The 114,465-nt window shown below is 34.4% G+C and carries 113 protein-coding genes and 2 tRNA genes (1 of these 115 cut by a window edge); 61 read left to right on the top strand and 54 right to left on the bottom strand.

The annotated features are described in order from the left end of the window. Nucleotides 1-936: the 5' portion of an Ig-like domain-containing domain gene (locus C4F50_RS20225; RefSeq protein WP_194140460.1), read on the bottom strand. The gene continues 753 nt to the left of window position 1, outside the view; only the first 936 of its 1,689 coding nucleotides appear in the window; its start codon is at nucleotides 934-936; its stop codon lies off the left edge, out of view. A 190-nt stretch (nucleotides 937-1,126) separates the two neighbouring features. On the opposite strand from C4F50_RS20225, the gene C4F50_RS20220 reads away from it, so the two are divergent. The 5 genes from C4F50_RS20220 (at nucleotide 1,127) to C4F50_RS20200 (ending at nucleotide 5,951) form a co-directional block, all read left to right on the top strand. Next, complete coding sequence (locus C4F50_RS20220) at nucleotides 1,127-2,113, top strand: hypothetical protein (RefSeq protein WP_228012094.1); 987 nt, start codon at nucleotides 1,127-1,129, stop codon at nucleotides 2,111-2,113. Beyond that, nucleotides 2,073-4,436, top strand: a complete 2,364-nt coding sequence (locus tag C4F50_RS20215; RefSeq protein ID WP_194140458.1) for a hypothetical protein — start codon at nucleotides 2,073-2,075, stop codon at nucleotides 4,434-4,436. The genes C4F50_RS20220 and C4F50_RS20215 overlap by 41 nt, the downstream gene beginning before the upstream one ends. Before the next feature lie 6 nt (nucleotides 4,437-4,442). Further along, entirely contained in the window at nucleotides 4,443-4,847 is a 405-nt protein-coding gene (mce, locus tag C4F50_RS20210; protein ID WP_194140457.1) for a methylmalonyl-CoA epimerase, read from the top strand. A gap of 147 nt (nucleotides 4,848-4,994) precedes the next feature. After that, nucleotides 4,995-5,068, top strand: a tRNA-Ile gene (locus tag C4F50_RS20205). Between the two features lie 157 nt (nucleotides 5,069-5,225). Continuing rightward, a complete protein-coding gene (locus tag C4F50_RS20200) occupies nucleotides 5,226-5,951 on the top strand; it encodes a hypothetical protein (protein WP_194140456.1) in 726 nt (241 codons plus the stop codon). A gap of 23 nt (nucleotides 5,952-5,974) precedes the next feature. Here the strand turns inward: C4F50_RS20200 and C4F50_RS20195 are convergent, their stop codons facing one another. Then, complete coding sequence (locus C4F50_RS20195) at nucleotides 5,975-6,289, bottom strand: aminoacyl-tRNA hydrolase (protein WP_194140455.1); 315 nt, start codon at nucleotides 6,287-6,289, stop codon at nucleotides 5,975-5,977. Between the two features lie 183 nt (nucleotides 6,290-6,472). Here C4F50_RS20195 and C4F50_RS20190 point away from each other — a divergent pair, with 183 nt between their 5' ends. Both C4F50_RS20190 and C4F50_RS20185 read left to right on the top strand, forming a co-directional pair. Continuing rightward, nucleotides 6,473-6,889: a very short patch repair endonuclease gene (locus C4F50_RS20190; protein WP_194140454.1), complete on the top strand. Its 417-nt coding sequence runs from the start codon at nucleotides 6,473-6,475 to the stop codon at nucleotides 6,887-6,889. Then, nucleotides 6,889-8,112 (top strand): restriction endonuclease, encoded by a 1,224-nt coding sequence (locus C4F50_RS20185; protein ID WP_194140453.1) that lies wholly within the window; start codon nucleotides 6,889-6,891, stop codon nucleotides 8,110-8,112. Before C4F50_RS20190 ends, C4F50_RS20185 begins: the two co-directional genes overlap by 1 nt. Here the strand turns inward: C4F50_RS20185 and dcm are convergent. Further along, on the bottom strand, nucleotides 8,096-9,091 hold the full coding sequence (dcm, locus tag C4F50_RS20180; RefSeq protein ID WP_194140452.1) for a DNA (cytosine-5-)-methyltransferase: 996 nt from the start codon (nucleotides 9,089-9,091) through the stop codon (nucleotides 8,096-8,098). The genes C4F50_RS20185 and dcm overlap by 17 nt on opposite strands. A 375-nt stretch (nucleotides 9,092-9,466) precedes the next feature. Here dcm and C4F50_RS20175 point away from each other — a divergent pair, with 375 nt between their 5' ends. Further along, nucleotides 9,467-9,685, top strand: a complete 219-nt coding sequence (locus tag C4F50_RS20175; RefSeq protein WP_194140451.1) for a hypothetical protein — start codon at nucleotides 9,467-9,469, stop codon at nucleotides 9,683-9,685. Between the two features lie 34 nt (nucleotides 9,686-9,719). On the opposite strand, the gene C4F50_RS20170 is transcribed toward C4F50_RS20175, so the two are convergent. Further along, nucleotides 9,720-10,310 (bottom strand): riboflavin synthase, encoded by a 591-nt coding sequence (locus tag C4F50_RS20170; protein WP_194140450.1) that lies wholly within the window; start codon nucleotides 10,308-10,310, stop codon nucleotides 9,720-9,722. Between the two features lie 57 nt (nucleotides 10,311-10,367). Between C4F50_RS20170 and pdxA the strand changes: the two genes are divergently transcribed. The 12 genes from pdxA to C4F50_RS20110 all read left to right on the top strand — a co-directional run bounded on the left by pdxA (nucleotide 10,368) and on the right by C4F50_RS20110 (nucleotide 19,000). Beyond that, a complete protein-coding gene (pdxA, locus tag C4F50_RS20165; RefSeq protein WP_194140449.1) occupies nucleotides 10,368-11,417 on the top strand; it encodes a 4-hydroxythreonine-4-phosphate dehydrogenase PdxA in 1,050 nt (349 codons plus the stop codon). 105 nt (nucleotides 11,418-11,522) lie between these two features. Beyond that, nucleotides 11,523-12,065, top strand: coding sequence for a YceD family protein (locus C4F50_RS20160; RefSeq protein WP_194140448.1), 543 nt, complete (start codon nucleotides 11,523-11,525; stop codon nucleotides 12,063-12,065). A 9-nt stretch (nucleotides 12,066-12,074) separates the two neighbouring features. After that, the gene (rpmF, locus tag C4F50_RS20155; protein ID WP_008465217.1) at nucleotides 12,075-12,269 is read left to right on the top strand and encodes a 50S ribosomal protein L32; all 195 of its coding nucleotides are present in this window, start codon (nucleotides 12,075-12,077) and stop codon (nucleotides 12,267-12,269) included. Between the two features lie 172 nt (nucleotides 12,270-12,441). Continuing rightward, nucleotides 12,442-13,440: a beta-ketoacyl-ACP synthase III gene (locus tag C4F50_RS20150; RefSeq protein WP_194140447.1), complete on the top strand. Its 999-nt coding sequence runs from the start codon at nucleotides 12,442-12,444 to the stop codon at nucleotides 13,438-13,440. Nucleotides 13,441-13,463: 23 nt separating this feature from the next. After that, nucleotides 13,464-13,952 carry an acetyl-CoA carboxylase biotin carboxyl carrier protein gene (accB, locus tag C4F50_RS20145; RefSeq protein ID WP_194140446.1) on the top strand — a complete coding sequence of 163 codons (489 nt, stop codon included), beginning with the start codon at nucleotides 13,464-13,466 and terminating at the stop codon, nucleotides 13,950-13,952. A 108-nt stretch (nucleotides 13,953-14,060) separates the two neighbouring features. Beyond that, a complete protein-coding gene (accC, locus tag C4F50_RS20140) occupies nucleotides 14,061-15,410 on the top strand; it encodes an acetyl-CoA carboxylase biotin carboxylase subunit (RefSeq protein WP_194140445.1) in 1,350 nt (449 codons plus the stop codon). Nucleotides 15,411-15,903: 493 nt separating this feature from the next. After that, nucleotides 15,904-16,200 (top strand): hypothetical protein, encoded by a 297-nt coding sequence (locus C4F50_RS20135; RefSeq protein ID WP_194140444.1) that lies wholly within the window; start codon nucleotides 15,904-15,906, stop codon nucleotides 16,198-16,200. 82 nt (nucleotides 16,201-16,282) lie between these two features. Then, nucleotides 16,283-16,579 carry a hypothetical protein gene (locus C4F50_RS20130; protein WP_194140443.1) on the top strand — a complete coding sequence of 99 codons (297 nt, stop codon included), beginning with the start codon at nucleotides 16,283-16,285 and terminating at the stop codon, nucleotides 16,577-16,579. Between the two features lie 28 nt (nucleotides 16,580-16,607). Beyond that, on the top strand, nucleotides 16,608-16,898 hold the full coding sequence (locus C4F50_RS20125; RefSeq protein WP_194140442.1) for a hypothetical protein: 291 nt from the start codon (nucleotides 16,608-16,610) through the stop codon (nucleotides 16,896-16,898). A gap of 17 nt (nucleotides 16,899-16,915) precedes the next feature. Beyond that, the gene (locus C4F50_RS20120; protein ID WP_194140441.1) at nucleotides 16,916-17,209 is read left to right on the top strand and encodes a PepSY-like domain-containing protein; all 294 of its coding nucleotides are present in this window, start codon (nucleotides 16,916-16,918) and stop codon (nucleotides 17,207-17,209) included. 13 nt (nucleotides 17,210-17,222) lie between these two features. Continuing rightward, nucleotides 17,223-17,519, top strand: a complete 297-nt coding sequence (locus C4F50_RS20115) for a PepSY-like domain-containing protein (RefSeq protein ID WP_194140440.1) — start codon at nucleotides 17,223-17,225, stop codon at nucleotides 17,517-17,519. Between the two features lie 128 nt (nucleotides 17,520-17,647). Then, nucleotides 17,648-19,000 (top strand): sigma-54-dependent transcriptional regulator, encoded by a 1,353-nt coding sequence (locus tag C4F50_RS20110; RefSeq protein WP_194140439.1) that lies wholly within the window; start codon nucleotides 17,648-17,650, stop codon nucleotides 18,998-19,000. 9 nt (nucleotides 19,001-19,009) lie between these two features. Here C4F50_RS20110 and C4F50_RS20105 read toward each other — a convergent pair whose 3' ends face one another. Next, nucleotides 19,010-21,457, bottom strand: coding sequence for a sensor histidine kinase (locus tag C4F50_RS20105; RefSeq protein WP_194140438.1), 2,448 nt, complete (start codon nucleotides 21,455-21,457; stop codon nucleotides 19,010-19,012). A gap of 175 nt (nucleotides 21,458-21,632) precedes the next feature. Then, complete coding sequence (locus C4F50_RS20100; RefSeq protein ID WP_194140437.1) at nucleotides 21,633-23,534, bottom strand: S9 family peptidase; 1,902 nt, start codon at nucleotides 23,532-23,534, stop codon at nucleotides 21,633-21,635. A gap of 200 nt (nucleotides 23,535-23,734) precedes the next feature. Between C4F50_RS20100 and C4F50_RS20095 the strand changes: the two genes are divergently transcribed. From C4F50_RS20095 to C4F50_RS20085, 3 genes are read left to right on the top strand one after another with little or no spacing between them, the layout of a single operon-like run. Then, entirely contained in the window at nucleotides 23,735-24,847 is a 1,113-nt protein-coding gene (locus C4F50_RS20095) for an NAD(P)/FAD-dependent oxidoreductase (protein WP_194140436.1), read from the top strand. 4 nt (nucleotides 24,848-24,851) lie between these two features. Next, nucleotides 24,852-25,634 carry a monofunctional biosynthetic peptidoglycan transglycosylase gene (gene mtgA / locus C4F50_RS20090; RefSeq protein WP_194140435.1) on the top strand — a complete coding sequence of 261 codons (783 nt, stop codon included), beginning with the start codon at nucleotides 24,852-24,854 and terminating at the stop codon, nucleotides 25,632-25,634. Next, a complete protein-coding gene (locus tag C4F50_RS20085) occupies nucleotides 25,618-26,580 on the top strand; it encodes a lipid A deacylase LpxR family protein (protein WP_194140434.1) in 963 nt (320 codons plus the stop codon). The genes mtgA and C4F50_RS20085 overlap by 17 nt, the downstream gene beginning before the upstream one ends. A gap of 317 nt (nucleotides 26,581-26,897) precedes the next feature. On the opposite strand, the gene C4F50_RS20080 is transcribed toward C4F50_RS20085, so the two are convergent. From C4F50_RS20080 to C4F50_RS20065, 4 genes are all read right to left on the bottom strand, one after another. Continuing rightward, nucleotides 26,898-27,293 (bottom strand): helix-turn-helix domain-containing protein, encoded by a 396-nt coding sequence (locus C4F50_RS20080; RefSeq protein WP_194140433.1) that lies wholly within the window; start codon nucleotides 27,291-27,293, stop codon nucleotides 26,898-26,900. Nucleotides 27,294-27,419: 126 nt separating this feature from the next. Further along, nucleotides 27,420-27,989, bottom strand: a complete 570-nt coding sequence (locus tag C4F50_RS20075; RefSeq protein ID WP_194140432.1) for a hypothetical protein — start codon at nucleotides 27,987-27,989, stop codon at nucleotides 27,420-27,422. A gap of 67 nt (nucleotides 27,990-28,056) precedes the next feature. Continuing rightward, nucleotides 28,057-28,617 (bottom strand): SMI1/KNR4 family protein, encoded by a 561-nt coding sequence (locus C4F50_RS20070; protein WP_194140431.1) that lies wholly within the window; start codon nucleotides 28,615-28,617, stop codon nucleotides 28,057-28,059. Between the two features lie 81 nt (nucleotides 28,618-28,698). Then, complete coding sequence (locus C4F50_RS20065) at nucleotides 28,699-29,724, bottom strand: oxidoreductase (protein WP_194140430.1); 1,026 nt, start codon at nucleotides 29,722-29,724, stop codon at nucleotides 28,699-28,701. Between the two features lie 182 nt (nucleotides 29,725-29,906). Between C4F50_RS20065 and C4F50_RS20060 the strand changes: the two genes are divergently transcribed. Further along, nucleotides 29,907-30,083 carry a hypothetical protein gene (locus C4F50_RS20060; protein ID WP_194140429.1) on the top strand — a complete coding sequence of 59 codons (177 nt, stop codon included), beginning with the start codon at nucleotides 29,907-29,909 and terminating at the stop codon, nucleotides 30,081-30,083. Nucleotides 30,084-30,261: 178 nt separating this feature from the next. Here C4F50_RS20060 and C4F50_RS20055 read toward each other — a convergent pair. Continuing rightward, nucleotides 30,262-30,335, bottom strand: a tRNA-Ala gene (locus tag C4F50_RS20055). Nucleotides 30,336-30,438: 103 nt separating this feature from the next. Here C4F50_RS20055 and C4F50_RS20050 point away from each other — a divergent pair. The 4 genes from C4F50_RS20050 (at nucleotide 30,439) to C4F50_RS20035 (ending at nucleotide 32,760) form a co-directional block, all read left to right on the top strand. Next, nucleotides 30,439-31,203: an enoyl-CoA hydratase/isomerase family protein gene (locus tag C4F50_RS20050; protein WP_194140428.1), complete on the top strand. Its 765-nt coding sequence runs from the start codon at nucleotides 30,439-30,441 to the stop codon at nucleotides 31,201-31,203. A gap of 66 nt (nucleotides 31,204-31,269) precedes the next feature. Then, on the top strand, nucleotides 31,270-31,446 hold the full coding sequence (locus C4F50_RS20045; RefSeq protein WP_194140427.1) for a hypothetical protein: 177 nt from the start codon (nucleotides 31,270-31,272) through the stop codon (nucleotides 31,444-31,446). Between the two features lie 32 nt (nucleotides 31,447-31,478). Further along, nucleotides 31,479-31,931, top strand: a complete 453-nt coding sequence (locus tag C4F50_RS20040; protein ID WP_194140426.1) for a 6-pyruvoyl trahydropterin synthase family protein — start codon at nucleotides 31,479-31,481, stop codon at nucleotides 31,929-31,931. Nucleotides 31,932-32,016: 85 nt separating this feature from the next. After that, the gene (locus C4F50_RS20035; RefSeq protein ID WP_194140425.1) at nucleotides 32,017-32,760 is read left to right on the top strand and encodes a UDP-2,3-diacylglucosamine diphosphatase; all 744 of its coding nucleotides are present in this window, start codon (nucleotides 32,017-32,019) and stop codon (nucleotides 32,758-32,760) included. Here the strand turns inward: C4F50_RS20035 and C4F50_RS20030 are convergent, their stop codons facing one another. The 8 genes from C4F50_RS20030 to C4F50_RS19995 form a co-directional block, all read right to left on the bottom strand. Then, nucleotides 32,761-33,972: a cytochrome c3 family protein gene (locus tag C4F50_RS20030; RefSeq protein ID WP_194140424.1), complete on the bottom strand. Its 1,212-nt coding sequence runs from the start codon at nucleotides 33,970-33,972 to the stop codon at nucleotides 32,761-32,763. An 83-nt stretch (nucleotides 33,973-34,055) separates the two neighbouring features. Further along, complete coding sequence (locus tag C4F50_RS20025) at nucleotides 34,056-34,412, bottom strand: hypothetical protein (protein ID WP_194140423.1); 357 nt, start codon at nucleotides 34,410-34,412, stop codon at nucleotides 34,056-34,058. A gap of 237 nt (nucleotides 34,413-34,649) precedes the next feature. Next, nucleotides 34,650-35,564, bottom strand: coding sequence for an alpha/beta fold hydrolase (locus tag C4F50_RS20020; RefSeq protein WP_194140422.1), 915 nt, complete (start codon nucleotides 35,562-35,564; stop codon nucleotides 34,650-34,652). Between the two features lie 97 nt (nucleotides 35,565-35,661). Further along, nucleotides 35,662-36,942: an MFS transporter gene (locus tag C4F50_RS20015; RefSeq protein ID WP_194140421.1), complete on the bottom strand. Its 1,281-nt coding sequence runs from the start codon at nucleotides 36,940-36,942 to the stop codon at nucleotides 35,662-35,664. After that, complete coding sequence (gene recJ / locus C4F50_RS20010; RefSeq protein WP_194140420.1) at nucleotides 36,932-38,644, bottom strand: single-stranded-DNA-specific exonuclease RecJ; 1,713 nt, start codon at nucleotides 38,642-38,644, stop codon at nucleotides 36,932-36,934. Before recJ ends, C4F50_RS20015 begins: the two co-directional genes overlap by 11 nt. A gap of 219 nt (nucleotides 38,645-38,863) precedes the next feature. Further along, nucleotides 38,864-39,208: a HopJ type III effector protein gene (locus C4F50_RS20005; RefSeq protein WP_194140419.1), complete on the bottom strand. Its 345-nt coding sequence runs from the start codon at nucleotides 39,206-39,208 to the stop codon at nucleotides 38,864-38,866. Between the two features lie 113 nt (nucleotides 39,209-39,321). After that, entirely contained in the window at nucleotides 39,322-40,038 is a 717-nt protein-coding gene (rsmI, locus tag C4F50_RS20000) for a 16S rRNA (cytidine(1402)-2'-O)-methyltransferase (RefSeq protein ID WP_194140418.1), read from the bottom strand. Between the two features lie 104 nt (nucleotides 40,039-40,142). Next, on the bottom strand, nucleotides 40,143-41,189 hold the full coding sequence (locus tag C4F50_RS19995) for a DUF8457 domain-containing protein (protein WP_194140417.1): 1,047 nt from the start codon (nucleotides 41,187-41,189) through the stop codon (nucleotides 40,143-40,145). Nucleotides 41,190-41,422: 233 nt separating this feature from the next. On the opposite strand from C4F50_RS19995, the gene C4F50_RS19990 reads away from it, so the two are divergent. Beyond that, nucleotides 41,423-42,013 (top strand): thymidine kinase, encoded by a 591-nt coding sequence (locus C4F50_RS19990; protein ID WP_194140416.1) that lies wholly within the window; start codon nucleotides 41,423-41,425, stop codon nucleotides 42,011-42,013. Nucleotides 42,014-42,041: 28 nt separating this feature from the next. Next, a complete protein-coding gene (locus tag C4F50_RS19985) occupies nucleotides 42,042-42,485 on the top strand; it encodes a DUF8479 domain-containing protein (RefSeq protein WP_194140415.1) in 444 nt (147 codons plus the stop codon). Between the two features lie 1,058 nt (nucleotides 42,486-43,543). Here C4F50_RS19985 and rpoN read toward each other — a convergent pair. From rpoN to C4F50_RS19965, 4 genes are all read right to left on the bottom strand, one after another. Next, a complete protein-coding gene (gene rpoN / locus C4F50_RS19980) occupies nucleotides 43,544-45,004 on the bottom strand; it encodes an RNA polymerase factor sigma-54 (RefSeq protein WP_194140414.1) in 1,461 nt (486 codons plus the stop codon). Between the two features lie 141 nt (nucleotides 45,005-45,145). Continuing rightward, nucleotides 45,146-46,594: an asparagine--tRNA ligase gene (gene asnS, locus C4F50_RS19975; protein ID WP_194140413.1), complete on the bottom strand. Its 1,449-nt coding sequence runs from the start codon at nucleotides 46,592-46,594 to the stop codon at nucleotides 45,146-45,148. Nucleotides 46,595-46,918: 324 nt separating this feature from the next. Beyond that, entirely contained in the window at nucleotides 46,919-47,218 is a 300-nt protein-coding gene (locus C4F50_RS19970; protein ID WP_194140412.1) for a hypothetical protein, read from the bottom strand. A 40-nt stretch (nucleotides 47,219-47,258) separates the two neighbouring features. Next, entirely contained in the window at nucleotides 47,259-49,625 is a 2,367-nt protein-coding gene (locus tag C4F50_RS19965) for an efflux RND transporter permease subunit (RefSeq protein WP_194140411.1), read from the bottom strand. Between the two features lie 255 nt (nucleotides 49,626-49,880). On the opposite strand from C4F50_RS19965, the gene C4F50_RS19960 reads away from it, so the two are divergent. From C4F50_RS19960 to C4F50_RS19945, 4 genes are all read left to right on the top strand, one after another. Continuing rightward, nucleotides 49,881-50,327 carry a hypothetical protein gene (locus tag C4F50_RS19960; RefSeq protein WP_194140410.1) on the top strand — a complete coding sequence of 149 codons (447 nt, stop codon included), beginning with the start codon at nucleotides 49,881-49,883 and terminating at the stop codon, nucleotides 50,325-50,327. 3 nt (nucleotides 50,328-50,330) lie between these two features. Next, the gene (locus C4F50_RS19955) at nucleotides 50,331-51,089 is read left to right on the top strand and encodes a sensor histidine kinase (RefSeq protein WP_194140409.1); all 759 of its coding nucleotides are present in this window, start codon (nucleotides 50,331-50,333) and stop codon (nucleotides 51,087-51,089) included. Further along, nucleotides 51,055-51,774: a LytR/AlgR family response regulator transcription factor gene (locus C4F50_RS19950; protein ID WP_194140408.1), complete on the top strand. Its 720-nt coding sequence runs from the start codon at nucleotides 51,055-51,057 to the stop codon at nucleotides 51,772-51,774. The genes C4F50_RS19955 and C4F50_RS19950 overlap by 35 nt, the downstream gene beginning before the upstream one ends. A 158-nt stretch (nucleotides 51,775-51,932) precedes the next feature. After that, nucleotides 51,933-54,203 (top strand): cation:proton antiporter, encoded by a 2,271-nt coding sequence (locus tag C4F50_RS19945; protein WP_194140407.1) that lies wholly within the window; start codon nucleotides 51,933-51,935, stop codon nucleotides 54,201-54,203. A 371-nt stretch (nucleotides 54,204-54,574) separates the two neighbouring features. Here C4F50_RS19945 and C4F50_RS19940 read toward each other — a convergent pair whose 3' ends face one another. The 3 genes from C4F50_RS19940 to pyrH all read right to left on the bottom strand — a co-directional run bounded on the left by C4F50_RS19940 (nucleotide 54,575) and on the right by pyrH (nucleotide 58,613). Beyond that, entirely contained in the window at nucleotides 54,575-57,070 is a 2,496-nt protein-coding gene (locus tag C4F50_RS19940) for a DUF5686 family protein (RefSeq protein ID WP_194140406.1), read from the bottom strand. Nucleotides 57,071-57,188: 118 nt separating this feature from the next. Continuing rightward, nucleotides 57,189-57,752, bottom strand: coding sequence for a ribosome recycling factor (gene frr, locus C4F50_RS19935; protein ID WP_194140405.1), 564 nt, complete (start codon nucleotides 57,750-57,752; stop codon nucleotides 57,189-57,191). Nucleotides 57,753-57,905: 153 nt separating this feature from the next. Next, a complete protein-coding gene (pyrH, locus tag C4F50_RS19930) occupies nucleotides 57,906-58,613 on the bottom strand; it encodes a UMP kinase (protein ID WP_194140404.1) in 708 nt (235 codons plus the stop codon). Nucleotides 58,614-58,799: 186 nt separating this feature from the next. On the opposite strand from pyrH, the gene C4F50_RS19925 reads away from it, so the two are divergent. Together C4F50_RS19925 and C4F50_RS19920 are read left to right on the top strand one after the other, a co-directional pair. After that, nucleotides 58,800-60,023 carry a DUF4272 domain-containing protein gene (locus C4F50_RS19925; RefSeq protein WP_194140403.1) on the top strand — a complete coding sequence of 408 codons (1,224 nt, stop codon included), beginning with the start codon at nucleotides 58,800-58,802 and terminating at the stop codon, nucleotides 60,021-60,023. 122 nt (nucleotides 60,024-60,145) lie between these two features. Next, nucleotides 60,146-60,763: a thioredoxin family protein gene (locus tag C4F50_RS19920; protein ID WP_194140402.1), complete on the top strand. Its 618-nt coding sequence runs from the start codon at nucleotides 60,146-60,148 to the stop codon at nucleotides 60,761-60,763. A gap of 387 nt (nucleotides 60,764-61,150) precedes the next feature. Here C4F50_RS19920 and C4F50_RS19915 read toward each other — a convergent pair whose 3' ends face one another. From C4F50_RS19915 to C4F50_RS19885, 7 genes are all read right to left on the bottom strand, one after another. Further along, a complete protein-coding gene (locus tag C4F50_RS19915) occupies nucleotides 61,151-61,708 on the bottom strand; it encodes a hypothetical protein (RefSeq protein WP_228012093.1) in 558 nt (185 codons plus the stop codon). Between the two features lie 7 nt (nucleotides 61,709-61,715). Then, nucleotides 61,716-62,411 carry a tRNA pseudouridine(55) synthase TruB gene (truB, locus tag C4F50_RS19910; protein ID WP_194140401.1) on the bottom strand — a complete coding sequence of 232 codons (696 nt, stop codon included), beginning with the start codon at nucleotides 62,409-62,411 and terminating at the stop codon, nucleotides 61,716-61,718. Then, nucleotides 62,411-63,208 carry an undecaprenyl-diphosphate phosphatase gene (locus C4F50_RS19905; RefSeq protein ID WP_194140400.1) on the bottom strand — a complete coding sequence of 266 codons (798 nt, stop codon included), beginning with the start codon at nucleotides 63,206-63,208 and terminating at the stop codon, nucleotides 62,411-62,413. Before C4F50_RS19905 ends, truB begins: the two co-directional genes overlap by 1 nt. 112 nt (nucleotides 63,209-63,320) lie before the next feature. Further along, nucleotides 63,321-63,575 (bottom strand): DUF3098 domain-containing protein, encoded by a 255-nt coding sequence (locus C4F50_RS19900; RefSeq protein ID WP_194140399.1) that lies wholly within the window; start codon nucleotides 63,573-63,575, stop codon nucleotides 63,321-63,323. Between the two features lie 196 nt (nucleotides 63,576-63,771). Next, entirely contained in the window at nucleotides 63,772-64,647 is an 876-nt protein-coding gene (locus C4F50_RS19895) for a cell division protein FtsX (RefSeq protein WP_194140398.1), read from the bottom strand. A gap of 307 nt (nucleotides 64,648-64,954) precedes the next feature. Beyond that, complete coding sequence (locus tag C4F50_RS19890) at nucleotides 64,955-67,513, bottom strand: TonB-dependent receptor (RefSeq protein ID WP_194140397.1); 2,559 nt, start codon at nucleotides 67,511-67,513, stop codon at nucleotides 64,955-64,957. A gap of 236 nt (nucleotides 67,514-67,749) precedes the next feature. Then, entirely contained in the window at nucleotides 67,750-68,097 is a 348-nt protein-coding gene (locus C4F50_RS19885) for a winged helix-turn-helix domain-containing protein (RefSeq protein WP_194140396.1), read from the bottom strand. 388 nt (nucleotides 68,098-68,485) lie between these two features. Here C4F50_RS19885 and leuS point away from each other — a divergent pair, with 388 nt between their 5' ends. The 4 genes from leuS to C4F50_RS19865 all read left to right on the top strand — a co-directional run bounded on the left by leuS (nucleotide 68,486) and on the right by C4F50_RS19865 (nucleotide 73,815). Continuing rightward, nucleotides 68,486-71,401 carry a leucine--tRNA ligase gene (gene leuS, locus C4F50_RS19880; RefSeq protein WP_194140395.1) on the top strand — a complete coding sequence of 972 codons (2,916 nt, stop codon included), beginning with the start codon at nucleotides 68,486-68,488 and terminating at the stop codon, nucleotides 71,399-71,401. A gap of 522 nt (nucleotides 71,402-71,923) precedes the next feature. Beyond that, nucleotides 71,924-72,772, top strand: coding sequence for an alpha/beta fold hydrolase (locus C4F50_RS19875; protein WP_194140394.1), 849 nt, complete (start codon nucleotides 71,924-71,926; stop codon nucleotides 72,770-72,772). Between the two features lies 1 nt (nucleotide 72,773). Beyond that, nucleotides 72,774-73,241 carry an RNA polymerase sigma factor gene (locus C4F50_RS19870; RefSeq protein WP_194140393.1) on the top strand — a complete coding sequence of 156 codons (468 nt, stop codon included), beginning with the start codon at nucleotides 72,774-72,776 and terminating at the stop codon, nucleotides 73,239-73,241. After that, nucleotides 73,234-73,815 carry a hypothetical protein gene (locus C4F50_RS19865; RefSeq protein ID WP_194140392.1) on the top strand — a complete coding sequence of 194 codons (582 nt, stop codon included), beginning with the start codon at nucleotides 73,234-73,236 and terminating at the stop codon, nucleotides 73,813-73,815. The genes C4F50_RS19870 and C4F50_RS19865 overlap by 8 nt, the downstream gene beginning before the upstream one ends. Nucleotides 73,816-73,894: 79 nt before the next feature. On the opposite strand, the gene C4F50_RS19860 is transcribed toward C4F50_RS19865, so the two are convergent. Continuing rightward, complete coding sequence (locus C4F50_RS19860) at nucleotides 73,895-74,293, bottom strand: hypothetical protein (RefSeq protein ID WP_194140391.1); 399 nt, start codon at nucleotides 74,291-74,293, stop codon at nucleotides 73,895-73,897. Between the two features lie 175 nt (nucleotides 74,294-74,468). Here C4F50_RS19860 and C4F50_RS19855 point away from each other — a divergent pair, with 175 nt between their 5' ends. The 3 genes from C4F50_RS19855 to C4F50_RS19845 all read left to right on the top strand — a co-directional run bounded on the left by C4F50_RS19855 (nucleotide 74,469) and on the right by C4F50_RS19845 (nucleotide 77,881). Further along, nucleotides 74,469-76,457, top strand: a complete 1,989-nt coding sequence (locus tag C4F50_RS19855; RefSeq protein ID WP_194140390.1) for a tetratricopeptide repeat-containing sensor histidine kinase — start codon at nucleotides 74,469-74,471, stop codon at nucleotides 76,455-76,457. Nucleotides 76,458-76,459: 2 nt separating this feature from the next. Then, nucleotides 76,460-77,089: a response regulator gene (locus C4F50_RS19850; RefSeq protein WP_228012092.1), complete on the top strand. Its 630-nt coding sequence runs from the start codon at nucleotides 76,460-76,462 to the stop codon at nucleotides 77,087-77,089. A 105-nt stretch (nucleotides 77,090-77,194) separates the two neighbouring features. Then, nucleotides 77,195-77,881 (top strand): zinc metallopeptidase, encoded by a 687-nt coding sequence (locus C4F50_RS19845; RefSeq protein WP_194140389.1) that lies wholly within the window; start codon nucleotides 77,195-77,197, stop codon nucleotides 77,879-77,881. A gap of 444 nt (nucleotides 77,882-78,325) precedes the next feature. Here the strand turns inward: C4F50_RS19845 and C4F50_RS19840 are convergent, their stop codons facing one another. The 3 genes from C4F50_RS19840 to C4F50_RS19830 all read right to left on the bottom strand — a co-directional run bounded on the left by C4F50_RS19840 (nucleotide 78,326) and on the right by C4F50_RS19830 (nucleotide 80,632). Continuing rightward, nucleotides 78,326-78,796, bottom strand: a complete 471-nt coding sequence (locus tag C4F50_RS19840; protein WP_026728380.1) for an Lrp/AsnC family transcriptional regulator — start codon at nucleotides 78,794-78,796, stop codon at nucleotides 78,326-78,328. A gap of 403 nt (nucleotides 78,797-79,199) precedes the next feature. Continuing rightward, nucleotides 79,200-79,949, bottom strand: a complete 750-nt coding sequence (locus C4F50_RS19835) for a uroporphyrinogen-III synthase (protein WP_194140388.1) — start codon at nucleotides 79,947-79,949, stop codon at nucleotides 79,200-79,202. A gap of 14 nt (nucleotides 79,950-79,963) precedes the next feature. Then, on the bottom strand, nucleotides 79,964-80,632 hold the full coding sequence (locus C4F50_RS19830; RefSeq protein WP_194140387.1) for a DUF4271 domain-containing protein: 669 nt from the start codon (nucleotides 80,630-80,632) through the stop codon (nucleotides 79,964-79,966). A 106-nt stretch (nucleotides 80,633-80,738) separates the two neighbouring features. Between C4F50_RS19830 and C4F50_RS19825 the strand changes: the two genes are divergently transcribed. The 3 genes from C4F50_RS19825 to C4F50_RS19815 are packed head-to-tail and all read left to right on the top strand — an operon-like array spanning nucleotide 80,739 to nucleotide 83,280. Next, nucleotides 80,739-81,464 (top strand): polyprenol monophosphomannose synthase, encoded by a 726-nt coding sequence (locus C4F50_RS19825; RefSeq protein WP_194140386.1) that lies wholly within the window; start codon nucleotides 80,739-80,741, stop codon nucleotides 81,462-81,464. Nucleotides 81,465-81,474: 10 nt separating this feature from the next. Further along, entirely contained in the window at nucleotides 81,475-82,815 is a 1,341-nt protein-coding gene (locus C4F50_RS19820) for a dihydroorotase (RefSeq protein ID WP_194140385.1), read from the top strand. A 9-nt stretch (nucleotides 82,816-82,824) separates the two neighbouring features. Continuing rightward, on the top strand, nucleotides 82,825-83,280 hold the full coding sequence (locus C4F50_RS19815; protein ID WP_194140384.1) for a DUF4296 domain-containing protein: 456 nt from the start codon (nucleotides 82,825-82,827) through the stop codon (nucleotides 83,278-83,280). Here the strand turns inward: C4F50_RS19815 and C4F50_RS19810 are convergent. After that, complete coding sequence (locus C4F50_RS19810) at nucleotides 83,277-84,278, bottom strand: NAD-dependent epimerase/dehydratase family protein (RefSeq protein WP_194140383.1); 1,002 nt, start codon at nucleotides 84,276-84,278, stop codon at nucleotides 83,277-83,279. The two genes, C4F50_RS19815 and C4F50_RS19810, sit on opposite strands and share 4 nt — an antisense overlap. Nucleotides 84,279-84,480: 202 nt before the next feature. On the opposite strand from C4F50_RS19810, the gene tyrS reads away from it, so the two are divergent. From tyrS to C4F50_RS19790, 4 genes are all read left to right on the top strand, one after another. Further along, nucleotides 84,481-85,776, top strand: coding sequence for a tyrosine--tRNA ligase (gene tyrS / locus C4F50_RS19805; RefSeq protein ID WP_194140382.1), 1,296 nt, complete (start codon nucleotides 84,481-84,483; stop codon nucleotides 85,774-85,776). A gap of 33 nt (nucleotides 85,777-85,809) precedes the next feature. Further along, entirely contained in the window at nucleotides 85,810-86,016 is a 207-nt protein-coding gene (locus C4F50_RS19800; RefSeq protein WP_194140381.1) for a hypothetical protein, read from the top strand. Next, complete coding sequence (locus C4F50_RS19795) at nucleotides 86,016-86,270, top strand: type II toxin-antitoxin system RelE family toxin (RefSeq protein ID WP_194140380.1); 255 nt, start codon at nucleotides 86,016-86,018, stop codon at nucleotides 86,268-86,270. Before C4F50_RS19800 ends, C4F50_RS19795 begins: the two co-directional genes overlap by 1 nt. A 152-nt stretch (nucleotides 86,271-86,422) precedes the next feature. Beyond that, nucleotides 86,423-86,767, top strand: a complete 345-nt coding sequence (locus C4F50_RS19790; protein ID WP_194140379.1) for a hypothetical protein — start codon at nucleotides 86,423-86,425, stop codon at nucleotides 86,765-86,767. Between the two features lie 81 nt (nucleotides 86,768-86,848). Here C4F50_RS19790 and C4F50_RS19785 read toward each other — a convergent pair whose 3' ends face one another. From C4F50_RS19785 to C4F50_RS19770, 4 genes are all read right to left on the bottom strand, one after another. After that, a complete protein-coding gene (locus C4F50_RS19785) occupies nucleotides 86,849-87,829 on the bottom strand; it encodes a LuxE/PaaK family acyltransferase (protein ID WP_194140772.1) in 981 nt (326 codons plus the stop codon). Between the two features lie 401 nt (nucleotides 87,830-88,230). Next, the gene (locus C4F50_RS19780) at nucleotides 88,231-88,569 is read right to left on the bottom strand and encodes a T9SS type A sorting domain-containing protein (protein ID WP_194140378.1); all 339 of its coding nucleotides are present in this window, start codon (nucleotides 88,567-88,569) and stop codon (nucleotides 88,231-88,233) included. Between the two features lie 194 nt (nucleotides 88,570-88,763). Further along, nucleotides 88,764-89,957: a hypothetical protein gene (locus C4F50_RS19775; RefSeq protein WP_194140377.1), complete on the bottom strand. Its 1,194-nt coding sequence runs from the start codon at nucleotides 89,955-89,957 to the stop codon at nucleotides 88,764-88,766. Between the two features lie 135 nt (nucleotides 89,958-90,092). Continuing rightward, a complete protein-coding gene (locus C4F50_RS19770) occupies nucleotides 90,093-92,843 on the bottom strand; it encodes a TonB-dependent receptor (protein ID WP_194140376.1) in 2,751 nt (916 codons plus the stop codon). Between the two features lie 234 nt (nucleotides 92,844-93,077). Between C4F50_RS19770 and C4F50_RS19765 the strand changes: the two genes are divergently transcribed. From C4F50_RS19765 to C4F50_RS19755, 3 genes are all read left to right on the top strand, one after another. Beyond that, a complete protein-coding gene (locus C4F50_RS19765) occupies nucleotides 93,078-93,761 on the top strand; it encodes a response regulator transcription factor (RefSeq protein ID WP_008465097.1) in 684 nt (227 codons plus the stop codon). 243 nt (nucleotides 93,762-94,004) lie between these two features. Further along, nucleotides 94,005-95,093, top strand: coding sequence for a sensor histidine kinase (locus C4F50_RS19760; RefSeq protein WP_194140375.1), 1,089 nt, complete (start codon nucleotides 94,005-94,007; stop codon nucleotides 95,091-95,093). 161 nt (nucleotides 95,094-95,254) lie between these two features. Further along, the gene (locus C4F50_RS19755) at nucleotides 95,255-96,550 is read left to right on the top strand and encodes a porin (RefSeq protein WP_194140374.1); all 1,296 of its coding nucleotides are present in this window, start codon (nucleotides 95,255-95,257) and stop codon (nucleotides 96,548-96,550) included. A gap of 290 nt (nucleotides 96,551-96,840) precedes the next feature. Here the strand turns inward: C4F50_RS19755 and C4F50_RS19750 are convergent, their stop codons facing one another. The 4 genes from C4F50_RS19750 to C4F50_RS19735 form a co-directional block, all read right to left on the bottom strand. Continuing rightward, nucleotides 96,841-97,920: a glycosyltransferase gene (locus tag C4F50_RS19750; RefSeq protein WP_194140373.1), complete on the bottom strand. Its 1,080-nt coding sequence runs from the start codon at nucleotides 97,918-97,920 to the stop codon at nucleotides 96,841-96,843. Nucleotides 97,921-98,280: 360 nt separating this feature from the next. Continuing rightward, the gene (locus C4F50_RS19745; RefSeq protein ID WP_194140372.1) at nucleotides 98,281-98,769 is read right to left on the bottom strand and encodes a hypothetical protein; all 489 of its coding nucleotides are present in this window, start codon (nucleotides 98,767-98,769) and stop codon (nucleotides 98,281-98,283) included. Nucleotides 98,770-98,832: 63 nt separating this feature from the next. Beyond that, nucleotides 98,833-102,264 (bottom strand): DUF8818 domain-containing protein, encoded by a 3,432-nt coding sequence (locus C4F50_RS19740; protein ID WP_194140371.1) that lies wholly within the window; start codon nucleotides 102,262-102,264, stop codon nucleotides 98,833-98,835. 317 nt (nucleotides 102,265-102,581) lie between these two features. Further along, complete coding sequence (locus tag C4F50_RS19735; RefSeq protein WP_194140370.1) at nucleotides 102,582-102,818, bottom strand: DUF5808 domain-containing protein; 237 nt, start codon at nucleotides 102,816-102,818, stop codon at nucleotides 102,582-102,584. Between the two features lie 189 nt (nucleotides 102,819-103,007). On the opposite strand from C4F50_RS19735, the gene C4F50_RS19730 reads away from it, so the two are divergent. Then, nucleotides 103,008-103,337: a helix-turn-helix transcriptional regulator gene (locus tag C4F50_RS19730; RefSeq protein WP_194140369.1), complete on the top strand. Its 330-nt coding sequence runs from the start codon at nucleotides 103,008-103,010 to the stop codon at nucleotides 103,335-103,337. Between the two features lie 4 nt (nucleotides 103,338-103,341). On the opposite strand, the gene C4F50_RS19725 is transcribed toward C4F50_RS19730, so the two are convergent. From C4F50_RS19725 to C4F50_RS19710, 4 genes are all read right to left on the bottom strand, one after another. Beyond that, on the bottom strand, nucleotides 103,342-103,680 hold the full coding sequence (locus tag C4F50_RS19725; protein WP_194140368.1) for an SdpI family protein: 339 nt from the start codon (nucleotides 103,678-103,680) through the stop codon (nucleotides 103,342-103,344). A 10-nt stretch (nucleotides 103,681-103,690) separates the two neighbouring features. Continuing rightward, on the bottom strand, nucleotides 103,691-104,497 hold the full coding sequence (locus C4F50_RS19720; protein WP_194140367.1) for a hypothetical protein: 807 nt from the start codon (nucleotides 104,495-104,497) through the stop codon (nucleotides 103,691-103,693). Nucleotides 104,498-104,858: 361 nt separating this feature from the next. Beyond that, nucleotides 104,859-106,118, bottom strand: a complete 1,260-nt coding sequence (locus tag C4F50_RS19715; RefSeq protein ID WP_194140366.1) for an aspartate kinase — start codon at nucleotides 106,116-106,118, stop codon at nucleotides 104,859-104,861. A gap of 127 nt (nucleotides 106,119-106,245) precedes the next feature. Continuing rightward, nucleotides 106,246-106,734, bottom strand: coding sequence for a GNAT family N-acetyltransferase (locus C4F50_RS19710; protein ID WP_194140365.1), 489 nt, complete (start codon nucleotides 106,732-106,734; stop codon nucleotides 106,246-106,248). Between the two features lie 263 nt (nucleotides 106,735-106,997). Here C4F50_RS19710 and fbp point away from each other — a divergent pair, with 263 nt between their 5' ends. Beyond that, on the top strand, nucleotides 106,998-108,002 hold the full coding sequence (gene fbp, locus C4F50_RS19705; protein ID WP_194140364.1) for a class 1 fructose-bisphosphatase: 1,005 nt from the start codon (nucleotides 106,998-107,000) through the stop codon (nucleotides 108,000-108,002). Between the two features lie 140 nt (nucleotides 108,003-108,142). Then, nucleotides 108,143-108,511: a hypothetical protein gene (locus C4F50_RS19700; protein WP_194140363.1), complete on the top strand. Its 369-nt coding sequence runs from the start codon at nucleotides 108,143-108,145 to the stop codon at nucleotides 108,509-108,511. 117 nt (nucleotides 108,512-108,628) lie between these two features. Here the strand turns inward: C4F50_RS19700 and C4F50_RS19695 are convergent, their stop codons facing one another. Beyond that, nucleotides 108,629-109,060 carry a tellurite resistance TerB family protein gene (locus C4F50_RS19695; protein ID WP_194140362.1) on the bottom strand — a complete coding sequence of 144 codons (432 nt, stop codon included), beginning with the start codon at nucleotides 109,058-109,060 and terminating at the stop codon, nucleotides 108,629-108,631. Between the two features lie 169 nt (nucleotides 109,061-109,229). Between C4F50_RS19695 and C4F50_RS19690 the strand changes: the two genes are divergently transcribed. From C4F50_RS19690 to C4F50_RS19670, 5 genes are all read left to right on the top strand, one after another. Then, on the top strand, nucleotides 109,230-109,823 hold the full coding sequence (locus C4F50_RS19690) for a HupE/UreJ family protein (protein ID WP_194140361.1): 594 nt from the start codon (nucleotides 109,230-109,232) through the stop codon (nucleotides 109,821-109,823). A 6-nt stretch (nucleotides 109,824-109,829) separates the two neighbouring features. Next, entirely contained in the window at nucleotides 109,830-110,261 is a 432-nt protein-coding gene (locus C4F50_RS19685; RefSeq protein ID WP_194140360.1) for a deoxycytidylate deaminase, read from the top strand. Then, nucleotides 110,261-111,838: a S41 family peptidase gene (locus tag C4F50_RS19680; RefSeq protein ID WP_194140359.1), complete on the top strand. Its 1,578-nt coding sequence runs from the start codon at nucleotides 110,261-110,263 to the stop codon at nucleotides 111,836-111,838. The genes C4F50_RS19685 and C4F50_RS19680 overlap by 1 nt, the downstream gene beginning before the upstream one ends. Nucleotides 111,839-111,956: 118 nt before the next feature. Further along, a complete protein-coding gene (locus C4F50_RS19675) occupies nucleotides 111,957-112,322 on the top strand; it encodes a nuclear transport factor 2 family protein (protein WP_194140358.1) in 366 nt (121 codons plus the stop codon). A gap of 80 nt (nucleotides 112,323-112,402) precedes the next feature. Then, on the top strand, nucleotides 112,403-112,720 hold the full coding sequence (locus C4F50_RS19670; protein ID WP_194140357.1) for a hypothetical protein: 318 nt from the start codon (nucleotides 112,403-112,405) through the stop codon (nucleotides 112,718-112,720). A gap of 108 nt (nucleotides 112,721-112,828) precedes the next feature. Here the strand turns inward: C4F50_RS19670 and C4F50_RS19665 are convergent, their stop codons facing one another. From C4F50_RS19665 to C4F50_RS19655, 3 genes are all read right to left on the bottom strand, one after another. Then, nucleotides 112,829-113,434, bottom strand: a complete 606-nt coding sequence (locus tag C4F50_RS19665; protein ID WP_194140356.1) for an FAD-dependent oxidoreductase — start codon at nucleotides 113,432-113,434, stop codon at nucleotides 112,829-112,831. A gap of 3 nt (nucleotides 113,435-113,437) precedes the next feature. Continuing rightward, nucleotides 113,438-113,638 (bottom strand): hypothetical protein, encoded by a 201-nt coding sequence (locus tag C4F50_RS19660; RefSeq protein ID WP_194140355.1) that lies wholly within the window; start codon nucleotides 113,636-113,638, stop codon nucleotides 113,438-113,440. A 107-nt stretch (nucleotides 113,639-113,745) separates the two neighbouring features. After that, nucleotides 113,746-114,324: a MarC family protein gene (locus tag C4F50_RS19655; protein WP_194140354.1), complete on the bottom strand. Its 579-nt coding sequence runs from the start codon at nucleotides 114,322-114,324 to the stop codon at nucleotides 113,746-113,748. Nucleotides 114,325-114,465 lie beyond the last annotated feature (141 nt).

Raw genomic sequence — 114,465 nt, 5'->3', positions numbered from 1 at the left:
AGAATCTGTTTTTATAGGTTTGTACCAGATCTGCAGCGAATCTTTTTTAGGGAACTGCGTTACCACAGTTTCTACAGCTTCACCATTGTTTTTTAATACAATTTTTGGCGCTGTAGTTTTATAGCTTTGTTTGCCTTCGTATGGAAGTAATATTCGGTTTCCAGAAGCTTGAATAGGTTTAAAAGTTTTTGTCGGAAGTGTTTCTTTAAACAATTCTAACTCGTAAACCGTATCATTTGGAATGGTAATGTAGTTTTTTAGAAAACCAATTTTATCGTCTTTTGGATTAAATTTGTTGTTGCTGCTTTTGTCTTTTAAAGCAACCAAAAGATATTTTCCTTCTTTTAGATTTTCGAATTGAAAAGTGCGGAGACTGTCCAGAGTATTGGTAATGTAGCGCGGAAATTCTTTGTAAATAGTAGAGTCTTTAAAATTCTCGTTTACTTCATAAAGCATAACCGATACAAAATTGTCAACATGTTTTTCGTAAGAATCTCTTATTATTCCTCTCAATTTTAGAGAGTCAATGTGAGATCCGGTAGAGAAAACATATTTGAACTGGCTCAAAGGATTTCCTTCGTTATTGTCGGTAATACTTTGTCCAAAATTTAGACTGTAAGTTGTATTGGGGCTTAAAGTGTCGCGTATTTCTATTTTAATGAAATTACTGACAGACAAAGGCGTGATCAGCGGTTCGTATTTCAGCGGAGGCGAAATAATTAACTGTTTGTTAGCGTTTTTTAATTTGATGTATTCGTCAAATGTCAGGGTAATTTCGTTTCCTTTAAAATCAGTGCTGAAATTCTTTGGAAAACTGGAAACCAAAGTAGGAGGAATGGTGTCTTTTGCTCCACCGGTAATACTGCCTCTTTTAGCGCAGCTAAACATTGAGATTAAAATAATAATTGAAATGTATTTAAAAGTGTTTTTCAACATATCGGTTTTTCAGTTTTATTGCACAAAATAACAATTATATTTGCTTTAATTGAAATTTTTTATCCATTTATTAGGATTTCAAGCATCATATATTTTTGCATTTTTTAGAATTCAAAATCCGTGATACGTTATAATTTCTTACTTTTGAGTTTAAATGTAATACCACTTCGTTTTGAGCAAAAGATTTTTTTTGGGTTTGTTATTTCTTTTTCTGACAGCATGCAGTAAAAATGAAGAACCAATAATTTCTTTTTATTATTGGAAAACCAATTTAAAATTCTCAGAAACAGAAAAAAACGCTCTCAAAGATAATGATGTTCAAAGACTTTACGTTCGTTATTTTGACATCGGACTTCATCCTCAGACACAAAAACCATTTCCCATAAGTCCCATTCATTTTTATGATACTGTGCAGCAGTTTGAAATTATTCCGGTTGTTTTTATTCAAAACAAAGTAATGCTGCAAAAGGATCTTGAGGTGCACGATCTGGCAGCAAAAACAATTCATTTGATAGCCGAAATTAATTCTAAAAATAAAATTAAGTACAGCGAAATCCAGATAGACTGCGACTGGAGCTTAGACAGTAAAGACAATTATCTTAAATTTATTGAACAAGTTAAACAGCTTTCAAAGAAAAAACTTTCGGCCACAATCAGGCTTCATCAGGTTAAATATTTTAAAAAGACAAAAATCCCGAATGTAGATAATGGTGTTTTGATGTTTTATAATATGGGCGCTATTGCGAATGATTCGCTGAACTCGATTTACAGCCGAAAAATTTCAGAAAAATACCTGGAAAGTTTAAAGAAATATCCCCTTCATCTGGATTATGCACTGCCCGTATATTCGTGGGCGATTCATATCAGAAACGAGAAAATTTTAGGGCTTCGGTCAAAATTGAATTTCACCGAACTCAAAAAAGATAAAAATTTTGAGCAGATAAGTCCAATATTTTTTAGGGTAAAACAATCTAATTACAAAAACGGGGTTTATTATCAGGAAAATGATCTGCTCAAAACAGAAACCATTTCTAAAGAAGATTTAAAGGAAATGGCAGAAGATTTAGACGATAACAAAGCCCAGGCTCCAAAAGAAATTATATTTTACGATTTAGACGAATTCAATTTAAATAATTATGAAAAGAATATTTTTAAGCAAGTTGTTTCTTGGTTTTAGTGCAGCTTTCCTTTTTGTGTATGGAATAATTTATGCGTGTGCAGGAGGAGACGATTGGGATTTTTTTGGTTATAACTCAAATTTCACTCCAGAAACTTTTGCAGACAAATCCTATTCGCCGCTTTTTTTGTCGGGCGGTATTTTCTACGGAATTGGTTTTGATACCCAGCATAATTCTCGTTTTAATGCAGCTATAAAATCAGATTGGGCAGCTTATCTAAAAGGAAAAATAGATACAACAACGGTAAATTATTTCTTGATTGGAGATGAAAACCTGAACTATTATTCGGATAATAAAAATACGATTAAGAACAAGGAAGAAATTACAAATCTTCATGGCTATTATAAAAACAAAAAAGAAAATGCCGCATCTGTAAAATGGGGTAAAAAAATACCATTGAAAGATGAAAAAGTAAAAAGCTTTGTGGAGTTTTTGTATTTGGCACAAAAAATTGAAACGGTTTCGATTAACAAGGATTATTGGAGTTACGAGCCTGTTGTGGCAAAAACATTCAACGATGTCAAAATGATTCAGTCCATCGAGAATGTTTACAATACTTTGTCTGATCCCTTCTTAAAAAACAGGTATTGGTTTCTTACCATGAAAGCCCGTTTTTACAGCAACGACAAACAAAAAGCGATTGACTTTTTTAATAAAACAGAAAGTTCGGTTCCCAAAAATGTGTTGTATTATCGTGCTCTTTCTTATGTTGCGGGAATCAATCACAAACAAAAGAAATATGCCGTTGCAAACTATTTGTACGCACAAGTTTTTGACAAATGTCCCGAATTACGAGTTGTAACCGCTTATAGTTTTAGTCCGAAAAACCAAGCCGACTGGAATAAAGCGCTTACAATGGCAAAAAACAATAAAGAAAAAGCGGCGCTTTGGGCCATTCACGGTTATTATAAAGATGAAAAACAAGCAATCGAAAAGATATACGAATTGGATCCCAAAAGCGAACATTTAAATTATCTGGCGACACGACTGGTAAATGGATTGGAGCAGTCTATAAACAATTCATTTCAGAAAGACGGAAGCGAAAATCAGCCCAGAACAAAACAGTCCGTTGCCGACAGTAAAACCGAAAATCAAGTTAAGGTCGATCAAAAAGCATTGGACCTAATCGCTAAAATTTCGGCTACAGGAAACACAGACAGACCTTATTTATGGGATTTGTCGCTTGGATATTTACAATCTTTAAAAGGAGATTACGCCAATGCAGATAAGAATTTTGATAAAGCGGTAAAAACACTTCCTAAAACCGAATTAGCAGGAATGCAGCTTCGTTTGCTTCGTTTTGTCAACAACCTGAACAAAATTGATAAACTGACAGATAAAAACGAGAAAACAATTATAGCCGATTTAAACTGGTTGTATAACGAGCTTCCAAAAAACTATAAAGGACAGGAATTCCGTTATCAAAATGCTTCTTCGTGGAGCAGAAATTATTTGTCTGCCCTATACAGAGAAAAAGGAAATTTAGTATTAGCAGAAATTTTTGGAGAATCACGTTACAGCTATTGGAACGATGGAAATGCTTTTTATGATGATGAAAAGAATCTGCAAGGCATAAAAACATTCCTGGCTAAGCCAAATAAAACCGAAATTGAGAATATCGGTGCCGGAATTTATAGCTTGAAACTAAAAGATATTAATAATTTTCAGGCAGTTCAGGCGGCTTTCAAAAATAAAATCCCGGAAGCAATTGAATTTTTGAAGCAGACAGATTCGGTGCAGTATTATAAATTTTTAGGAAATCCGTTTAACGGAAGTATTAAAGACTGCCACGACTGTGATCATGCGGCGTATCAAAAAAGAAAGTATACGCAGATGGATTTTCTAACTACTATTAAAGAGATGCAGGATAAATTGGCGCAGAAAGAAGATGTTTATATGAACAGTTTACTTTTAGGAAATGCATTTTATAATATATCTCATTTTGGCAACGGAAGAACTTTTTACGAAATCAGTATTGTAGGGTATGGCTCAAGTCCGTATTCTTTTAGAGATAAAATGAAAGAGATGATTACGAATACTAGTGTTTCGAAAATGTATTACCAGAAAGCCTTTGAAGCTGCTGCAACAAAAGAGCAAAAAGCAAAATGTATTTATCTGATTTCGAAATGCGAGCGCAACGATTATTACAATAAAAAATACAACAGTATCAGAAACTATTGGGATATTCAGGATGATAAGGTGAACTTTATTGCCTGGAACGGATTCAAAACGCTTCAAAAAGAATATTCAGATACAAAATACTATCAGGATGTAATTGCAGAATGCGGTTATTTTAATACTTATGTTAGCCAATTAAGATAAAATCAGATGGTCAATAAAATAGAACATATCGGGATTGCCGTTAAAAATATGGACGATGCAAATGCATTGTTTGAGAAATTATTAGGCGTTCCGTCGTATAAAGAAGAAACTGTGGAAAGCGAAGGTGTTCTGACCTCATTTTTTCAAACCGGAACGAATAAAATCGAACTTCTAATGGCAACAAACCCAGAAAGTCCGATTGCGAAATTTTTAGAGAAAAAGGGAGAGGGAATTCACCACATCGCTTTTGATGTTGAGGACATCGAAGCAGAAATTGCACGCTTAAAAAACGAAGGTTTTGTATTGATTAACGAAGTTCCCAAGAAAGGTGCCGACAATAAACTGGTGGTTTTTCTGCATCCAAAGAATACAAACGGGGTTTTGGTAGAACTTTGTCAGGAAATTAGATAAAAAAAAGACATTTTTTATTTTAAATAAGATATTGAAAATCAATATTATTTTTAAAATACACACACCGAATTTAAATTAAATACAAAATGATCTCTTAAAATATTTGGTACGAACGAAAAATAGTAGTAATATTGCAACCTCTAAACCGGTCCTATAGCTCAGCTGGTTAGAGCACCTGACTCATAATCAGGTGGTCCCTGGTTCGAGCCCAGGTGGGACCACTTCTTTAGAAATAGAAAGCCTTTACAGTGATGTAGAGGCTTTTTTGTTGGAGCGAAATTATTTTGTAATAATATTCTATCAATAAAGTGTATTTTTACTGTTGCAATCATAGTACGTTTTTCTAAAGAACTATCTGTATTTGATCTAGTAAAAACTATGAAGTTAAAACAAAAAGACAACAGCTATTTCATCACTTTAAAAAAGGATTTTGAGGGAAGCATTGTGAATCTTGTTTTTGTAAAACAAGCGTTTGATTTTGCTTTCGAAATGACTTATGGAGAAGGTTTTCATCGAATTAAAAGATCCGGCGGGCAAGTGGACCGGACACCATTGGAAATTTTTCAAAATACTTTTCAAGGAAAATTAGCAGAAATGGTACTGTATGAAAATCTGAAACGTCATCCTATTGAAGTGGAAGAGCCAGACTTTAGTATTCATGGAAAAGGAATTTGGGACGAAGCAGATCTAAAAGCAAACGGGAAATTTATTTGCGTAAAGTCGGCCGCGTTTTTTTCTAATTTACTGCTTCTCGAAACCAAAGATTGGAATTCAGAAGGAAAGTATATTCCAAATCAGGATATTTCGAAAACAGCGGTCTACGATTTTTTTGTTTTGGTTCGAATGAAACCTGATATAAAAAATATTTTAAAAGCGGTTTTTGAAACTAAAGAAAATTTATGGCAAGAAATCCAGAAATCCATTTGGCTGTATGATATTCCAGGCTGCGGTTCTATAAATACAATTCGGTATGTGATTGAAAATAAATTTGTTATTCCTAAAAATGCTTTGCTGAATGGTAAAACTAAAATGGATGCTGAAAATTATTACATACAAGCTGCTGCTTTACATCATTTAGAGGATTTGTATGCTAATCTGAAGTAAAAAACAGCTTGAATTAGTTTTGTTTAGTTGTGATTGGGTGTCCACATTTTTAAAAATTTAAACATTTTAGAATATTCTTCTCTTGGTGAAAAAACAATGCAGACTTCCTGATTGTCTAACGAGGATTCTGTTAAGATTAAATGGTCCAATTCTTTTTGGGCATTTTCAAATTCTTTGTCTGTTACAGAACAAACTACTTTTTTAAATATCCCATTGATCCATTGCTGCATGTTTTCGGTATGTTCAAATTTTCTAAAACACGCCAATGAAGCATGTGCCGCGATAACAGGAACGAGCTTGTCCGGAGTGTTTTGTTTTACTAAAATGTACATTTTCATAATTTAGGTTTTAATTGGGCTCAGGTCTAACTTTTGGATTTGTATGAGGATCAGTATAGGCTTTATTGTGCAGGTAATAGAATGCATTAGAAAACGAAAATAACAATTTAGTTTTTTGAAAAGAGCGTATTTAAAAGAAAATAAAGTAAATTTAGGATTGAAGACAAATTTAATCTTAAAGAAATGGATAATTTAACTCCCGAGCAAAGGAGGAAAAATATGCAGGCCATAAAAAGCACCAATACCAAAGAAGAGGTCCGCCTTGCCAAAGCTTTATGGAAATTGGGATACCGTTATCGTAAAAACAACAAAAAGATATTTGGGAAACCAGATCTGACTTTTGCCAGTTATAAAATTGCTATTTTTATTGACAGCGAATTTTTTCACGGAAAAGATTGGGAAACGCAGCAGCTTCGTATTAAATCGAATCGCGACTATTGGATTCCGAAAATCGAACGCAATAGGAAACGTGATATTGAAGTCAATGAATATTTGCTTTCAAAGAATTGGAAAGTTTTACGGTTTTGGAGCAAAGAAATCCAAAAAGAATTAGAATCTTGCATCAAAAAAATTAGACAAGAAATCGAACTTTCAAAGTAATGTTTTTAAAAACTCAGACGAATCAAAATATAGAAAACTATACGAGCGCTTTAAAAGCAATTGGGGCGTTTTCTAATTTGTTTAGTTCTTCAGATAAGCCTTTTATTCAGTACAGAGTTGCCGAGAATGCTTTTTGTAAAGCATTTGGCGCCGAAAATCTCGCGCGTGCCGATGTAGCTTTTGATGCTGTCATTAACGGATACGGAGTCGGAATTAAAACATTTGTATTAACGGGAAGTTCTAAAATCGAAAAAATAGCCGAGTTTAATTCCAGAAGTTCAGAACTGCGATTGCTCAAAGGTTTAGACCTCGTCCAAAAACTGGCTGATTTTAGAAACCAAAGAATAGCATTTGCAGACCGGCTTTACCATACTTCAAACAGGGTTTATCACATCATCGGACGGGATAAATTCCTTATCAAAGTTTTTGAAACCAGCTATGATTTTATTGATAAAGCTTCAATTGAAATTCTGGAAGAAACAAAAAGCTCTTTAAAGTTTAAAGATGCCTTAAACGAATATAATTTTAATTTTTCTAAAAGCGTTTTGATGAAACGCTTTGTGATTCCTGAAGATTGTATCGAAATTCCTGTCGAGATACTAGAAGAACCTATAAATGTTCTTTTAGGTTTAATGGAGCCAAATGGTAAAACAAGCGTTGATTTTACAAAAGCAAAACTTCAAACGGCAATCGGACTGCTTACAGAAGAAGAATTGATTCCGTTTGTAGATTATGTGGTGCTGCCTTTGTATTCTCCAGAAGCCAAAAAGAAATCAAAAGAACCGATTGTTCCTGAAAAAAGCCAATTGAATCAATGGAACGCCGGCGGCAGAAAAAGAGATCCAGGCGAAGTTTACATTGCAATACCTTCGAAAATAAGGAGTAATGCCCCGGATTTTTTTCCAGAGAAAGACGTTGTTTTTAATCTTAAAATTCCAAACGGAAGTGTGCTCTCGGCAAAAGTTTGTCAGGACGGCAGCAAAGCTTTAATGACCAATCCGAACAAAGCACTGGCCGATTGGATGCTTCGCGATGTTTTAATGCTGCAGGAAAACGAACTGCTGACTTATGAGCAACTTAGAAAAACGGGTTACGACAGTGTCAAGATTACAAAATCGACAGATCATGAGTATTTTATAGATTTTACCAAACTCGATGCGTATGAATCTTTTATCGAAAAAATAGCAGAAACCCAAGACGGACAGTTTAAGCTTTTTCTTTAGACTTTTTCGTTTTTTTAGCTTCTGTGTTTTCAATCACTTTAAATATTTCAGATGCCAGTCTTTCAATTACCGGCATGCTTACCGAATTTCCGGCCTGCTTGTATAAATGGGAATTCGAAATCTCGGGAAGTTTAAAATCATCTGGAAAACCCTGAAATCTAAAGCATTCTCTTGGAGTCAGCTTTCTAAAACCAAAATCGGTGGTAATCAGCGGTACATTGTGTCCTCCGGTTCCCATATTAGCCGTTAAAGTAGGGCAGACACTCGATTTGTTTTCTCTAACATATTGTCTTCGAAACTGATAAATTCGATTTTTGTCTACAATAGACTCTTTCAGCATATTGTACATGTATTTGTCTTCGTGATAATAAAATTTATCATCGACTTTTTCTTTTGTAACCAGATCTTTGATGGTTTTGGTTAGATCTTCTTTTTCAGGAAAATGAAATTCAAAATTGTTATTGTTGAGGTATTTTTTGTCAAAAGCAACGATGAATATACGTTCTCTGTTGTGCGGAATGTTTCCGAAATCTTTGGTGTTTAAAACAGCACTGTCAAAAGTATAATCGCGTTTTCTGATTTCGTTTTCGATTACTTTTATAGTATTTCCTTTATCGTGTCCTTTTAAGTTTTTTACATTTTCAAGAAAAATAACTTTAGGGCGCATTTCGTCGACAAAATCTAAAATCTTAAAAAAGTGGTTCCCTCTGCTGTCTTCAAATCCTTTTCGGTAACCCGCCACAGAAAATGGCTGGCACGGAAAACCTGCGGTAAGAATATCTACTTTTTCTAATTTAGTTACATCCAGCTGCATGACATCGCCTTCAATAAGATTGTGCTTGAAATTCTTTTTATAAGTAACACATGCATTTTTGTCAAATTCATTCGCCCATTCTAATGCAAAGCCTGCATTTTTGAAACCCAAACAGATACCACCTACGCCAGCATATAAACTTCCAACTGTAAATTTGTCTTTCATGTAATTTTTCTTTTGATATTTGAATGTGAATTTGAAGGTTTTAAATTAAAAGTTTCGGGCAATTAAAACCTTTATTTTAATTTGATGCAAATATATTAATTCGTCGAGACTCTTTTGAAGTCTATTTTCATAAAAGTTTTTTTGATATAATGTAAAAAATACAGATTTGCGCTACGTAATTAATTTAAGATGATGATTTATTTTGATTATTTCTGAAAATGTTAAATTTTGCGCTAAGCTTTTTTGTTTTTAAAGTTGGATTTGTGCAAAAAACTTATACTTTTGTCAAAGAATTTCGTTAAAAAGAAGTTTTGTGCGAAATTTCAATATATGTATTTATTAACTAAGTATTCTGTTTGTCAACAGGTAGAGTTTATGAAGAAATTACAAGCCCCTTATCTATTAATTGCTTTATTATTACTAAATGTTTCTGTTGCTTCGGCGCAAGGTAGTGGTAACCCAGGTCCTCCAGGTACAGTTCCTGTAACACCGGGTACTCCAATTGATGAAAACATTGTTTTTTTAGTGATAGCAGGTACCGCTTTAGGAATTGCAGTTCTATATAAAAATAAAATAAAAAAAGCTTCAGTATAATTTGAAGCTTTTTTTATGAAAAATAAACAATTCTTTATTTGTTAATGCTGTAAAGTCTTGAGATGTATTTTCCTACGACATCAAATTCAAGATTAATTTTTGTTCCCACTTTAAAATCCTTGAAGTTGGTATGCTCATAAGTATACGGGATAATTGAGACGCTAAATTCATTTGTTTTAGAATTTACGACGGTCAGACTTACTCCATTTACGGTTATCGAACCTTTTTCTATTGTAATATTATTAAGGCTTTCGTCGTATTCAAAAGTATAATTCCAGCTTCCGTTTGCTTCTTCAATTTTAATGCAGGTTCCGGTTTGGTCTACGTGTCCTTGTACAATATGCCCGTCAAGACGATCGCCAAGTTTCATTCCTCTCTCTAGATTAACAATGTCGCCTGCTTTCCAATCGCCGATATTGGTTTTCAAAATAGTTTCTTCAATAGCCGTTACGGTATAAAAAGAGTCTTTTATTGCTACAACCGTAAGGCATATTCCGTTATGCGAAACGCTTTGGTCAATTTTTAATTCGTTGGTAATCGAGGAGTCCACTGTAACATGAAGATTGTTTTGATCTTTTTGTATTTCGTGAATCCCTCCGAGTGTTTCTATAATTCCTGTGAACATTATGGTTTTATTTTACTAAATTTGCACATCAAAATTAGTAATAAATCCCCTGAGCACATGAATAAAAAAGCAGAAAATATAATTGTTGGAATTTCAGTTGGAGATCTTAACGGTATTGGAAGCGAAGTTATCTTGAAAACATTTGAAGATTCTCGGATGTTAGAGATGTGTACGCCTGTTATTTTTGCAAATGCTAAAATACTTTCTTTTGTTAAAAAAAGCTTCACTTCGACTGTACAGTTTCATGGGGTTGAAAAATTAGATCAGGTTTTACCGGGAAAAGTAAATGTCTTAAATCTTTGGAGAGAAGGTGTGGATATTAATTTTGGAAAAAATGATGAAAAAATTGGAGAATACGCCATAAAATCTTTTACAGCAGCAACCAAAGCGTTAAAAGACGGAGACATAGATGTCTTGGTTACGGCACCAATTAATAAATACAACATCCAGTCAGAAGATTTTAAATTCCCTGGACATACCGATTATTTGGATCAGCAATTAGAGGGCAATGCGCTTATGATGATGGTTCAGGATAATTTAAGAGTAGGTTTGATTACAGATCATGTGCCGCTCAATGATGTGGCTTCTCATTTAACAGAGGAATTGATTACGAAGAAAATAGAAACAATCAAAAAATCTTTGATCGAAGACTTTAGTATCGTTAGGCCTAAGATTGCTGTTTTAGGAATAAATCCGCATTGCGGCGACGGCGGAGTGATAGGAAAAGAAGATGATTTGATTTTAAAGCCGGTTTTGAAAAAAATATTCGATGCTGGAACAATGGTTTTTGGACCGTTTCCTGCAGATGGTTTTTTTGGAAGTTCACAATACGAGAAATACGATGCCATTGTGGCCATGTATCACGACCAAGGTTTAATTCCGTTCAAAACACTCTCTTTTGGTAAAGGAGTTAATTATACAGCGGGTTTAAGTAAGGTAAGGACTTCTCCAGATCACGGCACAGCCTATGATATTGCTGGAAAAGATATGGCAGATTACAATTCGTTTAAAGAAGCAGTTTATCTTGCAATCGATATTTTTCGCTCGCGTAATCAGTATGAGGAGATTAGCCAAAAACCTCTTAAAATAAAAGAAAAACAGTTATAAACAAAAAAAGGTGAATAAGATTATTAGATTTATAATAATTTTATATCTTTGCACCCCAATTCAGATATCTAGTTTTAGAACTGAATTGTTCAAATCGATATTGAAATGAGCAAATTAAAAGAATTTTTAATTCCTTTCGTAGGATTAAAACTAGGGAAACACCATTTTGAGTATCAGATAAATAATGAGTTCTTTGAGAACTTTGATTATCACGAATTTCAAAATTCGGATATTAAAGTAAATTTAGTTTTAGACAAGAAGAGCACTATGCTTGAGTTAGATTTTAAGCATAAAGGGACCATAAATGTGCCTTGCGATCTTACAAGCGAAGATTTTGATCTTCCTATAAAAGGAAAAATGAAGTTGATTGTTCGTTTTGGAGAAGAATTTAATAATGACAATGAGGAGTTATTAATTTTACCTCATGGAGAATTTGAGATAGACGTTTCGCAGTATGTTTACGAAATGATTGTACTCTCTGTTCCATCAAAACGGATTCATCCAGGAGTAAAAGACGGAAGTCTGCAGACCGAAGCCTTAAATAAACTGAATGAATTAAGAGTCAAAGAAGAAAAAGTAGAGAATAAAGAAGAAGAAGATATTGACCCGCGTTGGGAAAAATTAAAGAAACTATTAACGGATAAATAATATAGTAAAATGGCACATCCTAAGAGAAAAACCTCGAAAACAAGAAGAGATAAGAGAAGAACACATTACAAAGCTACTGTAGCTCAAATCGCTACATGTCCAATTACTGGAGAAGCACATTTATACCACAGAGCTTACTGGCATGAAGGTAAAATGTACTACAGAGGACAAGTTGTGATCGATAAATCTGAAGCGGTTGCTTAATACGTTTTTCTAAATTATACTAGAACTCTCACTTCGTGAGAGTTTTTTTTGTTGGTTATAATTTTTGTTTTTTAAGAAAATATAGACAAATTCGCTTCGTTTTTTTTTGTAATTTTCGAGTCTTTTAAAAATTTTTCAAATAGAAGTATTTGAAAGGAAATAATAGAATATAATGAATACAATCACAGCCGCAATTACCGCTGTTGGAGGCTACGTTCCAGACTTTGTGCTTTCAAACAAAGTTCTAGAAACCATGGTCGATACGAATGACGAATGGATTACCACTCGTACAGGTATTAAAGAAAGAAGAATTCTTAAAGATGCTGATAAAGGAACATCGTACCTTGCTATAAAAGCAGCACAAGATTTAATAGCCAAAGCTAATATTGATCCGCTTGAGATTGATATGGTTATAATGGCTACTGCAACACCAGATATGATGGTAGCTTCTACGGGAGTTTATGTTGCAACAGAAATTGGAGCTGTTAATGCATTTGCATACGATTTACAAGCGGCTTGTTCAAGTTTCTTGTACGGAATGTCTACTGCTGCTGCTTATGTGCAGTCTGGACGTTACAAAAAAGTACTTTTAATTGGTGCAGATAAAATGTCTTCTATCGTTGATTACAAAGATAGAGCGACCTGTATTATTTTTGGCGATGGAGCTGGTGCAGTTCTTTTTGAACCAAATTATGAAGGGCTGGGGCTTCAAGACGAATATTTAAGAAGTGATGGTGTAGGACGCGATTTTCTTAAAATTCCGGCAGGAGGTTCTTTGATCCCGCCGACTGAAGAGACTGTTAGAAACAGACAGCACAATATCATGCAGGACGGAAAAACCGTTTTCAAATATGCTGTAACGAATATGGCAGATGCAAGCGAATTGATTTTGCAAAGAAACAATCTAACAAATCAAGATGTTGATTGGTTAGTGCCGCATCAAGCTAATAAACGTATCATTGATGCTACAGCTGGAAGATTAGAACTTGAAGAAGAAAAAGTATTGGTTAATATCGAAAGATATGGTAATACCACTTCTGGAACTCTTCCTTTAGTGTTAGCTGACTTTGAAGGTAAGTTTAAAAAAGGAGATAATGTTATTTTTGCTGCATTTGGTGGTGGATTCACTTGGGGATCTATTTACTTAAAATGGGCTTACGATAAGAAATAAATTAAAACTAAAAACGAATCATTATGGATTTAAAAGAAATTCAAAACCTAATCAAATTTGTTGCAAATTCGGGCGTTGCAGAGGTGAAGTTGGAAATGGATGATGTGAAAATCACGATTAGAACAACTCTAGAAACAAATGTAACTGAAGCTACTTACGTGCAGCAATTACCTGCTCAACAAGCATTGCCTCAGGCAGTAGTTCCGCAAGTTACTGCTCCAACAGTTGTAAATGTTACTCCAGAAGCTCCTGCAGCGACTAACGATTCTAAATATGTTACTATAAAATCTCCAATTATTGGTACTTTTTATAGAAAACCATCTCCAGACAAACCAGTTTTTACAGAAGTTGGCAGCACAATCGCTAAAGGAGATGTTCTTTGTGTAATTGAAGCAATGAAATTATTCAACGAAATCGAATCTGAAGTTTCTGGTAAAATTGTAAAAATTCTTGTTGACGATATGTCTCCTGTAGAATTTGACCAGCCTTTATTCTTAGTTGACCCATCATAAATAAATTTAGATTTTAGATTTTAGATTTTAGAATGGTTCGCAGAGAATTTTGTTAATCATCTAAAATTATCTAATTATCAAATTGTCTAATTATCTAATTAAAATAAGATGTTTAAAAAAATATTAATTGCGAATAGAGGAGAAATTGCACTTCGTGTGATTCGTACCTGTAAGGAAATGGGAATTAAAACTGTTGCAGTTTACTCTACAGCCGACGCAGAAAGTTTACATGTTAAATTTGCTGATGAAGCGGTTTGTATTGGTCCTCCTCCGAGTAACTTATCGTATTTGAAAATGTCAAATATTATTGCAGCTGCAGAAATTACAAATGCAGATGCAATTCATCCAGGTTATGGATTTCTTTCTGAGAATGCTAAATTCTCGAAAATTTGTCAAGAGCACGGAATCAAATTTATTGGTGCGGCTCCTGAAATGATTGACAGAATGGGTGATAAAGCTTCTGCAAAAGCTACAATGAAAGCTGCAGGAGTTCCTTGTGTACCTGGTTCAGACGGATTGTTAGAGTCTTTTGAACATGCACAAAAAACAGCTAAAGAAATTGGCTATCCAGTAATGATGAAAGCTACCGCTGGTGGTGGTGGAAAAGGAATGCGTGCTATCTGGAAAGAAGATGAGCTTTTGAAAGCTTGGGAAAGTGCACGTCAGGAAGCAGCTGCAGCGTTTGGAAATGACGGTATGTACATGGAGAAGCTTATTGAAGAACCACGTCACATCGAAATTCAGGTTGTTGGAGATGCTTACGGTAAAGCCTGCCACCTTTCTGAAAGAGATTGTTCTGTACAACGTCGTCACCAAAAACTAACAGAAGAAACTCCTTCTCCTTTTATGACAGACGAACTTCGTGCAAAAATGGGTGAAGCTGCTGTAAAAGCCGCAGAATTTATTAAATACGAAGGAGCTGGAACAGTAGAATTCTTAGTTGACAAACATAGAAACTTCTACTTTATGGAGATGAATACTCGTATTCAGGTAGAGCACCCGATTACAGAACAAGTTATTGATTATGACTTGATTCGTGAGCAGATAATGGTTGCAGCAGGAATTCCGATTTCTGGTAGAAACTATCTTCCAGAATTACACGCTATCGAATGTCGTATTAATGCAGAAGATCCTTACAATGATTTTCGTCCTTCACCAGGAAAAATTACTACGCTTCATATGCCGGGAGGTCACGGAGTACGTTTAGATACTCACGTATATTCTGGTTACAGCATTCCGCCAAATTACGATTCGATGATTGCAAAGTTAATTACAACAGCGCAGTCTCGTGAAGAAGCAATCAGTAAAATGAGAAGAGCTTTGGATGAGTTCGTAATTGAAGGTGTGAAAACTACAATACCTTTCCACAGACAATTAATGGATGATCCAAAATATATAGCAGGAGATTATACAACTGCATTTATGGATACTTTCAAAATGAATCCAATAGAGGAATAATATAAAGGCTGTCAATTTTGACAGCCTTTTTTTTTATTTCCAAGTTCGTATAAAAGCATGTAATGTTCCGTTAGGAACAAATCGTCGGTAGACGGATGAAATCCGATGTTAAAAAGATTTTGTTTGAATAGTGTTCGATAGGAGCAATTGATTCGTAATTGAGAACATTAACATCGCGCAAAAATTCACGACGAAAAAAATCGAATCAAATTAAACGTTCCTATGGAACGAATCTCTACAAACGGTAAATCGAATCTGTCGACGAAACATTTCTACGGAATGAAAAAAACCGAAGTAAACACAATTTGTGTTTACTTATTACACACTTTTCCTGCCATTTACACACTTTTTTGATTTTTAGTGTTTTAATCAATTTTCCGCCAATCCTTTTAAATATAGGCTTTTGCATGGTTTGGCACAGTTCTTTTCTTTTACGGCATAATAATTTCATTACTTAAAGCGTAAACAACTATTAATCTTAAATATATACGTTATGAAAAATTTATTTTTATCAGCCGCAATTGTCTTAGGAAGTTTAACTTCATTCGCTTCAACTACACAAGTAAATAATACAATCGTAAAAACGATTTCTATTGAAGACGAATACACTGAAATTAAATTAGAAGAATTACCAGCTCCAATTACTGAGTCTTTGAAAAAAGCATATCCAGATGCAGTAATTACAAAAGCATATAAAAACGAAAAATCAGAGTACAAACTAGACGTTACTGTTGGTGACAAAGTTGGAAATCTTTTCGCTAATGCAGACGGAACTTGGATTCAAAAATAATCAAGTAGTAATCGAAGATTCGATATGAAAATTCAAATCAAGAATACTAAGATTAAATTAACAATATTAAAATACAACTATCATGAAAAATTTATTTCTATCAGCCGCAATCGTTTTGGGAGGTTTAACATCATTTGCTTCAACTTCGCCAATTTCAAATACAATCGTTAAAACAATTTCTGTTCAAGACGACTATACAGAAGTTAAAGTAGTAGAAGTTCCAGTTGCTGTAACTGATGCTCTTAAAAAAGCGTATCCAGATGCAGTTCTGACAAAAGCTTTTAAAAACACAAAATCCGAGTACAAGCTTGAAGTTACTGTTGGAGATAAAACAGGAAATCTTTATGCTAACGCAGACGGAACATGGATTAAAAAATAATAACAACTAACCCTTAAAAACTATTACTATGAAAAAGTTAATCTTATCGGCAGCAATTGTTTTAGGCAGTTTGTCGATGCATGCAGAAACCACTGTTGTTCCTAACCAAATGTTACAAACAGTTAATGATCAGGATGGATATAAAGAAGTAGATGGAGTTCCAGCAGCTGTAAAAAAATCTTTAGATGATGCTTATCCTGGTGTAGTGCTTGAAAAAGCATGGGTAAATGATAAAAAAGAGTACAAAATTGAGGTAACCGTTCGAGGAGAAAAATCGATCGTTTACACTGATGCTGCGGGTAAAATTCTACAGAAATAATTTTAAACCACTATATTATGAAAAAGTTAATCTTATCAGCGGTGATTGTTTTAGGAAGTTTGTCGATTCATGCGGCGGTTCCAACAGCAATTCCAGTAACTCAGTCAGTATTTGTCCAAGATGGATATACTGAAGTTGCTCTAGACGCAGTTCCTGCTGCAGTAAAATCTACAATAGAAAAATCTTTCCCGAATACTAAGCTTGATAAAGCTTATAAAAACGATAAAGACCAATACAAATTGGAAATTTCTACTGGCGACAAAAAGTATACTGTATTTACAGATGCTTCAGGAAATATCGTCAAAAAATAAATAAAACAGCATTATGAAAAATCTAATCTTATCAGCAGCAATTTTATTAGGGATGATGTCAATTGATGCCAATGCATCGACTCATGCTAAAGAAATTAAAACTAGTATTTCTGTGCAGACAGAATATACAGAAGTTACTGCAGATGCTGTGCCTGCAGCTGTAAAAACAGCTTTGCAGACTGCTTATCCAGGAGCAAAATTGGATAAAGCATTTGTTAACGAAAAAAAAGAGTATAAACTCGAAATATCAGTTGGAGACCAAAAGGCTACTGTTTACTCAGATGTCAATGGTAACTGGTTGAAAATATAATTAGGTGAATTTAGATTTATGTTTTTGGTGAAAAAGAGATTGCGACGTGCAATCTCTTTTTTTTTTGATAATTTTATGAAAAGACAAGTTTAATAGTATTATTTTAGCAAAAAAGTCACTAAAAGCAAATGCCAAAGATATTATTGATAGAAGACGACATCGCGTTTTGTAAATTATTAGAAAAATTTCTAGTTAAAAAAGCGTACGATGTATCCATTGCGTTCTCTGCTGCAGAAGCACGTGTTGCGGTTAAAAACGAATCATTTGATTTGATTTTGACAGATCTTCGTCTGCCTGATTCTGATGGTATCGGATTGATGTCTGAATTTAAAAATGCTTATCCTCATATTCCTGTGATCTTAATGACAGGATATTCTGATGTAAATACTGCTGTTAAGGCAATTAAAAATGGTGCGGCAGATTATATCTCAAAACCATTTAATCCAGATGAAGTTCTGCTGGTTATTACCAATGCCTTGCAGACACCTCAAACAGAAGAAGAGGAAGAAGTTCCTGTCAAACAAAAAAAAGCCGTTAAAAAACAAACCTCTGGCGAAAATGAATTTGTAAGAGGAATTTCTGTGGCTTCTAAAAAACTGCTTGACCACATTCAATTGGTAAGTCCGACCGATATGTCCGTTTTGATTATCGGCGAAAGCGGAACTGGAAAAGAAATTATTGCCAAAAGTATTCATCAGCAGAGTAATAGAAAGAACAATAATTTTATTGCGGTAGATTGCGGTGCAATTCCGAAAGAATTGGCAGCAAGTGAATTCTTCGGGCATTTAAAAGGATCTTTTACCGGAGCAATCAGCGATAAAATGGGTTATTTTGAAGCGGCAAATGGAGGGACTTTGTTTTTGGATGAAATAGGAAACCTTTCTTACGAAAATCAAATCCAGCTTTTGAGAGCGCTTCAAGAACGAAAAATTAAACCCGTTGGGAGCAATAAAGAAATAAACGTCGATATACGCATTATTACGGCGACAAACGAAGATTTACGCGAGGCAGTAAAAAACGGCGATTTTAGAGAAGATTTATACCATAGAATCAACGAATTCTCTATTCAGTCTCCATCATTAAAAGATCGTGATGAAGATTTAATGGTTTTTGCAGATTATTTTCTTGAAAAAGCCAATCAGCAATTGAATAAAGAAATCATCGGTTTTTCTCCAGAAGTGGTTTCGATATTTCAAAATTACAATTGGCCTGGAAATTTACGCGAATTACAAAACTGTGTAAAACGCGCAACACTTTTATCTCGAGGGGATTTTATAGAAAGCGATGTCCTGCCGGCAGAATTTTTCCAGATTCAGAAACAAACAGCAAACAGCAGTTTTTCATTGTCTGATAATGAAAAAGAAGCCATTATTCATGCCTTGTCAAAAGCGCAGAATAATAAATCGGAGGCCGCAAAATTGCTTAAAATCACTAGAAAGACACTTTACAATAAATTGAAACAATACAATATCGAACAATAAGTGTCTGCCTTACAGTAACTCTTGTTTCAACGATTCAAATAAAACAGCTGTTTTGATGATCAGATCTTTGTAAATAGCAGGCAGTTGACTGATTTTATATTCGTCTTTTTCAATTTTTTTCAAAGTTTCGCCAATTTCCCTTGCTTCAATTTGTTTGAACATAGGTGCAATTCGATGCGCTATAGATTTGATTTCTTCGATGTTTTTCTCCTCAATAGCCGTTTCCAAAAGCTCTAGGTTTTCGATACTGCTTTCAATAAAAGATTTTATAACTTCTTTTAAGGCACTTTCGTCATGACCCAAAAAGTCTTTTAAGGTTTCTAGAGAATACAATTGCAAAGAGTTTGTTTCTTCGATTTCATTTATTTCAACATCTGGCAATTCTTCATTATCCAAAATATGCTGAATGGTTTCTAATAAAATTTTTGGAGAATAAGGTTTTTTGACCACCGTCGTAAAACCGGCTTCTTTATAAATAGAAAGTTCCAGATCTGTTCTGCCGGTAAGCGCAATTACAGGCTGATTTTTGAAAGGAATGTTAGGATTATTTTTTAAATTTTCTAAAAATGAAAAGCCGTCAACTTCCGGCATTTGAATGTCTGTAATCACAAAATCAAAAGCGGTGTTCTCCATTGTTTCTAATGCTTTTGACGCACTGCTGAAAGCCAATACCTGATGATTTTCTTGTCTTAAAACACCGCTGGTTAAATTAAGCAGATTGATGTCGTCGTCAACCACTATAAAAGTTTGTTTTTTGGTGTTTTTGTACAACGGCTTTTTAGCCTCTACAGGAGTGGCGGTTGCTGTGATACTGTGGTCAAATAATAACGGAAGCTGGATATTGAAGGTGCTTCCTTTTCCGAAAGTACTGTCCAGACTCAATTTTCCTCCCAAAATAGAAATAATCTTCTGGCAGATTGACAATCCTAAACCTGTCCCGCCGTATTTTTTTTCGATGCCCTCATTTGCTTGTGCAAACTCTTCAAAGACCAATTTCTGATTTCCTTTTTCAATTCCGATTCCCGTATCTTCTATCGAAATGGTAAAGAACTGATTGTCATTCGCGAAAGCGGTGATTTTTATATGACCTTCTTCGGTAAATTTATAGGCATTCCCGATAATATTGGTCAGAATTTGTTTTAAACGAAAAGGATCTCCCACAATTCGCTTGTTCAATTCTTCATCAACAGTAATAATCAGATCAATATTTTTCTGTTTGTAAACAGTCTGAATATTTTTGGCAACATCGTCTATGATTTCAGGAAGTAAAAACGGTACTTTTTCGATTGCAATTTTACCGGCTTCTATTTTCGAAAAATCCAATAAATCCTGAACCAGCTGTGTAATATATTCCGACGAATTTTTGATGTTTTTAATAAAATATGCCTGCTTTGTATTGATGTCTGAGTTGCCTAATAATTCAGAATATCCCACAATTGTGCTCAAAGGTGTTTTTAAATCGTGGCTGACTGTTGAGATTAGCTGTTCACGGCTCTTTAGTAAATTTTTAGTTTTGAAATTGGCAATTTCGAGTTGTTTTTTATAAAGATGTGATTTCGAATAATCGCTCACAATTAATATCGAAAAGAAGATAGTCAATAATAAACCAATCACAGCAGAAGCCGTAACAATTTCATTGATTCTTTTTAATGATTTTTCTTTTAATGAATTGTTTTTTATGGAATTATTGATGATTTCACGTTCAATAATTCGAAGGACTTTTCTAAGCTGATCTGAAATTGCGATTTCATTCTGAAGTAATTTGTTTTCTTCAAAGTTTAGAGATTCTTTCTTTTTTTCGGCTTTCAGTTTTACGGAGCTTAAAAGCTTTTTCGAATTTGCTAAAATAGAATCCGAGGCTTTTTTGCTTAGGGTATTCGTACTGTCGTCAGGAATGTTTTGATTTAAATAATCTACATAGCGTTGTAATACGCCGCGTTGATAAGTTCCGAGTTGATTAGGGTTCTTAGTGAAATCTTCTAATTCAAGTTTTCGCAGATTAAACTCCATTTTTGTAATTTCATCAATGGCATTGTTTACAGAAGTTTCGTCATCAGCTTTGTTTTTAATTTCTCTTAACTGTTTGATGTTTTCTATTTTTTCTGAAAGCAGAAAAGAAACGGTATCCAAAAGTGACCTTTGATAATCTGTAGAAGCAATTTGTTTTAAACTGTCAATTCGCAGACGGAGAGAGTCGCTTTCGATAAGATATTTTTTAAAATCTTTTGGAGAATTGGTCTGAATCGTTTGTCGTGCCAGACCTTCTGTTTTATATACATTCGAGAAAAGTTTGCTGACTCTTAAAATTTTGGTTTTTTCAAGCGCAATTTTATCTTCGAGTTTGTTGTAAACTACATATTCTGAATATAAAAACCATCCTACAGTTACCACCAAAGCTAATAAAGCAACATAACTGAATAAAACTTTGAGTGCGGTATAACTTCTTTTGGTTTCCATATTTTAATGTAGATATTTGGGATTTCGGCTTTTATAAATTATCGCAATTTATCTAAAAAAATCTATTTTATAAACAGTAGATGTACGTAATTATGTTACATAATTGCTATGTTTTCAAAATAAAACAGCCGTAAATTGTATAAATCTACGGCTGTTTTTTGTTTTAAAAAATTGATTATAAAGTCTCGTCTAACCATTTAAAGAATTCTCCCTGCCAGACTTGTGCATTTTGAGGATGCAGCACCCAGTGATTTTCGTCTGGAAAATAAACAAATCTACTTTTGATTCCTCTTAACTGCGCTGCCTGAAAAGCTTCCTGTCCTTGTCCGATTGGTACACGGTAATCTTTTCCGCCTTGGAAAATCAAAATCGGTTTATTCCAGTTCTGAACCAAAGTTGCAGGATTGAAGATGGTGTATGCTTTTTGAGCCACAGCATTATCTTTTTCCCAGTACGCACCGCCAAAATCCCAGTTGTTAAAGAAAACTTCTTCTGTAGTTCCCAGCATACTTACCGTATTGAAAACACCGTCGTGCGCAATAAAAGTTTTGAAACGGTTTTTATGAATTCCAGCTAAGTAAAACACAGAGTAACCACCGTAACTTGCACCAACACATCCTAAACGGGTTTTGTCAACATACGATTCTTTGGCCACATCATCAATTGCAGAAAGGTAATCGTCCATAACCTGTCCGCCCCAATCTTTACTGATTTGTTCATTCCATTCAACACCATGACCCGGCATGCCGCGGCGATTTGGTGCCACAACCACATAACCTTTAGCAGCCATCAATGAGAAATTCCAACGGAAAGAATACGATTGTGTCAAGGGAGATTGTGGTCCTCCTTGGCAGAATAATAAAGTTGGATATTTTTTTGAAGCATCAAAATTTGGAGGCAAGATTACCCAAACCAACATTTTTTTGCCGTCAGTAGTCGTAACGTAGCGTTTTTCTGTTTTGCTCAACGCTAAAGTTTTGTACGTTTCGGTATTTACGTTTGATAATTGTTTCCAAGTGTTTTTCTTCAAATTATAAGAAAAAATTTCGCCCGCATGGTTCATATCAGTTCTTGTGGCAATGATATCATCTCCGGCAAAACCAACCAAATCATTAACATCAAAATCACCATTAGTCAATTGACGCACCGTAATTGCAATTCTTGTTAATCCTGGAAAATTAACTGTAAAAAGTTGTTTTGTTCCGTCAACCGGAGCAACAAAAAATACATTTTTCCCGTCTTTACTCCAGATAAAATTACCTACAGTTCCGTCCCAGTTTGCTGTTAAGTTTTGTTTGATGCCTTTAAACTCAACAATAATATCGTTTTTGTCAGACTCATATCCATCACGTTTCATTTGCAGCCAAGAAAGATTTCCAGTTGGCGAAAATTGTGGCGCTGTATCATAACCTAAATTATCTTCGGTTCTGTTTGTCGTTTTTTGAGTTTCTAAATTGTACTCATAAATATTGGTGTCTGTAGAAGTAGCATAAGCAGTTCCCGCTTTTTTCTTGCACACATAAAAAATGCTTTTGCTGTCTGGCGACCAGATATAATCTTCGTCACCGCCAAAAGGTTTCTGCGGAGAATCAAAAGTTTCGCCTTTTAAAATGTCGATTCCCTTTGCACCGTCTTTATTTTCTTTATAAAAAACATGATTAAATTTTCCTTCGTTCCAAGTATCCCAATGACGGTAATCTAAGCCGTCGTAAATTTGAGCATCCGATTTGGTCAGGTTTGGATAAAAATCTTTTCCTAAAACTTTTTCGATTTTTACTTCTTCATTATAAACCAAAAATTTTCCGTCAGGCGAAACATTTTTGTCAGCCAAAATAGCTTTTGTGTCTTTAATTTCAACTGCATTTCCTCCCGTAACAGGAATGGTATACAATTTAGAAGTCGATTTATTTTCTTCTACAGAAGGAGTAGAAACTTTAAAAACGATATTTTTTGCATCTTTAGAAATTCCAAGAGGTGTTACTCTTCCTAATTTCCATAACAATTCTGGCGACATTACATTCTGTCCAACAGCGTTTAAACCCATCATTATTAAAGTTGTTAATAATACTTTTTTCATAATAAAAATTCTATTTTTTGTGACGCTAAAAATACAACAATTAAATTCCAATTAGTTAAATTCCAAATTCCAAAAATTGTTAAAATTCGGTAAAAGTTTTTCCGCGACGAATTCACGAATTTTATTCCTAACGATTGCCAAAAAATAATTCGTGAATTCGTGGCGAATAAAAAATCATTATTTTTATAAAAAACTGTAATATGGAACTTAGTTATTGGGAACTTAAAAATTGGTTTACAAATGTAGATTACACAATCGTCGGCAGCGGTATCGTTGGTTTGCATACAGCTTTACGCTTGCGCGAAAGATTTCCTGCAGCCAAAATTCTAGTTTTAGAACGCGGTGTTCTGCCGCAGGGAGCCAGTACCAAAAATGCTGGTTTTGCTTGTTTTGGAAGTCTGTCTGAAATTCTGGAAGATTTAAAAACCCATACAGAAGACGACGTTGCAGCTTTGATCGAAAAACGATGGAAAGGTTTGCAATTACTTAGAAAAAACCTAGGAGATACTGCCATCGATTTTAAACCTTACGGCGGTTATGAATTGTTTTTGAAAGACGACGAATTGGGGTTTAATGATTGTGTCTCGAAAATTCCCTTTATTAACGAAGTTTTAAAACCGCTTTTTAAGGCTGATGTTTTTTCTAAAGAAATAGACCGATTCGGATTTCAAAATACCCACGAATATTTGATTTTTAATCCGTTTGAAGCGCAGATTGATACCGGAAATATGATGCAGGAACTAATGAGAAAAGCCGTTTCTGCCAATATTTTAATTTTAAACCAGCAAACCGTCACGTCTTTTTCAGATTTTGGAAACCAGGTCGAAGTGGTTTTGAATGATTTTAGTTTTAAAACTCAAAAATTGCTTTTTGCAACCAATGGTTTTGCAGGCAAGCTCACCAATGATGCGGTTAAACCTGCAAGAGCACAGGTTTTAATTACAGAACCGATTTCAAATCTTGATATCAGAGGTACTTTTCACCTTGATCGCGGTTATTATTATTTTAGAAACATTGACAATAGAATTTTGTTAGGGGGCGGCAGAAACCTAGATTTTGAAACGGAAACAACCACAGAATTTGGACAGACGAAAATTGTTCAAAATAAATTGGAAGATTTGCTGAAAAATGTAATTTTACCAAATCAGAATTTTCAGATAGCGCACCGTTGGAGCGGTATTATGGGAATCGGAAATAGTAAGAATCCTGTTGTCTCGCAACTTTCTGAAAACGTGTTCTGCGGTGTACGTTTAGGCGGTATGGGAGTAGCAATAGGAAGTTTAATAGGAACAGAATTAGCAGATTTAATATAATAAAATGGCAGCACCCAAAAAAACAGTACCAAAAAAAACAACTACCAATAAGCCAAAACCGGCTGCAAAGAAAAAATCGAATCGAAGTTTAGGCGAAAAAATAAAATGGTTTTTCATCAAAGCGGCTTTGTGGTTTTTTGGAGTTTCGATTGGTTCGGTAATCTTTTTTAAATACGTACCAGTACCGTTTACTCCTTTGATGGTGATTCGTGCCATAGAAAATAAATGGGCAGGGAAAGAGGTTTATTTTGACCACGACTGGGAACCGATTGAAAAAATTTCTATGAATTTGCAAAAAGCGGTAATCGCCAGTGAAGACGGAACTTTTTTAACGCATAATGGTTTCGATTTTAAAGCACTTCAAAAAGCTTATAAAAGCAACGAGCGCGGCCGTAGAATTCGCGGCGGAAGTACCATTTCGCAGCAAACAGCCAAAAATGTGTTTTTGTGGCAGGGTAAAAGTTATTTCCGTAAAGGACTTGAAGCGTACTTTACCGTTTTGATCGAGATTATCTGGGGCAAAGAACGTATTATGGAGGTGTATCTAAACAGTATCGAAATGGGTGACGGTGTTTACGGCGCTTATGCCGCAACAGAACACTGGTACCGTAGAGATGCATCTAGTTTAACACCAATGCAGGCGGCGGGAATTGCAGCGATTCTGCCAAATCCTAGAAAATTTAAAGCTACAGGATCATCCAGTTATATTAATAGAAGAAAAGAAAGAATTGTTCGCGAAATGCGTTACGTTGGAAAAAAAGTCAATTATAATGGGAAAGAGAAGTAAAAAAACGCTTTTTGCTTTTCTAATATTGACCGTAACGTTGACTTTTGGACAAGGAAAAACTTCTGAAATTGGTTTTATTACCGATAATGATTTGTACACATCGTCTAAAAACGACATGTATTATACGAATGGATTAGAGCTTTTTTATCGTTATTTATCCAAGAATGATAATCCGAAAATCAATAAAAAGATAACCGAATTTCGTATCGGGCAGTATCTATATAATCCGAGATTTATAAACGAAGCAGCGGTAGAAATTAACGACAGGCCTTTTGCGGGGTATCTTTTTGCCGAAGCAGGAAGAAGCTTTTTCTATCAAAGCGAATCGGTTTTGAAGACTGATTTTCAAGTTGGTTTTGTCGGTCCAAATGCATTGGGCCAGGATCTGCAGGAAGGATTTCATAAAATTATTGGTTACAAAAAAGTCTATGGCTGGGAAAACCAAATTCATAACGCTTTAGGTTTGCAGGCCCATGTACTGTATTCTAAAAAAATGTTTCCCGCCAAACACAACGATTTTCTAGACCTGCATTTTCAGTCTGAAGCCAATTTGGGAACCATTTTCACTGGAGTTTCAACAGGATTTTTAGCACGAATTGGTTTTAAAAAATTGCTTCCGATCTACGATTCTAATCTGCATGATGCGTCTGTAAGTTCAGAAGCGCAGTTTAATGTGCGTGAATTTTATTTCTATGCGATGCCAAGTGTTAATTATCAATTTTATGATGCGACGATAGAAGGCAGCATGTTTAACGATACAAGTCCAGTTACTTTTGAATTGGAACCGCTTCGATTTAATGCCGAATTTGGTTTGAAGTATCGTTATAACAATTTTAATATTTCGTATTCTTTTTTATACCGAGGCAGAGAATTAAAAGATCCAGGAATTGATACTAATACGGGCTATTTTTATGGATCAATTCGAATGGGATTTTTGTTGAGGTAATGTTTTGCCACAAAGGCGCAAAGACGCAAGTTTTTTTTGAATAGATAAAATTTAACTTATTCAATATTTTAGATTATAAAAAATGAATTGCCTCCAGTTTTAACTGGAGGTTTATATTTTTAGAACCGTATGGCTTTAGCCGAAAAATCAATTTGGCTAAAGCCTTTTTGTTAAAATTACTTTTTACCTCCAGCTAAAGCTGGAGGCAATTCATAGAATAAATTTGTCAAAGTTTTAAACTTTGACAAAGGTGTAATTGCGTAAAAAAAAGCCGTTTCTTTTTAGAAATGGCTTTTGTGTTATAATGAATTGAAAAATTATTTCTCTTTCAAAAATTTCTCCAAATATTCCACTTTATCTTTCTCCGCCTGAACCAAACGCTCATAAAGTTCTACAACTTTATCAAGAGGATTAAAATTACAAACAGCACCATTGGCAAAATTTCCAAAATTTCCATGACTGTCTGTGAATGTATTAAAATAATTAATCACATTTTCGTCCGAGAAATTTTTAATAGCTTCTGCAGTTACACCAAGCGCTTTTGCAATTTCGACAAGTTTTGCCTCATCAATAGTTTCGCTGTTTTCTATTGCAGAAATAGCTTGTTGATTTGTCCCTAAAGCCTGCGCTAAAGCTTCTTGTTTCATATCGCGAAGTTCACGAATACGGCTTATTTTTCGCCCTATATGATTTTGTTTTGTTGCTGTGCTCATAATTCAAAGGTATTCAAAATTTGGTTACAAAATAGCCTCTCGTAAAAAACAGGTTTTTGAAGTAAATTACAATTTCATTCTATTTTGGAGCAGAACAAAAATACAATTTTTCATACAATTAAATAATTAATCCAAATTATCTAAATCCATTTCCTCGGCCAGCTGATCCCATTTTTTGTTGAGAAAATCTTTGGTTTGTTCTACAAATTTTGAATCAATATCCTTTAAAACCTGTACTTTCGGACTCAAAATCGCTTTTCCGTTTTCAAAATAAATATAAGCATTCACGCCGTCATCGCCCCAAAAGAAAGGAAAAACAACGGCATAATTTTCAGTACTTTCAATTACGTATTTTTCAAGACTGATGATAAAAGCAAACATCGGAATCATTTCGACATAATTTTCGCTAAAAAACATCATTCCCCAATGCCATTCTTCTGTAGTTTCGTCGTAATCAGAAAAAGCCATTGCTTCGGGATAATCGATCCAGCCGTTTATAACTTCTTGATTATTGTGGTCGTTATAAGTGCGAAGTAATTCTTTAGTTAAAACAGATTTAGAATACATTTTTCGGCTTTCCCAAAAATCTAACCAATTTTGATTTAATTCTGGTTCTTCAAGCGGACTGTTTAAGAATTTCTCTAATTGCGTTTTTGTGATCTTGACTTTGCAGTATAATGAGCTTAATTCAGACATGATTTAAGTTTTGTTCGTTGTTATTTTTATTGCAGATAAACTTTGTTATTTGATTTTTTATGAAACCTTAATCCCAACGGCTTAAATTTCCTTCGGCTCTTTCAAAAAGTTCTTCGAGAACATTTTCAAGAGATCTTTTAGGAAGACCAGATTCTAAAAGTTTAAGCAATTGATTTTTAGTCTTTCCAAGATTATCTTGATGACAATACAAATTCATGAAATTGCCATTTTTATCGAAAATTACATACTCGCCGCTTTCATAATTATCTTCTTCGGCCACGATCCAGCCGATGCAAGGGAAAGCTTTGTTTATTTTATCAGTTTCTTCTTCCGTAAGCAGTTCGTATTCTTGAAATTCAGGTCTGTCATTTCCCCAAAAAGCAATAATCATATCGATAATTCCGGTAGAATTATGTTGAAGTGATTCTCTTTCCTGAATCTGATTAATGAAATTTTCTGGAGAAAAAATGTGAAAGATTTCATCTGATTCTATACCGCCGATGGTTTTATAAAAAGTGACTAATTCTTGTGGAATAGGCTGAGAAAAATAAGCTGTTAAAGTTTGTATTTCTTCGTTTGATGCCGGAGCAGCTTCTTGAATTTCATCATATTCAAGTTCGCATGACATAAGACGGTTTTTAATTTCTTGCATTGTATTATTATAATTTTGTAATTGGAATTTGAAATTTGGAATTGGAAATTTCAACCTTTAATGACGATTATCACATTGAATGTAAATTTCTTCTTTTGATTTGTCGATCAATGAAATTACCGGACAGCCAAATGATTCGTAAAGAAAACCAAAAACAACAGGCGGTTTGTCTTTAAAAAGTTTGCCCGTATATTGCTCAATGATGTTGTCTGGATTTTGATAATTTAATGGAGAAGGAGAAGTGCCTTCGCTTTGGCTGTATAATTTTTCAAGAATAATATCTTTTGTTTCGGGATTGAGGATAAGCAGACGACGTGCAAAAACTTCTTTCCTGCTGTCTAGATAATCTTGTATGAAATAGTGAAAACTGTTGTTTTTGTAAAAATACATACTACCCAAAGAGGTATTTTTCAGTAGTTTTCTATCTTCATTTTTTAAAGGTTTGGACGGAAATTCTGCACTGGTCATTTTTTTCCATGCAATAGCAGTTAAACCTTCTGTTGAAAATGGATTTTTTTTACCCACATAAACGATTGCATCGCGATAATATTCGCTGAATCCGTTTAGTAATTCTTTGTTTATAGAAAAACCAACCATATAATCATACGGTTTATATGGCCAGTCTTCCTGAGAAGAATAACCGTTGAGTAATGCCGAAGCTTTTAGGTTTTTAATAGCAAAACGAGCCAGTTTGTTTTTGCCGTAATCATAAGCAAACAAAGAATCGTTTTCGGAAATATTAATTTTAGACAGAAATTTTTTTCGATACTTCGCTTCGAGAGTCATATATTCTGCCGATAATATTCCTCTTTCTTCTATATTGGGCAGTGCTTCGGCATCGGTTTCGTTTAAAGGATAAATATCAGACAACGAAACAAAAGCGACATCACTGCTGTCTTTTGGCATAATTGTAAATAAGTTGATGCTTTCTTTTCTTGGAGTTTCTTGATCGGTTATGGAGTCTTTTTCGATATTTTCGACAGGAGCGGGAAGGTCTTCAACGCTTTGATTTTCTTGTTTTTTAGTGCAGGAAAATAGTAAAAGAAATGAAAATGTAAAAATGGAAAGAGCTTTACTATTCATAAAATGACAGTTTAATTTTGAAATTGGCTTTTAATATCTTAATCGATAAATGTAAGAAAATGATCGAAATAATAATCTCGAAAGAATACTTTTTTTATTAAGTCTCCTAATGATAAAACTCTTAACCTTTTGATAATGTGAAGTAATGTCAAAAACTTTACTTTTAATTTAAAATTAAAGTTATGGAAATCAATTGGGGAATTCTGGCGGTTGTGGCCGTGATTGTTTTGATAATAGTTGTCATTACAATTAGAAAAAATCTGCGCGAGAAAAAGAAATTGGAAGATTTGCTGAATAATGATTTTAAGAAAGCAGATAAAGATCGAGTAGACGGTGAAGACTCGGCTAATGAGAGATGATTTACAGCGTACGGTTGTTCTGATTTTTTTTGGATGTATGAACCTCTTACTACGATAAGATAGCTCCTAATGAAATTAATGAAGATAATTTTGGTTAGAACTATTTCTTTAGAAAAGCGCATCTAAAACGCATTAAAAAATAAAACCGTATCAAAATATTATTGATACGGTTTTATTGTGGAGAATACCGGATTCGAACCGGTCACCCCTTGCCTGCCAGGCAAGTACTCTAGCCAAATGAGCTAATCCCCCAATCTTTAGCAAATAAAGTCAATTATTTTTCAAAAAACAAATTTCAGATCGCTTAGTCAGAATTATTTTTCAAAAGCGTAACTTTACGTTTAAATCAATTTTTATGAGTTCAGAATATCAGAATGGTTCTTTACAGACTACTATAAAAAATACTGTGGCAACGGTGCAGTTTGGGCACCCGGCGAGTAATTCTTTTCCGAGACAATTGTTGAATCTCTTAACATTAGAAATTAATGAGTTGAGCAGGAATACGGCCATTTCGGTTATTATTCTGCAAAGCGAAGGTTCTAAAGTTTTTTGTTCTGGTGCTTCTTTTGATGAGCTTCTGGAAGTTAAAACGGAAGAGGAGGGAACTGAATTTTTTTCAGGTTTTGCCCATTTGCTCAATGGCATGCGAAGCTGTTCTAAAATAATTATCGGAAGAGTGCAGGGAAAGGCTGTTGGCGGCGGTGTCGGAATTATTTCGGCATGTGATTACGTTTTTGCAACCCCGGAAAGTGCTGTTAAACTTTCGGAATTGGCAATCGGAATTGGTCCGTTTGTAATTGAGCCTGCTGTTTCTCGAAAAATCGGTAAAGCAGCAATGACCGAAATGACGCTTTCTGCCCAAGAGTGGAAATCGGCAGATTGGGCTTTGCAGCACAAATTATATTCAGAAATTCACAGCGCCGATACATTAGATGAAACCGTAGAAAATTTTGCTCAGAAACTAAGTTCGTATAATCCAGAAGCTTTGCAAGAAATGAAAAAGATTATTTGGGAAGGCACAGAACAATGGGAATCCCTTCTTTTTGAGCGTGCCGCAATTACAGGAAAATTGGTTTTGTCTGATTTTACAAAGGCTGCATTAGTACAGTTCAAGAAATAATTTTGTATCAGATGCTGCAAGGCTTTCAAGACCTTCAAGACCTTGCAGCATTAAAATAATTTTAAAATGAAACTCATTTCATTACTTCAAAAAGTCGATGTGGCGGAGAAAATAAAAGAGGCGCCAGACAGCAGTTATCAGATTGGTGTTGTCATCGGATCTTTTATTCCTTTTGTAATTTTAATCGGTCTTGCTTACTGGATGTATAACCGTGCTAAAAAAAGAGACGAAAACGGTTATTAATTCGTAAATTTGCAACCTAAAAATGCAAATCGATGAGTAAAATCAGAATTACAAAACAATTTAATTTCGAAACTGGACACGCCTTGTACGGTTATGACGGAAAATGTAAAAACGTTCACGGACACAGTTACAAATTATCGGTTACCGTTATTGGGTCGCCAATTACAGACCGATCTAATGTGAAATTCGGTATGGTTATCGATTTTTCGGATTTAAAGAAAATTGTAAAAGAAGAAATTGTCGATCAATTTGATCACGCGACTGTTTTTAACGAAACTACGCCGCATATCGAATTGGCAAATGAACTGAAAAACCGCGGACATCATGTTATTTTGGTAGATTACCAGCCAACAAGCGAAAACATGGTGGTAGATTTTGCTCAGAAAATTGTAGCTCGTCTGCCAGAAGGAATTTCTCTTTTCTCACTTAAACTTCAAGAAACAGAATCTTCGTTTGCAGAATGGTACGCTTCTGATAATTTGTAAAAAAGTTAAAAGTGAAATGTGAAAAGTAAATTGTAAATGCTTTTCATTTCACATCTTACATTTCACAATTCACATCTCACATCAAATGAAAAAAATATATTTTGCTTCAGATCAGCACTTTGGTGCGCCCACTCCAGAACTGAGCTTGCCGCGCGAAAAGAAATTTGTGGCTTGGCTCGATGAGGTTAAAGAAGATGCAGAAGCTATTTTTTTATTAGGAGATTTGTTTGATTTTTGGTTTGAATATAAAACGGTTGTTCCAAAAGGGTTTGTTCGAATTTTAGGCAAATTGGCAGAAATTCGCGACAGCGGCATCCCGATTTATTTCTTTGTTGGAAATCATGATTTATGGATGAATGATTATTTTGAAACCGAATTGAATATTCCGGTTTATCATGATAACAAAGAATTTACTTTTAACGGAAAAACTTTTTTAATTGGTCACGGAGACGGAAAGGGTCCTGGCGACAAAGGGTATAAAAGAATGAAAAAGGTTTTTACAAATCCGTTTTCAAAATGGCTTTTCCGCTGGCTTCATCCCGATGTGGGCGTGAGTTTAGCGCAATACTTGTCGGTTAAAAATAAATTAATTTCCGGAGATGAAGACATTAAGTTTTTAGGCGAAGAAAAAGAGTGGCTGATTTTGTATGCTAAACGAAAACTAGAAACGAAACATTATAATTATTTTATTTTTGGGCATCGTCATTTACCAATGATCCGTACAGTGGGAGAAAATTCCGAATATGTTAATCTAGGCGACTGGATCGGTTACTTTACCTATGGCGTTTTTGACGGTGAGAAATTTGAATTGCATAAATTTGAAAAATAATTACTTCTTAGCGTTCGGATAAATCCCGATTCTGTGCGTTCTCAAGATGTAATTGGATAGTTGTTTACTGTTGGATAACTGAAAACTAATTGCATTCGAAGATTTCTTCGGCATGTGACATTCTACACAATTATCTGCTAATAAACTTCCAGAAACTGACTTTAAGGTTTTATCGGTATGTTTTATTGTCTGGTGGCAGCTCATGCAGATTTTAGAATAAGCAGCCCTGTTTTTAGAAGCATTGTCATGTGGATTATGACAAGTGATGCAATCCATTTTTTCACTTTTAATAAAGCACTTGCTTTGCGCCATTAAACGAAATTGATTTCCGTGAACATCAAATTGTGCCGTATCATTTATACTTTTCGTCTCACGGAAAAAATCAGATAAATGATCGCCTGGTTTAAAATCAAAACGAGATTTTAATTTCATTCCGTCGTTACCTGCATGACAAAGGGCGCAGGCATCTAGTCTTTGCTGTCTGTCCAAAGATTTAAAACTAACGATACTGTTTGCCGTTTTTACATTTGGATTTTTCAAATGAAATGCAGCATGCTTTTTTGCAGGACCGTGACAGCGTTCGCAGTCAATTCCGTAAACAATTGTTTTTTTATCGATAACGTCCAGCACCTCCATTGACATAAAATTTCTGTCTGCCGAGTTTTGGTCCACGGTTCTCGAACTGATGTTAGAGCTGTGGCAGGCATAACAATCCTTTACAACCATTCGGTCAAAATACGGTTTGTCTGCCGGAAAACCTGGACTTGTGGCCCAAGAATTTACAGAATGGTAAAAAGATAATGGTAATTCGTAGGTATTGCCGTCTTTCCAATACACAGAAGTCTGTGCATGTTTGGCGCCAAAAACAATTTCAAATTTATATCTCGCTGTTTCTTTTCCATTTTTATACAAAACCTGATACAAACTGTCGCCCTCTTTTTCCATGACCAATTTAGTATCTTTATCATAAACGAAAGTGTGATTTTTAGAGTCAAAAGCTCCAGAAACGTTGCCTAATACTGCTGGTGCTGTTGCTTTAAAATGAGAACTTTTTACTGCCATATCATATTCTGGCTTATGACATTGTATGCAGCTTTCTGAGCCTGCATAATCGGTTCCGCGCGGATCAATGTATTCTTCAGATTTATTGGTGCAGCTGGCAAAATAGATGGCCAGAAAAGATAGGACAAGTAGAAATACAGCTTTTTTCATTGTTGTAAATATACTTTTTTTTGATTTCAATCAAAATATATTTTAATAATGAAAAAATGCTGTTAAAATATTTAGAATGTTTCTTAATTCATCCCGACTCCATAAATATATTCGCCTAATTCAATTTTGAATAACGAACCTTCAACCAAATCTTTAATGGATTTTAATTCGGTCATATTAACCGCCAAATCAATAGAAGTACAAGGCGTTTTCAATAAAAACTTATGACAGGAATATTTCATTTCGCAGGCTTCGCAGCATGCATTTTCAATCATACTGTCTTCTATTAAATCGCAAAAACGATTCAATTCTTCAACGGTAAAATAAAAGCCGGTTTCTTTAAAAACTAATTGAACTTTATCTGAAAGAGTTGTATTATGATCCTTCCAGTAAAAAGCTATTCCAAAGTTATTATGGTATATCTGTTCTATTTCTCTCATCGTAAATCCTTTTGTTCCAACAAATATAAATATTATTTATATTAATTCTAAATAAAAAATTCATAAAAATTTGAAAAAATGTTTTTGAACCATATAAGTGATGTACTTTGAATTTTGAGTTGCTTTTTGAAACTCTTTCAAAGATTATTTCATAAAAAAAACCTTCAGTAAACTGAAGGTTGTCAATTCAAGTCTCAATATTAAATGAACTTATATCATTTATATGGTTAAAAAATATTATTTAAGCCATTTTTTTATGTTCGAAAGAAATTCGGTTTGTTGATCTACGAATAAATAATGAGAGCAATTATCCAGAAAAGTGAAGTGATTTTCTCCTGCCAGATTTTTAATAGAAGTAATTTGTGCCGACGAAAAAACACGATCCTCTTTTCCGTAAATAGTAAAAATAGGAATTCCAGAAGCTTTAATTTTCTTTAAAATTGGTCGGGTATCAATGTTATTTTGTTTTTCGTTTTGATAAAAAAGCAAAGGCGCATTTTTGTTTCTGATGTTGGTTTTGTAAAATTCACCGGCTTCATAATCTGCATATAATTTTTTAGATTCAGAAGTTGGATTTGGCATTTTAAAAAAGTTGTTTTCTCCAGCAAGTTCATAACACTTTTTGCGATATTCGGCTGAATTTTTGTCTAAATTTTCAACCGTTTTTATTCTCGATAATTGCTCAGAATCATTGCTGTATTTTTTCTTTAAAGTATTTAAAATATGGTCATAAGTTTCTTGCTGCGAAAATAAAGCTCCGGCTAAAACCAAGGCACTCACATTTTGCGGATATTTATGTGTATAAAGAGTTCCGACCAAACCGCCAAAACTGTGACAGAGAAGAACAGCCTTTTTTAAATGATATTTTTTATAAATTAAATTTAAATCCTGAAATGCTTCTTCATAAGTAAACTTTGCGTTAGGATCTGTTGATCTTCCTTCGCCTCTTCTGTCGTAAGCAATAACATAAAAGCCCTGATCGGCTAGTTTTTGTGCTGTCGTTCCTTCAAATAAAGTCGCGTTGCCGCTTGGTCCGCCATGAATGAAAATTATGGTTTTATCTTTTGAATTCCCGTATGTTTTGATGTACAAGTTTTGACCTTTAGCTATAAAAGAAAAGGTTGAAAATAAAACGATTAGTAATAATCTCATTTACACGGTTTTTATTTTTTTTTTAATCAACTACACAAAAAGTGAGTTATGCACTCTAAATTGAACTTATATAACTTATATGGTTTCAAAAAAAAGATTACTCCAATTTCTGATGATCTTCCATATCTCTTTTCAAATCTAAATTTCTAAAAGTAGGCGATTTTAAAGCTGTCACAATAACAGTAACAAGCGTAACGCTTCCTCCAAAAACAACCGATGTTACAGCTCCCATTAATTTGGCAGTTGCACCACTTTCAAACGCACCTAATTCATTAGAAGATCCAACGAAAATTGAATTTACAGCACCAACACGTCCGCGCATATGATCGGGAGTTTTAAGCTGTAAAATAGTCTGTCTGATAACTACAGAAATTCCGTCAGCAAGTCCGCTCAAAAACAGAGCAAAAACGGAAAGCCAGAATGAAGTCGAAAGACCAAATAAGATGATTGACAATCCAAAAACAAATATGGCTGCTAAAAGTTTTTTTCCTGCATTTTGATACAAAGGCACATAGGCAGAAACGAGCATTGTAATAAAAGCGCCTACCGCTGGAGCCGCTCTTAATATGCCAAAACCTTCAGAACCGACTTTGAGAATGTCTTGTGCAAAAACTGGCAGTAATGCCACTGCGCCTCCAAAGAGTACAGCAATCATGTCTAGGGATAGTGCTCCTAAAACAATCTGGTTTTTAAACACAAAAGTTAAACCTTCTGTAAGGCTGTCTTTAATTGATTCTCCAATTTTTGGATTAATAATTGGTTTTTTACTGATTTGTGATAAAGCGATTAAGGATAGAATAGAAAACCCGAAAACAAGACACATTGACCAGTGAACCCCAATCCAGTTAATTGAAAATCCTGCCAGCGCCGGCCCCATTACGGCTCCAATCTGCCAGACAGAACTGCTCCAAGTTGCAGCGTTTGGATATGCTTTTTTAGGGATGATAAGCGATAGAAGGGAGAAAATAGTCGGGCCCAAAAAAGCTCTAACCAATCCGCCCAAAAAGACCAATGCATAAATAGAATATAAAATAACGTTTGAAGATAAATCGCCGATCACTTTTGGCCAAGTCAATAAAAACAAGCCAAAACTGATGACAGAAAAGCCTAAAATACATTTGACCAATAAGCCTTTTTTCTCTCTTTGGTCTACAATATGTCCGGCAAAAAGTGCCATCGAAACAGCTGGAATAACTTCCATCAAACCAATAATTCCTAGCGAAAGCGGATTTTTGGTTAAGCTGTATACTTCCCATTCGATCACGATGAACTGCATCGACCAAGCAAAAACCATTGCAAAACGCAGTAATAAAAATACGTTGAATTCTCTATAACGAAGTGCCTGATACGGATCTGGCTTGTTGGATTTAGTTGTCATTTGTTCTAATGTCTTTTAGTAAAAGCTGTGTCGTAACTGTATTGTTCCACTCATTTTCAGCGATGGAATAGGCCAGTTGGAAAGTGTTCTGATTTTTGGCAATATCTAATTTTTTTCCGAGACCAAAGCCAATTGCTGCAATGCCTTCAGTCGCGATGTTTTGGGAGATTTGTTTGGCAAAAAGCCTCAGATGTTCATCTTCGGCACCTAGAGTTTTGGCATAGCCTGTATCTTTCAGGTCTTTTGTCATAAAAACCGGCGTCATGTTCTGAGGACCAAAAGGTTCAAATTGTTTTAAAATTCGAATTAACTTGGGTGTAATATCCGAAAAGTTAATCTCAGCATCGATTTCTATTTCTGGAGTGCGCATTTCGGGCAGAATAGTGCTTTCTACACATTTTTCAAAAGCTTCCTTAAAAGGTTGGTAGTTTTCTGCTTTTAAAGTCATCCCGGCAGCATACATATGTCCCCCAAATTGTTCCAGATGTTCTGCACAGGCATCCAAAGCATTGTAAACATCAAAACCTTTTACCGATCGAGCCGAAGCAGCATATTTGTCGCCGCTTTTAGTAAAAACCAAAGTAGGGCGATAATAGGTTTCGATTAGTCTTGAAGCAACAATTCCGATGACGCCTTTGTGCCAGTCTTCCTGAAAAACTACTGTTGAAAAGCGTTCTTGCTCGTTGTTTTCTAAAATTTGTTGAAATGCTTCTTTAGTAATTTTTTTATCTAAATCTTTTCGGTCGGCGTTGTATTGTTCAATTTCGGATGCAAATTGCTGTGCCTGCTCAAAATCAAATTCAGTTAATAATTCAACCGCATGATTTCCGTGTTTGATTCTTCCTGCCGCATTAATTCTTGGCGAAATTATAAAAACAACATCGGTAATATCTAAAACTTTCTTTTTTACCTGATGCACCAATGCTTTTATTCCCGGTCTGGGTTCGCTGTTGATTACTTTTAATCCGAAATAGGCCAAAACACGGTTTTCGCCCGTAATCGGAACAATATCGGCGGCAATTGCTGTAGCCACCAAATCCAGATACGCCACCAAATCTTCAATCTTCTGATTTCGATTTTGACCCAAAGCCTGAATCAATTTAAAACCCACACCGCAGCCGCACAATTCATCATAAGGATACTCGCAGTCTTCTCTCTTTGGATCTAAAACCGCTACAGCATCTGGAAGAAAATCGCTTGGTCTGTGGTGGTCGCAAATAATAAAATCAATATTTTTTGCTTTCGCGTAAGCAATATGATCAATAGATTTGATACCGCAGTCAAGCGCAATGATTAACGAAATTCCGTTATCGTCTGCGTAATCGATTCCTTTATAAGAGATTCCGTAACCTTCGTCGTAACGATCTGGAATGTATGTTGCAATGTTTGGGTAATACGATTTTAAATAAGAAGAAACCAAAGAAACCGCTGTTGTCCCGTCAACATCATAGTCGCCAAAAACCATAATATTTTCTTGGTTTTTGATTGCCGATTCAATTCTTGCAACAGCTTTGTCCATATCTTTCATTAGATACGGATCATGTAAATGTTCTAAAGACGGACGAAAGAAATTCTTTGCCTCGTCAAAAGTTTCTATACCGCGCTGAATCAAAAGGGTGGCAACAAAATCTTCTACATTTAAGGCCTGCGCCAAATGTTTGATTTTTTCTTCAGAAGGTTTTGGTTTTAAAGTCCAACGCATGGGTTGATTGTAGATTTTAGATTATTGATTTTAGATTGTAGATTTCTTAAATCGTTTAATCTGATTGGTAATTTTTTTTGCCACTCCCGATAGCTATCGGGATAAAAGATTTAAAAGGATTTTTAATCTGTAGTAGAGATATTCACTCTTTAACTTTGTCAAAGTTTTTTAGAGCGTAGATTTCAGAAATCTAAAATCTACACTCTAAAATCTAAATTATTACTTCGCTTCTAAAGCATTTCCTTCAAACTGAATTCCGTCCCAGCCTAAGTTGATGAAATTTCTAATGTTTTGGTGATTGGTTCCATTTGGATCGCCTAAAACTTCTTCAAAATAAAAAGCGCCAAAACATGCTAAAGTTTCTTCTTTTGTTAAGTTCTGCAGTTTTGCGAAAGAAAATAACTTGCAAGAACCAGAATTTTCGCCTGCTGCATTATGCTGTGTTCCGTTCTGAAAAGCAGTTGGAGTAAAGTTGTAGTTTTCCTCAATAACTGCAATAGTTTCAGGAAATGTGATTTGTGTTGGAGTTTGTTTTACTTTTTCTAAAAATGCTTGTATGCTCATGATTGTTATGTATTAGTTTTTTGCCACGAATTTACTTCGTCTGTTCGCTATCGCTCGAGTCACAAATTCCACTAATGTTAATTCGTGCTAATTCGTGAAATTCGTGGCGAAAATTATTCTTCGTCTTTTGAATATTTACTTTTCTTCGCTTCTTTCTCGATTGTTTTTCCAGCAACAACCACAACAATTTCTCCTCTTGGAGCCGTTTTTTCAAAATGTGCTAAAACCTCTTTTGCGGTTCCGCGTACATTTTCTTCGTGGAGTTTTGATAATTCACGCGAAACACATACTTGTCGGTCTTCTCCAAAATACTGAACAAATTCAGCTAAAGTTTTAACGAGTTTATGCGGCGAAACGTATAATATCATGGTTCTGGTTTCTTCGGCTAAAGCCAAAAAACGGGTCTGACGTCCTTTTTTCTCCGGCAGAAAACCTTCAAAAATAAAACGATCATTGGGGAGTCCGCTGTTTACAAGAGCAGGTACAAATGCGGTTGCGCCAGGCAGACATTCTACCTCAATTTTATTTTCGACACAAGCGCGAGTCAATAAAAAACCTGGATCTGAAATTGCCGGTGTTCCTGCGTCTGAAATCAAAGCGATGGTTTCGCCTGCTTTCAAACGTGCAATTAAATTTTCGGTTGTTTTATGCTCATTGTGCATATGATGGCTGTGCATGTGCGTGCCAATTTCAAAATGCTTCAACAGTTTACCACTCGTTCTGGTGTCTTCGGCCAAAATCAGATCGACTTCTTTCAGGATGCGAATGGCACGAAAAGTCATATCTTCAAGATTGCCAATTGGCGTTGGAACGATATATAATTTAGACATAGTTTATTTTAATTTTTAAACACGGATTGTACGAATGCACAAATTCTAATTTTTCTAAAAATTACACTGATTAAAATTCGTGTGAATCGGTGAAATTTGTGTTTTTAAGCGAATTTCTTCTCGATAATTCCAAGAAAACGTTCAGCATAATCATCTTTTCCTTCCCAATTATTGTAGTCTGGTTTTACCATGTTTTCGATAAAATCTTTTGCTTCGCTGAAAGAATCAAAAGTCAATAATTGGTTTAAAACACGACTGTAATCTTCGGTGCTGTTTCCAAAAAGGTTCTTAGTAAATGCGATTCTGTCATTTAAATCAACGTGAAAACCTCTAGCCAATCTTTCGTTTAAAGTTACCGTTTTCGATTCAGCAGGTTTTTCTGTAACTGAAGTTTCTGGCGTCGTCTTTTCTTTAAATTCTGAAATTGACGGAGCAGGAGCAACCGCTTCGATACTATCTACTTTTACAAATTGTGCGTCGGCGTAATTCAACCCGAAATCTTCAAATAAAATAGTTGGGATCGGAGAAGTTTCGGTTTTGGGTTCTTCTTTAACGACTTCTTTAATTTCTTCTGTTTCTAATTCGAAAGCAGGTTTGAAATCAGGAATTGGTTTTAATTCGCTGAAAGTTCTAAAAGAATTTTCCTCTTCCGATTTTATTTCTTCTTTAGTTTCAATTATCGGTTCGTTTACTTCTTCGACAATTGGTTCTTCAATTACTGCGATTGGCTCTTCTTTAATTTCGGTTACAGGTTCTTCAATAACTTCGGCCTCTATTTCTATAGTTGGAATTTCTTCAATTGCTGCAGCTTCCTGTTCTGAAACAATTTTTTGTTCAATAGGAGTTTCAGTAATTTCTTCTTTAATTGAAGCTGCTGCTAAAACCTCTTCTGGTTTTACTGCTGTTTCAATTACAGCAGGAACGTCAATAATTTCGTCTTTTTCAAAAATAGTTTCGATTTGCGACTCAATTTCGGCTTGACCGATAGTTGGTTTTACGGCATCGAAATTTTCTTCTACAAATTTTAATACCGCTAATTTCTCGTATAATTTCTGTGTTTCAAGATACAACTGATTGATGTCAGATTTGTTTTTAAGCTTCAAAATTCGGTGTGCAATGCTGATTAAATCGGCTTCCAATTTTTTTTTCATAACTATTGAAATTATCGTGAATAGGGTATTTTAGTATATTTTGTAATTGATTGTCTTTATTCTGGTGTAGAATTTTAAGTCTTATTTTTTATTCTGTTAATAAGCGATAGCTGTCTTCGATTTGATAAAAATTTTCTACTTTTGAAAAACGTAAAAGAGCAAAATTTTACACTTGTTTATTACTAGTACAAAGTAATAAAAACTATTCATTTTTAAAGGCAGAAAAATACAAAATGTTTCTCGAAAATACAGTAAATCACAAAGAACAATTTGGGTGGATTGAAGTTATTTGTGGATCAATGTTTTCGGGTAAAACCGAGGAGTTAATCCGCAGACTTAAACGCGCCCAATTTGCCAAACAAAGAGTCGAAATTTTTAAACCCGCTATTGATACCCGCTATCATGACGAAATGGTAGTGTCACATGACGCTAACGAAATACGATCTACGCCAGTTCCGGCGGCAGCCAATATTCTGATTTTAGCACAGGGCTGCGATGTAATCGGAATTGATGAAGCGCAGTTTTTTGATGACGAAATTGTGACAGTCTGCAACGATTTGGCGAATCAGGGAATTCGTGTAATTGTCGCTGGTCTAGATATGGATTTTAAAGGAAATCCGTTTGGGCCAATGCCGGCACTTATGGCAACTGCAGAATATGTAACTAAAGTTCACGCTGTCTGTACAAGAACAGGAAATCTCGCAAATTACAGTTTCCGAAAAACAGCAAATGATAAATTGGTAATGTTGGGAGAAACAGAAGAATACGAGCCTCTCAGCCGTGCAGCCTATTTTAATGCCATGAAAAAAAATCAGGAAAAATAGATTTAACTTCTTTAATTCTCTAAATAGTATGCAGGAAAAATCAAATCAAAGCGGAAAAAAAGTCAATACTGTGTTGTTGATTGCAGTTGGAATTGCGATAGTTTTAGTTGTTTTGTTTCAGTTTTACCTCTCTCATGATGCCAAAGAAACGAATACGGAAATAAATGAATTAGTAGAAAAGTATAATAAAAACTGTCCGTTACGTATTCAAGAAGGAATCCAGTTGGATAGCGTAAGTCTGCCAAAAGAAAGAAGAGTTCAATATAATTTGACATTATTGAATGTAGAAAAAGAAACCGCAGAAGTTGAGATTGTTCAAGAGGAGATTAGAAAAAGTCTTATCAGTACCGCAAAAGCTAATCCAGGACTTCAGATTTTTAGAGAAAAAGATTTTATATTGATTTACCATTATAACGACAAAAAGAAAGCTTTTTTGTTTGATATAGAAGTATTCCCATATCAGTATAAATAATCCCATATTTGTCAATATACCCAAACCCGATACGTTTTTAAAACCTGTCGGGTTTGGTTGTTTAAATAATGGTGTTCATTCATTCCATAGAAATGCTTGGTGAAAATATCACACGTTTTGTATTGCTCATGTACGAACTTCTGTTTTATCTAATTATCCAAAATTATATTGCTGTCGATCAAACGTTCCTACGGAACGTTTCTATGAATCCAATTAAAAAATATCTACCGATGAAACATTCCTACGGAATGAACTCATGAAATAATTACCGACACGTTTTTAAAATCTGCCAGGATTGTTTGTTTCATTCCGTAGGAATGTCTGGTTGGTAGAAACAATTTGATTTGTGAGATATCCGTTCCCTAGGAACGTTTGATTATAAAATGAATTATCGTTGAGGTTAATTACGTAAAAATAGGTGTTCCTACGGCACACCATGCAACACGTTATTTTTTTTTTGCTACCGACGAGATATTCCTATGGAATATTTATGATTGGTAATTATTAATGATATTTAATGTTGATAGGCTTTAGAAACCTGTCGGGTTTGGTGTTTCTAAAAGCAATTGTTCATTCCGTAGGAATGTCTGGTTGGTAGAAACAATTTGATTTTTGAGATATACGTTCCCTAGGAACGTTTGATTAACAAAATGAATTATTGTTGAGGTTTATACATAAAAACAGGTGTTCCTACGGCACACAATGCAATCCGTTATTTTTTTTTTCTACCGATGAAATATTCCTAACGGAATAATTAGCAATGCAAAATTATTTTGGGTATGAGTTATCTTGTAATTCATAAACCAGGCATGTTTTTAAAATCTGCCAGGATTGTCTGTTTCATTCCGTAGGAATGTCTGGTTGGTAGATATTTGAATTTAAATCGTGATTTTACGTTCCGTAGGAACGTTTGATGGACGGGACGAATTATTGTTAATTCCGTAAAACAGATGTTCGTGCAGCTAATAGCAAGCCTAACAGGTTTTAAAAACTGTTAGGCTTGCTATTAGCTGTAAAAACTTAATTTTTCTTAATCTCTTAATGGAGGGAAATAAAACCTAAATTTTCTTTCTCATTCTTGCTACGGGGATATCGAGCTGTTCGCGGTATTTTGCGATTGTTCTTCGGGCAATTGGATATCCTTTTTCCTTTAAGATTTCAGCCAATTGATCGTCTGGAAGCGGTTTTTTCTTGTCTTCTTCCTCAATTGTATTCTTAAGAATTTTTTTGATTTCTAAAGTCGAAACATCTTCACCCTGATCATTTTTCATTGCTTCAGAGAAAAACTCTTTAATAAGCTTTGTTCCATAAGGTGTCTCAACATATTTGCTGTTAGCCACACGCGAAATCGTCGAGATATCCAAACCAACCATATCTGCAATATCTTTTAAGATCATTGGTTTTAACTTGGTTTCATCGCCATCAAGAAAGAATTCTTCCTGATAATGCATAATGGCATTCATCGTTACAAAAAGTGTTTCCTGACGTTGTCTGATCGCGTCAATAAACCATTTTGCCGAATCCAGTTTTTGTTTGATAAACTGTACTGCATCTTTCTGCGCCGAAGATTTATCGCGAGAATCTTTGTACGTCTGCATCATTTCCTGATAATCTTTAGAAACGTGCAGAGAAGGAGCATTTCGTCCGTTTAAGGTCAATTCTAATTCGCCGTCAACAATCCTGATAGCAAAATCTGGAACCACGTTTTCAGTCACTTTATTGTTTCCTGTAAAAGAACCGCCTGGTTTTGGATTCAGTCTTTCAATTTCGTGAATCGCTTTCTTCAGCTGTTCGTTAGAAACGCTGTATTTCTGTAATAGTTTGTCGTAATGCTTTTTAGTAAAGGCATCAAACTGATTTTCGATAATATCAATCGCCAGATCAACATATTCTGTTGGTGTTTTATGCTTTAATTGTAATAACAAACATTCCTGTAAATCACGCGCTCCAACTCCCGATGGTTCTAGTTCGTGAATGACATGCAGCATTTTTTCCACCATTGCTTCATCAGTATAAATTCCCTGAGTAAAAGCCATGTCATCTACAATATCAGGAACGCTTCTGCGGATGTAACCCATATCATCGATACTTCCCACAAGGAATTCGGCGATTTCGCGTTCTTCATCATTCAAAATAAAAGTATTCAACTGATTGATTAAATCCTGATGAAAACTAATTGGCGAAGCAAAAGGCGTTTCGCGTTCTTCATCTTCGCTGTAATTGTTTACCTGAGTTTTGTAATCTGGTGTGTCGTCGTCGCTTAAGTATTCGTCGATATTAATGTCGTCTGCTTCGATTCTGTCCGATTCTGCATCATCATAATCGTCGTAGTCTTCATTTGCAAATTCATCTGCTTCGTACTCATCTTCTTTTCCAGCTTCCAGAGCCGGATTTTCGTTCATCTCTTCTAATAAACGTTGCTCGAAAGCTTGCGTAGGCAATTGAATTAACTTCATCAGCTGAATTTGCTGTGGAGATAATTTCTGGGATAATTTTAAATTTAAAAATTGCTTTAGCATATTTTGGGTTAAGAGTTTTGAGTTAAAAGTTATGAGTTGTTGGACTCGTAACCTATAACTTAAAACATTTTAATATTTCTCTTAAATGATTATGAGTCAAGATTTGACTCCTAACTCATAACAAATAACTCATAACTTCTATTAAAATTCCGCGCTGCCCGGAGTTCTTGGGAAAGGAATTACGTCTCTAATGTTTGTCATTCCTGTTACAAACAATACCAAACGTTCGAATCCTAAACCGAAACCTGCGTGAGTTGCAGAACCAAATCTTCTGGTGTCTAAATACCAGTATAATTCTTCTTTGTCGATTCCTAAAGCTTCCATTTTCTGAACTAAAACATCATAACGTTCTTCTCTTTCAGAACCACCAACGATTTCTCCAATTCCTGGGAAAAGGATATCCATGGCGCGAACAGTTTCTCTTCCTGGTTCTGTGTTGTCGTTCAAACGCATGTAAAACGCTTTGATGTTTGCTGGGTAATCGTATAAAATTACCGGACATTTAAAGTGTTTTTCAACCAAGTAACGTTCGTGTTCTGATTGTAAATCAGCTCCCCATTCATTGATTAAATATTGGAATTTCTTTTTCTTATTTGGAGTTGAATCTCTTAAAATATCAATTGCTTCTGTATAAGAAACACGTTTGAAGTTGTTTTCTAAAACGAAGTTTAATTTCTCTAACAACGCCATTTCGCTTCTTTCTGCCTGTGGTTTTGATTTTTCTTCTTCTAGAAGTCTTCCTTCTAAGAATTTCAAATCATCTCCACAATTGTCTAAAGCATATTTGATTACATACTGAATAAAATCTTCAGCCAAATCCATGTTGTCGTCAAGGTCGTTGAAAGCAACTTCAGGCTCGATCATCCAGAATTCTGCCAAGTGACGAGAAGTGTTTGAGTTTTCGGCTCTAAAAGTTGGTCCAAAAGTATAAATCTGACCCAAAGCCATTGCAAAAGTTTCACCCTCTAATTGTCCAGAAACCGTTAAGTTCGTATGTTTTCCGAAGAAATCTTTTTTGAAATCAATGTTTCCTTCTTCATTTTTTGGAAGATTGTCCAAAGGCAATGAAGTTACCTGAAACATTTCTCCAGCACCTTCAGCATCAGCTCCAGTGATAATTGGTGTGTTTACATACACAAAACCTTTATCCTGAAAATATTTGTGAACGGCATAAGACAATACCGAACGCACACGCATAATCGCTCCAAAAGCATTTGTACGTACGCGTAAATGTGCTTTTTCTCTTAAAAACTCTAAACTTGGTCTGTTTCTTAATTGAATTGGATAAGCTTCAGCATCGCTATCTCCTAAAATTTCGATTTTTGAAACCTGAATCTCATATTTCTGACCTGCTCCTTTGCTTTCTACCAAAGTTCCAGTTACAGAAATTGAAGTACTAGTCGTGATTCTTTTTAAAGTTTCTTCTGGTGTATTTTCAAAATCAACAACACATTGTATATTATTAATGGTAGAACCGTCATTAAGCGCGATGAACTGATTATTTCTAAAAGTTCTCACCCATCCTTTTGCATTCACTTCCTGTAGCGTCGTCGTACTGTTTAATAAGTCTTTAACCTTTGTGTGTCTCATTTTAATTTTAGATTTATAGATTGCTGATTTTACATTAAAATAAAACCAGTGTTTTTTATATCGAATTGCAAATATAAACGATAATAATTAATTTTTGAAGCTGTTTACTTCGTCAATTCGCTTTTAGCTCGTGTCCCGCTCTTTTTTCGCTGTATCTTTCTATTTTTAAAGAAAAAATAGAAAGAATGCCGCTTCGATCGGGGCTAGGGCAGTCGGTTTCAAAAGAAATATTTTTTTTGTTCTTGTCATTTTAATGAAAGAGAAATCTCCTCAAGAAACTCGACAAATTTAAAAATTACTAGAAATCACAGACTATTTTGGAGATTAGGTGTTATTCCATAAGTAAAATATAAAATCATCTTCAAAAAACAGTGCGGTCAAAATTGCTATTACTAATGAAATAGAAAATGCTTTACGGGTTTGGTTTTTTACTAAAAGATTAGATTTTTGTAAAATGAATTTTATTATGATTCCTCCAATCATTGTATAAATAAAAACAGTCAAACAAAAAAATAGTACGTGAATAAACGTTATAAATCGCGCTAATCCATATTGTCCTTCAGCTAAACAATTGCTGCTATATAAAAAAAGTAATGCAATTGCTGTAATTCTTTTTTTCAGCATTTTTAATTTGTGTTAATTCTAGAAATTAGCGGCAAAAAAATTACTTCTCCAAATTCTCCAATTCTTCTTTTTTAGTTTTTTTCTTTTCAAAAGTCAAAACTAATGAAGGCAGCACCACTAAATTCGCGAACATTGCAAAGACCAAAGTACAAGAAATCAATCCTCCTAGAGCAATAGTGCCGCTGAAACTTGATAAAGTGAAAGTCGCAAAACCTAAAATTAGAACCACAGATGTGTAAAATGTACTTACTCCAGTTTCTCTTAAAGCGCTGAATACCGATTTTTTTACTTTTCCTCTGTTTTGAATCAGGTCATGTTTGTATTTCGCCATAAACTGAATCGCATTATCAACCGAGATTCCGAAAGCAATACTGAATACCAGAATCGTTGAAGGTTTTAGCGGAATTCCGAAATAACCCATTAATCCCGAAGTAATACAAAGCGGTAAAATATTGGTAATCAAAGAAGCTGCAACCATTTTAAAAGATCGGAATAGATACAGCATCAAAATAGCAATAGTCAAAATTGCAAAAAGCAATGATTCGATTAAGTTGTGCGCCAAATAAGTAGTTCCTTTCTGGAAAACCAATGCTTTTCCTGTAATTGTAACTTCAAAGCGGTCTTTAGGGAAAATTTCATTTATTTTTTTGCGAAGCTTTCCTTCTACTTTAGCCATTTCATCAGTTCCGATATCTTTCATGAAAGTAGTAATTCGGGCATATTGTCCAGTCGAATCCACGTAAGCTTTCATTAGATTTTCTTTACTGTTTTTGGTTGCATTTTTAGCATATCCCAAAATAAAAGTCTGTTCCTGAGAAGTCGGCAATTGATAATATTCAGGATTTCCGTTATAGAAAGCTTGTTTTGCATATTTAACCAGATTGACAACAGAAACTGGTTTTGCCAATTCTGGAATTTCAGAAATGGTGTTCTGTAGTTCATCCATTTTACGAATTGTCGCCGGTTTCATGACACCTTTTTTCTTTTTGGTGTCAATCATGATTTCCAACGGCATAACTCCGTTAAATTCTTTTTCGTAAAACAGAATATCTTTAAAGAAAGAAGCGCTTTTTGGCATCTCACCAATCAAACTTCCTGAAACTTTCATTTGTCTTACTCCATTTAAACTGACAACAAAAAGAACCGCATAAATAATGTATACAATTGTCTTTTTGCCTTTCACGATAGTTGCGACAGCATTTAATAATGTTGAAATATAAGTTTTGTCCAAATGGTACAAATGTTTCGCTTTTGGCAATGGCATAAAACTGTAAATAATCGGCACAATAAAAAGTGTCAAAGTATATACAGAAAGTACGTTGATTGAAGTGACCAGACCAAATTCAAAAAGCAATTCGTTTCCTGTAATCATCAAGGTTGCAAAACCAATTGCAGCCGTTAAATTGGTCATCAGAGTCGAAGACCCGATTTTAGAAATTACACGCTGTAACGCTTTTGCCTGATTATTGTGTATTTTAATTTCCTGCTGGTATTTATTGATCAGGAAAATACAATTGGTAATTCCGATTACGATAATCAGCGGCGGAATAATAGCAGTTAAAATTGTGATTTTATATCCAAATAATCCCAATGTTCCAAATGACCAGGTTACACCTACAATTAAAATACAAATTGATATAAAAGTTGCTCTGAACGAACGGAAAAAGAAAAAGAAAATCAAAGAAACTGTCAATAAAGATGCACCAATAAAAAGTCCGATTTCGCCTTTCATGTTATCAGCATTAATTGTTCTGATATAAGGCATTCCTGAAACCTTAAGGTCTATCCCGGTAGTTTTTTCGAATTTAGCGATTTTTGGAACCAGATTTTTAAGTATAAAAGTCTTTCTCTCGGCAGTATTTACCAATTTTTTATTGATGTAAACCGCAGAACGAACACTTCCGGTTTCTTTATTAAATAACAAGCCTTCGTAAAAAGGTAAATTATTGAATAAATCGTGCTGAACGCTTTTCAAATAAGCAGGATCCAGAGTTTTATTTTGGTCGATAAATGGAGCTAAAACAAATTTTTCGTTAACCGTATCTTTTTCAAGTTTCTTTAAATCATTTAAAGAAACAACCAGATCAACTTCTTTTGATTTTTTTAAACCCGTCATTAACTCATTCCAAGCGGCATAATTTTTAGGCTTAAAAAAGTTCTTATCCTGAAAACCAATCACGACAAGGTTTCCTTCTTCACCAAACTTGTCCAAGAATTTTTGATATTCTTTATTGGCAATATGATCTTTCGGAAGCAGGTTTGCTTCTGTATACGTCATAGAAAGGTTTTTCCACTGATAGCCAAGAAAAATGGTCAAAGCAGAAAGTATAATCAATATTGTAATTCTGTTTTTAAGGATAATTCGGGCTAATTTCTCCCAAAATCCAACTTGAATTGCGTTTTTCATAAAATATTTAAAAAATGGTTGCAAATGTAGTGAAAAGCGCTCGTAATCTTAAAACAAACGATTCTATTTTACTTAATGTTAACACTTATGCCCCTGATTCAAAAAAAACTAGAATTTGACTTATTCTGATCTTTTAATCATGAGCTTTTCTCATATTTGCAGTTAATTTTAAAGAAGCAGCCAAAAACCAAAGATTTAAAGGATCAAAGGGATTTTTCTCAGCGTAATTCTAATTTTATAAAACAAATTAATTAAATGTATTTGAAGCATATAAAAGTTATAACAATTGCAGTAAGTCTATTGGTCTTGGGGATTTCTTTGACACAGAATGTGCTTGTTTTTAGTTTTAATAATGAAATAAAAACGGCAGCATCTTTTGATTATTTTTTTATGGGAGCAATTGCTTTGATGGGAGGCGGCACGCTGGAGCAGATTATTTGGCTGGCCAATCCGTTATCTTTAATCGCGATCAGGCAATTAGTAAAAAATGACGGTAAAGCGGTTTGGTATAGTCTTATTGCCCTTTCTTTAGCCATTTCTTTTTTCTTTTGGAACGAAATTTTAGGCTCTGAAAGTGGCAGCATGGCCAAAATTATTTCCTTAGAACCAGGTTATTATCTTTGGGTATTGAGTATCTTACTGCTGACAATTGGAATTTTTATTAATTTTAGAACATCATTAAAAACAATTTTACAATCTTAATAAATGCAAGAAAACACTACGACAACTTTTATTTTTTTAGCCATTATTTTTCTTTTGGTAATCATTATTGGATTAATGGTTTTTCAGTTAATGAAAGCCAAAAAATCGAAAGATGATGCTGAAGAAAGTTTTTTTGCGCTTGAAAGAAAAGTAAATGATCTTCAGTTAGAAACTTTAGAATCAAAACTAAACCCGCATTTGTTTAAGAATATTTTAAACTCGATTCAGTCGCACGCGTATCAGACTTATTTTGCTTTAGATAAATTGGCGAATGTTTTGGATTATATTTTATACGAAAGCAAAAAGAAATTTGTAACGGCAAAAGAAGAAATTGATTTTGCGATGAATTTAATCGAAATCAATAAAATAAAAATCAGTCCGCTTTTTGAGCTGAAGGTTAAGAAAAACATCAACGAAGAAGATAAACTTTACGAACAGCCTTTGCTTGCGCCGCTGATTTCGATAGATTTAATAGAAAATGCTTTTAAACATGCCGACCTTCAAAGTGCCGATGCTTTTATTTCGGTTGTTTTTGAGTTCAAAGACAATGCTTTTTTTATGACTGTTTCTAATAAAATCTCGGATAAAAAAGTATTAAAAAAAGAACGAAGCGGTTTTGGCCACAACACATTAGAACATCGCTTGAGAATTATTTATAAAAATAATTTTAAACTCGATCGTTTTGTTGAAAACGACGTTTACATTGCTCACTTAAAAATTGATTTACTTGAATACAAAACTGAAATGCTTACTGCTGGATGATGAACTTCCGGGATTAACGTATCTAAAAATGCTTTGTGAGCAGATCCATGAAGTTGAAATTGTAAAAACGTTTAACAACCCTGAAAAACTCCTGGCCGAAATTCCTGAACTCGATTTTGATCTCTTGATTTCTGATATCGAAATGCCCGGAATTGACGGACTTAATCTTGCGTCTCAGCTGCAGGATAAATTGGTGATTTTTTGTACCGCATACAAAGACTACGCTGCCGAAGCTTTTAATATTGATGCTGTGGACTATATTACCAAACCTGTAAAATTAGAACGGCTGCAAAAAGCGGTATCTAAAGCTATTGAGCGTTTTAATAAGCCGGAAACAGTCAAGAAATTTATACAGTTAAATACTGACAGAGGAAAAACGCTGTTGTATTTCAGTCAAATTCTCTATATAAAAACAGCGGTTGGAGATAGTCGTGATAAAACAGTGCTCTTGGAAGACGGTAGTTTTTTGAATCTAAAAAACATTAAATTTGATACGCTCCTAGAAGAATTGCCAGACGCTTATTTTTGCCGTGTCAATAAAAAAGAAATCGTTGCGGTAAAAGCAATTAAATTTTTTAATCATAACGAAATTGTACTGCATCATTTAGAAAAAAATGATAAAAACACAACGATTTTGCTGAGCGAAACGTATCGTTCTGATTTTTTGAAAAAGGTAAAGATGTAAATTTTTCAGCTGCGAGAAGGAGTGAAGTCAAAGTTTCCCGTTTCGAACTTATTACAAAATTTTTCCATCTTATTACATAGTTTGAAAATTAGGTTTAAAATTGCTTTTTCACCTAAAGACGACTTCTGATATTTGCTTCATAATTTTAAAAAATGGTTATGAATAACTTTAAAAACTCCTTATTTTACATTACAGTAATCGGTGGATTTACTGCTTTAATATATTGGGTAATTTCGCAGGGAGCTTCACTTGAAGTGGGACGAAATGTAGCGGTTAAACAAGTAGAAAGTAATCACTGGAATGATTTTCTGCATTCGATGATCGATAATTTACAGCATCCGTTAGCGATATTATTAGCGCAGATTGTGACTATTATTTTAGTTGCCCGATTATTCGGCTGGTTTTTTAGAAAAATCGGACAACCGTCTGTAATAGGAGAAATGATTGCCGGAATTGTGCTGGGGCCATCTTTGGTCGGAATGTACTTTCCAGAGTTTTCAGCAGCATTATTCCCAAAAGAATCTTTAGGAAATCTTCAGTTTTTAAGCCAGATCGGTTTAATTCTTTTCATGTTTGTAATCGGGATGGAATTAGATCTGAAAGTATTAAAAAATAAAGCCCACGATGCTGTTGTAATCAGCCACGCCAGTATTGTAATTCCGTTTGCTTTAGGTTTGGTTTTAGCTTATTTCATTTACGGAACTTTTGCCCCAGAAGGAGTCGCTTTTTCTTCCTTCGGATTATTTATGGGAATTGCAATGAGTATTACAGCATTTCCCGTTCTGGCAAGAATAGTGCAGGAGCGAGGGCTTCAAAAAACAAAACTGGGTACCATCGCCATAACCTGTGCGGCTGCCGATGATATTACAGCGTGGTGTATTTTGGCTGTTGTAATCGCGATCGTAAAAGCAGGGTCGCTGGCAAGTTCTTTTTATGTAATTGGTTTAGCAATTTTGTATGTGATTATCATGTTAAAAATTGTTCGCCCGTTCTTAAAACGTGTAGGAGATTTAAATTCGACCCGCGAAAGTTTGAACAAACCAGTAGTGGCGATTTTCTTTATTACACTTTTGATCTCAGCTTATGCTTCAGAATTAATCGGAATCCATGCTTTATTTGGAGCTTTTCTTGCTGGAGCGATTATGCCGGAGAATAATAAATTCAGAAATATTTTTATTGAAAAAGTAGAAGATGTCTCAATTATTGTACTGCTTCCATTATTCTTTGTTTTCACAGGTTTAAGAACCCAGATTGGTCTTTTGAACGATCCTGAATTATGGAAAATCACAGGAATAATAATCGCAGTTGCTGTAGTCGGTAAATTTTTCGGAAGTGCTTTGGCAGCTAAATTTGTCGGCCAAAATTGGAAAGATAGTTTGGCAATTGGAGCTTTGATGAATACTCGTGGTTTGATGGAGTTAGTCGTGCTGAATATCGGTTACGATTTAGGAGTTTTGTCTACAGAAATTTTTACCATGATGGTAATTATGGCGTTGATTACAACTTTTATGACAGGTCCGGCTTTAGATTTTATTGGTTTTATATTTAAAGATAAAATCACAGCGATACCTCAGGAAATAGGAAATAAAAGTAAATACAAGATTCTGCTTTCATTTGCTACACCTGAAAAAGGGAAATTACTTTTGAAAATCGCGAATAGTTTAGTCAAAAAACAAGGTGATAATTCGATTGTAACAGCGATGCATTTATCTTTAAGTACCGAAGTGCATTCTTTTGACATAAAAGATCACGAAAGAAAAATGTTAATGCCGGTAATAGAAGAGTCCGAAAAACTAAATCAAAATATGGTAAGCCTCTTTAAGGTTACCACCGATATTGATACTGATATTATTGATACAGCAAATCATGGTGAATATGATTTATTATTAATCGGTTTAGGACAGTCTATTTTTGATGGAACGCTTCTTGGTAAAATATTAGGTTTTACAACCAGAATTGTAAATCCAGATCGTCTTATTGACAAGTTTACCGGAAAAGAAGGTTTGTTCGAGAATTCTCCTTTTGATGAAAGAACACGTCATATAATTGCAAAAAGCAAAATGCCAGTTGGTATTTTTATTGATAAAGATTTTGAAGAATTAAATCAGATCTTTATGCCGATTTTTGATAAAGAAGATGCGTTCTTAATTGATTATGCTAAGAAATTAATCAATAATAACGGTTCTCAAATTACGGTTCTAGATGCCGGAGGGCAGGTAAAAAACATGAGAGAAATTCAGGAAAGTATTCGCTCTATCGAGCAAATCGCTCCAAATCATATTATGGTGATGAACGACAGAACAATTAAAAAAGAGTTTCTGGAAACGCAGAATTTAATGATCATCAGCCTAGAAAGCTGGAAGAAATTAATCGAATCTCAAAGTATCTGGTTGAACAATACACCTTCTGTTTTGATTTTGAAACCATAAAAATTTTTAAAATTTTCAATATTTAAAAATCCAAATTCCAAATTTCTGGGGTTTGGATTTTTTTGTTTTTGCCACAGCGATTTGAAAAGAGATTTGAAGGTGCTTTTTTAGAATCGTAGAGATGCAAAGCAACGGCTCACGTAATTTGTTTACCGCAAAGATATTTTGCCGAGATTTCGTTCTATTTCGCACAGAGATTTATTAGAGTGACCTTTGTCAAAGTTTTAAACTTTTACAAAGATTTCTAATGTACTTCGGCTTTTTGTAATTTCGATCCCGAGGCTTCGGGAGAGAAATCTCCACGAGTAACTCCACAATAAATATCCAATCTTTGTCCCGAAGCCTCGGGATAAAAAATTTGGAATTAACTCTTAAAGTCCCAGATCAATCACATAAGAAATCTTAACCGCGATATTATCTTCAAACTTCAATAATTGATTAGGTCCATAACGATAGAAACCGCCCAAACCAAAACCTTTGTAGATTTTATTTAATTCAATCCCTGATTCAAAAAAACCTTTGTTCAGTGTTTTGTATTCTGGACCAATATGCTGCTCTGGATTTTCCATATTTCCCCAAGCCATTCGAGTTACCAAAACCAAAGACGGACGAACTTTTTTCATGATTTTAATTCGGTCAAAACCATGTTTAATTTGAAACATAAGATATTGGCTCGAGAAAAATTCATTAAAAAACATCGTTTCAAAAGCGTTTCGTCCGGCAAAAGTAATACGCTGAACAACCGTTTCTTTTGTTAAATTGTTCGGAGAAGTGTTGTACAAATGGGTAAGCGGTACATCTCCCATAGCATATCCTGCCTGCAGCAATAGACTCGTTTTTTGACGGTTCAGGTATTTTTTCTCATACTCGGCCTTAAAATCGATTTTGGCGAAAGTAAAATCGTTTGCAAAAACATTCGGAAGCGACTGCGTATATTGAAAAGTAAATCTCGGGAAACGCTTATCGGTTTCATTTCTGCCCGTTGGAGTCTGCATAAAATCACTAAAAGGCGCCCAGACCAATGACAGCATAGCAGTTGTCATAATATAACTCGAGTACTGTTTTCCGTTTAGATTAAATTGGTAATCAAATTTTGGCTCAATATAATTTCTGGAAATTTCTAAAACAGCTTCGGTTTTTGGGATAATTTTAGATTGAATATTACCGCGCCATCCAGAGTATTCATAAAAAGTACTGATGTTAATCGGTCTGGGATCATAAATCTTAAAAACACGTTTATCTACTGCAAAAAGCGTACTTGCGATCTCACGAACATCGTCGGTATAGTAACCGTTAAACCATGTATTACTATGTTTGTCCAGCAAAACCCCGCCTCCCAGACTGTATTTGAACGCACCATCTTTTGTACCGTAAGCCGTATAACCTTCGATTCTGAATTTTTTCGAGAAACGATCATTAGTAATCCCGCCTAATCCAAGTCGGAAACCTTCGTAATTATTATAACTGATTATTTTTTTTAAATCCAGATCAACAGGACCGATAGGATAAAATCCATTAAGAATTTTTCGGCCGATTCCCAGACGTTTCTCTATTCTATTGCTTACAGAAATACTGTCCAGAAGCACATACGTTTTTTGGCTCTTCTCGTCGAGATTTTCTTTGCGGTAAGCTTCCCAGAAGCTTTCTGGTTTTTGTGCAGCATCGTCGTTGATTTCGATATAAAGAGAAGGGTTTTTTATGGGAGCCGCAGGATTGACACGAATGTCAAAGCTGTTACTCTCTGAAAGCAGATACGTAAAATCGGAAGCTGCTTTTGGCCTGCGTTCAAAATTTTCCTTGACATCACCATCAAACTGAATGGTGCCGCCTAGAATTTTAATGTCATCGTCATTTTTTCCTTTTACAATTTTGAAAGTCGTGTTGCTTTGAAACCATATTTTTTCTTTCGGAATATATTCAAATTCATGAACCCCGCTAATGTCCAAAACACCTTTTATTCTCATGACAGCTTTAGCAACTGCAAAATTTTCTTTATCAATATATAATACCCCTTCTAATCGGGATGCTTTGCGTTTTCTCTTTGGCTTAAAATAAATCATGTAAGCATCACGGCCCTTAATACTTACAGTATCCAGCAGTTTGTATGCATAACTTGATGGTGCATTGTTTGAAATTGGGTTTTCATATTTTGTTTCAAACAATTCATACTGCGGATCGTATATCGAAATAGACTGAAGATTAAATGCAATAACCTCATAAATTGGCTGTTTGAATCCTGCCATTTTAGTCCCCAGAATCGTTTCTTTTAATTTGTTGTTCCCGAACTGATACTGCGAAACTTTTTCTGTTTGAAATAAATGCTGTCTGCTTATGATTCCTTTGAATTTGTAATCAGAAGAATCAATATTAATCGTTTTCTTATCTAGATTTTTGTAAGCAGCAGACGAATCAATTCGGCCGCCTATAGAGTCTGGATTAGCCGTTACAATAAGTTTATTGTATGTTTTATATTCAAATGCATTTAGTTTTTTCTGAGGATCGTTTAATGATTTGCTCGCAATTGCTTTTCGAATTATGGTGAGCGCTGGGTTTTCATTAGAAACTACGACTTCTTTTAAGTCATCTGTTTTCTGTAAAAGCGAAACAGCATAAAATTTTTTATTAGGAATTAAAGCGATTGTTTTAGTCTGAAAACCAATATAAGATACCGTTAAGCTTGAAGCCGATGTGCTGATTTTGAAAATGAATTTCCCATCAACATCCGTAATAGTATTGTTGTTTTCTGAAGTAGTAATGGTAGCAAACGGAAGTGGATTATTATTTGAATCAGTTACGATACCGTTTATTTGAAATTGCGCTTGAAGTGTCAGCGTAAAAAACAAAGTCAAAAAACAAAATAGCTTCATACAGAGTAATATAGTTTCAAAAACGAAAAGGGTTTAATTTTCGTATGCAAAAATAGCAATAAAAAAATCCGTCTGATACAATTAACCAGACGGATTTTTATTTTATTGTAAATCTAACTTACACTTTCATGATTTCAGCCTCTTTTGCGACTAATAATTCATCTATTTTTTTGATAAAAGCGTTTGTTAAGTTTTGAACTTCATCTTCTGCAGATTTACAAATATCTTCAGAAGTTCCTTCTTTTTCTAATTTTTTGATGTCTGTATTCGCGTCTTTACGAGAGTTACGAATTCCGATTTTAGCATCTTCAGCTTCAGATTTTGCTTGTTTTGCCAAATCGCGGCGACGCTCTTCTGTTAATGGCGGTACGCTGATAATTACCATATCACCATTGTTCATTGGGTTAAAACCAATGTTAGCGATCATAATTGCTTTTTCAATTGCCTGCAGCATATTTCTTTCGAAAGGCTGTAATGTAATTGTTCGAGCATCAGGAACACTAATTTTTGATACTTGAGAAAGCGGCGTTGCAGAACCATAATAATCTACAAAAACACCTCCAAGCATTGCTGGAGAAGCTTTTCCGGCACGAATGTTTAGAAATTCTTTTTCTAAGTGTGCAATAGTACCATTCATTGACTCTTCAGTACTTTCTAAAATAAAATCTATTTCTTCAGTCATTTTTTTAGATTTTTAGATTTTTAGGCGATTTATTTGAAATAAAATAGAACGTCTAATTTACTAACGAATATAATTTAATTTTTAAGATTGCTTATCAATATTTATAGAATTCAGAAAATCTAAATTGTCTAAAATTCTACTATTCTAGGCAGTCTAGATATTTACTACAGTTCCAATATTTTCTCCTTCGCAGATTTTCAATAAGTTTCCAATTTTGTTCATATCAAAAACTACGATCGGCAGTTTATTTTCCTGGCTTAGCGTAAATGCTGTAGTATCCATTACATTTAATCCTTTTTTCAATACATCATCAAAAGAAATAAAGTCAAATTTTACAGCAGCAGCATTTTTCTCAGGATCAGAATCGTAAACACCATCAACACGAGTTCCTTTTAGAATAACATCAGCATTAATTTCGATACCTCTCAAAACCGCTGCAGTGTCAGTTGTAAAGTACGGATTTCCTGTTCCGGCTCCAAAAATTACAATTCTTCCTTTTTCAAGATGGCGGTCTGCTCTTCTTTTAATGTAAGGTTCCGCAATGGATTCCATTTTCAAAGCAGTCTGCAGACGTGTTTTCATGCCTTTGTCTTCAAGAGCGCCTTGCAATGCCATTCCGTTTATTACCGTTGCAAGCATTCCCATATAGTCGCCTTGTACTCTGTCCATTCCTGCACTTGCCCCTGCAACGCCTCTAAATATATTTCCTCCTCCGATCACAATCGCAATTTCTACCCCTTTGCTATGAATCTGTTTGATTTCATCTGCATATTCGGCTAATCTTTTCGGGTCAATACCGTATTGTAAATCACCCATTAGCGCTTCGCCGCTAAGTTTTAGAAGAATTCTTTTATATTTCATGTGTGTGTTGCGTTAATTTGTGCAAATATAGACATATTCTCATTTTTAAAAATAATGTTTGTAAAAATAATTTCTCTCTATATTTGAATAATGTTTTTTGTTTTTGTAAGAATTGGTTTAAAGGTACTGCCGTATGTAAAAATGGAAATAAAAAACATAAAAAATAGTAATTGAAAACTTTAAAATATGATTTGTACACTTTATTCACACCAAATTGGTTTTGAAAAAATTGTTGAGACAATCCAAAGCACTTATCCTAAAGCTGCTGTTGAAATAAGTACCCAAGCTGAATCTCAAACTGCCGAAGTAGAAATCAAAGGAGGTTTCCTGAGTTCTGGAAGTAAATTTACGATACAATACCGCCAGAGAGAAGAACCGTCTTACCAAATTCCAGACACAGACAATTGTTCGCTAACCGGAAATCTTAGAGGTTTGTATGGATATGTAGATTCTTTGCCATCAAAAAACGAAAAAATTAAGACTTTGTTTCTGCGTAAGATAGAGACTTTAAATTCGGAGTTTTCAATTAGTCAGGAAAAGGGACAAACCAAAGATTTAAAAGAGCTGATCCAAAAACTGGCGGCAGATTTTGATGCCGTTCTTTTTGTGCAGCCCAAAACCATAATCAGTAAATCTGACGGACAGCATTTTTTAGACCGAAATCTCGATTTACTGCTTGATACTGATGGACATTGTGATGTTGAAAGTCTTGAAGTAAAAATCAACAGTATTTATTACGATAAGCAGCCTGCTGAAATAACGGAACAACAAAAGAAATGGAAAGCCGACAGCGAAAAAATTCTGGAAGAAAGAGCTGTAAAAATCAATAAATACCTGCCGTTTATAGAAGCAGAAGAAGAGGTTGAATTGAGAACTCCGCAAGAAATTGCAACGCGTATCTGTATTCTGGCAATGACCAACTTAGTTGCCTTTAGTTCCATTTCAAATGAAGAAGCGGCTGCGTATTTGCAAAACTATAACTTGTGGGACTTTGTTACTCCAGATGAAAAAGATTTTCTGGCAAATCCGACAGAACAGAAAAAAAGCAGCGAGTCATGGAAATGCGAATGCATTTGGGTTTTGATGTACGCACTTAATAAAATAGAGGATCTTGGTTTTCCGGATGTTTTGTGCAGTTTAAATGATATTCCAGAACAGGACTATCCGGTTGGTCCGCATAAAGATCCTAATGATTTTATCAATTCGAATTTTAATGCCAGGAGTAAGGATGAAATACTAGCATTAAATGATTTGTATTACAGACTGGATTGGGCTTGTGTTGATGCAAGAATAAATGGAGAAGAAATGACAGAGGTGCATCCTGGGGTTGTGTATGAGCGCCATTATGCCTTAAACTGGCTGATAAATTATGGAGGAGCAGATTGGGATGATGTTACGTGCGATACCTAGAATTTATTAATATATCAGGAGTGATGACTTTTGTCTTAAAAGCGATGTTTTTATTATGACAAAAGTCATAATCCTGTGTTTGTAAAATTGCTTAAATTTATCGTACTCAAAAAGAAAAAAATATGAAAAGCATCGTAGCCAAAACATTATTCAGTACGCATTCCTATATTGAATACAGAAAACTAGTAAGCGATCTCTTGTCTGAAGGAAAATCTACAGGAAATGAACAGTCTGAAAGTTTGACGAATTACTCCAAACTGAATGAAGCGAGAATGAACAGGCTGGACAAAACCATCGCAATTGAAGAAGTGATTGCGCATAAACTTCAGAATTTGGAGAATCATTACATCTGGCTTGTGCTTTCTGAGGGCTGGTGCGGCGATGCAGCGCAGATCCTTCCAGTTTTAAATAAGATGGCGCTGAGCTCCAACAAAAAGATTGATCTTAGAATTGCACTTCGTGATGAAAATAACGATTTGATGAACCAATATTTGACAAACGGAGGAAGAGCAATTCCTAAAGTACTTATTATTTGCAAAGAAGCCGGAATTGTTCGTGCCGACTGGGGACCAAGACCTACAGGAGCTTCAGAATTAATGACAAATTACAAAAGAGATTTTGGAGTTATTGACGAAAAAATAAAAACAGATCTGCAGTTGTGGTATTTAACGGATAAAGGTATTTCGGTACAGCAGGAACTAGTCGGAATCATGGAAAGCATAAAGTACAACAGGTTATAATTAATTTAGAAAGTACTTTGATTCAGGATTTTTTTAAGTTAAGTTATTGAGAAACAAACAATTTGATCAAAAAAAATATCATAAAGTGTTTTTATATTAATTCTAATTTTGTAACTTAGTAAATAGAAACCCACTTCTATTATAACTTTCTGATTTACTCTTTGTATTGGTGTTTATTTAATGTTTAATAATTAAAAATACACTATTATGAAAAAGTTATTCGAAAGATTTTATGATTTCTTTTCTATGTTTTTATTCGGAGGGAAAAATGTGCCTCACTATTAACTCAGGAAAATAAGTATGAACTAATTTTACTTATTTACTTAAGGAAACACGGCACATTACTCCATAAAAAAGTAATGTGCTTTTTTATTTTTAGAAAGAAAATTAATCTTCTTGGGACTTGTAGCTAAAGAAATCTGTTAAGGTTACTCCAAAAGAAATACTTCCTATGCTTTTTTCATCGTGAAGACGAAAAGCATAATCGCTGATTTCTGCAAAAAGGATAAAATCATCAGAACCAATTCCGAGTTTTAGTTTTTTATATTCTCCGTTTAAGTTGCCGCGACCCAGAGCAAAACCTTTTCCGTAACCTGCTTGAAGCATAATTCTAGTTTCGGGACCGACTTTTGGACTTAATCCGAAATTTAAATATACAGGAACCGCAACAAGTTTACTGTCCCATTTCCAGTCTAGTCCGCTATGAATTCCGAAAGTAAGCCATTTTCGATAATGAACTCCATATCCGATTTTTGATCCTAAACCATTCGGAACAAAAAAAGCATTTGAAGAAGTAGATTCAGGATAATTTGAATTATCTCGATCTGGATTTCCTGTAATAGATACAGCGATGTCAAATTGCGTGTACGTGAATTTTGTTACTTGACCATTAATAAATAAATTAAAGAATAAAATAAATGCAATAGTCAGTAAAATTCTTTTCATACAAGATTTATTTTTTTAGGAGTTCTTCTTCAAACAAAGTAATGTCAATGGCGTTTTTTACGTCGTATTCGCCAATTCTAGTGCGTCTTAAAACGGTTAAGTGGGAACCTGAATTCATCGCTTTTCCAAAATCATAAGCCAAAGATCGAATATAAGTTCCTTTTGAGCAGACTACTCTAAAATCTACTTCAGGCAATGCTACTCTGGTGATCTCAAATTCATGAATAGTTGTTTTTCTGCTTGCAATTTCTATTGTCTCTCCAGCACGCGCATGTTCGTACAAACGAACACCGTCTTTTTTAATAGCCGAAAAAATAGGTGGTTTTTGGTCGATTTCGCCCAAAAATTGTTTTACTGTTTCGTGAATTAAATTTTCGTCGATATGTTCTATTGGGAAAGTCTGATCGATTTCGGTTTCTAAGTCGTACGATGGAGTAGTGGCCCCAATATAGAAAGTTCCGGTATATTCTTTTGCCTGCCCTTGTAATTCAGAAATTCTTTTGGTGAATTTTCCAGTGCAGATTAATAAAAGTCCAGTTGCAAGCGGATCTAAAGTTCCGGCGTGACCAATTTTGAACTTTTTTGGAAGTCCGACTTTATTGATCAAAAGGTATTTTAATTTATTGACAGCTTGAAACGAACTCCATTTTAATGGTTTGTCAATCAATAAAACTTGTCCGTCTAAATATTCTTCAGGTGTCATTATATAATGGTAAGCGGGTGAATGAAAAAGTGAATCAATAATAAAACGATTCCAGCAATAATTCTATAATATCCAAAAACTTTAAAACCGTTTTTAGTCAAAAATCCGATAAAAGTTTTGATCGCTAAAAGCGCTACTATAAAAGCAACGATGTTACCAATAATAAGCAGGTTTACTTGGTCGTGAGACAATTCAAAACCATCTTTGTAATAGTCGTAGCATTTTTTTGCCGTTGCGCCCAGCATAGTAGGAACGGCTAAGAAAAATGAAAATTCAGCAGCAGAAGTTCTGGTCAGCTTTTGTGACATACCGCCGACAATGCTGGCACCGCTTCGAGAAACTCCCGGGATCATGGCCAAACATTGAAATAAACCAATTTTTAAAGCTTTAGCATACGTGATTTCTGTTGAAATTTCTGGATCGTTTGGTTTATTAAACCATTCGTCTACTTTCAATAAAATAATACCTCCAAGTAAAAGAGAAACGGCTACCGTTACAGGATTTTCTAATAAACCGTCAATAAAATCGCTTAATAATAATCCTAAAACAACGGCAGGAATAAAAGCGACTAAAAGTTTAAAATAAAAGTCAAGAGTCTGAAAAAATCTTTTGAAGTACAAAACGACTACCGAAAGTATTGCACCAAGCTGAATCACGATCGTGAAAAGTTTGGTAAAATCATCATGTGCTATTCCGAAAAAAGAAGAAGCAATGATCATATGTCCAGTCGAAGAAACCGGTAGAAATTCTGTGATTCCTTCAATAATAGCAAGAACAATAGCTTGTAAAGTATTCATTAAGAATTTTAGATTTTAGATTTTAGATTTTAGATTTTAGATTGTCATCCCGAGCGATCCCGAGAATTCGGGAGAAGGGCATACTAATCTAGATCTTGATAATCTGAATTATTTAGTTTTTTTTGAAAATAGAAAAAATGGTGATTCCGAAACCTAATAAAACAGTTGTCGGTGCCAAACGTATTCTTCTAAAGTTGAAAATTTCTTCGTTAAAAATATTCGGATCTTTACTTCCGCCGCCAGACATTAAGATAAATCCGACTGCAATAACAGCAATTCCGATCAAAAGAATTTTGTAATTGATCTCGTCAAAAAGAAATTCTTGTTTGGACTGCGGCTGTTGTTGGTCTTTATAGTTGTTTTTCATTTTTATTTTTTTATTCCTGATCAACTCAGAATTGGTATTTATTATCCATTAAAAGCCGAAGGCTTTTAAAATCTAAAATCTAAAATCTAAAATCTAAAATCTAAAATCTAAAATCTAAAATCTAAAATCTAAAATCTAAAATCTAAAATCTAAAATCTAAAATCTAAAATCTAAAATCTAAAATCTAAAATCTAAATTAATAAAGATCGTCTGTTCTTAAATTCAAGAAACGCTGTGTTGCAAAATGCGTGCTTATCCAAGTGATTAAAACACCTAATCCGAAAACTGCAAGTAAAACTAAAGCAATTAAAACTTTGTCTTCCAGAATTCCCAATCCAGGGAAATTGGTTTCTACATAAATTAAAAGTGCAATTAGAGCGATAATCGCCAAACCAGCACCCAGCATTCCTAATTTTACGCTTCGCATTACAAAAGGTTTACGAATAAAAGCTTTTGTAGCACCAACCATCTGCATGGTTTTGATGATAAAACGATTTGAATGTATCGATAAACGAAGCGAACTATTGATTAATAAAACGGCAATTACAGTAAGGAAACCGCTGATAATCAAAATCCACATACTTACTTTTCGGATGTTGTCGTTCACCAGATTTACCAATTGTTTGTCGTAAACAATATCAGAAATCATAGTATTTTGACGCAGACGGCTTTCGATTTTAGCGATACTGTCTCTCTCTACATAATCTGCTTTTAAGTGAATATCGTAGGAATTCAATAAAGGATTTTCTCCCAAAAAGGTTAAGAAATCTTCGCCGATAATATCGGTATGTTCTTTAGCAGCTTTTTCTTTAGAAACATAAACATAAGACAATGCAAAAGGAGCTTTTTTTAAGTCATTGTTAAAAGCTTTAATAATACTGTCATTAGCTTCGTTTTTGAAGAAAACCGTCATGGCGATTTTTTCTTTAAAATCATCCGCTAATTTTTTAGAATTAATAATGAACAATCCTAGTACTCCCAAAAGGAACAATACCAAGAAAACACTTAATACTACCGAAAAATAAGAGGAAATTAACCTGCGCTTTTGAAATTTATCAAAGTTAGAACTCATAGTATGCTTAAATTATGTGGTAAAAATAATAAAGAATTTCTTTATTTAAAGTTATTAACAAACTTTTATAGTATAAATGTACGATTTGATATTGAAATAAGAAATCTGAAAAATAGATTTAACCGCAAAGAGCGCAAAGTTTTAAGTAATGTTAGCAAAGTAAAGAAGAATAGCCACAGATTAAAAGAATTAAAAATGATTTTTAAATCCTTTAATTTGTGGCTGAAAAAAAATAGGCAAGTCTGCATTTTTGCGGTTCGAATTAACCTTTGCAGCTTTGTGCCTTTGCAGCTTTGAACCTTTTTTTCTAAATTTTATTCGTTTCCCAAACTAGTGACAAATAATACAATCCGCCGATTGAGGGCCCTCCTAGAATCGAAGTATAGGGTTTGTTGAGGATATTTGTTCCGCCTAATTTTGCTGAAATTCCTTTTTTGAAAGCATAATTTATCTGAGCATCCATAGACCAATAAGCAGGAACCGTTCCTGAAACCAAAAAAGAAACATAATCAAAATTGTTCTGATAGCGTGCCGTTGCGCTCGCGCCCAGATTTCGCCAGATATTATTGACCAATAAAGTTCCGTTTACATTAAATTCAGGCGTATTAAAACCATCTTCCAATCCGTCTTTGTCATCTGTTCGGTCAAGTTTGGTGTAGGTGAGATTTGTTAATGCCGTAAAAGTTTCGTCAATTCTGTATTTTAAACCTAAACTTCCGCCGTAATTAAAGATTTTACTTTTAGAATTCGTCCATAAGCGGTAACGACTTTGCGTTGTTCTGGAATATAAGGAGGTCGGAATCAAATTAGGATCTGTTGTATTCGGGATACTGGCTTCGACCTGCGCAATAAAATTTTTATAAGCATTGTAATAAAAATCGGCGTCAATATAAAGGGCATTATTTAAAGCAATGCCGCGAACCCCAATTTCAAAAGAATTTACAAATTCGGGTTTTAAATACGTATACGGATTTTTTTGAAGCGTGTTTTGGTTTTTTACAATCGCGGCCGCCTGTGTGAGACCTAATGTATTTACATCATTATTAACCTGCGACTGAAATTTATCTATTGAAGTTTTTGTATAAGAGTTTTCAAAAATACCATCAGACATAATTCTCAAACCTCCGACACGTTTTACGCCGCCCGAATTTACATTAGAAAAGCCTTCGAAAATACTCGGAAAGCGATAGCCATTTTGGTAAGAAGCTCTAAAATTCAGACTTTGTTTTGGGGAATATACTGCTGTAAATTGCGGTGTTAATTTAGCATCAAAATAATCGGCTTTGTCAATTCTCAACGTTGCTCCCAAACGCAGTTTACTTTCAAACAAATCTTTAGTTAACTGTGTAAAACCTCCAGTTTTTTGATAGGTCAGATTGCCGCCGTCATTTTTTGGATTGATGAAATAATTCCCGTCAGGAACAATAATATAATTTCTGTAATCAAAACCACTCAGCAATTTGGCATTGATTTTTTCGAAAAAAGGTATAAAAGCTTTATCCCAATTTAGCAAACCTTCTGCATGAACCAAAGTCGATTTTACGCGTAAAGCTGCGCCAATGTCCCAATTATTAATGTCGATTAATTCGTTTTTTTTGTTTTCGTATGCTTCAGTTCCAGGTTCAAAACGACCTTGATCAGATTGTGTTCGGGCAATTTTATGCGCCTCTGCAACTGTTGCTCCGTTTGTTACCGCGTTTTTATAAGCAGTACTATAATCTGCAAACCATTTATCATCAGATTTGTAAGCACGATCCATGTTTTCTGCCAGTGAGCGCAGGTTGTATGAGTTTCCTGTATTTTCGGTCGTGGCATATGCTTTTACTTGATAAATAGGCGTATGGTAATCAACCGCAAATTGATTCAATGTATAATCATTTAAGCTAAAGCGATTAGAGCGTTGATAAATCGTATTGATCAATGCCGTTTTATAAGTCAGCGAGAGTTCGTGATCTTTTTTTGGTCGAAAGTACAATCCAAAATCAGCTTTGTAATTTTTGATATCGTAATCAGAAATATCCGTTTCACGATAGCCCGTTCTTGCCACCACATAATTTTTTCCGTTTAGATTTAGTGTTTTTCGGTTTGCAGACTCGTTTCCGTAACCGTTTACTTCATCATAAGCGGGATTATCAATTCCGAATAAATTAGTAGAAGCATTTGCATTCGGAGCTAGATCGGTTCGGTCATCGGCAACCCAATCTTTTCCGCCGGTTGTCGAAGCATTTACTTTGAAAGCCAGTTTTTCGCTAAAAGCTTTTGCAAGTCGTAGATTAAACTGAGAATATACTTTTGGTGAAAACCGATCTACATTTCCAATGTGATTTACGCCCGTCAATTGCTGAATACTGATGCCTTGGTATTCAAAAGGATTTTTGGTTTGAATGTTTGCCAGACCGTTAATGGCATTCATTCCGTACAAAGCCGCCGCGGTTCCGGGAATAATTTCGATTTTGTCAATATCCAGATCATTGGCGCCCAAAGCGTTTGCAATTGGAGCACCCAAGTGTGGCGCCTGATTGTCGATTCCGTCAACCAATTGGGCAAAACGAACATTGGTAGAATTGGCAAAACCTCTCGTATTGATGACTTTAAAACCCAAACTCGGCGTAATAATTTGTACACCCTTTACGTTTTCTAAAGCCTCATAAATACTTGGAGAACCCATTATTTTGGCTTCCGCCGATTTTAATTGTTCAATACTAATCGGCGAGCGCATCCAGCTCTCAGAACGACGCGAAGCTGTAATTACAATTTCGTTTAATTCTTCTTTTTTGATACTGTCTTGGCTTTTTTTAGAATTTTCTATTTGAGAGAAACTTTTAAAACTTATAAAAAACAAGAATAAGTAAAGTTGTATCTTCATGATTTTACTATTTAAGCAGCATGTTTAAAGGTTGTGAAAGTACGGTGCCTTTTTCAGTGTGTTTTAAAATGAATACTGCTTGATTGAAAAATGGTTTTTAGTTAACAATAAAAATTAAAGCAATATGTTTTAAAATGAATACTGGTTTTTAGAGCAAAAAAACTATTTTTTTAGCTTCTAGAATATGATTAAAATCATCATTACAGTTCTGGAAACAATAATTACTGCTTATTAAATTACAATTTTAAATTTTGCGTTTCTTTCAAAGCAAAATCTTTAATGCGTTTTTCAACTTCATAAAATACTGCTATAGCACGTTCGCCGGCTTCGGTCAGTTTTGCGCCGCCGCCGCCTTTTCCGCCCAAAAGTTTTTCTACCAGCGGACTTTCAGCACGCTGATTCATTTCTTCTACCAATTGCCATGCTTGTCGATACGCCATTTTCATTTCTTTGGCTGCATTGGTAATCGAGCCGTTTTTTTGAATATTTTCTAAAAGCCAGACTTTCCCGATTCCCAAAAATGGACCCGAAGTTTCTTCGATCCAAATTCGGACTTCAATATTGTATTTTTTATTTTCTGACATTACTATGGTTTGTAAGAAAGCTCTTTTTTAAATGTGATTTTACAAAACATACAATTATTGTTTTGAACTATTTTTAAAAAGCATTTCGCATTATAAAAATACACATAGTTTTGTTATCTGTGAGAAATTTATTTCTATTAAATGTCTTTTGAGAATAAAAATCTATGTTTAAATGCATTAAAAAGCTCTAGTGAGAATCGCTACGTGTTTTTTTTGCATTTGCAATTATACGTATTTTTACTTAATTCAAAATAAGTATTTTTAGATTTTATTTGTTTGTCAGCGAAATAGCTTTGGTACAATCTACAATAAATGTAAATTTGCGCTGAATTCATAAAGTGATAAACCTTAGAAACTTTGTCACTTTGCAACTTTGTACCTTAAAAAAATGAAATACAATCCAAACGAAATAGAAGCCAAGTGGCAAAAATATTGGGCAGAAAAGCAAACTTTTGCGGCAAAAAACAACTCTGAAAAACCGAAGCACTATGTACTCGATATGTTTCCTTATCCATCTGGAGCAGGATTACACGTGGGGCATCCGCTGGGGTATATTGCATCAGATGTTTATTCTCGTTTTAAAAGACACCAAGGCTTCAATGTTTTGCATCCGATGGGTTATGACAGTTTCGGATTGCCTGCAGAACAATATGCGATTCAGACAGGACAACGCCCTGAAGATACAACGCGCGTAAATATTGACGGAGGTGTAGATAAAGAAGGAAAGCAGATTGCAGGATACAGAAAACAATTAGATAAAATCGGATTCTCTTTTGACTGGGCTCGTGAAGTACGTACGTCAAATCCTGATTATTACAAACATACACAATGGATTTTTATTCAATTGTTCAATTCTTGGTATTGCAGAAAACAAGGACAGGCTTTTGATATTTCAGAATTGGTAACGGTTTTTGAAGAAAGCGGAAACGCTTTGGTTGAAGCAGTGTGCGACGACAACGTAGCAATTTTTACTGCGGATGAATGGAAATCATATTCTGAAGATCAAAAAGAAAAAATCTTACTGCAATACAGAATGACCTACTTGGCAGAAACCGAGGTAAACTGGTGTCCTGGTTTAGGAACGGTTTTGGCAAATGACGAAATTGTAAACGGAGTTTCGGAGCGCGGCGGTTTTCCTGTTATAAGAAAAAAAATGACACAATGGAGCATGCGAATTTCTGCTTATGCAGAGCGCTTACTTCAAGGTTTAAATGATATTGACTGGAGCGAGTCTATAAAAGAATCTCAAAGAAACTGGATCGGGAAATCAGTCGGGGCGTTGGTTAAGTTTCAAGTTTCAAGTAGCAAGTCTCAGGAAGATGCGCAAAGTGAAGCAGCTTTAAACGTGAAACCTGAAACAAATTATATAGAAGTATTCACAACTCGTCCTGATACTATTTTTGGAGTGACTTTTATGACTTTGGCGCCAGAACATGATTTGGTGGCTAAAATTACAACTCCAGAACAAAAAGAAGCGGTTGAGACCTATATCGAAAAAACAGCAAAACGTTCTGAGCGTGAGCGTATGGCCGATGTAAAAACCATTTCGGGAGTATTTACAGGAGCTTATGCAGAACATCCTTTTACAAAAGAACCAATTCCGGTTTGGATTGGTGATTACGTTTTGGCAGGTTACGGAACTGGTGCTGTAATGGCGGTTCCTTGCGGAGACGAAAGAGATTATGCTTTTGCTAATTTCTTTAAAGGACAAAACGGAATGCCGGAAATCAAAAATATCTTCGCTAATGTTGATATTTCTGAAGCAGCTTACGGATCAAAAGACAACGTAGAAATCGCTAATTCTGATTTCTTAAACGGATTAAATTATAAAGACGCGACTAAAAAGGCAATTGCCAAATTAGAAGAAATCGGGCAGGGAACAGGAAAAACAAATTACCGTCTGCGTGATGCTGTTTTCTCTCGTCAGCGTTATTGGGGTGAACCTTTCCCGGTTTATTATGTAAACGGATTGCCTAAAATGATTGATGCACAGCATTTGCCAATTATTTTGCCGGAAGTGGAGAAATATTTACCAACAGAAGACGGTTTGCCTCCGTTAGGAAACGCAGCTGTTTGGGCTTGGGATACTGCTAAGTCAGCAGTGGTTAGTACTGAGTTGATTGACAATGTTACTATTTTTCCATTAGAATTGAACACGATGCCAGGTTGGGCGGGAAGTTCATGGTACTGGATGCGTTACATGGATGCACACAACGAAAATGAATTTGCAAGCAAAGAAGCGTTAGCTTATTGGGAAAGTGTAGATTTATACATTGGCGGAAGCGAACACGCAACAGGTCACTTATTGTATTCTCGTTTCTGGAATAAATTCTTAAAAGACAAAGGTTTTGCTCCAACAGAAGAACCATTCAAAAAACTGATCAATCAGGGAATGATTTTGGGAACTACAGCTTATGTTTACAGATTGGAAGGAACAAATACTTTTGTGTCTAAGAATAAAATTGAAGGTCAAAATGTACAGCCAATTCGTGTTGATGTTCATTTTGTTAATTCTTCTGATGAATTAAATATTGAAAAGTTCAAAGCTTGGAGAGAAGATTTTAATACAGCAGAATTTATTTTTGATGAAAATGGAAAATACATTGTAGGTCGTGAAGTCGAAAAAATGTCGAAATCATATTACAATGTTGTCACTCCAGATGATATTTGTGCTGAATACGGCGCTGATACATTACGTTTGTACGAAATGTTTTTAGGTCCGTTAGAGCAGGCAAAACCTTGGAATACGGCTGGTATTTCTGGTGTATTTGGTTTCTTGAAAAAATTATGGAGATTGTATTTTGATGATAATGGTTTAATCGTAAACAACGACGAACCAACAAAAGACAACTTAAAATCGTTGCATAAAACGATCAAAAAAGTAGCTGATGATATTGAGAATTTCTCTTTCAATACTTCGGTATCTCAATTTATGATTTGTGTGAATGAATTGTCTTCTCAAAATTGTCATTCAAGAACGATTTTAGAACCATTAGCTATTTTGGTTTCGCCATACGCACCGCATATTGCAGAAGAATTATGGTCGCAATTAGGACATACAACTTCTATTTCAGAAGTTCCATTCCCAGTTTTTGAAGCGAAACATTTGGTTGAAACGAATAAAGAATACCCAGTTTCTTTCAACGGAAAAATGCGTTTCACCATCGAATTGCCTTTGGATTTAACCAAAGAACAAATCGAAGAAATCGTAATGAAAGACGAAAGAACACAAAAACAATTAGACGGAAGAACTCCAAATAAAGTGATTATTGTTCCTGGTAAAATAATTAACCTTGTAGGGTAATTATTTAAAATTTCAATATTTAAAATTCCAAATTCCAATTTTACGATTGGGGTTTGGGATTTTTTTTTGTCTCTTTTTGTCAGTCTGAGCGAAGTCGAAGACCATATAAGTGACTCTACAAAGATTGGCGATTTTCTTTACGGAGCTTCGTGCGTGGTCTTCGACTTCGCTCAGACAGACAATGCATAAAGTTTGCCGAAGCTTCGGGAGAGAAAATCTCCGCAAGTAACTCTACAAAGAGTGGCGATTTTGATTGCGGAGCTTCTTGCGTGGTCTTCGACTTCGCTCAGACAGACAAACTATGCATTTTGCCAAATAAAAATTAGTGGAAATTGGTGCAATTTGTGGCAAAAAAACTTTGCGCTCTTTGCGTAAACCTTCGCGTACTTTGCGGTTAAAAACCCTTACCAACATTGAGATTTGGAATTTTATCATTAAAAGTTAAAAAACTTTTGTAACATTTTAATAGTTGTCGTATCCAAAGCATGGATCCGATTATTTATAAACTTAAAAACTATTAAAATGAAAAAGTATATCATATTAGTTATCGCATTCTTATTTTCGGCCTTATGTTTAAATGTTTTTGCACAGACAAAATCATATCCGTTTGAAGTTGTAAAAACGGGAACTGGAAAGCAATCCATTATATTTATTCCAGGATTTGCGTCTTCTGGAGAAGTTTGGAATGAAACAAAAGCCAATTTTGAAAAAAAATATACTTGTTATACCTTAACAATGGCCGGATTTGCAGGAACAAAACCAGAAGCGAATCCGTCATTTAAAAATTGGGAAGACGGTATTGCAGCATTCATTAAAGACAAAAAAATAGAAAAACCAATTATTGTAGGCCATAGTATGGGCGGTGGTTTAGCATTGGCAATTGCTTCAGATTATCCAGAATTGGCAGAAAGCATAGTAGTTGTAGATGCACTTCCTTGTCTGGCAGCGTTGACAGATCCTTCATTTCAATCCAAAGAAAAGAATGATTGTTCTGCAGCCGTAACGCAAATCACTGCTTTGAATGAAAAACAATTTTACGATATGCAAAAACAAACCATGCCAAGACTTTTATCAGATCAGTCAAAATTGGAAATGGTAGTAGACTGGAGCGTTAAATCAGACAGAAAAACCTTTGCCGAAATGTACTGCGATTTCTATAATATCGATTTGAGAGAGAAAATCGCTTCGATAAAATGTCCGTCATTAATTTTATTAGAATCTTATTTTATAAATTTAAAACCAGCAATTGAAGATCAATATAAAAATTTAAAAACAGCTGCTTTTAAGTATGCTGATAAAGGATTGCATTTTATAATGTATGACGATACAGTTTGGTACATGGCTCAATTGAATAACTTCATAAAATCTTAGAATGGAATTTGAAGAAATCTACAAAACGTATTGGGATCGAATTTTCAGGCTTTGCATGGGGTTTGTAAACGATCACAGTGCGGCGCAGGATTTGGCTCAGGAAACTTTTATCATTGTTTGGCAAAAACTCGAAACCTTTAGAAACGAATCGAGTATCGGAACATGGATTTTTAGAATTGCTGCTAACAACTGCCTGCGGCAGATCGAAAAAGAAAAGCGTTTTCCGAAATCGGATCTTCCAATAAATTTAAGCGAAGAAAAACAGCAGTCTATAGAGCCGCAGATTCAGTTTTTGTACAAATGCATTGCCGAACTTCCAGAAGCCGATCGTATTATTATTTCATTAGAATTAGAAGAAATTAAACAGGCAGAGATTGCTAAAATCGTCGGGATTTCTGAAGCAAATGTGCGGGTTAAAATTCATAGAATAAAAGAAAAACTGACTCAAAAATTTAAACAAAATGGATAATATAGATTTCAACGATTTATGGAAAAAACAAACCGTAAGTCAGTCCAGTATAGAAGATTTAAAAAATAGAATAAAACAATTTAAGAAAGCTTCTCTGCGCAGTGTATTAAAAACCAATCTGGTGCTTTTTGCAACTTCTGCTTTTATCATTTTTATCTGGATTTATTACCAGCCGCAGTTTATTTCGACAAAAATCGGAATTGTTGTAACGATCTTGGCAATGGTGATTTATGTAGTAGTTTACAATCGTTTGTTAAAACATTATAAAGAAATTGATGCCAATTTGACCAATCAGGAGTATCTCCAGAAATTAATAGTCATCAAAAAGAAACAACAATTTATGCAGACAAAAGTATTGAGCTTGTATTTCTTGTTATTAATGGCTGGAATCTTTTTGTACATGTATGAGTATGCCTCGAGAATGAAATTGTATCTGGCCTTAATAACCTATGGCGTAACCTTTTTGTGGATTGCTTTTAATTGGTTTTATATTCGTCCGAAACAAATTAAAAAACATCAGGATAAGATAAACAGCCTTGTCGAAAAGTTTGAAGAAATAAACAATCAGTTCTAATAAAAAAAGAAGCCTCGTAACGATTACGAGGCTTTACTTTTTCCAAAAACAAAAAAAAAATTAAATTCTAAATGCGAATTTATATGGGAAATACGTGAGCAGTAAGAGATGCTGTTACAATGCCATCGCTGTTTGCTTTTGCAGTAAGTTCGTTTACAATTTTTCCTCCAACATACATTTTAACAGTGATAGTTTGTCCGTCAACTCCGCCGTAACCACCTGCAGATATAGTTGCTCCACTAGATTTTGGTTCAGCTGTAAATTCTTTAACCCATGGAAGAGCATTAATATCTTCGCTTAAAGCATTCCCGCCTTTTTCCATATAAGTTGTAGAAAGTTTCCCTGTAAAATTTCCTGTTACTTCATATTTTACGTCTCTAGAGCTGCCTGATGCATTATCGTCATTATCACTGCTGCAAGAACCAATTGTAAATGCAAGTGTTACCACCAGCATAATTTTTTTCAAATGTGTTTTCATGTTCCAGTTTTTAAGTCATTAATATTTGAAATAATCTATGAACAAAGTTAGAATCTAGACTAAGTGACCACAATACCTGATAAAGTGTATTTTTTTTTACCTGATATCAGGTAAAAAATGCTTTCTTTCTTTTGTGGGGTATTTTGTTTTAATAACTTTGGCTAAATACCACCACATGAAGAAATTTTACGCCTGTTTTATATTTTTGTTTTTTTCTGTCTGCTCGTATTCTCAAGTTATTCTTTCTTTGGATGATGACAGAGTTTATATTGACAGTATTGTTAATATTACTAAAAACACAAAATCAGATAGTGTAAAATGTTTGAATAGTTTCAGACTTTCGAAGTTGTTTTTAATGGTTCAGGATGCCAAAAGTTCTAAAGAATATTTGGAACAGGCGAATCGGCTGAAAACCAAATTTCCTTTTTTACAAGACGCTTCGCTTTTTTACAATGCCTCTGGTTTTGTAGAAAAAGGTGATTTTGCAGGGTTTGAGAAAACACTGCTCGATGCCAATTCAAAACTTAAAAAATACTACAACAAAGAAGCCTACCGTCTTCGCGCCATAGTGCTCCAGAATTACGGAATCATGCAGCAGCGCAAGAATAACGAAAATGCGTATATGAAGCTGTTGGTTAACGAAGCAATCCCAGTTGCGAAAAAAAGCGGCGATTACGAATTAATAAGTGCATTGAATAAAGCAGTTGCGATTATTTTTATGAATAATAGCGAACGCGAAAAAGCTGCCGAATATCTGGATCAGGCTCAAAAATATATTGAATTTGCTACTAAAAAATCTCCAACTTTGGCAGAATCCAAAATAGAGACTTATATTATAAATGCTGAAAATCTGGTAGAACTCAAACATTTTTATGATGCTGAAAAAGTGTTGGAAAAAGCATTTTTAACGCTCCAAAAACATCCCGATTCCAACCTGAATGATTCTTATTTTTATTCGGAAGGAATTTATTTTGCTAAACAAAACAAACATAAAGAAGCTTTGGCAAGTTTTGAAAAAGGCATAAAGTCTTCTGAAAAACATCAAAATACAATTGCATTAAACCGATTGAAATTTGCTGAATATGAAGTGTTTTTTAAATTAAGAAATTTTGCTGAAGCCAAAAGAAATCTGGAATATTTAGTAGAAAAAACACCTTTTATAATTGATAAAAAGAACTACTACAAAGAGTTGTCAAAGATTTATAATGCTACAAAAGATTTTTCGCGAGCCTATTATTATTCGAACAAATACAATATTATAAACGACAGCCTTAATGGAGTACAATTAAAAAACGAAATTGTCGAGCTGGAAGCGAAATATAAAAAAGCCGAAAGCGAGAAAAAAATTTCGCTGCTGCAGTCCGAAAATGAGAAAGCAGTTTTGCAGGTCAATAATAACCGATTGAACTCGATGTTGTTTGCGGTGCTTTCGTTTCTTTTGTTTTTAACTGTTTTGTTTTTATGGATTTATAATAATTATCAAAAAAAGTTAAGCTTTCAGAAAGAAGTCAATCTGCAGCAAGAACTGGATTCGTTGGAAAATCGGGAGAAATTGTCTATCTCCAATGCATTGATTGAAGGGGAAGAAGTAGAAAGAAAAAGAATTGCCAGAGATTTGCACGATGGACTCGGAAGTATGCTTTCTGGGCTTAAAATGCATTTGAATCTGGCAGATAAAGAAAAAGGTGTAGACACGTCAAACATCAATTTGATGCTGAACAATTCGATTAAAGAGCTTCGGAATATTTCTCAAAATTTGATGCCCGAGAGTTTAATGAAATTAGGCTTAGAACATGCTTTAAGAGATTTGTGCGCATCACATTCTAATTCACAAACGATAATTGAATTTCAATATCTGATAAAAAAAACCGCTTTCCCGCAGCATTTTAAAATCGTCATTTTTAGAATTATTCAGGAACTTTTAAATAATGCTTTGAAGTATTCTAAAGCCTCAGAAATCTTAGTTTCCTGCTCACAGAACAAAGATGTATTTTTTATCACGGTAGAAGATAATGGGGTTGGTTTTAATGTTGAAGAAGCGGAACAACGTGACGGAATGGGATTGCGGAATATTAAGAACCGAGTAGCGTTCTTGGATGGAAAAATAGAAATTGACTCAGAAATTGGAAAAGGAACTTCGACTTATATCGAATTAAAAATATAAAAATGAATTATAAAACGGTAATTGTAGACGACCATCCAATAGTGATTTCGGGAATTGCAGGCTTATTGTCGGATTTGGAAAATATTGTAATCGTCGAAAAATTCGAATCGGGAGTGGCTCTTTTAGAATATATTGAAGATCATAAAGTGGATTTGATTTTAATGGATATTTTTCTGCCGGTTATAAACGGAGTTGATCTTTGTAAAACGATTAAACAAAAATATCCGAAAATGGTAATTATCGGCATGAGCAGTCAGTCAGAGCGCAGTCTGGTGATGCAGTTTATTCAGAACGGAGGAAATGGCTATGTTTTAAAGAATGCGTCTTTTGATGAGTTTAAGGATTGTATTTATAAAGCGATTGAGGGTGAAATTGTTTTTAGCGAAGAGGTAAAAACGATTATCAGTCAGCCGTTATCTGAAGAATTGGAACGGATTCCGAGTTTAAGCAGAAGAGAACGCGATATCGCACTGCTGCTTTCGCAGGGAAAATCGACACAGGAAATTGCAGATGATTTGTTCCTGAGTTTTCTAACAGTCCAGACGCACCGCCGAAACATTCTTCAAAAATATAAAATGAAAAATGTGGCAGAATTAATCGCATTCCTGCTCAAAAATAATCTTTTGAACTAGACAAAATTGGTAAGAAAATGTCAAGTTGGCATTTTGTTAATTTGGTTCATATTTTGATGTTTGTTTTGTAACTTTAAATTATTAAATCAAAAAACACAAAGAAATATGGGGTATGGATATTTAATTATTGCTGGAGCTATCATGTTATTCAGCTGGCTTGTAAGTGCTCAGCTGAAGAGTAAATTTGAATTGTATTCGAAATTACAATTGAGAAACGGAATGAGCGGCCGTGAAATTGCAGAAAAAATGCTTGCTGATAACGGAATTACAGATGTACGGGTAATCTCGACACCTGGTCAGTTAACCGATCATTATAATCCTTCAGATAAAACAGTAAATTTAAGCGAAGCAGTTTACAATCATAGAAATGCCGCCGCTGCCGCAGTTGCAGCACACGAATGCGGGCACGCGGTACAGCACGCAATTGGTTACGAATGGCTGACGATGCGTTCTAAATTGGTGCCGATTGTAAGCGTAGCATCCAACTATGTGCAGTGGATTCTAATTGCCGGAATTTTGATGATCAAAGTTTTTCCGGGATTATTATTAATAGGAATCATCATTTTTGCAGCGACAACTTTGTTTTCGGTAATTACACTTCCGGTAGAATATGACGCTAGTAATCGTGCTTTGGCTTGGCTGCAAAACAAACACATGCTGACGCCAGAAGAACAAGCAGGAGCAAAAGATGCTTTAAAATGGGCAGCAAGAACGTATGTTGTTGCGGCAATTGGTTCTATAGCAACGCTGTTGTACTATATCTCTATTTATTCGGGAAACAGAAGGAATTAAATAATTGAGATAATTGGTCGATTAGCGAATTAGTCAATTAGAAAATTTATAGCAAACCCGGCAGATTTTTAAATCTGTCGGGTTTTTGTTTTATAGGTTTGCGTATTTTAGAATTAAGAATAGAATTATCCATATTCCTGAAATGATATAAATACAGTTTAGATATTGTTTGTTTTCGGATCTGTTGTATTTGAAATAAAGGATTAAAGTGTAAATAACACTAATTGGGACTGATAATAAAAACAATAAAAAACCTAAGCCTGGAGTACAGACCCCGCTTGGAGCAGTTTTTTCTCCAATGTAAGTAAGTATAGCATATATCGTAAAAAATAATATTGTTTTAATTTCAGGTCTAATAGTATTTAACATCGGTTTTATTGGGATTTGGAATTTGTTTTTTGAGATTTAAAATATCTAATTTTCAAATTATAACATTATCTAATTCTAAAGCTGTATTTGCCTGTCAATCTGCTGATCCAGCGAAATAAATGTCTCGGTTCTGGAAACGCCTTCAATTGCTTGAATTTTATTGTTTAAAAGCGACATTAAATGTTCGTTGTCTCGGCAAATGATTTTAATCAGTACGGACCAGTTTCCTGTGGTATAGTGGCATTCTAAAACTTCAGGAATTTTTCTAAGCTCTTTTACTGCTTCAGAATTTCGGGAAGCTTTGTCAAGATAAACACCGATAAAAGCCATTGTATTGTAACCTAGGACTTTTGGGTTTACGGTAAATTTTGAACCAGAAATGACACCAGATTGCTCGAGTTTTTTCAATCTCTGATGTATGGCGGCTCCAGAAATTCCGATTTTATTGGCAATCTGCAGAATTGGTTTTCGGGCATCGTCCATTAAGTAGCGCAGGATTTCTTTGTCGATACCGTCTATTTCAATTAATAGGGAATTGATTTTCATAACTTAAAATTTGAAACTATTTTTTGTGATTTGGGTTTGGAATAGAAATCAAATGTAGTTAAAAGGTGTTGAAAATAAAATTCTAGTATTTAATAAAGTAAATTCCAATTTTTAAATTCCAAATTCCAACTTTAGAAAATAGTCTGTGTTTTAATTTTGGTATGTGGCGGCATAGTATAGTTTTAACTGCAAAGTCTGCAAGGATTTTTAAATTTTATTGTTTAATTGTCTAAAGTTCGCAAAGCTTTGCATTGATACAGTTTCGCGAACTTTAGATTTACACAGAACTTAAAGATAGAAAAACCTTGGGGAATTTGCGGTTAAAAAATACTTCAAAAAAAAATCCAAATTCCAAGTGATTAGTTTGGGATTTGGATTTTTAAATATTGTAATTTCTTCGGTTTTATTTGGCTTTGTTGGCTTCGGCAATATATTTTTCTAATGCCATTGTCATCGAAGGTGTTTCTGGAGTCGGAGCAAGAATATCAATTCTTAAACCGTGATCCAAAGCTTCTTTTTGAGTTGTGCTTCCAAAAACAGCGATTCGAGTGTTGTTTTGTTTAAAGTCTGGGAAGTTTTTAAACAAAGATTTGATTCCTGTTGGGCTGAAAAAAGCTAAAACGTCATAATAAACATCCGCAAGATCAGACAAGTCACTCATTACAGTTTTGTAAAAAATAGCTTGTGCCCAATCTACTTTAAGACCGTTAAGTGTTACAGGCGCATCTGCATTTAATTGATCAGATGCTGGAAGTAAAAATTTTTCGTCTTTGTACTTCTTAATTAATGGAGATAAATCTGCAAAATCTTTTGCTCCTACGTAAATTTTACGTTTTCTGTAAACAACGTACTTTTGAAGATAAAACGCTACAGCTTCAGATTGACAAAAATATTTCAATCCTTCAGGAACTTTGTAACGCATTTCATCAGCCACTCTAAAAAAATGATCTACAGCATTTCGACTTGTTAAAATGATCGCAGTGTAATGATTAAGATCGATTTTTTGTAATCGAATCTCTTTTGCGCTAACCCCTTCCACATGAATAAATGGTCTGAAATCAATTTTTATTTTGTGTTTTTGTTGGAGCTCAAAGTAAGGAGAATTCTCCACTTTAGGTTCAGGCTGTGACACCAAAATTGTTTTCACTTTCATATTATAAACATTTTCTAAGCACTCCCTTTTATTATCCAATAATACATAAGATAATAAGGGGCTATTTCAAGAGCGCAAAGATACAAAATAAAATAAAATAACTTACTGATTATTGCATTTTGATATGTTTTAATTGAAATAAAGTAAGAGTATACGCTAATACACAGCGAAATGCCTATGATTGTTAGGGGTACAATTTTTGGAATATTGTTGTAATAAAATAAAACAGCGTTAATTGGGAGGATTAAAAGGCCTATATAAGTTCTGTAAGTTACTTTTTGTAAGTTAAAAAGCTCTACAAACTCATCAATATTAAAAGAAGCTGCTACAATTTTTTCGATTAAATATTTCCCCAAAATAAAATAAAGCAGAAAAGTGGCGATCTGAATAAACAAAATCCAGTCGGTTTTTTCGGCATAACCAAAAATGTTCAACGTAAGCAGAATAAAAAAGGCGTACGATATAATCTGTACAAAGAACAAGCCTACTGTAAAACTGCTTTTTAAGTGGTTATTGTCACGATAAATCTTAGCGTATTTATCAGAAAAAATAAGCTTGCTGAATTCACTGAATCTAGTTTCGTAAGCAGATTTTGTCATGGCAACAACAGCAAAGGCCAGCACGAATAAAAGTGTTGCCCAGTCTTTGTTTTCAAGAATTCGAGGGTGAAGTTGTTCAATCATAGCGATACAAAATTAGTAATTTTTTGGTGCAATACTTTTATTATATATTTATTATGAATCAAATGCTATAAAAAGTTTACTTTTGCGGTGAAATTACCGAGATAAAATGAATGATAGTATTGTCATAATCCCCACATATAACGAAATTGAGAACATAGAAAGTATAGTAAGAGCTGTACTTTCGCAGCATAAATCTTTTCACTTGCTGATTATCGATGATAATTCTCCAGATCACACGGCAAAAAAAGTAATTGCTTTGCAGGAAGAATTTCCAGACAAACTTTTTTTAGAACAAAGAGCCAAAAAATCAGGTTTAGGAACGGCATATGTTCATGGCTTTAAGTGGTCGTTAGAGCGCGATTATCAATTTATTTTTGAAATGGACGCTGATTTTTCGCACAATCCAAACGATTTAGAAAAATTATATGATGCATGCCACTTTGGCGGCGCAGATCTTGCTATTGGTTCTCGTTATGTAAAGGGGGTAAATGTGGTTAACTGGCCGTTAAGCCGTGTCTTAATGTCGTATTTCGCATCTGTTTATGTGAAGTTTATTACCGGAATGAAAATTCACGATGCAACTGCAGGTTTTGTTTGTTACAAAAGAGAAGTTTTAGAAAAGATCAATCTCAATAAAATAAAGTTTGTTGGCTACGCGTTTCAAATCGAGATGAAGTACAGAACCTACTGTGCCAAATTTCAAATTACCGAAGTTCCGATTATTTTTACAGACCGTACAAAAGGGGTTTCTAAAATGAGTAATGCTATTATTAAAGAAGCTATACTTGGGGTAATTTCGCTGAGATTAAGAAAACTATTCAATTCATTATAAAACAATCGCGATGAACAGGATTTTAATAAAGAATGCCAAAATTGTAAACGAAGGAAAAATTTCTGAAGGTGATGTTTTGATAGAAAATGATTTGATTGTTGAAATTGCCGATAGTATTTCGCTTAAAACATCAGATTGTATCGTAATAGATGCTGAGGGCAATTATTTAATGCCCGGTGCGATTGACGATCAAGTACATTTTAGAGAACCTGGATTAACACACAAAGGAGATATCGAATCGGAGTCGCGTGCAGCGGTTGCGGGTGGTATTACCTCTTTTATAGAACAGCCCAATACGGTTCCGAACGCGGTTACTCAGGAAATATTAGAAGATAAATATAGTATTGCTTCTGAAAAATCATTTGCGAATTATTCTTTTATGATGGGAGCAACGAATGATAATTTGGATGAAGTTTTAAAAACGAATCCAAAAAATGTTGCTGGAATTAAAATTTTCTTAGGATCTTCGACAGGTAATATGCTGGTTGACAATGAAGCAGTTTTAGAAAAGATTTTTTCGAGCACGCCTATGTTAATTGCTGTTCATTGTGAAGATGAAACTACGATTAAAAATAATTTAGCAGCGTTTAAAGAACAATACGGGGATGATGTTCCTGTAACGGCACACAACTTAATTAGAAGTGCAGAAGCTTGTTATATTTCTTCTTCAAAAGCTGTGGCTTTGGCAAAAAGAACGGGAGCCAGACTTCATATTTTTCATCTTTCGACTGCAAAAGAAATGGAATTATTTACGAATAAAATTCCGTTGGAAGATAAAAAAATTACAGCCGAGGTTTGTGTACATCATCTGTGGTTTACTGATGAAGATTATAAAACAAAAGGCAATTTTATTAAATGGAATCCTGCGGTGAAAACGGCTGAAGATCGTGCCGAACTATGGAAAGCTTTAAATGACGGAAGAATTGATGTCATTGCAACCGATCACGCTCCTCATACAAAAGAAGAAAAACAACAGTCATATTTGAATGCGCCATCTGGAGGGCCGCTTGTGCAGCACGCTGTTGTGGCAATGTTTGAAGCGTATCATCAAGGTAAAATCAGCGTGGAGAAAATCGTAGAAAAAATGTGTCACAATCCAGCTAAAATTTTCAAAATAGAAAAAAGAGGTTTTATCAAAGAAGGATATTTTGCCGATTTGGTTATTGTAAATCCGAGTCTGCCGTGGAGTGTGAATCAAGATAATATTTTGGCAAAATGCGGCTGGTCTCCATTTGAAGGTTTTACTTTTAGATCCAGAATTACACATACATTTGTAAATGGCGAATTGCTATACAACAACTTCAAAGTAAAAGATTCCAGAGCTGGAAAAAGATTATTGTTTGACAGATAAAAGATAACTATGAAGAATTTTATAGTATTACTATTAGTTTTGGTTCTTTCTGTAAGCTGCAAAAAAGAGCTTGTAAAACAGCCGGCAAAACTTATTGAGAGAGGTAAAATGGTTGATATTATGTATGACTTGTCGCTGCTAGATGCTATTCGATATCAAAAACCATTGTCTTTGGATTCTATTGACAGCAGTCCGACAAAATTTATTTTAAAAAAATACAAAGTAGACAGCCTTCAGTTTGCACAGAATAATATCTATTATGCGGCAGATTACGAAACTTATAAAGACATGTTTGATGAAGTTTCTGACAGGCTGGCCAGAAACCAAAGAGCTGTGGATTCTATAGTAAAATTAGAAGAGAAAAAGGCAGCAAAAGCAAATAAAAAGAAGCCGGGATCAAAAACAAATGACACTATAAAGAAACCAGAATTAATTACAGATCCTAATATTCCTCAAGACCGTTAATTATCAGCGGTGCTTTTTATATAAAGATAAACATCAGAAAAAACCGTTCCCAGAGCGGTTTTTATTTTTTCATTAGAATACAGATTTTTAGAATAGGAAGCTTTTGCTGTGGCTTTTGTAATACTTCTTCTTCTGAAAAATAAAGTCGAAAACAACCAGTCTGCCATCCAAAGGAAATGCATAAAAAAGGGCTTGGCATGAATCGATGGTCTTTTTACTTTTAAAGTGTCCGCCACAGTATTTAGGATTTCTTTAAAAACAATATTGGCAGCAATTAAGGTAAAACGTTCATTTTTGATATCGCTTTTCATTAACTGAAACGTAATTTTTACCACATCCGTTACGGTTATAAAACCAGTGCTTCCAAGTGTATAGAATCTAAGTCCATCAGCGACTTTTTTGTAGATTTCGGCACTTCCCTGATCAAAAATTTTGTTTTTAGAAAGCGGTCCTAAGATCACTCCAGGATTTACAATAATAACGTCAAGACCTTCCTGCTGTGCGCGCCATACTTCCATCTCCGCGCCATATTTAGAAATAGCATAATCGCTGTGGTGCTTTTCTGGATTCCAGTCGGTTTCTTCTGTGATTTCTTTTTCGTGAGGTGCAAGGTCTCCAAGTGCAGCAATAGAGCTTACAAAACAAAATTTCTGAATTTTATAGGCAAGAGAAAAATTCACCATATTGGCGGTGCCTTCGATGTTGGTTTTTCGAAGTTTTTCTTCGTCTTTAGGATCAAAAGAAATTAATGCGGCGCAGTGGTATACATGGGTAATTCCCGCAAATGCAGTTTCGAGTGAAGGAATGTCTAAAATATCGGTTTCAAGCCAGTTAATTTTTTCAAACAAAGCTGTTTTTTTGTAAAAATCAAAAACTGCTTTTGTCTTCTGAATATTATTTTCGCTTCTGTAAATTGCCCGGACATTTTCTCCATTTTCTATTAAATGCAGTAATAAATGTGCGCCGACTAAGCCTGTTCCTCCAGTTACTAATACCATTTTGTAAAGATAAGTTTTTGGTTTAAAGGTGCAAAGTGGCAAAGGCACAAAGTTGCAAAGGTTTTTTTGTTTTTGCAGCGAAGTCACTAAGACACTAAGTTTTTGGTTTTTTAAATAAGTTTGTGCCTTACCGCCTTAGCGGCATAACTTTTTGTGATTGCGCTTGCCATTAATTATATTTGCACAAAATATTTAAAAAAAAATGAAGAATCTAGTTGAAGAATTAAAATGGCGCGGGTTATATCATGATAGTATGCCTGGAACTGAAGAGCAATTACTAAAAGAGGTAACATCGGCATATATTGGTTTTGATCCAACAGCAGATTCACTGCATATCGGCAGTATGGTTCAGATCATTTTATTGGTTCATTTGAAGAATTTCGGTCATCAGCCAATCGCTTTGGTTGGAGGTGCAACCGGAATGATCGGAGATCCTTCTGGAAAATCTGACGAAAGAAATTTGTTAAACGAGGAGACTCTGGCTAAAAACGTGGCTGGAATTAAAAGTGTTCTGTCTCGTTTCTTAGACTTTAATTCAAAAGAAGCTAATGCACCGGTGATGGTGAACAACTACGATTGGATGAAAGAATTCTCTTTTATTGATTTTGCGCGTGAAGTAGGAAAACGAATCACGGTAAATTATATGATGGCTAAAGATTCTGTAAAAAAGAGAATCAATGGAGAAGGAGAGGGAATGTCGTTTACGGAGTTTACTTACCAATTAATTCAAGGCTACGATTTTTATCATTTATATAAAAACAACAACTGTGTTTTACAAATGGGAGGTTCTGACCAGTGGGGAAATATCACTACGGGAACAGAACTGGTTCGTAGAATGGGAGGAGAAAATGCAAAAGCTTACGCTCTAACTACTCCTTTGATCACAAAAGCAGACGGTTCTAAATTCGGAAAATCTGAAGGAGGAAATGTTTGGCTGGATGCAGATAAAACTTCTGTTTACAAATTCTACCAGTTTTGGGTAAACACAACAGATGTTGATGCTGAAAAATATATCAAAATATTTACGTTCTTAGATAAAGAAACGATTGATGCTTTGATCGAAGAGCATAAAACAGCACCACACTTAAGAGTTTTGCAAAAGAAATTGGCAGAAGAGATTACGATTTTTGTTCATAACCAAGAAGAATTAGAAAAAGCAATTCAGGCTTCCAATATTTTGTTTGGAAATTCGACTGCAGATGATTTAAAGAAATTGGATGAAAAAACTTTTTTAGAAGTTTTTGATGGAGTGCCGCAGGCTGAAATTGCAAAAGCAGATTTAGAAAACGGATTGGATATTATTTCCGTTTTAAACGAAAAAACAGGTTTCTTTAAATCTAACGGAGAAGCAAGACGCGCTTTAACTGCAAATTCAATTTCGGTAAACAGAGAAAAAATCAAAGAAGATTTTGTTTTGACTGCAAATGATTTGATTAACAATCAGTTTGTTTTATTGCAAAGTGGTAAGAAGAACTATTTTGTGATTAGAGCAATATAAATCCCTAACTTTACTAGAAATACATTTTAGTCTATGAAAACACAATTTATAACTGATGAGCAAGGTAATAGGACAGCAGTTTTGTTGCCGATAAAACAGTATAATAAGCTTTTAGAAAAATTGGAAGATTTGGAAGATGTGAAATTGTACGATGAAGCTAAAAGAAATGATGATGGTTTTAGAATTTCTATTGATGATGCTTTTAAGATTATTGAAGAGAAGCGAAAAATGACGAAATAATGAGTTATGAAATTCAATTTCGAAATAAAGTTTTAAAGATCTTGATTAAAATTAACGAACCATATTATTCGGTAATAAAAAAAAGAATTTATGAGTTAGCTGAAAATCCAAGACCAAATGGATATAAAAAATTAAAAGGAAGATCTGGATACAGAATTAGAGTGGGTGATTATAGAGTGATTTATGAAGTTTTCGATGATGTACTACTTATTGACGTCATTGATTTAGGACATCGAAAAGATATATACGAGTAATTAAAGCACCATCAGATCACACCCTCGAATCAGAATTATCAAAACATCCCAATACTTCAAAAGAGTTGTTGGGATTTTTTTGTTTGAATATTTGAGTGTATAAATAGTCGTATTTTTTCCTAAGTTTAACACTTCAAATTAACTTAGAAACTATGCTTGGAATTTTATTTATTTACTGGATTTGGAAGGCGTTTACCAATTTGGCTCTTCAATACAATAAAAACAAATGGACTTATTTTATAATCGGATTAGCTGCTTATTACGGAAGCACCATGATTTCTGGTTTTGCTGCTGGTATGTTGGTGGTTTTGGTAAATGGTGTCGCAAATGTAACCGAAAATAGTTTTAATAATGCAGGCTGGAATATACTTTTTGTGCTTTGTGGTATTTTAGTATGTTACGGGACGTATAAGCTTTTAGAAAGAAAAGCGATAAAAGAGTGGGCAGTGTCAAAGAAAGAAGGAATTGAAAGTATTGGTGTAACAGACGAAAATTAATTCTTTTTGTTTAAATGGGTTAATGTTTTAGCCGCTCTGTTTTTATCACAATTAGATGATTAACAAAATCAATATTATACTTTAAAGCACCATCAAATTACACCCGCGAATATCAGAATTATCAAAACGTCCCAATACTTCAAAAGAGTTGTTGGGATTTTTTTTGCCTAAATCCTGTGTCGCAATAAATGAGCAGGAATTAATGTTGGCCAAATCGATCACATTTATACCGCCTGTTTTTCCGTCTTTTACATAAGTTAAAGCATCTTCTGGATCACGAACCAAAATGTTCATCCAAGAAGGACATTCAAAAACACCTTCGCCTAAAGAATAGGCCTGTGCTAAAAGTTCTGTCATTCCGTATTCAGAATGAATGGCAGAAACACCAAAGCCTTTGCATAATATTTCATGCAGTTCTTCACGAATCATTTCTTTGCGCTTTCCTTTCATTCCGCCTGTTTCCATAATAATGGTATTGTGAAGATCAAATTGGTGTTTTTCTATTAAATCTAACAAAGCATAAGTTACTCCGATCAAAATTACATTTTGTCCTCTTTCTTCTAATTCTAAAAGCTTTTGGGTAAGTTCTCCGTGGTTGTGTAAATAAAACCCACTTTCAGGCTGATTAGATAGTTTTATCAAATCTTCGACCATATAAATTAACGAAGAGCCGTCGCGTTCTAAATAAGACGGCAAAAGGGCTAAAACAACATAATCTTCGATGTTGCCGTAGAATTGCGAAAAACCTTTTCGGTAACTTTCTTCGTAAAGCGAAACATCGGTTACCAAATGCCTGCTGGTTATCATTCCTGTTGTACCGCTGCTGGTAAAGGTTACCTGAGCGGGGTCTGTATTGGAAACGACATCATGGCTTTTGAAAAACTGAATGGGTAAAAAAGGAATTTGCTGCAGTGATTTTACCTGTTGTGGATTGACATTTAAAAAATCACAGAAATCACGGTAAACTTTGTTGTTCTCGTGCTGCAAACGAAACACTTTTAGCGCTGTTTTTTCAAATTGTTTCTGACTCGAAATGGTAAATATATCGCTGGCTGTGATCAAAACTTTTTTTTGCAAAGATATTGTTTTTAGTGTTCAGTGTGGCGTTTTTTAGTATTCAGTAATTATTGTTGATATAGAGATTAATACAAATACCTGTAGGTGAAAATTAATAATAAATAGTAGCAAGCAAAAATTTAACCGCAAAGGACGCAAAGATTTTAAAAGAGATGTTTTTTTATACAACACAAAGTTCGCAAAGCTTTGTGTTGATGCAGCTTTGCGAACTTTATATTTATAAGCTTAATATTTTTAGTAAAAATTTTTGCATTCCTTGCAGTTTAAATAAATAGCAGGATTTTTTAAAATCATTTAGTCTTAATGTCGGTTATATGCAGTGCTGAGCACTCAAAAGCTGAACACTAAATACTAAAAAAGCTCCCAATAGAAGGAGCTTTTTTTGTTTATCTGATAATTAGTTTTCGTGTTGCAGAAGCATTTTGTTCGCTAATTTTAATAATGTAAACGCCGGGAGGTAAATCAGAAACATTTAATTCTTTTGAGGATAAATGGGACTGTAGTACTTTTTTTCCTAAGATATCAAATACTATAATTTCTTTTTCCAGATCGTTTTTAGAAGATATATAAACCTTTCCGTTTGTTACGGGATTAGGGTACATGCTTAGACCCTCAATAGCCGTGGGCTCTTGAGGTTTTGGTAATTGTTTACTGTCTTGAGCAGAAACACTCAGAGTAAAGAAAAATGCCAATAAGAATGTAATATAAAAGTAGTTTTTTGCCATCGCGTGTATTTGGATATAGTAAATATACAAAAAAAATTACAAAAAGCACGCCAAAAAAAAACATCCTAAAGATTTAGGATGTTTTTAACATTTTGTAATTGAAGTTATTGCAGATCAAGTATATCATTAGTATAAAATGATATAAAAAAAACACTCTAATTTAGAGTGTTTTTTAAAATATTGTGATTTTTAGATTATAGACCTTTTGTCCATCCAGCAGCCCAAGTTGGAACTCCTGATCCGTTTCCTGCTCCAGTTGCAGTTGCAGATTCTGTGAAAACTTTAGATACATCAACAGTTTCTTTTGCAGTGTTTGTACCTTTTGATTTTGTAGGAACGTCTTCGAATTTAACGTTAGTTGCTAATAAATCAGTTCCAACATATCCGATAGTTTCGTTGTGCTCAACATCAAATCCAGTTTTCCAACCTTTTAATACAACGTTATCAAATTTACCTTTTGTACCAACTCTTAATTTGAAAGCTTGAGATTCAGCACTTGTATCTGTAGATCCGAAACCAACTAAAGTAAGATTTTTGATTGTTGGGAAAGAAATTGGAGTAGCTAAGTTGTTGTTTGCATTGTTATCTGCTTCGATACCTCTGTTACCAGCGTTTGTTCTGATACCGTACCAGTTTTCAGCAGTTCCATTCCATCCTTCAGTCCAGTCAAATAAATCATCACCAACGTTTGAAGCATCTTTGTTAGAAACTACTAAGTGAGTAGCGTTTACAGTTCCACCAAACCATTCGAATCCGTCATCAGAGCTTTCGAAAATTTGTACATAATCAACAACAGTTCCTTTACCAACTCCGAAGAATGAGATACCGTTGAATTCTTTACTTGTATTGTAAGCGTAACCTGGATATTCAACTCTTAAATATTTGATAGAACCTGAGTTATCGTTAATGTCAGTTCCACCGTATGGTAAGTCAGAAACTTCAGCAGAAGCAGTAGCTCCAGAGTTGATAGGTGCTTTTCCGCAAAGTACTAATCCTCCCCAAGATCCTGGTTTAGTAGCTGTAGATGTCATGATAACTGGGCTTGCAGCTGTACCTTGAACATCAATTTTTCCTCCTTGAGCAATAGCTATATATCTAATTGATTCTACTTTGTTTGGATCTAATGTAGTAGCTTCGATAGTTACTCCAGGTTTAATTGTAAGTTTTGCATTTGCTTTTACAACTAATTTCCCTGTAAGTTTATAAGTTCCTGATTCCAAGATAACTTCTCCGTCATTAATTTCTCCCTGAAGATTGTCTCTTGTTAATACGAAAGTAGAACCTCCTCCAGTTGAACCATTGTTGTTGTCATCGCTAGAGCAAGACGTTGTTAATGTTACAAGCGATAAAGCAGCTAAGCCTAAAATTGTTGAAATTGTTTTTTTCATTACTATTTTTTAATTAGTTTGTGTTTATGCAAAGATTATAACTAATGGCTGAATGTGTGTTAAGCCCTTGTAATGTCTTTGTTATATGTTTTTTAATCGAATGTTAAGGAATTGCTAATAACTTCTTCTGAAGTATTAGAACTGGTAATTCATTCCAAGTCCAAATGTGATTCCTTTTTTATAGTTAAAAACTAGAACATCTCCACCAGCATTTTCTTGTACTCTTTTAAATTCTGGATTCAATAAATTTCTTGCTCCAAAATCAATTCCAAGACTTTTATTTAGTTTAGTTTTTAAGATAAGATCTAAAGAGCCCATAGATTTGTCAACTAAGTTTCCTTTTCCTAAAGCACCAATTGCATATAGTTTATCAGAGTAATGATTGTATGCTAATGTTGCTATAATTCCAGAATCATTTTTCCAGTTTCTAGTATAAGATAAATCAGCATTTAAAATTAAATCTGAAGCTCCGGTAAAGCCAGAACTTGTGTCTGTAAGACTTATGTTTAATGTACTGTTTGTTTCTCTTCGAACTTTATCAGAATCGATATCCTGGTTTGTTTTCATGAATGAAGCATTAAATCCAAAAGCAAGTTTGTTTGTAAATTCGCTCTCGATTTCAAAAATGTTTTTTCTTGCTTCAAGCTCAACTCCATAAGCATAACCTTTATCTCCAATATTTACCCAAGAAATATCATTAGATGCAGATGCAATTACAACTTCATTGATAGGATCTAGAATGTATTTTCCGAAAGCAGTTACAGAGAATAACTCGTCACTTTTAGGGAACATTTCCCATTTTAAATCAACATTGTAATTTTGAGAAGGGTATAAGTATGGGTTACCAATTTTAGTTTCCATTACATCTTCGTAAATAAACAAAGCACGTTCTTTAAATTGTGGTAATGTATATGTTTTACTTGCAGCGAAACGAAGGTTTTGTTTTTCATTCAATTCATATTTCAATACAAGACTTGGAAGGTATTCGTTTCTGTCAAAAGTGTTTTTTCCACCAGTTGCATCAAGCTGTGTTCTCCAAGTAACCATTTGAGATATTTTTTCGTATCTAATACCTGCATTAAAGCTAAACTTGGTGCCAAACTTATATTCAAAAGTTCCAAATCCTGCGTGGATGTCCTGTTCACCGCTGTACGTTTGAGGTGTCATTCCTGCAAAAGCACTAATTCCGAATACACCGTTAGCATAATTTTGCTGATTAAAAAATGAATCTAACTCATTTGGTAAAACAGGCGTATTCTGTCCTTGTTCTGTAACGTTAAAGTTAAACTGAAGGGCTTCAAAATCACGTTTTTTGAATTTTCCGTTGTATCCTGCAACAATCTTTCCTTTAGATTCGCCAGTTTCTTTATCACCCAATTTGTATGTAAAAGCAAGATTTGCAGCTGTTTCATCCTCTTTAAGGTTTTGGTAGTATCTCTGGTTGTCAGTAATTGTTGTTTGAGCGATATTGTAAATACCAGTTGCACGGTCTAAGAACATTTTGTTCTGCGTTCTGTCTGGCATGTCACCTTTTACAGTGTTGTAAGAAACTCCCCAGTCAAAATCAATTTTGTCTGTTATTTTATGATTTCCTAAAAGTTGATTGATGTAAACAGTATTTTGTGTAAACGTACCTCTCTGAACCAAAAGATCGGCATCATCATTATCAAAATCTCTATCAGAACCAAAATAGTTGTCTCTTGTTTGTTCAGATGAATTAACGAACAAAAAGTTGTAACCAATTTTGTGGTTTTTGTTTAAGCGGTAATTTGCATTAAACATTCCAGTAGTGTTGGTAGTGTAGGTATATTTTTGCTCTTGAAAAGATCTTAGACTTACGCCCTGAGCATTTACGCTCTGGCTTAATCCTTCTCTAAATTCGTAACCATTACTAAAACCAGCAGTTCCAAAAATACTTAATTTTCCTTCGTCGCCAATGTTAAAAGTTGTACCTGCTTTTAAGTTAAAACTTCCAGCATAAGGAGCTTCTTTAGTTGGATTTAAGCTGTTTCCAAAATTATACCCAGTCAAAGCGTTTGAAGGAACTCCATAAGAAACAAAACCTGTTTTAGTTGGTCCTTGCTGCAATAAAAAGTTATCAGATTGCTGTAATGCATTGGTGTTAACTTTAGATCCTAACGAAATCTCAAACATACCTTTTCCGCGGTAATCTTTAGAAACGATATCTACATTTCCTCCGGCAAAGTCACCGTACATTCTTGACGTATAAGATTTATCGATAGAAATATATTCAACAATATCAGTTGAGAATAAATCAAGTGCAATATTTTTTCTTTCAGGATCATTAGATGGAATTGGCAGTCCATTCATAGAAGTAGAGTTGTAACGGTCACCCAATCCTCTAACAAATACGTTGTTACTTCCTTCTTGTTTAGAAACACCTGATGTTTTTACTACAGCAGCAGCTACGTCGCCCACACCTTTTCGAGAAAGTTCCTGAGCTCCAATAGACTGTTTAATATCTACAGCATTTTTTTGCTCCAAAAGTAAAGCAGATTCTTTCTGCTTACTTGGTCCGGTAGATTTTACCACTACATCTTTAAGAGTGTAACTTCCAGACGAAAGTGCCTGGTTAACCACCACAGTTTCGTTTGCCTTTACCGCAACTGGGGTTTCTACAGATTCGTATCCTAAAAAGCTGAAAACAAGAGTATAATTTCCTGGATTTACGCTCAAAGAATATTTTCCGTCAACATCGGTATTTACGCTAATATTTGTACCTTTAATTAAAACATTAGCGAATGGTAAAACTTCATTGTTCATTTCCTTGTCGGTAAGAACTCCAGAAATTGTACCTTTGTTTTGCGCGATCGAAATCGTACAGGTAAATAATGCAATTAATAGAAATTTTAAATTGAATTTCATTGTTCAGTGTTGTGTTAATTTATTTTGGTGCAAAGAAAGAACCGCCCTGTAAAGTCGATGTTACGAACTTGTTATGTTTTTGTGTTGTTAAGATTATCAAATTGTTACGAGATTAAATTACAGTTAACACCAATTTTTAAAGGTTCTTTTGTTAGTATATTTACCCCGTGAAATAAAAAACATCGGATAAATAATTACGAATATTTGATGTAAAAATCTCAATTTTTGCTATTTATGAAAAAAACACAAACTAAGATTTTATTAGTTGACGACGAACCAGATATCTTAGAAATCGTTGGCTACAACCTAGCTCAGGAAGGCTACCAGATTGTAACAGCTTCTAACGGAAAAGATGCTATTGCAAAGGCTCAGAAAGAATTGCCGGAATTAATTATTATGGATGTGATGATGGCTGAAATGGACGGAATGGAAGCTTGTGAGCATATTAGAAAAATTCCTGAGTTGAATAATGTTATCATAACATTCCTTACAGCAAGAAGCGAAGATTATTCTCAAGTGGCTGGTTTTGATGCAGGTGCTGATGACTATATTACCAAACCTATTAAACCGAAATTACTAGTATCTAAAGTAAAGGCTTTGTTAAGAAGGTTAAAAGAACAAGAAGTAGTTACAGATACTCTAAATGTTGGCGGAATTGAAATTAACCGTGAAGAATATAAAATCATTAAAGGCAATGTCGAAATTGCCCTGCCAAGAAAAGAATTTGAACTATTTTATTTGTTAGCTTCAAAACCTGGAAAAGTTTTTAAAAGAGACGAAATCTTGGATAAAGTCTGGGGTAACGAAGTAGTAGTAGGCGGAAGAACAATCGATGTTCACATCAGAAAACTGCGTGAGAAAATCGGCGAAGATCTTTTTAAAACAATAAAAGGAGTGGGTTATAAATTTGAAGTTTAATTTTAGAGTTCTAAGATGCTAAGTTTCTAAGCTGCTAAGGTTTTTGAACTTGAATTTTAGTAAAGATTAAATACATTCAGATATTTTTAAAATATTCAATACATTTAAACCATATAAGAATTGAAGTTTATAATCTTCATTTTCTTATATGGTTTTTGAGTTATTCTTTTTCTGATTTTGATTAAAGAGTACCTAAAAACAAAAACTTAATTTCCTTAATATCTTAATGGTTCAAATTTTTCAATGAAAATTAATTTTAAAAAAACATACAAATTTGCTATCAAATCGGCATTGTATATCAGTCTCTTTGCGACAGGATTTGTGCTCCTGTTGATGTCTTTGATTTACAAAGAGCAGGAGCTGAAACATCAAGCTGCATTTGGAATAATTTTCATTATCAGCATTTACATCTTTTCGTTTTTGGTTTTGCAATATCGTGTAGAGCGTTTTATCTACAGACGAGTTAAGAAAATTTACGATGAGGTTTCGCTTTTAGAATCGACTACACTTATCAATCAACCGATTAATACCGATATGGAAACTCTTTCGCGTGAAGTGAAAAAGTTTGCAACGGATAAAAAACTGGAAATCGAAATGCTGGAGATTCGCGAACAATACCGAAGAGAATTTTTAGGAAATGTTTCGCACGAATTAAAAACGCCATTGTTTACCGTTCAGGGTTATGTTTCTACTTTACTTGATGGTGCCATGGACGACAAGCACATTCGAAAAAAATATCTGAAACGTGCCGAAAAAGGAGTAGAGCGCCTTATTTATATAGTCGAAGATCTGGATATGATTACCAAATTAGAATCGGGAGATTTGGATTTGAATATGACTGATTTTGATATTGTCGAATTGATTCAGAGTGTTTTTGAACTTTTAGAAATGAAAGCCGACAAAAAGAAAATTAAACTGGCTTTTGAAAGCAAAAATGTTCAGTCGGTTATTATTCGAGGTGATCAGGACAGAATACAGCAGGTTTTAGAAAACCTGATTGTCAATTCTATTAAGTACGGAAAAGAAGGCGGTTTGACAGAAGTAGGCGTTGTAAACTTGACCAAGAAAAAAGTCTTAATCCGTATCAGTGATAATGGAGAAGGGGTTGAAAAACAAAATATTCCGAGACTTTTTGAACGTTTTTACCGTGTTGATAAAAGCGGAACCCGTTCTGAGGGAGGTTCTGGTTTAGGATTAGCAATTGTTAAGCATATTATTGAAGCGCATAAAGAGAAAGTTTACGTAGAAAGTGAGTTCGGAATTGGTTCTGAGTTCTCTTTTACACTTGAAAAAGCCAATAGATCACAAAAAATTGACTTTAAAAAATTGTAACCAAACTTTCGCGAGAAGGCTTAAAACAAGGGGTTTAACACTAAATAAACTTTTAAGCCTGGCTCATAACATTAAATTTTTATTATAGTAACATCTGGTTAATGATTTCTTAACATAGGTGATACATCTTTGCATCCTGAAATTAAGGGTAGTAGAAAAAGATGATAAAAAGAACCATTGTTGCCATTTTAGTAATGATTTCTTGTGGAGTTAAGGCACAAGAGTTAAACAAACAGGATGTAAAAAACGAAGTAATGCGTATTTTAGATTCTATCAATAAAGCAAAATTACCAGATACAAAGTCTGGAGTTAGCGGCGAAGAACATTGGTACGATAGAATCTCTCTTAGAGGATACGCTCAAATTCGTTACAATGGGCTGCTTTCTACAAACGACAAAGTTTCCTGCGAGCAATGCGATAAATCTTGGGGAACAACTTCTACAGTTCCAGATGCAAAATCAAATAACGGACTTTTTATTCGCCGAGCGCGTTTAGTATTTTCAGGGCAGGTTCATCCAAATGTGTTTTTCTATTTTCAACCCGATTTTGCGAGTTCGCCAAGTACCGGAATCCAGAACTTTGTACAGGTTCGAGATTTGTATTTTGATCTTTCTTTTGATAAGAAAAGAGAATACCGTGTTCGTGTCGGTCAGAGTAAAATTCCATATGGCTTCGAAAATATGCAGTCAAGTTCGCAGCGTTTGACCTTAGACCGTGCCGATGCAATAAACAGTGCGATCTTAAACGAACGTGATTTAGGAATATTCTTTTATTGGGCTCCAGCCGAAATTAGAGAACGTTTTGCGATGCTGGTAAAAGACGGTTACAAAGGTTCTGGTGATTTTGGAGTTTTTGCTTTTGGAGTTTACAACGGACAAATTGCAAACAAACTAGATGGAAATAGAGATATAAATGTAGTGACAAGAGTTACCTATCCGTTTGTGATTGGAAGCCAGATTATCGAACCAGGAATTCAGGCTTACACTGGAAAATGGGCTTTTACTGGTGAAATTTCATCAGGAGTTACTGTAAATGATCCGCAGTATGTAAAAGATCAAAGAGTTGGTGCAACTTTTGTTTTGTATCCAAGACCGTTCGGAATTCAGACAGAATATAATATTGGTACAGGACCTCGATACAATACCTTGACTAAAACAGTAGATGAAACAGATCTAAATGGGGGTTATGTTTTGTTAAACTATAAATGGGACATTAAAAAACAGCATATTTATCCTTTTGCAAAATTTCAATATTATGACGGAGGAAAAAAATATGAAAAAGATGCCAGAAGTTACGTTGTAAGAGATTACGAAATTGGTGTAGAATGGCAGCCAATCAAAGCATTAGAATTAACGGCCGAATACGTAATTGCAGACCGAACTTTTGAAGACAGCGCACTGCCAATCAACAGACAGCAGGGAAATGTTTTGAGACTGCAGGCTCAGTTTAATTTTTAAAAAATAGTCGTGGATGAGATTGATTTGCTTTCGCGAAAGCGGAAATAAAAACGGATTTTTCATCCTTTTTTACTGCCATTCAAAAAGAGGAATTGCCTCCAGCTTGAGCTGGGGATTAAGAATAAAAGAGAAAAAAGGCTTTAGCCAAACTAATTAGTTTGGCTAAAGCCTTTCTTGTAGATATCAAAAAAAACCTCGAGCTGAAGCTGGAGGCAATTCATATTTGTTAGAGTAATCCGTTTTTATTTCCGTTTTCGCGAAAGCGAATCTGTTTAATCCGCGTTCCATTATCAAGCAGTTTTATCTTCAAAAACAGTAAAAAGAGAATCCCAGTCGATTTCATTTTCAAATTGAGACAAACCTTTAAAAGATTCGACCTTAGAAAGATTTTCTATGGTAAAGTCGTCCTGCAGAGCATACGGAACCAAGTTTTCTTCTTGCAGTTTTATCGCCAGATATTCCTGTTCGTATTGACCTGGAGTCGGAATAAAAAATGCTTTTTTGCCCAATTTAGCTAAATCCATAACGGTTGTGTAACCCGAACGGCAAAGAACAAAATCACTTTCATTAAAAGTTTGTTCAAGTTGTTTAGAATTCATGAAATTGTAATAAGTAACATTTCCAGCCTGCCATTTTTCTTGTGCTTTTTCTACAATTCCCTGTACAAAAACCACTTTACCCTTATAATTTGCAGCTTCCTTTTGCAGTTTTTCATCCAAAAAAGTACGCTGAGGTTCTGGCCCCGACAATATAATCATCAAATCGTATACTTTTGGAGTTTCCTTTTTTTTCATGCGGCTTAACGGTCCGATGTATTTTAGATTGAGTTTGCTCTTTTTAAGATGTCCCAGATCTCCAGTAAGATTTAGGGCTCCATTAGTATCAGGAATCCAGCATTCGTTGTATTTTTTAATAATATGCTGATGGCATTTACTAGTAAACCAAGTCGTGTTTCCAGTCATGACATTCAACTGATGCGTCATAAAAACAGAAGGAATTTTTTTGCTGAAAACTCCTAATCTATTATCAGAGATAATACCGTCAATGCCATGTTTTTTAATCCAGCTGTTGACCATTTTTTTCTCATCCAAAATAGCAGTAATCATTTTTGGAAGATTTTTGATCAGCTTCCACTTAAAGTTCTTTCCGTTCTTGGCATATTCAATATGATAAGAAGGCAGTTCTAAAGTTTGAATGTATGGAAATTCTTTTCGTAATAAAGCCAGTGCAACACCATCCGAAGCAATAATCGGAATATAGTTGTTCTCTTGAAGCGCCTTGATAATAGGAATACATCGAGTGGCATGGCCTAATCCCCAATTTAATGGAGCTACTAAAATGGTTTTATTCGCAGAATAATCAATACTCATTTTTAACACGTTTTAAAAACGAAGATAAAGAAATATGTTTTCGATGCTATTTCGAGGGTATTACTAAATTATTAACTGTAATTTAAGGTTCTGGGTTTCTGAGGTACTAAGGTTCTGAGGAACTAAGATTCTGAGATATTAAGTTTCTTTTCTTTATAAAGAAGATTTCAAGTTTATATTTTGAGAAATCCCAGCCGGAGCTAATTTGTTACGATTAATATTTTCTATAATAGTATACTTATCTGTAGAAATAAAAAAAACCGAACTTACGTTCGGTTTAGTTTTAGCTTAGTACCTCAGTACCTCAGTACCTCAGAACCTCAGTACCTAAGAACCTAAGAACCTCAGAACTTAAGAACCTTAATCCTGAATATAAGTCTTATTACCATTTTTGTTAATATAGTACTTACCGCCTTTTGGTCCTGTATAAACTTTTTTTCCGTTGTATTCTCCAGTAACCTTGTCTGGTGTTTTTGGAGCTTTTTCATTGGTTTCTTTTACAGTTTTTGCGGCAGCTTTTTTTGCAGATTTTGCTGAGGCATCTGCGTTATCTGCAGCTTTTGTTGCTTTTTTAGCATCGCTTTTAGCTTTTGCGGCTTCTTTGTCTGCCGTTTTTTTAGTTTTGTCTGCCGCTTCTTTTTTGGCTTTAGATGAAGCTTCTTTAGCATCATCGGCTGCTTTTTTAGATTTTGCTGCTTCTTTTTTGGCATCAGCCGAAGCTTTGTCTGCAGTAGATTTTGCTTTTTTTGCCGAAGTTTCTGTTTTGCTTTTTGCAGCTTTTGTTGTTTCCTGAGCATAAAAATTAGAAGAGAAAACAACTAATAAACAGATTAATACTAATTTTTTCATAAGGTTATATGTTTAAATTTCTACTAAAATTAATCAATTTATTGTCATCTTTTTCGCAGGCAATTAAAAATATGCACGGAGCTGGATATTTCCTGTATGAATCGTTGGTCCCGTTTCGCTTTTGCGCCCTTGATAGTTTACATTGATATCCAAAAAAGAGGTAATATTTTTTTGTAAAAGCAGTTTCCAAACCAGATTAGAACCCGCTTGCAGACCCTCTAACATCTGAAACCCTACAGACGAAAATTCGTTACCATTAAATTTATTTTCATAAAAAGAAAACTCCCCATTTACAGTTACTTTTTTTTCGCCGGCATAAGAAAAAGAAGTTCCGATTCTGTTTTGATCTAAAGTTTCAAAATTTCCAATTTGATTTTTTTTGGTTTGAAGTTCATAAAACAAATCCCATTTGGTGTTTTTAGAAAATAAATAACTGATTTTGGGTGCCAATTGCCAGCCATTTATGTCGTAATTTTTTTCTACAAAATCTTCAGAAACCAAATCTGTTTTAATTGTTTTAGCAAAGAAATTAAACAGCCAGCTTTTTTGGTACAAATGCGTGTACTGTAATTGGTGCGAATAATTTTGAACATTTTGAGAACCTACAGAAAGCAGACTTTTTCCCTTGTTAACCAAATACGAATACGTAACAGAATGGTTCTGTCTGCCTCGATTGTAAAACAAACTATTTCTAAAGCTTGAATTCAGTCCCAAGATATTTTCTTCGGAGGAGTTGAACGGATTGAGTTCTAGTTTTTCTCCATCACTTCTCACTTTTCGATCCATTAAAAAAGAAGTTTGATTGTAAAAGTAAGAAAGCAGTTTTTTAAAACCTTTCTCGTTCTGCCATTGCAGCGGATTCAATATCAACGACTGAGAGAACTTATTCTGATTGGTTTTGATATAAATTTGATTCGGCAAAAAGATACGCACATATTTGGCCTGATCGGCAAAAGCCGCAATTTCGAACTCTTCCAATTCCTGAATTCCGTTCCCATTATAATCATTCCAAGTATACACGCCTTGGCCTGTTGGTACTTCAACATAGGTAAATTCTTGCTGCGCGATTGTTCCAGAACTGGTTTCGTATGCCGTACTGATCTGCATTAATTGATTAAAAAAGCGATCGTTGTACAAAATCCTAGAATTTAGAGAAGGCTCATTTTTTTGGGCAGTATCAGTAAAATCCAGATTTCTATAACTTGCGTATACCGCCAGATCTGTTTTTTTGTTTTGAATCAATTTTGACTTTAGATAATAGGTCTGCGAATTGTTAACATGCTGCAATAATCCATTTTGTAAACTGTCGTTGCGTCGTTGTAAAAATCCGATCTCAACAAAAACTTTGGTACTGTCGCCTCGTCCTGTAAAAACGCCGTACTCTGAAAATCTTTGGCTTAAAGCCGAAAACTGATTGGCTGCCTTATCCTTTTCCTGATTGTCTTCGAGCTGAAAACTTCCGCCCACCCAGTTTTTTCCAAAATGATATTTGGCCCTGGTTTGGTTTCGAATAAATTTTGAAGTCGAAGCCGTCGCATCCGAATTTAAGAAACTGCCGTTATTTTCGATCGTCCATTTTCTGACTTTAAACAAGGCAGAAGTAGTATGTCGTACTCCGGTATAACTTTCGCTGAAATCTAATTTTTCAAATTGATAGGTAAACAAACCCAGATCCGAAGTTTTCTTTTCTTTAAACAAATCAAAATTTAACCCCGTAACCAGCAGACTTTGATTGCCCAAAAGCGTTCCCGTTAAATTCCAATCACGGTTAAATTCAATATTATACAAACGTTCGATTGATTTAAAATCCTGCTGCACATATTGATAATTGGCAAAAGTATCTAAAGTCCAGTTTCGCGAAAAAAGACGTTTTTTAAGATTGGTTTTAAACGCAATTCCTTTATTGTCGCCATCATCGATTCCTGAAAATAAATTTTGATCGTTATTGCTTACCGCCACTTCAAAGTCAACCAAAGTCTTTTCGTTCGGATTGTATTTGCCTAAAAAAGTCGCCACCTGAAGTTTTATCGGTGCAACCAATTGTACAATAGGTTCGTAATTTCCCTGAAGAATTCCATTTACAGGAGTTACGTATTGATAAATGCGTTCAACCGAATTATTGTTTTGAATGATGTAGTTTCCCGCGTTTGCACCAACGAGACTAAACTTTACATTGTAAAGCACATCGGCCGGGTTGTTAGAATATTCGTAAGCTTCAATACCATTGACAACGCTCTTTTTATATAAAATTTTATTTTCAGAATAAGTGTCTTCGTAGGCAGAAGGCGCTTTCATCAAATTAATGTTGTCTCCTGCTTCGCTCAAAATCTGCACTTGCTCTGTAGAGAGATTTTGCTGAAGAGGCTGGTTTTTCATATCATTTTCAGAATAAATATACCCGCCAAAACTCCAATTTTTGTTTTCATGCGTAGCGCCCGCGTAAGTAACCAGACGATTGTAATTTCGTTCTGAATATTGGTATTCTATATTAATACGCATTTCGGACGTTATGGTAAAAAGTGACGTAAAGACAATTTCACCCGCATTGTAATCTATAACATAATCGTTGTTTTCGCCGCGTTTCAGCAAAACACCGTTTACATAAACCCGTTCAGAACCCGAAATAACCAAAACATACAATTCGCCGTTCTGGCCTTTTAGTTTGTACGGACCTTGGTTGCCTTCCTGTCCAATAAAAGTGCTTTTGGCATATTGTCCTTTTACAAAAGCAACCGAAGCAAATACATTGGTTTTGTTTTCTTCACCGCCAAAGTCAAAACTGGCCGAAAGGCCCTGAACTTTTTTATTAAAACTTAAAAATTGTGTTTTTCTATTTTCAAGAAACACGTCACCGGCCCGAATGTTCCAGTTGTCGCTGAAAAGTTCCATGAAAATATTATCAAACTGATCCAGTTTCTGCGAGTAACCGCCATCCTGCAGCGGAATATTATTGTCCTGCAGTGAAGCCCGCAAACTTACTTTTTCTGAGAGTTTTCCGGTAATCTGCAAATCGAGGTTGGAGTTTAAAACCGTGTTCTGATTATTCCCTACCGTTACGCCTCGCGTTATACTTCCAGAAGTGTTTAAACCATCAAAAGGAGTGGCTTTTTTGCCCGTATTATTTTCTATTCGGTATAATTTTTCTGTACCCAAATCATTGCTTACCACCTGATCCGATTTGTATAAGCTGTACTCTTTGGTTAGTAAATCGGGGTATTTGAGATAATTAACAATTAAAGTATCTGGAACAGACGTTAGTTTTTCGTTCAAAATCAAATGCCCTTTCTGAAAATTGATTTTATACAAAGCAGTATCTATAAGCTGTTTCTTAGCATCTAATATCTCAAAAAAACCAGAGTTAATGCTGACATCTTCCAGGCGGATGGTGTCTTTTACCGCAATTACTTTTTTTGTTTTATACAACGATTCTATTTCCTGAGCCTGAAGCGCAGAACAGCAGAGAAACACCGTAAAAAACAGTAATTTTTTCAACATAAATACTTTAACTCTAAAAAGCCAAAAGTAGTATTTATAATTGGGAATTTAGAATCGGCAGAGGAGCGTTCTAAATAAAAGAATTTACTACGGTTTTTACTTTAATTTTTAATTTTTTGATAAAGAGAAAGTGAAAAACCGACCGCCAGAAAAAAAGATATTCCTGCTTTTATGCGGCATCCCGTATGATTAGAATGATAAAAAGAAACTGTCAGATAGAAGCATCCTAGAATAAGCGGAATGTATTTAATAATACAGAGTTTCATTTTTTGGATAAAAGTTTTGTGTAGGTTTATGAATATTTTAGTCTTGAAAAGTTATTGGGCGAGTTTAATTTTTTCGGAAATAATAAGCAAAATGCCAATAATAACGAAGGCTATAAAAACGGAATTGGGGTTTGCAAAATTGATGGTCCATCCCAGTTCTCTAACTTTTTTCGGCGGAAACAATCTGGCATCTTTCGGGTTATAATAAAACATTCCCCAAATCCAGTTGTCTGGATCCTGATGCCATTGCTCTTTTGTTTCTTCAGAAGGTTCTCTATTATCTTCCATTTACTTATGATATAAAATTTGGGAAAAATCATTTTGTAAGACGAAGTTACGATTTTTGTAAGTTGTTGTCTTAGTCGTTTTTCGGGTAATTTTATTTTATTTTTTGATTTAACACAAAAAAAGTGCTGTTTATGTGAGTATATTTTTATTAAAGTGTCCTCTATAGTTTTAAAGCAAATTTTTTCTAGTATGAATACCATCATTGCATCTAAGCTCAAAATACTTCGGAAAACAAATAACTTATCTCAGGAACAAATGGCAGATTATCTGCGTATATCGCAGTCTGCCTACGCGAGAATGGAAAGCGGCGAAAGTCATTCCTGGGCAAATCATATATTGAAGATTTGTTCGATTTTTGAAATTGCACCAGAAGATCTTGTTAAAATGGAAAACCCCGGCAGCCATTTAAATTTTGCATACCCGAAAGCTTTTTCTCAGAAAGCAATCGAAGAATATGAAAGCAAAATAGAAGCACTTAAAAAGGAAATTGATAAATTGAAAAAGGATAAAAAAGAGTGAAAACTCAAGAAGACATTTTTTTTAATTTTTTTTCTGTTTTATAATAAACGATTGCAATAATTAAAAACAAACCAATAACCGACATAAAATCGGCATTGGGATTTTTTGGATCGACATAGTGCCAAACGACCTGAATCGCTATCATAAATAATAAAAGAATTATAAAAAGATTGTTGCTGTATTTTTGTGCAAAATCCCAATTTGATTGGTTTTTCTTAGAATTGGCAGTTCTGTAACCATAAAAATCATTTATTTTTTTTGGCGGAAATAGGCGGCATACAATAAAAATAAGAAGACAGATGATAAATATGGGACTTTTAGAAAGGAGCGTAATGATTTTCATGTTTTTGAGTTTATAAAGACAGAAGTAATTTTTTATTTTTTAAATTTTCCTCTTCGCCGATTTTACGCATTACTATTTTAATAAAACCGTTTGCGTCATCTACATGAAGAAATATTTTAGCCGTATTTTTTGTAATTCCAAAAGGCAGGTGTATGGTCATAAGATTTTTTAAATCTAAAGAAATATTATGAGGTTCTAATTTTCCTAATAAGGCTAATTTTAAAAGTTCAGGACTTTTTTCATAATCCCCTTCAAATTTTGAAATGCTGTCAATACTATTAAAAGGAATTTCTATAGTCTCAAAAAGCCCGTAGCGAAAGATAATTTTTTCGGATAAAATAAGATGTGATCTGAACCAGACTGCTTTTAAATGGCCAATTAAATTTATTACCAAATAAACATGAAGTACCAGAAAAAGAAACGCTAAATTTCTGTGACGAGCAATTAATACCGCATGAAAACCAACGGCTTCAATAATAGAAACCAGTATTAGACCTAAATAAATTGCAGTCAATCCGCTTTGGTGATTGCCAGAAAAACTGTTTTCTGTATCATCTGTATTTTTCCATTTTAGAAAACAATAATAGAAAGAGCAGATTTCAAAGGCAATCATTTTTCCTAATCTTTCATATCGAAGTGATTTTTTTAAAGAATTAGTGATGACAAAATGTTCGTCCTGTTCAATGTTATTCTTTTGCTGGATTGTTTGTCTGAAGTTTCTAATAAACGAAAAAGCTTTCCAGATTAAAAAAAATAAAAGGACAATGTTTATGTAAATTTTCAATTGAAATACTTTTGCAAAAAGATTATTTTCCATCGAAAATATATAGGGAGTAATCTTAAAGGCAGTGTAAAAAATAAACCAAAACGTTAATCCCGTTTTGTTTTTTCGGCTTAAAAAATAATATATAACAGGAGCAATTAAAAAAAGAGCAGTAAATAAAGATGATAAAATAGTGTTGTTTTTAAACGAACTATTGAAATAAGTAACAGTTATACTAATCTCAATCAAAACTAAAACTACTATCGCGCTGTATTTTTTGGCCATAAATTGCTGCTATATATTCTTAGTAAATGTAAAGTAATTGTTTGGCATAAGAAAACTCTTAAACTAAAAAAGGTCTCCTCAATTAAGAGAAGACCTTTATAAGGAATTGAAATAATTAACGCTAAGAAAACTAGTTAAGTTCTTTTGTCACAATCTGCATCGTTTCACGGCTCACTTGTTTTAATAAAACAGCTTTGTTTGCTTCGACAGTTTGTGCTGCTTCTTCGGTAAAGTGGCGAATAGTATACAAAGTCACATTTTCGCTGTATTCTACTTTGAATTTTTTCGAAAGTATGGCATTCAGTTCGGGGAAATTTCCAAATTTATCTTCTACACAAACAGAAAAACTAATCGCCGAATTCTGAATCAGGTTTACTTTGATTTTAAATTGATGGAACAATCCAAAAATCTCACTGATATTTTCTTCCATAATAAAAGAGAAATCAATTGATGAAAGTGAGATTAACAACTGCTCTCTTTTTACAATAAAACATGGATATTGCGGTTCTAAATCGACTCCTTTAGAAACACAAGTTCCTTTTAATAAAGGGTTGATAAACGATTTTACGTATAACGGAATTTCTTTTTTCTGTAACGGCTGCAATGTTTTTGGATGAATAACCGTTGCACCGTAAAATGCCAATTCGATTGCTTCACGGTATGAAATCTGATTTAATAAACTTGCATTTTCAAAATAACGCGGGTCGGCATTCATAACTCCAGGAACGTCTTTCCAGATCGTTACACTTTCGGCACTTAGGCAGTAAGCAAAAATCCCGGCAGTATAATCAGAACCTTCACGACCCAAAGTAGTAGTGAAATTATTATCGTCGGCACCTAAAAATCCTTGTGTGATATTCAGCTGTTTTCTTGGAACATTTTTGCTGATGTTTTGCTGCGTAACTTCCCAATCTACTTCTGCATCTCTGTAGTTCGCATTTGTTTTGATGAAATTACGAACATCAAGCCACTGCGTCTGAATTCCCATGAAATTCATAAAATGACTTAAAATATTAGTAGAAATCAATTCACCAAAACTAACCACCTGATCGTAAACAAAGTTGTAATTTGGCGATTTGTTATGGGCTAAGAAATATTCCAATTCTGTAAATTGTGCATTTACAGCTCCAAAAACTTCGTGATTTTCATCTTCAAATAAATCCAGCAAGATTTGATTGTGATACTTTTTTATTTCTTGTACAGAAGAACTTAATTCTGTTGATTTTTCAAAATAATTTTTGATTACAACCTCAAGAGCATTCGTTGTTTTTCCCATTGCCGAAACTACAAGAATTACATCTTCGTAACCTACTTTTTGCAAAACGTCATATACGTTTTTAATTCCATTTGCATCTTTTACCGATGCTCCTCCAAATTTAAATACTCTCATTGTTGATTTTAGATTTTTAATTTTAGATTTCAGATTGAAAGAAATCTAGTATTTTATTTTTTGTCTGCCACGAATTAGACGAATTTAAATTAGTGTAATGCGTGAAATTTGTGGCTAAATATTTTTTTTATAATTTTTCTAAGAACGCATTAATTCCTGCTTCATCCATTTGAACAACCTGCCAGTCTTCCAAGATATTTGCGCCAGAATTTTTGTAGAAGTTTACCGCTGGGGTATTCCAAGCGAGAACATTCCATTCCACCCTTCTTACATTATCTTTTTTACCCTGTTTCATTATTTCTGCATACAAAGCAGAGCCTAAACCAGTGCCTCGCATTTTTTCTTTTACAATTAAATCTTCAAGATGAATTGTTTTTCCTTTCCAGGTAGAATAGCGGTAATAGTACAATGCAATTCCAACAATTTCTTTTTGTTTTTCTTCGTTTTCAATCTCTGCCACAAAGACATTAAATAATGGTTTTTCGCCAAAACCGTCACGCACCAAATCTTCTTCTGTAATAACAACCGCTTCAGGTTCTTTTTCGAATATCGCCAGCTCCTGAATAAGTCCCAGCACCGATTTCATGTCTTCAGGATTTCCTTTTCTAATATTCATAATTATTAAACGTTATTTTTTTGTCCTTTATAGTATTGCTTTTTCCTAATGCAGCATTTGTTTTCACAGAGGCATAGAGGAGGCAATTTCATGTATTCGTATTTTTATCTCCATATTATCAAAGAAAACAAAGCTTTGATTGTTGGTTTATGTAAAATATTAGCAAATATACAATAGTAGCAAACTAACAAAATAATTTTTAAATCATTCTCACAAAATAAGCGATATTTGTGACTTAAAATTAAAACTATAACGATTTAGCAATGGAAGAACGCAATAAAACACTGGGAGAGTTTATTATTGAGAACCAAAAAGCATTTCAGTATTCGTCGGGAGAGCTTTCCCGAATTCTTAACTCGATACGTTTGGCGGCAAAGGTCGTCAACTACAAAGTTAACAAAGCTGGATTAGTGGATATTATTGGCGCCGCAGGCGAACAGAATATTCAGGGAGAAGAACAGCAAAAATTAGATGTCTATGCAAACGAAGTATTTATCCAGACGTTAATAAACCGTGAGATTGTCTGTGGTATTGCTTCTGAAGAAAACGACGATTTTATTACAGTTCAGGGGAGCGACAACTGTCATAATAATAAGTACGTGATCTTAATGGATCCGCTTGACGGATCTTCAAACATTGATGTGAATGTTTCTGTGGGGACTATTTTTTCTGTTTTCAGAAGAATTACCCCAATCGGAACTCCGGTAACCAGCGAGGATTTTTTACAACCGGGAATCAATCAAGTTGCAGCAGGCTATGTAATTTATGGAACTTCGACCATGCTTGTCTATACAACCGGACATGGCGTAAACGGATTTACACTCAATCCTGCGATTGGGACTTTTTACCTTTCGCACCCGAATATGGAATTTCCGAAAGATGGACATATCTATTCGGTAAATGAAGGGAATTATGTTCATTTTCCACAAGGTGTAAAAAACTACATCAAATATTGTCAGCGTGAAGAAGAGGACAGGCCTTACACATCAAGATATATCGGAAGTTTAGTAGCCGATTTTCATCGAAATATGATTAAGGGCGGTGTTTATATTTATCCGACAAGTACAAAAGCGCCAAAAGGAAAATTACGTTTGTTGTACGAATGTAATCCAATGGCATTTATTGCAGAACAAGCTGGAGGAAAAGCAACCGACGGATTTCAAAGAATTATGGAAATACAGCCGACCGAACTGCATCAAAGAGTTCCGTTTTTCTGCGGAAGTTATAATATGGTAGAAAAAGCAGAAGAGTTTATGGCGGCTGAATGAAGTGTTCAGTCCTGAATTTTCAGGAAAGTCTTCAGTAACAGTCATCGTTTTCGGCTCGATTTTATATGACAAACCCGATGGATTTATAAAAATCTGTCGGGTTTTTATAAATTGATTAATAATTTAAAAAGATAAAATAAATGAAAGATGATATTCTAAATTGGATTGATAATATTCAACAAATTGATGGAATTCCACCAAAGGAAATAATTGCGTTTAATTTTGGAGTATTTGAAGACGAAAATGGATATTCAATTTATCTAGTGGGAAGTTTTGAATATGACGAAAACGATGATGATTGGGCTTGTCTGGAATTGCCGGCTCAAGTGCATAGATATTTTAAATTACCAAATAAGTTTGCAAATGTAGACTGGGAACATGTTTTAGATGCTGTATCAAAGGTTTTCAAAGAACTTCAAAAAGAAGGTGAATTTGATATTCCGCTATTCGAGAATGCAATTGCTATAACTACAGGATTTGATGATGGTGATTTGATAAAGATTAGATAAAAACAAAACCCGACAGATTTTTAAATATCTGTCGGGTTTATAATTTAAATTAGATTTCAATTTCAGGAATCAGCATATAAACGGAACACTAAAAACCTGAATACTGAACACTAAATATTACTTGTTCATATTCTCCATTTCGAAAAGGAACGTATCCAAATCTACTTTTTTGTCAACAAGAGACAATGCCTTTCTTACGATATAATTTACGTTTCCTGGAGTAAAGCCTAGTGCTAATCCCATACGAGTTAACATAACTTCCTGCTGGTCTCCTAAATGGTGGTCAACGTGTACCATTCTTGCCAAATCATACAAACGCTCTAAACGCTGCGTGTATAAATAAGGAGGATTTATTGGATGTTTCCAAGGATCAGCAAGGATTTCTTTATATTCTTCTTCTGATATTTGTAATGTAGAAGCGATTTTATCTAAAAACTCTTGTTCTTCTTTACTAATTTTTCCGTCTGCAAAAGCTACACGCACAATTGCAGAGAAATGACCTCTGTTTCTTTGTTTGAATTCGTTATCAAATAATTCTGAAAATGGCATAATTAAATCGGTTTTTAAGCAACAAATATAATCCTATTTTTAAATTATTGATTTTAAATTTCTCATAAAATTTAACTTATTTTTATTGAAGGATTTAGTAACGTAAATCTTTAATTTTGAAAATTAATCGTAAGTTTACAACCCCTAATCATTTAATTACAATATACCTATGTCACAATTTTGGATTTATTTTCAAATAGGATTAAAACACGTTTTAGACATCAATGCTTACGATCACGTTCTTTTTTTAATTGCTTTAACGGTTCCTTATTTATTTAAAGACTGGAAAAGGATTTTTGTTCTCGTTTCGATTTTTACAGTAGGACATACTTTAGCATTGCTGCTATCTGTTTACGGAATCGTAGCAATAAAAGTAAACTTGGTAGAATTCCTGATTCCGATAACAATATTAATTACAGCATTATATCATTTGTTTACAGCCGGAAAGACCGCTAAGAATGATGGCATAAATCTGGTATTTTTCATAACTTTATTCTTTGGAATTATTCACGGTCTTGGTTTTTCAAATTATTTCAAAACAATATTAGGAGGATCACCAACATCAAAATTATTACCTTTGGGAGAGTTTGCATTAGGAATCGAAGCGGCGCAGCTGATTGTAGTTTTTGTGGTATTGGTAATATCATATATAGTGCAGACTGTATTTCGTTTTTCAAAACGCGATTGGGCACTCGTAATGTCGGCTTTTATTATTGGAGTAGTAATTCCGATGATTATTGAAAGTCCGATTTGGAACAGATAAAAATAAATGGAAGTAAAAAAAAGTAATAAGTACGATAAAGCGTATCTTAGAATTGCCAAAGAATGGAGTTTACTCTCGTATTGCAAACGCAAACAAGTAGGGGCCATTATCGTAAAAGACAGAATGATTATTTCTGACGGTTACAACGGAACCCCGTCTGGATTTGAAAACTGCTGCGAAGATGAAGACGGATTAACACGCTGGGATGTATTGCACGCAGAAGCCAATGCCATTTTAAAAGTCGCGCGTTCGACTCAATCCTGTGAAGGAGCGACTCTGTACATTACGCTTTCGCCCTGTAAAGAATGCAGTAAGCTGATTCATCAATCCGGAATAAAAAGAGTAGTGTATCAAGATGGATATCGTGACGATTCTGGAATTCAATTTTTAATAAAAGCAGGTGTTGAGGTAGAACATATTCCCGTTTTAGAAGAATAATGAAATTTAATTCGAAATATTTGCCAATCGTAATCGGAGGGACTTTTGCTCTCGGAACTATTCTCGGAAGTCTGATGAGTGCTCCCGCAGATGAACAGCTTTTGGCTAAAAACTACTCGAAAACCAAACTCAATAAATTAATCGATTTTATTAATAACGAATATGTTGACAGTATCAATACCGATTCTATTGTAAATCTGACTGTCGATAATATCCTTTCAAAATTAGATCCGCATTCTGTTTATATTCCGCCGACAGAACAAGCCGAAGTTGCCGAAAGCATGAAAGGCGATTTCGTCGGAATCGGAATTAATTTTTATATGTATAAAGATTCGGTTGCGATTATAAAGCCAATCGAAAACGGACCTTCCGCAAAAGCCGGATTAAAATCGGGAGACCGAATTCTCTTTGCCGGAAAAACTAAATTGTACGGCAGAAGACTGCCTTCAGACAGCTTGTTTTCTAAATTAAAAGGGCTGCAGGGTTCTGAAATAGAATTGACCGTTTTTAGAAAATCCGAGAAAAAGAACCTGAAATTTAAAGTCAAAAGAGACGTGATCCCGATCAAGAGTGTTGATGCTTCTATAATGATTGGAAACAAAACAGGTTATATCAAAATCAATCGTTTTGCTGAAACTACTTTTAACGAATTCAAAACGGGTCTTGCAAGGCTGAAGCAAAAGGGAATTGAATCTCTTGTAATTGATCTCCGTGATAATGGAGGCGGGTATATGGAAGAAGCGATTGCAATTGCCGATGAGTTTTTGAAAGACAAACAGCTGATCGTTTTTACAAAAAGTAAAAATGGTTCTACAGAAAAAACATATGCCACAAAAGCAGGTAGTTTTGAAACGGGGAAAGTATATGTTTTAATTAATGAAAATAGTGCTTCTGCAAGTGAAATTTTAGCTGGAGCAATTCAGGATAGTGATCGCGGCACCATAGTTGGAAGACGTTCTTTTGGAAAAGGATTGGTGCAGAGAGAAATGGATTTTAATGACGGATCTGCTGTAAGGCTGACCGTAGCGCGATATTATACACCAACAGGAAGATCTATTCAGAAACCTTATAAAAAAGGAAACGAAGAATATTTTAAAGAATCTGAAGCTAGAGTAGTAACTGGCGAATTGTATGCAAAAGACAGTATAAAAGTTGCAGACTCCTTAAAGTTTAAAACACCAAAAGGTAAAATAGTTTACGGCGGCGGCGGAATTGTCCCAGATGTTTTTGTTCCGATGGAAGCTGAGCACGGAAATGAAAATGTTGCTTACTTAATGCAGACTGGTATTGTAGGTCATTTTGTTTTTGAAGAATTAGATAAAAATCGCCACGTTTTTGATGGTGTTCAGTTTAGTGAGTTTTTGACTAAAATGAAAAGCTCAGATCTGTATTTTAAAAAGTTTAAAAATTATATGCTGCAAACTGGTTTAGATTTAAAGCTGGATAAGACCAAAGCTTTGGTAAACCGTCATATTACTGCAGAATTTGCACGACAATTATATGGAGAATTGTATTATTACGACGTAATCTTAAAAGAGGATGCCATGATCAAAACAATTCTAAATCCGAAGAAATAAAATAAAGATTTCAAAAAAATAATAAAGCTGCCAATCTGCTAAATCTACGAGAGCTGTTTTTTGTCTCGCAGGTTTAGCAGATTCGGCAGATTTTTTTTAATTTTAAGTAAAAAAAGAGATGGATATAGGTAAAGTTGTAAATGCTGAAATTGAACTTCTAACAGCAATTAAAAAGGCTGACATTGCTGTTTTAGAAAAACTGCTGCATGATGATCTTCTTTTTAATCTTCCCGACGGAAATACAATCACAAAAGAGTATGATTTGGAAACCTATCGTTCTGGAAAAATGAAGATAGAATCTTTGGAAGCCTCAGATCAAATTATCAATTTAATTGAAGAAACTGCTGTTGTAGCTGTTACTGTTTCATTAAAAGGAACTTATGACAATACTGCAATCAATGGAGTATTGCGCTACATAAGAGTTTGGAGAGAAACCAATGGAGTTTTAAAAGTTATTGCCGGAAGCTGTATACAGCTGGCATAAATTTTGAAAATAAATTTAATGAAAACGTAAAGCAAAACAGAAAGAAGATTACTTTCTTTGTTGCTTATAAAACCATATATATGAAAAATCTAAAGAAAATAAGTTTACTGGTAATTTTGATGACTTTTGTAATCTCTTGTACAACGATGAAAAATGATGCTAATGCTCCTGTTTCAGGAAAAGTTGAATCTATAGAAAGCGGAAAAGACGGATACACAGCGAAAATCACAACAGACAATAAAGAGGTTTACTTTGCGACAATAAGCATTGTAAATGTAGGCGGCCCGCAAAATTACAAACAATTAAAAATCGGTGATGTAGTTTCTGTAAAAGGAGAAAAATGGAAAGCCGAAGATGAAAATCATATTAAAGTGACAGAAATCGTTTCGGTTAAATAAAATAAAAACATAAAATTTTAAAACCATATAAGTTATATAAGTTCATTTAATTATGCGCAAAGCTAAAATGACCTTATATAACTTATATGGTTTATTTTTTAAGATGTTTTATCGAATGCTGTCGTGAGAGTGTGTTTGTGTGCCGTTATTCCATAAAGTTAGAATATCAGTTGCAACAGCGGCACCGCTTCCGGCAGCTATCGCTAATTGGCTTCTCCAGCCAGCCAGAGTTCCAATAACGTAAATTCCGTCTGCAACTTTATGATCTTCGTTTTTAAGCTGGATTCTTTGTTTTTCTGGTAAAGCCTTTTTATGAGGTTCTACAAACTGCATTAAACCTTCAATATCAAAAGTATTAGCAGAGCCAATTCCTACCACAATATTTTTTGTCTTGTAAGAGTTTTTATTAGTAACTACTGTAAATTCGGGATAACTTCCTTCAATACGAATTACTTTTTCATTTGGAATTTGAGTAATGTGCGGATAAGTCACAGCTAAATCCTGTGTGCTTTCTGTCAGTAACTCAGATCCTAGTTTTCCTGGCGTTATGCCATAAGCATTGTAGAAAATTGCTTCCTGTAGAGAAGAATTCTTTTGATGTGTAAAAATTCCGATTTTTTTGTCGGTAACAAAAGCTTTGTTTTTTGCAGATCCTAAAACCAATGCACAAGATATTCCAGATACGCCTCCGCCGATAATTAAAACGTCAAACATATATTATTGACCGTTTGTTTTTTCTTCAATTCTTTTAGAAATTCTAAAGATCAAAAGAATCAGAACTGCGCAGAACGAAGCGGCGATTCCAATAAAAGCTACAATACTATCCCCTTGAAAAGGATTCTTAAAATCTAATAGCGTAATATTAAAAACAATTAAAGCTAATGCCAAAAGCACTAAGATTGAAGTGAAAATTTTCATAAGATTGTCTTTGTTTGTCTAAAATAATAAAAGTAGAACTATAAGTGAAAAAATGTCTTATAATTGTATTTTAGAAATTTTATGGGGTAAAAGTATAAAAATTAATTTTAGACAAACAAACCTTTAACATTAGCAGCGAATAATTTAACAGCAATTGCTAAAAGGATCACCCCGAATGTCTTGCGAACAACGCCCAAGCCGTTTTCGCCTAACAAATTTTCGATCTTTTTGGATGACTTTAAAACCACATAGACCAAGATGATATTTAGTAAAATCGCGATGATGATATTTATAGTGTGAAATTGCGATCTAAGAGATAATAAAGTCGTCATCGTTCCTGCACCGGCAATAAGCGGAAATGCCAGCGGCACGATAGAAGCGGAGCCTGGTTCTTCGTCACGGTAAATCCTGATTCCTAAAATCATTTCTAAAGCAAGAAAGAACAATACAAAAGAACCCGCAACAGCAAAAGAGTGAACATCGATTCCGATTAAGTTAAGCAAGCCCTCGCCGACAAACAAAAATACAATCATGATGGCACCTGCAACAATCGAAGCTTTTTCAGATTCAATATGCCCCACTTTAGCTCTAAGATTTACAATAATCGGGATAGACCCTACAATATCAATTACTGCAAAAAGTACCATACTGACTGTGACAATTTCTTTAAAATCGATTTCTAACATATCGCTTTGATTTTGAGGGTTTAAAAACTGCTGCAAAAGTAGATAATAAAGTTAGGTGTTTTTTCGACAGCTTGTATTTTTGTTATAAAAACATGTTTTCCGTATTGAAAAAGTGATATTTGTAACAAAAGATAATTTAAC

This window comes from Flavobacterium hungaricum, assembly GCF_015182285.1.
In the GTDB taxonomy this organism is placed as follows: Bacteria; Bacteroidota; Bacteroidia; order Flavobacteriales; family Flavobacteriaceae; genus Flavobacterium; species Flavobacterium hungaricum.
The sequence above is the reverse complement of the archived record's forward strand: the minus strand, read 5'-3'. Positions and strand labels throughout refer to the sequence as shown.

Excerpts from the sequence above, each read along its gene's own strand:
- C4F50_RS20215 (WP_194140458.1), top strand. The coding sequence starts at position 2,073 with ATGAAAAGAATATTTTTAAGCAAGTTGTTTCTTGGTTTTAGTGCAGCT.
- mce (WP_194140457.1), top strand. The coding sequence starts at position 4,443 with ATGGTCAATAAAATAGAACATATCGGGATTGCCGTTAAAAATATGGAC.
- C4F50_RS20200 (WP_194140456.1), top strand. The coding sequence starts at position 5,226 with ATGAAGTTAAAACAAAAAGACAACAGCTATTTCATCACTTTAAAAAAG.
- C4F50_RS20195 (WP_194140455.1), bottom strand. The coding sequence starts at position 6,289 with ATGAAAATGTACATTTTAGTAAAACAAAACACTCCGGACAAGCTCGTT.
- C4F50_RS20190 (WP_194140454.1), top strand. The coding sequence starts at position 6,473 with ATGGATAATTTAACTCCCGAGCAAAGGAGGAAAAATATGCAGGCCATA.
- C4F50_RS20185 (WP_194140453.1), top strand. The coding sequence starts at position 6,889 with ATGTTTTTAAAAACTCAGACGAATCAAAATATAGAAAACTATACGAGC.
- dcm (WP_194140452.1), bottom strand. The coding sequence starts at position 9,091 with ATGAAAGACAAATTTACAGTTGGAAGTTTATATGCTGGCGTAGGTGGT.
- C4F50_RS20175 (WP_194140451.1), top strand. The coding sequence starts at position 9,467 with ATGAAGAAATTACAAGCCCCTTATCTATTAATTGCTTTATTATTACTA.
- C4F50_RS20170 (WP_194140450.1), bottom strand. The coding sequence starts at position 10,310 with ATGTTCACAGGAATTATAGAAACACTCGGAGGGATTCACGAAATACAA.
- pdxA (WP_194140449.1), top strand. The coding sequence starts at position 10,368 with ATGAATAAAAAAGCAGAAAATATAATTGTTGGAATTTCAGTTGGAGAT.
- C4F50_RS20160 (WP_194140448.1), top strand. The coding sequence starts at position 11,523 with ATGAGCAAATTAAAAGAATTTTTAATTCCTTTCGTAGGATTAAAACTA.
- rpmF (WP_008465217.1), top strand. The coding sequence starts at position 12,075 with ATGGCACATCCTAAGAGAAAAACCTCGAAAACAAGAAGAGATAAGAGA.
- C4F50_RS20150 (WP_194140447.1), top strand. The coding sequence starts at position 12,442 with ATGAATACAATCACAGCCGCAATTACCGCTGTTGGAGGCTACGTTCCA.
- accB (WP_194140446.1), top strand. The coding sequence starts at position 13,464 with ATGGATTTAAAAGAAATTCAAAACCTAATCAAATTTGTTGCAAATTCG.
- accC (WP_194140445.1), top strand. The coding sequence starts at position 14,061 with ATGTTTAAAAAAATATTAATTGCGAATAGAGGAGAAATTGCACTTCGT.
- C4F50_RS20135 (WP_194140444.1), top strand. The coding sequence starts at position 15,904 with ATGAAAAATTTATTTTTATCAGCCGCAATTGTCTTAGGAAGTTTAACT.
- C4F50_RS20130 (WP_194140443.1), top strand. The coding sequence starts at position 16,283 with ATGAAAAATTTATTTCTATCAGCCGCAATCGTTTTGGGAGGTTTAACA.
- C4F50_RS20125 (WP_194140442.1), top strand. The coding sequence starts at position 16,608 with ATGAAAAAGTTAATCTTATCGGCAGCAATTGTTTTAGGCAGTTTGTCG.
- C4F50_RS20120 (WP_194140441.1), top strand. The coding sequence starts at position 16,916 with ATGAAAAAGTTAATCTTATCAGCGGTGATTGTTTTAGGAAGTTTGTCG.
- C4F50_RS20115 (WP_194140440.1), top strand. The coding sequence starts at position 17,223 with ATGAAAAATCTAATCTTATCAGCAGCAATTTTATTAGGGATGATGTCA.
- C4F50_RS20110 (WP_194140439.1), top strand. The coding sequence starts at position 17,648 with ATGCCAAAGATATTATTGATAGAAGACGACATCGCGTTTTGTAAATTA.
- C4F50_RS20105 (WP_194140438.1), bottom strand. The coding sequence starts at position 21,457 with ATGGAAACCAAAAGAAGTTATACCGCACTCAAAGTTTTATTCAGTTAT.
- C4F50_RS20100 (WP_194140437.1), bottom strand. The coding sequence starts at position 23,534 with ATGAAAAAAGTATTATTAACAACTTTAATAATGATGGGTTTAAACGCT.
- C4F50_RS20095 (WP_194140436.1), top strand. The coding sequence starts at position 23,735 with ATGGAACTTAGTTATTGGGAACTTAAAAATTGGTTTACAAATGTAGAT.
- mtgA (WP_194140435.1), top strand. The coding sequence starts at position 24,852 with ATGGCAGCACCCAAAAAAACAGTACCAAAAAAAACAACTACCAATAAG.
- C4F50_RS20085 (WP_194140434.1), top strand. The coding sequence starts at position 25,618 with ATGGGAAAGAGAAGTAAAAAAACGCTTTTTGCTTTTCTAATATTGACC.
- C4F50_RS20080 (WP_194140433.1), bottom strand. The coding sequence starts at position 27,293 with ATGAGCACAGCAACAAAACAAAATCATATAGGGCGAAAAATAAGCCGT.
- C4F50_RS20075 (WP_194140432.1), bottom strand. The coding sequence starts at position 27,989 with ATGTCTGAATTAAGCTCATTATACTGCAAAGTCAAGATCACAAAAACG.
- C4F50_RS20070 (WP_194140431.1), bottom strand. The coding sequence starts at position 28,617 with ATGTCATGCGAACTTGAATATGATGAAATTCAAGAAGCTGCTCCGGCA.
- C4F50_RS20065 (WP_194140430.1), bottom strand. The coding sequence starts at position 29,724 with ATGAATAGTAAAGCTCTTTCCATTTTTACATTTTCATTTCTTTTACTA.
- C4F50_RS20060 (WP_194140429.1), top strand. The coding sequence starts at position 29,907 with ATGGAAATCAATTGGGGAATTCTGGCGGTTGTGGCCGTGATTGTTTTG.
- C4F50_RS20050 (WP_194140428.1), top strand. The coding sequence starts at position 30,439 with ATGAGTTCAGAATATCAGAATGGTTCTTTACAGACTACTATAAAAAAT.
- C4F50_RS20045 (WP_194140427.1), top strand. The coding sequence starts at position 31,270 with ATGAAACTCATTTCATTACTTCAAAAAGTCGATGTGGCGGAGAAAATA.
- C4F50_RS20040 (WP_194140426.1), top strand. The coding sequence starts at position 31,479 with ATGAGTAAAATCAGAATTACAAAACAATTTAATTTCGAAACTGGACAC.
- C4F50_RS20035 (WP_194140425.1), top strand. The coding sequence starts at position 32,017 with ATGAAAAAAATATATTTTGCTTCAGATCAGCACTTTGGTGCGCCCACT.
- C4F50_RS20030 (WP_194140424.1), bottom strand. The coding sequence starts at position 33,972 with ATGAAAAAAGCTGTATTTCTACTTGTCCTATCTTTTCTGGCCATCTAT.
- C4F50_RS20025 (WP_194140423.1), bottom strand. The coding sequence starts at position 34,412 with ATGAGAGAAATAGAACAGATATACCATAATAACTTTGGAATAGCTTTT.
- C4F50_RS20020 (WP_194140422.1), bottom strand. The coding sequence starts at position 35,564 with ATGAGATTATTACTAATCGTTTTATTTTCAACCTTTTCTTTTATAGCT.
- C4F50_RS20015 (WP_194140421.1), bottom strand. The coding sequence starts at position 36,942 with ATGACAACTAAATCCAACAAGCCAGATCCGTATCAGGCACTTCGTTAT.
- recJ (WP_194140420.1), bottom strand. The coding sequence starts at position 38,644 with ATGCGTTGGACTTTAAAACCAAAACCTTCTGAAGAAAAAATCAAACAT.
- C4F50_RS20005 (WP_194140419.1), bottom strand. The coding sequence starts at position 39,208 with ATGAGCATACAAGCATTTTTAGAAAAAGTAAAACAAACTCCAACACAA.
- rsmI (WP_194140418.1), bottom strand. The coding sequence starts at position 40,038 with ATGTCTAAATTATATATCGTTCCAACGCCAATTGGCAATCTTGAAGAT.
- C4F50_RS19995 (WP_194140417.1), bottom strand. The coding sequence starts at position 41,189 with ATGAAAAAAAAATTGGAAGCCGATTTAATCAGCATTGCACACCGAATT.
- C4F50_RS19990 (WP_194140416.1), top strand. The coding sequence starts at position 41,423 with ATGTTTCTCGAAAATACAGTAAATCACAAAGAACAATTTGGGTGGATT.
- C4F50_RS19985 (WP_194140415.1), top strand. The coding sequence starts at position 42,042 with ATGCAGGAAAAATCAAATCAAAGCGGAAAAAAAGTCAATACTGTGTTG.
- rpoN (WP_194140414.1), bottom strand. The coding sequence starts at position 45,004 with ATGCTAAAGCAATTTTTAAATTTAAAATTATCCCAGAAATTATCTCCA.
- asnS (WP_194140413.1), bottom strand. The coding sequence starts at position 46,594 with ATGAGACACACAAAGGTTAAAGACTTATTAAACAGTACGACGACGCTA.
- C4F50_RS19970 (WP_194140412.1), bottom strand. The coding sequence starts at position 47,218 with ATGCTGAAAAAAAGAATTACAGCAATTGCATTACTTTTTTTATATAGC.
- C4F50_RS19965 (WP_194140411.1), bottom strand. The coding sequence starts at position 49,625 with ATGAAAAACGCAATTCAAGTTGGATTTTGGGAGAAATTAGCCCGAATT.
- C4F50_RS19960 (WP_194140410.1), top strand. The coding sequence starts at position 49,881 with ATGTATTTGAAGCATATAAAAGTTATAACAATTGCAGTAAGTCTATTG.
- C4F50_RS19955 (WP_194140409.1), top strand. The coding sequence starts at position 50,331 with ATGCAAGAAAACACTACGACAACTTTTATTTTTTTAGCCATTATTTTT.
- C4F50_RS19945 (WP_194140407.1), top strand. The coding sequence starts at position 51,933 with ATGAATAACTTTAAAAACTCCTTATTTTACATTACAGTAATCGGTGGA.
- C4F50_RS19940 (WP_194140406.1), bottom strand. The coding sequence starts at position 57,070 with ATGAAGCTATTTTGTTTTTTGACTTTGTTTTTTACGCTGACACTTCAA.
- frr (WP_194140405.1), bottom strand. The coding sequence starts at position 57,752 with ATGACTGAAGAAATAGATTTTATTTTAGAAAGTACTGAAGAGTCAATG.
- pyrH (WP_194140404.1), bottom strand. The coding sequence starts at position 58,613 with ATGAAATATAAAAGAATTCTTCTAAAACTTAGCGGCGAAGCGCTAATG.
- C4F50_RS19925 (WP_194140403.1), top strand. The coding sequence starts at position 58,800 with ATGATTTGTACACTTTATTCACACCAAATTGGTTTTGAAAAAATTGTT.
- C4F50_RS19920 (WP_194140402.1), top strand. The coding sequence starts at position 60,146 with ATGAAAAGCATCGTAGCCAAAACATTATTCAGTACGCATTCCTATATT.
- C4F50_RS19915 (WP_228012093.1), bottom strand. The coding sequence starts at position 61,708 with ATGAAAAGAATTTTACTGACTATTGCATTTATTTTATTCTTTAATTTA.
- truB (WP_194140401.1), bottom strand. The coding sequence starts at position 62,411 with ATGACACCTGAAGAATATTTAGACGGACAAGTTTTATTGATTGACAAA.
- C4F50_RS19905 (WP_194140400.1), bottom strand. The coding sequence starts at position 63,208 with ATGAATACTTTACAAGCTATTGTTCTTGCTATTATTGAAGGAATCACA.
- C4F50_RS19900 (WP_194140399.1), bottom strand. The coding sequence starts at position 63,575 with ATGAAAAACAACTATAAAGACCAACAACAGCCGCAGTCCAAACAAGAA.
- C4F50_RS19895 (WP_194140398.1), bottom strand. The coding sequence starts at position 64,647 with ATGAGTTCTAACTTTGATAAATTTCAAAAGCGCAGGTTAATTTCCTCT.
- C4F50_RS19890 (WP_194140397.1), bottom strand. The coding sequence starts at position 67,513 with ATGAAGATACAACTTTACTTATTCTTGTTTTTTATAAGTTTTAAAAGT.
- C4F50_RS19885 (WP_194140396.1), bottom strand. The coding sequence starts at position 68,097 with ATGTCAGAAAATAAAAAATACAATATTGAAGTCCGAATTTGGATCGAA.
- leuS (WP_194140395.1), top strand. The coding sequence starts at position 68,486 with ATGAAATACAATCCAAACGAAATAGAAGCCAAGTGGCAAAAATATTGG.
- C4F50_RS19875 (WP_194140394.1), top strand. The coding sequence starts at position 71,924 with ATGAAAAAGTATATCATATTAGTTATCGCATTCTTATTTTCGGCCTTA.
- C4F50_RS19870 (WP_194140393.1), top strand. The coding sequence starts at position 72,774 with ATGGAATTTGAAGAAATCTACAAAACGTATTGGGATCGAATTTTCAGG.
- C4F50_RS19865 (WP_194140392.1), top strand. The coding sequence starts at position 73,234 with ATGGATAATATAGATTTCAACGATTTATGGAAAAAACAAACCGTAAGT.
- C4F50_RS19860 (WP_194140391.1), bottom strand. The coding sequence starts at position 74,293 with ATGAAAACACATTTGAAAAAAATTATGCTGGTGGTAACACTTGCATTT.
- C4F50_RS19855 (WP_194140390.1), top strand. The coding sequence starts at position 74,469 with ATGAAGAAATTTTACGCCTGTTTTATATTTTTGTTTTTTTCTGTCTGC.
- C4F50_RS19850 (WP_228012092.1), top strand. The coding sequence starts at position 76,460 with ATGAATTATAAAACGGTAATTGTAGACGACCATCCAATAGTGATTTCG.
- C4F50_RS19845 (WP_194140389.1), top strand. The coding sequence starts at position 77,195 with ATGGGGTATGGATATTTAATTATTGCTGGAGCTATCATGTTATTCAGC.
- C4F50_RS19840 (WP_026728380.1), bottom strand. The coding sequence starts at position 78,796 with ATGAAAATCAATTCCCTATTAATTGAAATAGACGGTATCGACAAAGAA.
- C4F50_RS19835 (WP_194140388.1), bottom strand. The coding sequence starts at position 79,949 with ATGAAAGTGAAAACAATTTTGGTGTCACAGCCTGAACCTAAAGTGGAG.
- C4F50_RS19830 (WP_194140387.1), bottom strand. The coding sequence starts at position 80,632 with ATGATTGAACAACTTCACCCTCGAATTCTTGAAAACAAAGACTGGGCA.
- C4F50_RS19825 (WP_194140386.1), top strand. The coding sequence starts at position 80,739 with ATGAATGATAGTATTGTCATAATCCCCACATATAACGAAATTGAGAAC.
- C4F50_RS19820 (WP_194140385.1), top strand. The coding sequence starts at position 81,475 with ATGAACAGGATTTTAATAAAGAATGCCAAAATTGTAAACGAAGGAAAA.
- C4F50_RS19815 (WP_194140384.1), top strand. The coding sequence starts at position 82,825 with ATGAAGAATTTTATAGTATTACTATTAGTTTTGGTTCTTTCTGTAAGC.
- C4F50_RS19810 (WP_194140383.1), bottom strand. The coding sequence starts at position 84,278 with ATGGTATTAGTAACTGGAGGAACAGGCTTAGTCGGCGCACATTTATTA.
- tyrS (WP_194140382.1), top strand. The coding sequence starts at position 84,481 with ATGAAGAATCTAGTTGAAGAATTAAAATGGCGCGGGTTATATCATGAT.
- C4F50_RS19800 (WP_194140381.1), top strand. The coding sequence starts at position 85,810 with ATGAAAACACAATTTATAACTGATGAGCAAGGTAATAGGACAGCAGTT.
- C4F50_RS19795 (WP_194140380.1), top strand. The coding sequence starts at position 86,016 with ATGAGTTATGAAATTCAATTTCGAAATAAAGTTTTAAAGATCTTGATT.
- C4F50_RS19790 (WP_194140379.1), top strand. The coding sequence starts at position 86,423 with ATGCTTGGAATTTTATTTATTTACTGGATTTGGAAGGCGTTTACCAAT.
- C4F50_RS19780 (WP_194140378.1), bottom strand. The coding sequence starts at position 88,569 with ATGGCAAAAAACTACTTTTATATTACATTCTTATTGGCATTTTTCTTT.
- C4F50_RS19775 (WP_194140377.1), bottom strand. The coding sequence starts at position 89,957 with ATGAAAAAAACAATTTCAACAATTTTAGGCTTAGCTGCTTTATCGCTT.
- C4F50_RS19770 (WP_194140376.1), bottom strand. The coding sequence starts at position 92,843 with ATGAAATTCAATTTAAAATTTCTATTAATTGCATTATTTACCTGTACG.
- C4F50_RS19765 (WP_008465097.1), top strand. The coding sequence starts at position 93,078 with ATGAAAAAAACACAAACTAAGATTTTATTAGTTGACGACGAACCAGAT.
- C4F50_RS19760 (WP_194140375.1), top strand. The coding sequence starts at position 94,005 with ATGAAAATTAATTTTAAAAAAACATACAAATTTGCTATCAAATCGGCA.
- C4F50_RS19755 (WP_194140374.1), top strand. The coding sequence starts at position 95,255 with ATGATAAAAAGAACCATTGTTGCCATTTTAGTAATGATTTCTTGTGGA.
- C4F50_RS19750 (WP_194140373.1), bottom strand. The coding sequence starts at position 97,920 with ATGAGTATTGATTATTCTGCGAATAAAACCATTTTAGTAGCTCCATTA.
- C4F50_RS19745 (WP_194140372.1), bottom strand. The coding sequence starts at position 98,769 with ATGAAAAAATTAGTATTAATCTGTTTATTAGTTGTTTTCTCTTCTAAT.
- C4F50_RS19740 (WP_194140371.1), bottom strand. The coding sequence starts at position 102,264 with ATGTTGAAAAAATTACTGTTTTTTACGGTGTTTCTCTGCTGTTCTGCG.
- C4F50_RS19735 (WP_194140370.1), bottom strand. The coding sequence starts at position 102,818 with ATGGAAGATAATAGAGAACCTTCTGAAGAAACAAAAGAGCAATGGCAT.
- C4F50_RS19730 (WP_194140369.1), top strand. The coding sequence starts at position 103,008 with ATGAATACCATCATTGCATCTAAGCTCAAAATACTTCGGAAAACAAAT.
- C4F50_RS19725 (WP_194140368.1), bottom strand. The coding sequence starts at position 103,680 with ATGAAAATCATTACGCTCCTTTCTAAAAGTCCCATATTTATCATCTGT.
- C4F50_RS19720 (WP_194140367.1), bottom strand. The coding sequence starts at position 104,497 with ATGGAAAATAATCTTTTTGCAAAAGTATTTCAATTGAAAATTTACATA.
- C4F50_RS19715 (WP_194140366.1), bottom strand. The coding sequence starts at position 106,118 with ATGAGAGTATTTAAATTTGGAGGAGCATCGGTAAAAGATGCAAATGGA.
- C4F50_RS19710 (WP_194140365.1), bottom strand. The coding sequence starts at position 106,734 with ATGAATATTAGAAAAGGAAATCCTGAAGACATGAAATCGGTGCTGGGA.
- fbp (WP_194140364.1), top strand. The coding sequence starts at position 106,998 with ATGGAAGAACGCAATAAAACACTGGGAGAGTTTATTATTGAGAACCAA.
- C4F50_RS19700 (WP_194140363.1), top strand. The coding sequence starts at position 108,143 with ATGAAAGATGATATTCTAAATTGGATTGATAATATTCAACAAATTGAT.
- C4F50_RS19695 (WP_194140362.1), bottom strand. The coding sequence starts at position 109,060 with ATGCCATTTTCAGAATTATTTGATAACGAATTCAAACAAAGAAACAGA.
- C4F50_RS19690 (WP_194140361.1), top strand. The coding sequence starts at position 109,230 with ATGTCACAATTTTGGATTTATTTTCAAATAGGATTAAAACACGTTTTA.
- C4F50_RS19685 (WP_194140360.1), top strand. The coding sequence starts at position 109,830 with ATGGAAGTAAAAAAAAGTAATAAGTACGATAAAGCGTATCTTAGAATT.
- C4F50_RS19680 (WP_194140359.1), top strand. The coding sequence starts at position 110,261 with ATGAAATTTAATTCGAAATATTTGCCAATCGTAATCGGAGGGACTTTT.
- C4F50_RS19675 (WP_194140358.1), top strand. The coding sequence starts at position 111,957 with ATGGATATAGGTAAAGTTGTAAATGCTGAAATTGAACTTCTAACAGCA.
- C4F50_RS19670 (WP_194140357.1), top strand. The coding sequence starts at position 112,403 with ATGAAAAATCTAAAGAAAATAAGTTTACTGGTAATTTTGATGACTTTT.
- C4F50_RS19665 (WP_194140356.1), bottom strand. The coding sequence starts at position 113,434 with ATGTTTGACGTTTTAATTATCGGCGGAGGCGTATCTGGAATATCTTGT.
- C4F50_RS19660 (WP_194140355.1), bottom strand. The coding sequence starts at position 113,638 with ATGAAAATTTTCACTTCAATCTTAGTGCTTTTGGCATTAGCTTTAATT.
- C4F50_RS19655 (WP_194140354.1), bottom strand. The coding sequence starts at position 114,324 with ATGTTAGAAATCGATTTTAAAGAAATTGTCACAGTCAGTATGGTACTT.